This is a genomic window from Bartonella sp. AP331QHHD (assembly GCF_042195905.1).
In the GTDB taxonomy this organism is placed as follows: Bacteria; Pseudomonadota; Alphaproteobacteria; order Rhizobiales; family Rhizobiaceae; genus Bartonella.
This window is the reverse complement of sequence record NZ_JBHIPG010000034.1, coordinates 57,672-143,818: the sequence shown is the minus strand read 5'-3', so window position 1 is coordinate 143,818 and position 86,147 is coordinate 57,672. Positions and strand designations below refer to the sequence as shown.

Genomic DNA, 86,147 nt, shown 5'->3' with positions numbered 1-86,147 from the left:
GAGGTCTTCCCATGATCAACGTGACCAATCGTACCAATATTAACATGCGGTTTTGTTCGTTCAAACTTGCTCTTCGCCATTTGAGCTCTCCATTTTCCGTCCAAGCCAAGGACTAAGTTAAAAATTAATTACCAACCTGAAATTACGCGTATTTCTTTTGAATCTCCAAAGCAACAGCTGAAGGCACAGGCTCGTAATGATCAAACTGCATTGTATACTGCGCACGCCCCTGACTCATAGAGCGAAGAGTATTCACATAACCAAACATATTTGCCAAAGGAACCATTGCATTCACAACCGTTGCAATGCCGCGCGCTTCAGTTCCTGAAATCTGCCCCCGACGAGAATTGAGATCACCAATAACATCACCAACATAATCATCTGGAGTAACAACTTCCACCTTCATGATCGGTTCAAGAAGCTGTGCACCAGCCTTCTTTGCCCCATCACGAAAAGCCGCACGAGCAGCAATCTCAAAAGCCAAAACCGAAGAATCAACATCGTGATAGCCACCATCAATGAGAGTCGCTTTTACACCAAGCATAGGAAAGCCCGCAAGAGGACCTGACCCCATAACACTCTCAATCCCTTTTTGGACACCGGGAATATATTCTTTAGGAACAGCACCACCAACAATCTTTGACTCAAAAATAAAGTCATCACCATCATGAGGCTCAAAAACAATTTTCACACGAGCAAATTGACCTGCACCACCCGATTGTTTCTTATGCGTATAATCAATTTCCGCCATTTTAGTAATTGACTCACGATAAGCAACTTGAGGCTGCCCAACATTTGCTTCAACCTTAAACTCACGCCGCATACGATCAACAATAATATCAAGATGAAGCTCACCCATTCCAGCTATAATAGTCTGACCAGATTCCTCATCCGATTTAACACGAAATGAAGGATCTTCGGCTGCTAGACGGTTAAGAGCAATACCCATTTTTTCTTGATCTGCTTTTGTCTTCGGTTCAATTGCAATCTCAATAACAGGCTCTGGAAATTCCATCCTCTCCAAAATAACAGGCTTCAAGGGATCACAAAGAGTATCCCCTGTTGTCGTCTCCTTAAGTCCTGCAAGAGCAACAATATCACCAGCAAATGCTTCTTCAATATCCTCACGAGAATTTGAATGCATTTGAAGCATACGCCCCAAACGCTCTTTTTTCTTTTTCACAGTATTCTCAAGAGAAATACCTTTCTGAACTTTACCTGAGTAAATACGACAAAACGTCAATGAACCAACAAAAGGATCATTCATAATTTTAAAAGCAAGCATAGATAGCGGAGCATCATCAGAAGATTCGCGTGTCGTCTCAGCCTCAGTCTTTACATCAATACCCTTAATCGCCGGAATATCAACTGGAGAAGGAAGATAGGAAACAACAGCATCCAAAAGTGGCTGCACCCCCTTGTTTTTAAAAGCCGTACCACAAAGAACCGGATGAAACTGAACTTCTACTGTCCCCCTACGAATGAGAGAAACAAGCTGCTCGTTGGTTGGCATAACACCCTCCAAATAAGCCTCTGTCGCAGCTTCATCAACCTCCACAGCCATCTCAATCAATTTCTCGCGATATTCTTCAGCTTTTTCCTTTAAATCAGAGGGAATTTCACTTATTACCGCCGAGGCACCAATAGAACCATCCCACTTTAAAGCCTTCATTTCTACAAGATCAACAACACCTTCAAAGTCATTTTCAGCACCAATCGGCAACTGCAAAACAAGCGCTTTAGCACCTAACCGAGAACCAACCATCTCCACACTACGATAGAAGTCAGCTCCTATTTTGTCCATTTTATTAACAAAAACCATACGAGGCACGCGATACTTCTCAGCTTGCCGCCAAACAGTTTCCGTCTGAGGCTCCACACCAGCATTTGCATCCAACAAGGCTATTGCACCATCAAGAACACGCAAAGAGCGCTCAACTTCAATCGTAAAATCAACGTGCCCTGGCGTATCAATAATATTAAAGCGACGCTTCCGACCGTCCTGCCCTTCCCAAAACGTCGTTGTCGCAGCAGATGTAATCGTAATACCGCGCTCCTGCTCCTGCTCCATCCAATCCATTGTAGAAGCACCATCATGGGTCTCGCCAATTTTATGATTCTTACCGGTATAGAACAGAATACGTTCAGTCATCGTAGTCTTACCGGCATCAATATGCGCCATAATACCAAAATTACGATAATCTTCAATTTTATATTCGCGAGCCATTATATTTGCCTTAGTTTAAAACTTCTACCAGCGATAGTGAGAAAAAGCACGATTAGCTTCAGCCATACGATGAACATCTTCACGCTTTTTCACGGCAGAACCACGATTATTAGCCGCATCCATCAATTCACCAGATAAACGCTCAATCATCGTCGTTTCATTTCGACCACGTGCCGCCGCAATCAACCAACGAATAGCAAGAGCCTGACGACGATCAGGACGAACATCAATCGGAACTTGATAAGTAGCGCCACCAACACGGCGTGAACGAACCTCAATGTGAGGAGCAACATTCTCTAAAGCTCGATGAAATAGAGCCACAGGATCTGTTTTTACTCTTTTTTCTACAGAATCGAGCGCACCATAAACAATACGCTCTGCAACTGATTTTTTACCATCAAACATAATGGCATTCATAAATTTCATAATAACCAAATCACCAAATTTTGGATCTGGATTAATCTCACGCTTTTCTGCTCTATGACGACGGGACATTGGCTTTGTCTCTCAATATTATTTTGGACGCTTTGCGCCATACTTTGAACGACGCTGTTTACGATTCTTGACACCCTGCGTATCAAGCAAACCACGAATAATGTGATAACGAACTCCTGGCAAATCTTTCACACGACCACCACGAATCATTACAACAGAGTGCTCTTGAAGATTATGTCCCTCTCCAGGAATATAACCAATCACCTCAAATCCATTCGTCAAGCGAATTTTAGCAACTTTACGAAGAGCAGAATTAGGTTTCTTCGGTGTTGTTGTATAAACACGCGTACAAACACCACGCTTCTGCGGATTCGACTGCAGAGCAGGAACCTTATTACGTTTAACTGGCGCCACACGCGGCTTGCGAATCAACTGGTTTACGGTAGGCATGCAACCTTCCTCTTTTCGATCTACATTCGTCTCACCCAATCGGGCTTTTCTATTTTCATTTCTATCCACCCCAACAAAATCGGAGCAGATATCTAAGTCTACACACAAAATCGGGCACACCTGTACAAAACAGTTTACCCGACCACAAGCAGAGAAGGCAATAGCCTTTTGCACTAGCATTTGCTTTTAATCTTCTTAACACCTGTGAATAATTTTCCGGCTCATATCCAAAACACCTAATTACATCCACATCGGTTATTTTCATTTCTAATAGCGAGAACACGTACATTCGTCAAGAACTAAACAGCAGAAAGTTTTTAAAAATGAAAATAAATTAAATTTTAAAGCTTTAAATTTGCTTTTACCGCTACTCTTGATAAATTAATTTACCATAGTAATATCCCCTATAAACAAAAAAACAGCGAAGTGACTGTAGTAAAACATAGCAGTAAATTGAATTGCATATTTGATATCTAATGATGAGCACCATGAAAATAGCAACGTGGAATATTGCTGGAATAAAAGCGCGACATGAAACATTATGTCAATGGCTGCAGCAAAGCCAACCGGACATAGTCTGTTTACAGGAAATTAAAAGTATTGATGAAAATTTTCCACGCGATACAATTGAAAATTTAGGTTACCATATAGAAACACACGGACAAAAAAGTTTTAATGGCGTTGCGATTCTCTCTAAAAAAACACCAGATGAAGTGATCCGTCGATTACCAGGCAATGATAATGATAAACAAACACGTTACATTGAAGCTGTTTATTCAACAAACAAAGGTGTTGTTCGTGTTGCATCTCTCTATTTGCCAAATGGGAATCCTATTGAGAGTGAAAAATATTCCTATAAGATAGAATGGATGGAAAGATTATATACACATGCAAAATCATTGCTTGCGTATGAAGAACCTCTTATTCTAGCAGGTGATTATAATGTCATCCCCACTCCATTAGATGCAAAAAAACCTCAAGAATGGTATCAAGATGCCTTATTTCTTGGAGAAACAAGAAAAGCATTCCAACGTATTCTTCATTTAGGTTTTTATGATGCTATCCGGAATGTCACCGATACTCCCTCCTTCAGTTTTTGGGATTTTCAGGCAGGTGCTTGGCCTAAGAATAATGGGATTCGCATTGATCATTTATTATTATCACCAGAAGCTGTTGATCAATTAATTTGCGCTCATAGCCAAACAGAAGTAAGGGGATATCAAAAACCATCCGACCACGTTCCTGTTTGGATTCACCTTAATATCAATTAAGAAAGTAAAATCCTCATTTCATGAGACAACAAAAAAATTCCACTCAAAAATAATAACTATGCTACAGCATATAAACAGTATATCTTAAGCAAATAAAATAAAAATAAATGAATGGAGGACATAAATGAAGAAATCATTATTAATGCTTATTGCAGCAACGGCCATTGGATTCTCAAGTTTCGCGCATGCTGAACATGATACTCTTGAAAAAATAAAACGAACAGGGGAAATTACTTTAGGTGTCCGTGAATCATCTGGTTTAGCCTACGCCCTTGGTAATAATAAATATGTAGGTTTTCATACAGAAATGGCAGAACGGATCATTGATGATATCTCAAAAAAAATTGGTAAACCAATTAAAGTTCATTATCTTCCCATCACTTCTCAAAATAGAATTCCTCTCTTAAAAAATAAAACCTATGATTTTGAGTGCGGCTCAACAACACATGATATTGCCCGCAGTAAAGAAGCAGCATTTGCTTATACGACATACATTGAAGAGGTTCGGATTGCTGTAAAGAAAAACTCTAACATTAAATCTCTTGAGGATTTAAATGGAAAAACAGTTGCAACGACCACCGGTACAACATCTGTTCAACTTATTCGTAAAAATAAACGTGCAAAAAACATTCAGTTTAAAGTTTTAAAGGGGAAAGATCACGGAGATAGTTTTTTATTATTAGAATCTGGTAAGGCAGATGCTTTTGTCATGGACGCTTCAATTCTTGCTGGACATATTGCTAAATCAAAGAATCCATCTGATTATGTCATTCTTGATACTGTACTTTCAGTCGAACCTATTGCCTGTATGCTCAGATTAAATGACAAAAAATTTGAACAAACAATCAACGATAGTATCGTACGTCAGATTAAAGATGAATCACTGGAAAAGCTTTATAATAAGTGGTTTATGAAACCGATCCCACCTGCTAACACTGTTATGAACCTTCCCTTATCAAAACAAACAAGATATGCTTGGGATCACCCAAATAATAAGCCTCGAGAAAGCTACGCAGAAAAAGATTTATAGAGTTTAATAAAGAAGAACCACACTCTTTTGAAATTGAGTGTGGTTTATATTTTAATTCACTTTTTAATAAATCTGGACTATGTAGATGCGCGTGGTTTATTGTCCTATTTGTGAATGACTAATTTGAGGGAATATCAATTAATGGACTTTTCTTTCCTTTGTAGAGATGACCTTACTCAAACATTGGTAACAGGATGCTTGGGAACTCCCGGCGTAAGTCATACCTATTTAGATACACTTCTCGATGGCTTAAAAAATACAATTATATTGTCTATCACTTCACTTATATTAGCTGTATTGTGTGGTGTTATTATAGGAACAATGCGCACTTTACCCAAAACATCCATAATCAATTATATATTTCGCACTATCGGTACTATTTGGGTAGAGATTATGCGTAATATTCCCCTCCTTGTACAAGTGTTTTTGTGGTATTTTGTTGTTCCGAAGATTTATCCACCAGCGATGAAATTTTCCCCCATTCTCTTAATAACATGCGCATTGGGATTCTTTACATCTGCACGCATTGCTGAACAGGTTCGTTCAGGCATTGAAGCGATTCCTTCTGGACAACGCTATGCTGCTATGGCAATGGGATTTACAACTTATCAAAGTTATCGCTATATTATACTACCACGTGCTATACGTGCAATTATGCCACCTCTTACTTCAGAAGCAATGGGGATTGTGAAAAATTCATCTATAGCATTCGCCGTTTCAATAAATGAGCTCATGCAATTTCAATACCAAACAATTGAAGAAGTAAGCCATGTTTACGAAAATTATTTGCTTGTTACGATCCTTTATATTCTAATAGCCTTATTCGTATTCATTGTGATGACAGTCATTGAACAAATACTCAAAATTCCTAATTTTCAAACAAAGGGAAATTGAATATGGTGAATTTCATAAGCTCTCAGTTTGGACTTTATTTTCCTTTCAATTTTTCCGACTTTGATTTTTCCTTTTTTACCTTTGATGTATTTCGTTCTTACATTTTATCAGGTTTACTCTTTAGCGTTTTTCTAACTCTTTTTGCAACGGTATTGGGGTTTGTTTTCGGCACACTTTTAGCAATGATGCGCCTTTCTTCCATAAAACTTCTTTCTTGGTTTGCAATCAGTTACATAACAGCTATGCGTTCAATACCACTTGTGATGGTTATCTTATGGTTTTTCGTGCTTCTGCCTTTTTTAACTGGTATATCCATTGGTGCAAATAAATCAGCACTCATTACCTTTACCGCATTTGAAACGGCTTATTTTGCTGAGATTATGCGTGCTGGAATCAATTCAGTTCCGCAAGGACAAAAATATGCAGGACAAGCTCTTGGAATGACATATTGGCAAAGTATGTACATTGTCATTCTTCCTCAAGCCTTTAGAGATATGCTTCCAGTCTTTTTAACACAAGTTATTATCCTTTTTCAGGATACAACCCTTGTTTATGCCATCAGTGGTCATAGCCTTTTGAATGGTTTTGATATTGCTGCTAATAATTTTGGTGTAAAGCAAGAAGCTTATATCTTAGCAGCTATTTTCTATTTTGTTATCTGTTTTACACTGTCACAAATAGTTTTGTATTTACAAAAAAAAGTATCCATTATTCGCTAACAGGAAAAAAAATGTCTACTCATATGATCGAAATAAAAAATGTTTCTAATTGGTATGGCGAAATTAAAGTCCTTAAAAACTGTACAACCAACATTAATAAAGGAGAAGTCGTTGTCGTTTGTGGTCCATCAGGCTCAGGAAAGTCAACACTCATTAAAACTATTAACGCTCTCGTCCCTTTTCAAAAAGGTGAAATTTGGATTAATGGAATACCAGTTCATTCAAAAAAAACGAATCTGCCTAAATTGCGAAGTCAGGTAGGAATGGTGTTTCAACACTTCGAGCTTTTCCCCCATTTATCTGTCACAGAAAATTTGACAATTGCACAAATCAAAGTCCTAAAACGAAGCAAAAAAGAAGCACTTGAACGTGGATTGTTATATCTTGAACGCGTTGGACTCATTGAACACAAAGATAAATATCCTGGTCAACTTTCTGGAGGGCAACAACAACGTGTTGCTATTGCACGTGCCTTAACTATGGATCCACTTGTCATGCTTTTTGATGAACCAACATCTGCTCTAGATCCTGAAATGGTAGGTGAAGTACTCGATGTCATGATTAGCTTAGCAGAAGAAGGTATGACGATGATTTGTGTAACCCATGAAATGGGATTTGCACAAAAAGTATCGGAGCGTGTTATTTTCATAGATCAAGGAACAATTCTTGAAGACTGCTCATCTAAAGAGTTCTTTTCTGATCCGCAAGCAAGAAAACCGAGAACGCAAGAATTTTTGTCTAAAATCCTAAGTCATTAGCCGTTAGATTATCAAAAAAAGCTATCTTTACTATGAACTTGTATACAAGAAAACAGAGTTTAATATAAGATGAGAGAATGTAAAAATATTACAATCAGATGTTTAAAAACTGTTATTCTTTAAAATCTCAACAACCAGTGAAATTGCTGTACGTCTCTCAGATTCATTACAAAGAGCAAAAGCCTCTTCTTGCAAAGGGTGAATCCAATTTTCGTCTTTTACGTTAGCTTTTTATAGGCAGCAGTTAACATTGCTGCCCCACGGACAATTTTTCCTTCTTTAAGCAGTATATTTCCAAGCATTGCTTGGGCAGAAGGATTTTCTTTTTTTGCTGAAAGTTGAAACCATCGTGCTGCTTGTATAAGATTTTTCTCCCTTCCCTCTCCCTTTAAAAATATTTTTCCTAAATGATACTGAGCTTTAGGATTTCCATAGTTTACCGCAGCCTGCATATAAAGATGAGAAGCATAAGAAGGATCAGGTTTCACAGGTGATTGAGGAATACCTTTTTTTATATATCCGGCAAGTTTAATCAATGCATCAGAAACATAACTTTCATCCTCTGAACCAAGATCAGCACCTTTTTCAACAATATATGCAAAAAAATTATATGCCTTATAATCATTTTTAGGGACACCATCACCGTTTGCATAGATAGAGCCAAGTTTCCAATTCGCACCAATATAGCCTCTCTTAGCAGCACAACGTAATGCTGCAATAGCCTGAGTTATATGCCCATTTTTATAAACAGACATGCCACGTTTTAAAAAATAAAACGAACCATCATTCGCTTCTTGCAAGCTATTGACATCTATTACATAAACAGTCGAAAAGAATCCCTCTAAAATCACAACAATCGTGACTTTTTTCCATATCTGAAACCTATTAACCATTCCCCCTACCTCAATTTTAATGATTATATCTGTTACAAATTTCTTTGTAGATATTTAAACTCTTTTTCTTAGTAAGAAGCATACGCAATTTTAAAGTAAAAATTTTAAAAGAAAAAACAAATAGATAAAAACCATCCAATAGGATTTATCGATCTTAAAATTTTATACGTATGAGCAAAAATCGTTCAATAGAATAACGTGCATTAAACAGCAACTTGAGAACGAAGAGAATACATGATGAATGGTAAACGTTTGAGTATAAAAAACAATACGAAAGATGGATAAATATAATGATGATAGTTAACTTATAACTTCACGACTGCCTTACCACCTTAAAGATGAAGTTTTTTGCCTCCGTCAATCTATAAACAATACAGCTTTTTGTTTAACGGATTGCACCTAACATCATTTCACATGGGGTTACTTCATACTTTACACACAAGTTTTACCTCAGAATACTCACCACTACATACAAAAAATACCACATATGTAATTTTACATGCCTTATATTGCTACTCTAAATGATGATATTTTACAGAAATAAAACAAGATATTGATTTTAATGATACTTTACCATTTTGCATGTTGAATGAGGACCTCGAATATCGTAAGATTCTCTCATTCCAAACTTGTTCCATGTTAAATCAATCAAAACCATCCGCTTGCACATTACAAGTAGAGAGAGCTATGTGGATAAAAACTCTGTGTAAGAAAGAACTAAAAATGCCTCTTACGAACGGTTTGAGCTAAGGGTTGTCCGGATATTGGACAGAATGGTGCCCCCAGCGCTTGTTACTTCACAAGCATAAAGAAGGGAAGCTCAATAGATTTACCGTTATACCATTCATGATCTACGTCGTGGAATAGGCTTGGATGCCTTAAAAGATGTCTCTTTAATGATAAACATAAAACAATGGATTTCAGTAGAGATTTTATGATCGTTCATGAAAAACTAACAAAAGAAAAAGTTTCCTTTTAAAGAAGATCTATACTAGCCCTACTGGTATGCAATTATCTATCAAAAAAATAAAAAGTTGAAATCAATCTAACCGCTCTAAAGCAACAAATATTTTTTTCTGCGCTGCACGCAGTTCTACAACCCTGTTCCGCTCACGCTCAACAATTTCTGCTTTTGCATTTGCTATAAATTTGGGATTGTTTAACTTAAGCGATATTTTTTCAATATCTTGTTCAATTTTACTGACATCCTTCCTCAAACGAACACGTTCAGCCTCCAAATCAATCAACTGTCCTAATGGTAAACAAAAAACAGCCTCTCCCAAAATCATTTGTGCTGATATTTCCGGAACTTTATCAGAGAAATCAATAACTTCAATACGCGCTAATTTTTTAAGAAGTGCATCATAACGCTTCACACGCTCTCGCGTTACTTCCCCTCCTTCGACAACAACAAGAGGTGCTTGTGTCGCCACTGGAATATTCATTTCAAAACGTACAGACCGAATCCCTGTGACGACATCAATAAGCCAATTAATATCATCAGCAGCTTCTTCATCTATCAATGTTTCCTCTGGCCATTTTGTCAATGCGAGCATATCCTCACGCTTGATGGCTTGCGTTTCTGTAAGATACCACAACTCTTCCGTCATATAAGGCATAAAAGGATGAAGAAGTTTATAAACTTCATCTAAAACCCAAGCAGTACAAGCTTGAGCCTCATTTTTAGCATCTTCATTTTCCCCCTGAAAAATAGGTTTGAGAAGCTCCAAATACCAATCACATAATGTATTCCAAATGAAACGGTAAAGAGTGGCAGCTGACTCATTAAATTTATAGTGTTCAATACCAGTCGTAACTGCTGAAATTGTTTTAGATAACTCTGTTAAAATCCAACGATTAAGCGCCAGTTTTGCTTGTTCTGGTTTAAAAGCTGGATCATGCTTCACACCATTCATCTGTGCAAATCGGGTAGCATTCCACAATTTCGTAGCAAAATTACGATAACCAGCAATACGGGAAACATCAAGTTTTACATCACGACCTTGTGCTGCCATAATAGCTAAAGTAAATCGAAGTGCATCAGCACTATATTGATCAATAAGCTCTAAGGGATCAATAATATTTCCCTTTGATTTTGACATCTTTGCGCCCTTTTGATCCCGCACAAGAGCATGCACATAAACCGTTGGGAAAGGAACGTCACCTATAAAGTGAAGTCCCATCATCATCATACGAGCAACCCAGAAAAAAATAATATCAAATCCTGTCACAGATAAAGATGTTGGGTAAAAAGTAGATAATTCAGTCGTTTTATTTGGCCATCCTAATGTTGAAAAAGGCCAAAGAGCTGATGAAAACCACGTATCTAAAACATCCGGATCACGGATTAAGTCAACAACCTCACCATAATGAGCAAAAGCTGAATCTAAAGCCTCTTTTTCACTTTTTTCAACAAAAACCGTTCCATCAGGACCATACCAAGCAGGAATCTGATGTCCCCACCATAATTGGCGAGAAATGCACCAAGGTTGAATATTTTCCATCCAATTGAAGTACGTCTTTTTCCAGTTATCGGGAACGAACTGCGTTTTGCCTTGTTGAACAGCCTCTATCGCTGGCTTTGCTAATTCAGCAGCATGAACATACCATTGATCTGTCAAAAAAGGCTCAATAGGGACACCACTGCGATCTCCATGAGGAACCATATGGGTATGATCATCAACAGAAGCTAAATATCCCTGTTCTTCCATCAAAGAAACAATCTTCTGGCGAGCAACAAAACGATCAGATTTATCGAGATTTTCTACTAACATTTTTAATTCATCTGATAAAATCAAACCATCGAAAAATGCTTCATTTTCACGAAGAAAAATCTCGGCTTGCTGGGTAAAAATATTGATCAAGCGTAAATGATTACGCTGTCCTACTTCAAAGTCATTAAAGTCATGAGCCGGTGTGATTTTTACAGCACCACTTCCAGCCTCAGGATCAGCATGGCTATCACCAACAATTAATAACCTACGACCAACAAGCGGCAAAAGAGCATTTTTACCGATAAGATTTTTATAACGCTCATCTTCAGGATTAACAGCAATTCCTGTATCACCAAGCATTGTTTCTGGTCGTGTTGTCGCCACTGTTATATAAGTTGTCGCATCATTTGGATCAAAAATTTTACCTTCAAGTGGATATCTAAAGTGCCACAAATGTCCTTGAACTTCTTTTTGCTCAACTTCAAGATCTGAAATAGCTGTCAACAATTTAGGATCCCAATTGACGAGGCGCTTATCCCTATATATCAACCCTTGCTTATAAAGCGTGACAAAGACTTCACGAACCGCCTGCGACAACCCCTCATCCATTGTAAACCGCTCACGCGACCAATCACATGAAACCCCAAGGCGACGCAACTGGTTTGCAATAACGCCTCCAGTTTCATAACGCCATTCCCAAATACGCTCAATAAACTTTTCTCTCCCCATTTCTTGACGCGTTGGCTCTTGGCGTTCTGCAAGTTGACGCTCCACTACCATTTGCGTAGCAATTCCAGCATGATCCATACCAGGCTGCCACAACACATTTCTGCCACGCATCCGCTGAAATCTAACTATTATATCTTGAATTGTCGTATTGAGCGCATGCCCCATATGAAGTGAGCCTGTAACATTAGGAGGTGGAAGCATAACGCAAAAAGGTTCTGCATCGCTTTTAGAACCAGCTCCCGCTTTAAAAGCCCCACGAGTCTCCCATCTCTTTGCAACCCGTTGCTCTATAGAGGAAGCATCATAGTTTTTTTCTAACATTCTATCCATCCATAACGCCGCTGAAAAACACAATATATGATCAAAACCTGATCAGAATCTCGTGAATCTCAGCCATTCACTAGAGAGCTCGCAAAATCGCAAACAAAATCCCCATAAAATGAAAAACATAAAAATAATTAAGACGATTTTTTAATCGCCTTCACAATCTCTTCACGCAAAATATCTTCCAGCAAAATAGGCAATTTAGACTGTAACCATTCTGCTATAGCCGGACGCAACACATCCTTTGCAATCTTTTCTGCAGAAGAAATACAATATGCAGACAATTCCACATGACCATCCCTTCCTGCGTCTGACTGTGATTTCCTTATCTCATCTTCATATTCTTTTGCTTTATAAACAGAATTCCGTTCTTCAGAAGAAAGCTTCATCTTTTGCATATCCATACCAACTGTATTATTTTCTGCCTCTATATCCTCTTTTTCTTGCGTTATCTTCCCCCCTTGATTTTCAGAAGAAAGACCAATACGATCAGCTAAAGCTTTCATAGCATCATCAACCGATAAGGTTGTATCATAAATACCCTCGGATGCAACTTCTGAAGCATTCACTGCAACATCTTCATTTAAAAAGTGATCAGATTGAACCGCATTTTCTTCGATTATTTCACGAATAGATGTTAAAATTTCATCCATACTTGGCTCACGTAACACGCTTGAACTCTGTACCATACTTTACAACCTCTCAAAGACGCAACAACAAATAGAATCATATTTTCAGTGTATGCAAAAGAATTATAAGATCAACATGCCTCCTACGATATTTTCAAATATGCTTGTCATAAAGAGGGCGCTACACACAGTTTTCTACACTTAGTAAAAATAATATCTCGCCGCAATATCTTTCAACATATTCAACTGTTGATTTACTAATCTTTTAAAAACTAAAATAATTTAATAAGATTCAAAGAGATACTTTTATGTATTATCGGATATATTTAATTGTTTTTAAACCTAAATAACTTGCAGTCAATTTACCAATAGAAGATTGAACACTATAGCTCGCCACAACAGCATTACGCTCTGCCATTGCAAGCGCAATCTGAGCATTAATCAATAGAGTACGAGAATTTAAAACATCCAGCGTCGTTGCTTGCCCTACGCGATTTTCTTGAACACGACCTTTCAGAGCAATTTCAGCAGCACGAACACTTTCACGGTAAGCAACAACAGATGAGCGTGCGCCCTCCAACTGAAACCAAGCAGAAGTAAGTGCTTGTCGCGTATTACTATGCGCCAAATCGAGTTGAAGCTGCGCCTGTCCAAGCTGTTCCCTTGATTGGCGAATTTGCGCAGACGTACGCCCTCCTTCAAAGATTGGGACACTTACTGACAACCCTATCGATTTAGAAACGCCATCTTCTCCAACCCCGCTGTAGATTCGATTATAAGATGCTGTTGCAGAAAAATCAACTTTAGGGAGCAATGCCCCTTCTTTCGCCTTTACATTATAAACACTCGCATCAACTAAATATTTAGCATAAAGGATTGCTGGATGCATCACAACGCTCATTTGGTAAGCCATATCAAGGTTGACGGGAAAATCTTTGGCTACAGGTGGGCGTTTTAACTTTTCAGGATCAGAACCAATAACTTGTCGATACACTGCCTCTGCTGCTTTTACATCAGAACGAGCAAGACTCAGCTCTGAAACCGCCACGGAACGTGCAGCTTGAGCTTGAGCAAGATCAACATGCCCTCCTTCACCCACATCAAATTTTGCTTTATTTGAACGAACTTGTTCCTCAAGAGCTGCCAAATTTTCTCTCCGAAGATCGGCAACACGACGTGCGTGATAGACATTAGCATAAGCGGTCACCGCCTCCAGAAACGTATTTTGTTCAACATTACGAAGATATTCACGCTGGGCCTGCAACTTAACTTGAGCTGAAGAAAAGATATTTTGCGTGATAAAACCATCAAATAATCTTTGATTTAATCTCACTCCTATAGATCCAGAAGTGACATAAGGACCTGTAAAAGACTTATTGCGCCCATAGTTCCCAACCCCCTCAACCTGTGGCAATAGCCCCGATCGCGCAATGACAACATCATCACTGGATATACGCACAGCTGCACGTTCACTATTCAACTTAGCATTATATTTATAAGCCTTAGAAAAGGCATCCATCAATGTTTCAGCACAAACAGCCTCTGATAGAAAAACACTCAACACCAGCAATAAACACGCCTGAAACTTCTTGTTTACTCTAAACATAATACACACAATAACAAACCCCAAATAAATTACAAAATTATCTTTTATTCACAAAACAAACAAGCACTAAAACACAAAACCAGGTGTTTTGAAAAAACAAGGAAGAGGCTTTACAGCGAGGTTAAAAGCACGACGAGCCGAGATGATCCCATCTTCTTTTATATAGATTTGTGCAACAGCAGCATTTCCATGCCCTTCAACCACAACAAGACGTCCACAGTCTTTCATTTGATCAAAGATACCTTGAGGAATAAAATCAACAGATCCCTCAATGAAAATCACGTCATAAGGTCCCTCAACGGCATATCCTTTCTCTAATGGACCATGAACGACAACCACATTATCACATTGATTCCGTTCTAAAGCTTCAAGAGCACGTTCAAAGAGAGATTTATCACTTTCCAGCGCAATCACAGACCCTGCAAGTTTTGCAAGCAACGCTGCACAATAACCACTATTTGCACCAATATCTAAAACAACATCTGATGATTTTACAGCGGCAAGCTGTAGTAATTTCGCTAGAGACGCAGGTTTCATCAAATAGCGTGCAGGAACCCCATCTTGCTCTGGACATAGAACAATATCAGTATCAAGATAACTTAACACTTTCATATCTTCCGATACAAAATCTTCACGAGATACCGTTAAAAAGGCTTCAAGAATTGATAAATCCGTTACATCAACTGTACGAATTTGATTGTCAACCATTTTGCGACGAAGCTCAGCAAAATCTGCAACCATAACGAATATTTTCTCCTAACCTACAAAAAACAAACAAAACAGCGACAATAAGGGATAAAGATCTCTTAAACTATGGGCGTTACAAAAAAGGATACTACAGTCAACAATTAGATTTTAACTGTATAATCTCTCATACAAAAGTGTCTTCACAAGAATAGAGGGAAATAATCTATTTTCCTATACCTCATCTCCCTTAAAAGCCGTTTCGTTTAAAATCGGCTGGAGGCCTCGCCCGGAATCGAACCGGGATACAAGGATTTGCAGTCCTCTGCGTAACCATTCCGCCACGAGGCCTCGTCAACAAACATAAAGGTTTCAATAAGGGAAGGCAACGCATCCGTCAAGGTGTAGAAATCTTCTCTCGCCTTTTTTCCTCTTATTACACAATTTATCATATTTTTTTAAAAAAAGTAATTTTATCCTTTGCAAATCAGTATTGCTTTGCTATAGCCTTTTCAACGAGATGATTGGGCACCATTCCCCGGTAGCTCAGCGGTAGAGCAACCGGCTGTTAACCGGTTGGTCGCTGGTTCGAATCCGGCCCGGGGAGCCACTTTTCTTTTATTCCACGTAGTTTATTGTTTTTTCTAAAGTTTTTAGACATGAGGGATTCGTTAATAAAAGTAATGGAATAGGATTTTTGCAATAAAGTAGAAACGCAATATCCTACCGGATGTATTTTTGCAATGAACGCAAAAAGCAATTGATTCATTTTAAATACTTTTTTCAAACTACCGCGCCTTTATAAGAGGACACTGCAATTATTTGCACATTATAAATTACGATTTCTTTCATCAGAGATGAATTATTAAGCTCCATCAGCAATGAATCGGTCTCATATATTTTTTCCCAAAGAAAGAATGATTTGTACTCAATAAAGGAATTAAACTTAAAAACCTGCTCATGAAGCAATCATTTTGAAAAATGAAAGAAACAACAATCAAGGTCATATATTATCTCCATACACCCCACATAACCTCCTCCCCATCCTAAAAGCAAAAAAACATAAAACAAGTCTGTAAACACTCCGACGTCTTATCTAACAGGTTATTTCTCCTGCTAACCACTTCAACGCTTTACAAACAACCTTGCCTTGTTCACCACACTGTCATAAAACATTTAATACATAAAATCTTATAGGCTTTATATCCCCCAAATAATAGTTTTACAGTAAAAACCAAGATAACGAGCTAAATTGTTAAGAATCCTGGGAAAGCCTTCAGAAATCATGACATTCTCGCTATTGTATTATGCAGTCACATGCTTTTTTAAAGAGATATCTCTTAAATCCGCCAAGACTCTTTCACAATGACACCCGTAAATGGTATAAAATGAAATCGATTGATCAGCCCCATCTTTATTTATAATAAAAGCCATACCATCGTACTATTTTCCAACTCTCAATCTCAGCAATCCCCCATTGCCTTGGAAAGAGTTTATAAAAATTATTTTATTTATTTTTCAAATGATTATCTATATGACAACTTCACACATCACGTGCAAGCGAATACTTTTGATTGATCCGCATAAATAACTTCAAAATGAAAAAAATACGATATAATGAATTATTCAATATATAAAACAATGAGTTATTATTAGACATCAATTTTAAAATTAAAAGTTATCATTAAAGATAAAACACATCCTTTATAAAAATAGTTTTATATAAATAAAATCTACTTTTATTCCCATTTAAAAAAAATAGGAATAAAGCAAATAAATAATTGCCTCTACAATAAAGATTTTTAATAAATCCAAAAAGTTAGAAGTTTTCATTTCTAAAAAATGAAAACCTCTAAAGGATCTTCTTACTTTGACAAGAGTATTTTATAGCTCTTTTCAATTGAGAATAAATCAACAAAAGTAAAAAATCTCCAGTACATGATCTTTTTTCAAGACTTTATCTAAGCAGCCCTCTTAACTGATTTTCGAAAACGAAGAGGCTTTGCACGCTTTACTACTGCTTTTGCTTTTTTATGCCTCTCATTTTGAGGTGAAGAATTCTTTCGTTGCAACTGTGCAGCATCATCTTTTCGACTTACAAACTGTTTTTGACGTTTAGATTTTTTAAAACGGCGTTCCTTATCATTTGCTTTTTCTCTACTTTCTCGCACAATTGGCTTTTCTGGAAACGCTGCAAATTGTTCTGGAACAGACTCAGCCACCAATTTCATACGAATCAAGCGCTCTATAGCACGCAAGCGGGACCTTTCTGTCTTCTCATCAAAAAGCGTAAGTGCTTCACCTGATGCACCATTGCGTCCTGTACGACCAATACGATGCACATAACTTTCAGCTTCATCTGGTAAGTCGTAATTAATAACGTGGCTTATCCCTGGTATATCAATACCGCGTGCAGCAATATCTGTTGCCACTAGGATCTGCACAGATCTTTCACGAAAAGCTTTTAAAGCAGACTGGCGAGCACCTTGTGATTTATTTCCATGAATTGTTGCGACTAAATATCCTACCTTTTCTAAACTACGTGTGACAGCATCTGCCCCATGTTTAGTTCGAGTAAAAACAATAACCGAATCAAAAGCTGGATTTGTCAAAAGTTTACTTAAAACATTCTTTTTTTCATTCGTAGGAACACAATATAATTTTTGGCAAATCTCTACAGCCGTAGTACCTTGAGGAACAACTTCAATTTTAACCGGATCATTGAGCAAACATTTTGCAAGCACAGCAATTTCCCTCGGCATTGTTGCAGAAAAGAGTGCTGTCTGACGCTCTTGATGCAAAAGCTTTGCAATTTGCTTAACATCATGAATAAAACCCATATCCAACATACGATCTGCTTCATCCAAAATCAAAAAACGAGATTGGGAAAGATCAACACACTTTTCACGAACAAGATCTCTTAAACGCCCTGGAGTCGCTATCAAAACATCCACACCTGCTTCCATACGTTTAATTTGTTTTAAACGTGATACGCCCCCAAAAATAAGACATGTTGAAAGATGTGCTCCTTTCGCCGTAGTGCGAATCGTTTCATCAATCTGCACAGCAAGTTCACGCGTTGGAGCTAAAATCAAAGCGCGTGCAGTTTTAGGGCAGCGTTTATCACCTAAAGCCAAAATCTGACTTAAAATAGGCAAACTAAATGCCAAGGTTTTTCCAGAACCTGTCTGAGCAACACCTAAAATATCGTGTCCTTTCAACATCACTGGAATAGCTTGTTCTTGTATAGGTTTAGGTTTACTCATCCCAGCAATGAGTAAATTTTTAATCAAAAGAGTAGGCAAACCTAACTTTGTAAAAACATTTTCTTCTTTTATAGGCAAAATAAAATCTTTCCTTAGCTGAAGAACTCAAAAGAAGTAACCATCTGAACTCTCCACTCAAGAATCCGCGCAAGAGAAATCCCTGACATTTTAAATGAAGCAACGCCTAAAAAGCGGCTTGCGCAACTCATGAACACCTTGAAATCAAGATAAAGGCGTATAAACCTCACTTTACAAAAAGCCAACAAACCAGCCTAAATGCCTTCATCTCTATTATCTTTGGATTATGATAAAAAAGCAAGAACTTTACGAAATACATTTATCATGAATAAAAACAATATTTAGATCGTTTACTTTTTGATGATTGTGTCCATCGGTAAATGTACCTTGATAAAATCAGGATAAATCTCGAGAAAAACTGGATTTTGTAAAGTTTTTTGACCGCCATAAATTAAATACCATTGGTTTTTATCAAAAATCGCCAAAGTTTTATATTGAATGATGCGATCTTTCATCTCAAGAACTGTTGGAATTAAAGCATACAAAGTACCGTTATCAGTTTGTAAATACTCTATATTTTCTTTATCTAAACAATAAGCACCAGAAGGCAACCCCTCAAATTTCTTATGCAACTGTTGAAGAAAATCACTACGTAAAGCACTCTCTGTTGTATTCAATCGATGTGCCATCTCTTTATAAAGCCGCTCAGGCATATAACGAGAAATAGGCATAAAATCCCCATTTTTTATAGCATTATTGACATCAACAACGACTCTTGAAAGTTCATCTTTTTGTACTATTGTTGGCTGAGATGCTAAACTCTGTTGATTAACAATCAAAAAGAAAAATAGACTCAGCACCGAATAAAAAATAGGTTTCATCATTATACTTCTTGTTTTAGTAAAATTTCAGTTTCTCAAATAACAAAATCAAATAACGTTTGATCATCAGTAATATCACGATAACGCCAACCTAACGCTTGAAATTTTTCCTCTAAAAGACAAAAATTACCGTATTTTTTTGTTTCAATCGCAACCAATACAGAACCAAAGTTTCTCGCTGACTTTTTAAGATATTCAAAACGTACGATATCATCATCTGGTGATAATGTGGAAAGAAAATGACGCAATGCACCAGGATGTTGCGGAAAACTAAAAATAAAATATTTTCTCAACCCTTGGAAACGTAAAGAACGCTCTTTAATTTCTGGCAAACGCTCAAAATCAAAATTACCTCCTGAAATAACGAGAAGAATTTTTTTCCCCTTTAACTCTTGAGGAGGAATACTGTTAAGCGCATCAATCGATAAAGCACCAGCCGGTTCCAGAACCACACCTTCAACATTAAGCATTTCAACCATCGTAGAACAAACGCGGTTTTCAGGAACCGTAATGACAGAATCAGGGGGAAATTGCTTTAGAATTGTATAGTTTAGAGCACCAATTTCAGCCACAGCAGCACCATCTACAAAAGTGTCAATGCTTTCAAGCTTGACGCGTTTTCCACTCTCCAAACAAGCAAGCAAACTTGCAGCTCTTTGCGGCTCAACAAAACGAAGCTTTGTTTTCCAACCATATTCATGTAAAAACTTGCTCACTCCACTTGCCAAACCACCCCCCCCTACCGGCACAATCATCAAATCTGGCTCACTTTCTCCATTGAGTTTTTTCCATTGTAAAGCAGCTTCACAAAGCACTGTTGCCTGCCCTGTAATAATGCGAATATCATCGAAAGGTGGAGCCATTACACCACCGCTCTCTACGACAAAGGATTGCGCAGCTTCATAACATTGATCAAATGTTTCACCAACCAAACGAATATCAATGAATTCTTTACCAAAAATACGTGTTTTTTCAATTTTTTGTTGTGGCGTTGTCATAGGCATGAAAATCACGCCTTTACGTTTAAAATAACGACAAACAAAAGAAACCCCTTGCGCGTGATTCCCCGCTGAAGCACAAACAAATGCAGAATCTGGTGATATACAGCTAAGCATTTCTGAAACAAAATTGAAAGCACCACGAATCTTATAAGACCGCACCGGTGTTAAATCTTCACGCTTTAAATAAATTTCTGCATCATACTTTTGACTAAGAAAATCATTTCTTTGAAGTGGTGTTTCAGCAAACACGTGATGCAATCCCACCATAGCTTTTGTGACGTCTTGAATAAATTGACTCATAACACTAATCATTTCATACTTTATTTACATTATAAAAGCTTTTTCTATCGATAAAGGAAACTATTGTCAGTCAAAATTTCACTAAAAAATGAAAAATGTTTCTTTTGTCATTAATTCTTGATTCAATAAAAGATATAGCTTATGAGAGAACTCACATCGCGGACGTGATGAAAACGGTAAACATAGCAGACTTAAAATCTGCCGGTCGAAGACCTTGCGGGTTCAAGTCCCGCCGTCCGCACCAGATTATCTTAATCTCTCTTATTTTCCAATGATTTATTAAAAATCAAAAAAAATTAAAGCACCTTCTAAACCACCTTTCGTAACTTTATTATAACGCTATAAGACGGCACCGCGGTGGTACTAAAATACGAATCATTGCTGCTTTTTGAGGTACCTTTTTAGCACTTTGACCTCCTCCTCGTCTTTATAGGATGGAGAGGCAATCAATATTGCTAATTTGGGATTGGCTTATACTCTTCATGACTCTTGTAAAACGACGCAAAAGCTCAGAAAAGAGATAGATGCAAAAGACAAAATAATAGATAAAGAAGCTGAAATAATACGTGCACAAAAAGATGTGATTCAAAAACAAGAAGAGTTAATTCGAAAATCAACTGCTTCTAAGATTATTTTTCCTCGAATGGCAGTAAAAAATTGGCCCAAAAGTAGTTTCAAGTACTTTCTCACGACCATTTTTTCAAAACAGGCAATCACAACACGCTCTGTCATAGCGCACATATAAATACGCAACAGCCTTCATGGGGGAAGATGATCATCAATACACAAACCGTTCTCTGCCTTGATCTAGATCTAAGACAGGCTGGGCGATTTCTCGTGTAGACAGCAGTATAACAAGTGGCACTTGTCAATTTTGAATTTTTTCGTTTTCAAGGCGATAGTAGGCGCTATTTGCGTTTTCAGCAATGGCTTACAAAAATGAAGATCACAACAGATAAAGTCAATGCCTCACAAGAAAAGATGATTAAGACGGTGTGTGCAAAAGAATACAATCCAAAAGATGACAACGAAGCAAATGCTTTAGCAATTTTATATTTAGTTAAAGAAGGGAATGCGCATGTCTAATGCAATGCCATGGATAAGATTCCTTTTGAATGACTGGAACAGTGAGATAGATGGAATGACATGAGAACAAAGGGGCATTTATATAACGCTTTTCATTCGCATATATGACAAAAAAGCACCAATTAAAACAGATTTTGAAATGCTTGCCCGCGCTTGCAATTGCTCGCAAAAAAGTTTGCAACTATTGTCGAATATCTCATGAAGAATGGTAAATTTCTTGAGAAAGATAATGGTTTGTCGAATACGCGCATTGAAGAAGAGCTAAAAGATTTTACTGATAAAAAAGCGCCCATATCGCAAATTCATAGTGAGGCTGGAAAAAAGGTGTACAATAAAAAACGCTATAAAAAACATTTTAATGATTTTGCTGAAGCAAACGCTAAGCAAAATCAAGCTATAAAGAACCAGAATAAGAATATATATAAACTAAAACTATCATTTTAGCAAAAAAAACTGCTTCTGAAAATTTAGAAACAAACGAACAGGTTGACGAACTAACATAGGTTGCTGCTGTTGAGACCACATCAGAGCAAATCGAAATGGGTGTAGAAAACCAACCTTCCATTCACGAGCAAGAGAACATTACGAAAAAAGCTAAACGGGTTAGAAATGACAGTGGCTGTCGTACCCCTGATGATTTCGAACCTGTTTATGATTTCGCAATCGAAGAGGGATTGCCTCCAGAGCGTATCAAAGCCGAAATGGCAAAATTTCGAGATTTTTGGAAAGCTAGAACAGGCAAAGATGCACGCAAAACGGATTGGAAAGCAATGTGGCGCAACTGGGTGCAAAAAGCTATCGAGGATTTAGAGAACGGAAAAAACTATGGAAATCACTCTCAAAGGCAAAAAAGTGTAGATGAACGCATCTCAGACAGTATCCTTGATATCGGGCCTCGAGGTCACTTTGAAACACATTCACGAGATGATAACTCTGGAGTTTCCTTTAGTTTTGAAAAGTGGCAAGCATTGACACAACAGCAGGAAGCGATTGCCTTAGAAGCGTGTGATCAACTTCACGAATTGTTTTCAATAAAAGTGAGTAAAGAGGACATAACCAAGGCAATTCGGATGCTTTCGGTGTGGTTTAAAAATTTCGCAACAGACAGATCATGAAGGTATGGCGCTTACCTATGGAATGGTTTTGGAAAGTGTTTCTGCGTGGTCACTCATAAAAACGGTTAAACGGATTTTATGCGATGAGTTAGAAGGTTTATCGGATACGTTTTTTCCAAGCACTCGTGAGTTAGTAAGATTATGTCGTGATTTGAAAAATAGTCTTTTGACGAAAGCCAATCTTGTACACTAGGCTGTTTTGAACACCCGTGAAAAAAGGCTGAAAGAAAAGGCAATGAGAGAGAATTCAAGACCACTCACGTTGGTTGAAAAGCAAGTGAAAAACACTGCAAATTAGCAAACTAATGAAAATTGCTGATCGTTTTGTGATTGGATGTGCATTTAAATCGACAAAATGGCACCGTACAGAGTGATTTAAAGATTTTATGATAAAAAACCTATCTTATAAAACGCTCTGTACGGTCAAATTTGAGGCAAATAGACAAATTTGTAAAATTAGGATTAAAGCATGTTCATTTTAAAACATCTATTCTTAAAAAACCGTAAACAACCCATGCGAAAGAGGTTTGTTGCAACGGCAGTGGGTATGTCCCATGGGGGATGGGACAGAGGAGTATTTTTACAACCTCTACAAATACGAAGACGGTACAAAAGAGTGTAAAAAGTTTGATGGTGATCAGTATTACAAAACACCTAAAAATGCGGATTTTAGTACCAAAGCGCAAGTAAAAGCATGGGTTTACGGTGGTGATATTCCGAAAAGCATTCTCAATTACGAACCTCTTATAGACGAAGATCAACAGAGAGATCAAAAAATTATCGAAAACCGCAAGAAATAAATATGTTTACAGATAAGCAGCTAAGAGCCTTGTTTGGTATTATAACTTTTATATTTTTATGTTTTTCAGAAATTAAAAAAATATTGACTTTATTCAGAGTATATTGCGTATTGCTCTAAATGCGCTTCTTAAACATTTGCACAAAAGCATTAAAAGCTATTGAATCATGGACTTTATGTTATATTTTTATATAATATTAGAGAGGGCGTTTTATGCACAACAAAATTACGTAAAGTTGGAGGATCCGTTATGCTCTCTATACCGCCTGCATTGTTTGATGTTCTTCATCTTACTGAAAATATGCAAGTGGGTTTGGCTATTGATAATGGACAATTGGTTGTAAAACCACAAATATCGCAAAATTACACTCTTGAAGAATTGTTAGCCGAATGTAATCCTTCGGACGATTTTGCGGATAAAGATGTAGAGTGGTTTGATGCTAAGCTTATTGGCAGAGAGCTCTTGTAATGAAGCGAGGTAAAATTTGGTTTGTATCGCTTGACCCAACCTCTGTCTATGAGAAAAAGGAACGCGTCCTGTACTGATTGTGTCACCGGAGGCGTTTAATCGTTTAACAAAAACACCCATTGTTTTGCCCATTACGAGTGGAGGAAATTTTGCTAGAATAGCAGGCTTTGCTGTTTCATTGGTGGGAACAGGGCTGCATACAACAGGTGTGATACGCTGTGACCAACCGCGTGCTTTAGATATAGTAGCGCGTAATGGAAAAAGAATGGAAACTATTCCATATATAATTATGGATGAAGTCTTAGCAAGGTTATCAACATTTCTTACTTGAATTTTTTCTACACTTTTAAATGTTTAAAAACACCAACTTTAGGTAAAAAGTAAAAAAGCATAAGATCATGATTTTTTTCTGCTGACAATCAGCTAATCAATTTTTCACAGAATAAAAATCAATATTTGACTAATGATGTCATTAATTATGACTCAAAAGGAGCCATAATGAAAGCTGTCATCACTACGTCAATGTGTGTTGTTGGAGACAATAAAAGCGCTGTTCGCTTTGAACCATTACCCCCAATAATCCATTTGTTGAAGTTTCTAATCAGGTCTACGCACGTCTCAAGCGCGCCAATGCTGCAAAACCTTTTGTTGACGTCAAAACAACAGCAAAACCTGAAAAGACAGTTGAACAAATTAAGCAAATAGAACAAGAAGCCACACAAACATCAACTGAATCAGCAGCCGAAGAAATTCCACCCGAAAAACCAAAAGCTTCTAAAGTTTCCAAGTCATTAACACCTACCCCCAAAAAGGCTTAGACGTTGAAGTTAATCATCCACCAAAAATGGTATCTTCAACAGGTGAAGGATACCTTCACCAGTCTTCAAGCACCACACCTTAATTGGGCTTTGCGTAATGCTCTAAACACCGCAGCAAAACAGTCGAACGCTTTACTGAAAAGCAAATTGCCGATGTTACATCTGCCCAATCAAAGCATGTTAAGCAAGGTATTTATATTAAAGAAAAGGCGACAGCAAGGTTTCTTGAGACAGATATCATTGGTTCTGGAACACCGATACTTCTTAAATTTTTTAAAGCAAAAGAACAAAACGCGGCGTGACTTACACAACTGTTTGGAAAAAAACAAATCTTGCCCATGTTTTTATCAAGGATGGGAGTTTTCCAAAGCGTGTTGATTTAAAAAAGATGAAGGGTAATGTTTTTCAAAGAGCGGATGGAGATCAATTCCCCATTGCAAAACAAGAGGAACCCTCAATTGCTAGGGTGATGTCAAAGCCAGAGATTACAAGTGCTATTGCACAATATGCCAATGAAAGATTAACCAAAAATATACAGAGACAACTTTCTCGTCAAGAATACGCTGCTAATAAGAAAGGCTAGATCATGTTCTCAAGCTTTATCTATATCTTACATATCCTTATGAGTTTATGCATTACACACTTTGATTGCAATTTTAAAAACAGATTATCACTTATGCTTTGTTTTTCCATAAAAAAGTCAATAAAATCAATATAAAAGGTACTTCCCAGCGGGTTGGCTTCGTTGCGGAACAGGCTAGTGCGAACTATCGCTAGCGACAGAATTTTCAATTTGACTGTACATTGTACACTTAACTCATTGATAGATAACAATTTCAATATGTACACTGTACAGTATGTGAAACGTTTTCTTAGCAAAAAGTAATTTTTGTTGCTGAACAATTCTATAGTAATAGGTATTTTCGAATCAGGTGCCTCAAAACAACTAGCGGATTAGTTGCCGAAATAACTAATCTTCCGCAATTTAAAAGCTTTAACTCATTGTATGCTACATGCATATAATAGCTTTGTCAGGTGTGGCTATACTATATAACACCCTTCGGGGAAAGGCGTAACGACGGACTAGATGCCGTTTTTCTTAGTGCCCAGCACTCTTTTAGAGTGTCATTAAGGAACGTCTAATCGATAGGAGTTCATTATGAACATTCTTAAAAATATCAGAACAAGTCATTGATCCGAAAACCGTTCAAACTGTTAATGCGCGTGAATTGCATACGTTTTTGGAAGTTAAATCGGAATTTAGAAATTGGATAAAAAATCGCATTGAGGAGTACAGCTTCCTAGAAAATAAGGCCTTTATAAGTTTCGCTAAAATTTTAGCGAAACCTAAAGGTGGTCGTCCAAGTACAGAATATCACATCATATTAGACATGGCGAAAGAGCTCTCAATGGTTGAACGCAATGAGAAAGGACGCCAAGCACGCCATTATTTTATTGAATGTGAAAAGAAACTAAAAAGCCAATCTACTAATTATGATAGTGATAAACGCTTTGATGATTTTACTATCTTCGCCAACATGTTTTGACAAATTATTCTAAAATCATAGGTATCATCTTTGGTCGTCTTTTAAAAATAGATGAAATCAAAAAAGAGCTTGATCATTACAAATAAGTTACAAAAGAAGCTAAGCGCGTTTTAGCAAGATCTGTCGTGAAACTGCTTAGATTTAAAGGAATATGACATACCTCCCCGTTCTCAAAAATGGGGAGGTGGTTTAAAGATCAAGTTTTGAATGGGAGCCCAAACGCATTAAAATCAATCGATCTTGACCAATCAAGCGATAAATCAACACTAAGTCAGGTCGAATATGGTAATCTCGATAATTGCTCCAATTCCCAGTCAATGCATGGTCATGATATCGAGGTTCTAAAGGCGGGTCATTTGCTAATGCTGCAATGATTTGGCGCAAATCAGTATCTAAAAGATGCCGATACCGTCCTTTCATTTCACGATTGAAATCACGTTTGAAGATGGTGGTACGTTCAATCGTCCGCATAGAGATCATCAAATAATTCATCTACAGAATGAAACTTTTTTAAGTTGCCCTCATCCAATTCAGCAAAAGCCGCTATGGTTTCCGCATTGGGTTGAAACAAAAAGGATGGAATAGCTTTATCTTGCGCAATGCGTGTCATCAATACTCTCACGACATCACTTACTGATAAACCAGAGGCTTGAATAACTTGACTAGCAACATTTTGAATTTCTTCTGGTACACGCGCTTGAACCATACGACTGGCAGCCATGATGACTTCTCCTTTCTCAATTGTATTTCAATGTAATACAATTGAAGTATAATTTCAACTGTAAAGCATCATTTTTTAAAGCGGAGAGGTGGTTGATTTAGCAACCGCTTGCTTTTTTAGACTTTCACCCACGTTTACGGCGTTCTTTTGTTACATATTTAAAGAAAGAGGGTGGTAAAACATCTTTAGCTGGCTTTAGACGTGCACGTTCTTCATCTGTCAATGATGGAGAATCCACAGCTTCCAAATCTTCTTTTGTATAGCCACATCTTATTTTAAAGTTTTTTTTGAAAACCAATAATTCTCGTGTGACTTGAAGCGTTTCCGTTTGCATACCGGAATATACACCCGATTATACCGGATCGTCAATTATCTGTTATGCCGTCAAACCTCAAGAGTGGAAAGATCATTAAACCCTACATTCAAATTTATTGATTTTGGCAAATTCGTCTGCTTTTTCAGTTTGTAATATACTAACGTCATAAGCAGCTTGCATGTTAAGCCAAAATTCAGCAGTAGTATCAAAAAAATAGGCTAATCTTAATGCTGTATCTGGAGTCACTGGACTATTTTCCGCAATAATACGTTCTATCCTCGTGCGTGGAACATTTAATGCTTTTGCAAGGGCATAAGCAGAGAGAGCATATTCTTTTAAATATTCCTCCCGTAAAATTTCTCCGGGATGTATAGCAATATAATTTTTCATCTCGACCTCCTACAGATCAATGATAATCTACGATTTCAACTTCATAGGCGCCATTAGAACGCCATTCAAAACAAATACGAAACTGGTCATTAATACGAATAGAATATTGACCTTTACGCTCTTCTTTCAATGCTTCTAAACGATTTCCTGGAGGACTGCGCAAATCTTTGAGGTCAACTGCTTTATCGAGCATAAACAATTTTCTTTGGGCTATACGTACTAGAGTTGTTGGAAAACCTTTAAGCGGATTACCTTCTAAAAGATCTTTACAACGCTTATCCGCAAAAGATTCAATCACCAAATCACCTTCATTCGCTCTTTCTATATATCATAGCATGATACTAATCTAAAAAAAGAATGAATGTTGAAAAATATTTAGCAATAGGTGCAAAATGACCAAGAAGCATCGTGAGGGTCTATCGGTTCGTGCGTTTGCGAAGAAGATGGGTGTTTCACATAATGCGGTGGTTTCTCGGATAAAGACAGGTAAATTTGATGCGGCTCTTTTTGAAGATGGTTCTGTCAATGAAGCCCTTGCAACAGCTATCTGGAATGAGAATCCAACAAAGTGCCCTGCTCCATTTTTAGCGCCTGATGGTCAACCGCGGACAAAGATCAAACAAGCCTCTACAGATGGAGCCAATGAATACAAGATAAAACTGGAGCGAATGCAAGTTGCCCTTGAAAGCGAAAAGATTGCACTTGAACGATTGCGCGAAACCACTGTTGATCGAGAAGAAATGAAAAAGGCAGCTCGTGAGTTTGGAAGAGCGCACCGTGATGCTATGTTGAATTTTCCTCATCGTTTTGGTGCAAGCATTGCTGCACAAGTTGGATGTGATGCGGCCAGCCTTATTGGTGCTATTGATTACACTATGAGAACCGCTTTGCTTGAGGCGGTTAATATTCCAGTGCCTTTTCATGATCCTCATTCTCCAGAGTTAGAGAACTTGCAAGAAACGAATAATGGATGACAATGCAGTCGAAGAATTTTTCGCCCATGCCAATAATGCAAGACAACCGGACCCACCGTATACGGTTTCGCAATGGGCGGATAAGAATAGATACCTTAGCACCGTAGCAAGTGCTGAACCTGGATTGTGGAGAACAAAGCGGACCCCCTATTTGCGCGAAATCATGGATAACCTTTCCTCTCACAAACCGATTGAAACAACTATTGTCATGAAAGGGGCGCAAGTTGGCATGTCAGAGGCAGGATTAAATTTCTGCGGTTATGCTATTCATTATAGTCCAGGACCTGCCCTTTATGTGATGCCAACGGTTGAGACAGCCAAAAAGCTTTCAAAGACGCGGCTTGATCCTATGATTATGGCAAGTGCAGTTTTAAGTGAACGCATAGCCCCAGCACGAGCACGTGACAGCGGGAATACCATGTTTTCGAAAGAGTTTGATGGTGGGGCATTGATGCTTACAGGAGCAAACAGTGCAGCTGGTTTGCGTTCCATGCCTATTCGTTATCTGATTTTAGATGAGGTGGATGCCTATCCTCTCAGTTTTCTTTGAAAGCGATTTTTTGCCTATAGAAATGTCGTTAAAATGTGGCTTTTTGCTTTTCACTTTCAAGTCCCCCGCTGGGCGCGAGCACCCTCGCATTAGTATTCCGAGAGCCTGAAAGTACTGAGTTCGAGTCAGATTTTTTGCTTTTAGTGCTCACCGCACCTAGACATAGAAAAATATCCCATAATTCCGAGACACCCACAGAGTGGGCTCATTTATGATCGAACTTTAGGGCTTTCAACCCCTACTGATCGCTGCGTAGACGAGCAAAATCACTCTTTAAGTAATAAAGTAATTTCAGGAAATTGGCAATCAAAATTAAAATAATCTCAAAGACTATAAGATTGGGCACTCTTCAAAAGAGGATAATGCGAAGAACTGTCATCATGGTTAGTCATCAACCCACATAATGCTTCTTTTTCAGAAACCGCACAACGCGATATAAGAAAAAATGTTGTTTGCAAAGTTCTCTCTTGCCTATACAAAGAGAAAATGAAAAATTTGGAGGGCGCCCTATGATAAATGACATCTACTGTGTTGGATACAATTATGTTGAACATGTTCATGAACTAGGTAATGTTGTTGAAGATGAACCTGTTATCTTTAGCAAGCCAAAAAGTTCACTCGTTTTAGGCAATGAAATTTATCTCCCTAATTTTTCCAAAGAAATACATTTTGAAACTGAAATTGTGCTCAAAATCTCAAAGGACGCTTTCATGATCATGGAGGCAGAAGCAGAAGAATGCTATGATGCCGTAGCAATAGGTCTTGATCTCACAGCGCGGGATTTGCAAACAAAACTGAAAGAAAAAAAGCTTCCTTGGCTTTTATCGAAAGGATTTAAAGGCGCTGCATACGTCTCTGACTTCATAAACAAGGAAAAAATAAACAACCCAATAACCTTTGCAATGAAGTTGAATGGCGAAACAAGACAAGTTGGCAATACGAAAAATATGATCTTTAACTTTGAGAAGATAATCTCATTTTTAAGTCACTACATTCAGCTAAGACGTGGTGATCTCATATACACAGGCACTCCACAGGGTGTAGGAAAACTTTCTCAGTTTGACAGAATAGAATTGTATCTCGAAAATCAATTAATTTCAGAGCTAAAAGTAAAATGAATCATCAAATACTGACCTTTTTCATTGTTTCATTTTTTTTAGTCATCTCACCGGAGCCGAATATGGCCCTTATCATCGATAATGCAACGAGATTGGGAAGAAAGAACGCATTTGTAAACGTTTTAGGATTGTGTACAGCAACATATGTGCATGGGGCATTTTCCACACCTAGGTGTATCAGCGCTCATTCTCAACAACAAAACGCTGTTTTTTTTAGTAAAACTCATGGGTGGCAGCTATTTATTATACATGGGCTTTAAATCAATTAAATCTGGAATACACAGCTTAAATTCAAAAGAAAGAAGTTCAACGAATGAAAAGCATGCTACGAGTGAAACAAAGCTTTTAACCAGCTATATGGACGGTTTTTTGACACAAATACTAAACCCCAAAGTATCTATATTTTACATAGCAGCTTTTCCAAAATTCTTAGCTTCTGGAGGTAGCATTAAAAAAGGTTTTGAACTTGTCACAATACATTCTTTCAACATCTTTGCATGGTTTACTTTAATGACCATTTTTATATCATTTGCCAGTACCGCCTTAAAAAAGCAGCGGGTAAAAGGCTCGATTAACATTGCGACAGGAACAGTTTTATCTTTGATAACAAATTGTAAAGTTAATAGAGCAATCTTTTCCTGATTCTGTCTCTCACTATGAATAGCTCAATCTCTAACAGAGCTTATACAATCCCCAGTTCTTTTTTTCTTCATATAACTGAATTACGTTGCATTTCTTTATCATACTCTCAAGGACGTTTGTGTAAACAATGTGAGTTTCTCGCAATATTTTATAAAATGTTACCAATATCTAAACAAAATCCTTATTCATCACTTTAAAAAAATAAGCTATGATATTCCTCTTTTCGTTTATGAAACAAAAGTAACTTTTTGATTTATGATAGCACCATACAAACAAAAAAATGATTTAAAAATCATTTTAATTTTCCATTAAAAATTGTTTCTTAAACTAAGATGAGAACTCTCGAGTGCTATTTGAGCAAAAAGTAAACTCTCACCATTATGAATAATAATAAATAATGCACTGATTACAAATAATAAGTTTCAAAAAATTATAAAAACTCCTGACAACTTTCTGAAATAATTTTAAAAGCCCCACGTCTTTTAATGAACAATTAATTTGTTATTCATAACAATAAAAAGCTCCCCATTCAAATATCTGTTACGTTATTTAAGAGGAAAACATTCTCTTTTTTCAAAACCATATTCCTAAAACATATTCTTTTCTTTATCCACACAAAATCATAAAAAACGTTTTTTTCCTTTACACCTCATTTATATCATGCTTCGATACAAAATAATGCTTTTTTAGTGTAATTTAATCTCAAAATAATTAAAGGGAACCCCCAAAAAATGAGCTACAAACAAAATTTAAAAGATAATTCTCAGAATAAGTTACAGCGTGGACTACACAACCGACATGTACAACTTATAGCCATTGGTGGTGCTATTGGAACAGGTCTCTTCATGGGGGCAGGAAAAACAATTAGTGTAGCAGGTCCTTCCATCATACTCGTTTATGCTATTATCGGTTTTGCTCTATACTTTGTCATGCGTGCTATGGGAGAATTGTTGCTTTCTAATTCACAATACCGATCTCTTATTGATTTTTCAACCGATATGCTAGGACCGGGAATCGCTTTCTTTGTTGGCTGGAGCTATTGGTTGAGCTGGGTTGTAACTGGAGCTGCTGACATTATTGCCATCATCACTTATATGAACTTTTGGTGGCCAACACTCAATCCATGGTTTACCGTTTTTACCTGCATTAGTGTCTTTTTAATCTTTAACCTCTTTGCCGTGAAACTATTCGGTGAACTTGAATTCTGGTTTGGTCTTATCAAAGTCGTCGCAATTTTAGCATTAATTGTTGTGGGATTTTATATGATCGTTACGGGCTTTACCTCTCCCAATGGTACGGTTGCTTCTCTCAATCACGTATGGAACGATGGCAATATCTTTCCGCGAGGAATGACAGGTTTTTTTGCTGGATTTCAAATTGCCATTTTTTCTTTTGTTGGTATAGAAATTGCTGGAACAACCGCTGCTGAAGTAAAAGAACCTAAAAAAGTTCTCCCCAAAGCAATTAATGCAATACCGATCCGTATTGTACTCTTTTACATTTTTTCTCTCGCTGTAATTATGTCTGTCACACCTTGGGATCAAATTGTTCCAGATAAAAGCCCCTTTGTCTCGATGTTTTGGCTTGCAGGCATTCCGATAGCTGCCGGCTTGGTAAACTTTGTCGTTATTACCTCAGCTGCCTCTTCAGCAAATAGTGGTATTTTTTCTACCAGCCGTATGATATATGGACTTGCAACACAAAAAGGTGCCCCTCCAATTTTAGGTAAACTTTCCAGATACCATGTTCCAGCCAATGCTCTATTCTTTTCCTGTTTATGTATTTTAATAGGGTATACAATTGCCTCACTCTCTCCAAGCCTCATAAGTGCTTTTACAATTGTGACAAGCATTTCAGCTATTGCATTTTTATTCGTATGGTCTGTAATTTTGATTAGCTATATTGTGTATCGTCGCAATCGCCCTCATCTACACGCTGAATCCATTTATAAAATGCCAGGAGGTGTTATCATGTGTGGGATAATTTTAGTTTTCTTTGTTTTCATGCTCTATTTGTTGACATTAGAAGCTGATACTCTACTAGCCTTAAAATATAGTATATTCTGGTTTGTTTTCTTAGGTATAATGTATTTTATGTTTGTAAAGAAAAAAATAACTCAAGGTAACAAATAAAGTCTATACATAAAAACATCTCAAAAAAGGGTAATTTTAGTTACCCTTTTTCTACTTAACCTCCTCTCCAAACATCAAAAAACGACGATTCCTACCGGCACCGGTTTGTAAACAATCCGGCTTATTAAGGGGGAATGCTGCTGATCATTTATATGGTTCACCTACATAAGGCTCTATGGGCTAGCCCTGCCCTGAACACTCACCACCCATTCTAAAAATACTTAATGCGTAAAATGTTATATGCTTTATATCACTACTCTACACAACAGTATTTTACTGCACAATAGGATAAGAAACGAGCTATTCTGTAAAAAATTCTCTATAAACTTCACTGACATTGTTTACTAATAAAACATGAGATTTATCTAAAACTTTCCCCCCCAAAAAATTTATATTCAATTTTTTATCAAAATTAAAAATATAGCTCTAAACAGAATATATCTTAATAGCTATCTGCAATAAAAAAAGATTCTATGAAAATATTTTTCTATTTGTAATAAATTTTAAATATTAATACTTAAGTGTAAATTTTAAATATATTTTTTAATGTTTTAAATAATAGTTTAACCATTTAAACTTATTTTATTTATATACAAAGTTTTATATTTAATAAATTTACAATTTTATTTATATTTTTATATAGATAACAATATCTATAAATAAATAATTTTAAATATAAAGATATTTATATAAAAATTACTATAAACAAATATACATAAATATAAATTATTATTTATATACATATAATAATAATATATAATATAAATTATATTATATATTATATATATTACTTATGTATAAAACATAAAAAATCAAAAAAATATAATACAATTTATCTTTTTTTTCTTATATATAAAATAATTATTCCATTAATTAATAATGTTTTTGCTTTATTCACATATAGTCATAGAAAAAAATTCCTTTACTCCTTAACCATAGCGTGTTCCGATAGAAGGAATTACCTTTTTTAGGGTAATTTTTATTTAAAAATAACTAAGGAGAACTCCCCAAAAATGAACAAACAAAATTTAGAAAAAAAACCTAAGAAGAAATTGCAACGTGGACTACATAACCGACACATACAACTTATAGCCCTTGGTGGAGCGATTGGAACAGGTCTCTTCATGGGATCAGGAAAAACAATCAGTGTAGCAGGCCCCTCAATTCTACTCGTTTATGCAATTATTGGTTGTGCTCTATACTTTGTCATGCGTGCTATGGGAGAGTTATTGCTTTCTAATACACAATACCGATCTTTTATTGACTTCTCAACCGATCTTCTAGGGCCATGTGCCGGATTCTTTATCGGCTGGACATATTGGTTGTGTTGGATTGTCACTGGAACTGCTGAAATTATTGCTATTGTCACTTATACACATTTTTGGTGGCCTGAACTCAATCCGTGGATTCCTGTTATAATTGGTCTTATGTCCTTTTTAATTCTTAACCTCGTCGCCGTAAAACTATTTGGCGAACTTGAGTTTTGGTTTGGTTTTATCAAAATCGTAGCAATTCTAGTCCTAATCGTTGTAGGATTTTATATGATCTTTACCGGTTTTGTCTCTCCAAACGGTACAGTTGCTTCTCTTAGCCATATATGGAACGGTGGGAATATTTTTCCGCGAGGAATTACAGGCTTTTTTGCTGGATTTCAAATTGTTATTTTTGCTTTTGTTGGCATTGAACTCGCTGGAACAGCTGCTGCTGAAGTAAAAGAGCCTCAAAAAGCTTTACCACAGGCTGTTAATTCAATACCAATCCGCATTGTATTCTTTTATATATTCTCTCTTCTTGTGATTATGTCTGTGACGCCGTGGGATCAAATCAGTCCAGAAAAAAGCCCATTTGTAACAATGTATGCACTTATTGGTATCCCAACTGCTGCAGGTTTGATGAACTTTGTTGTCCTCACAGCTGCCGCATCTTCAGCAAATAGTGGAATTTTTTCTACCAGCCGTATGATATATGGGCTAGCAACACAAAAAGGTGCTCCTAAATTTTTAGGAAAACTTTCTCGTAACCACGTTCCAGCCAACGCATTATTCTTTTCATGTATATGCATCTTATTTGGTTATGCCGTTGTATCGTTATCTCAAACACTCATAGCTGCTTTTACAATTGTTACGACAATTGCCGCAACTTTGTTTATATTTGTATGGTCTATCATTTTGATCAGCTATATCGTCTATCGCCGCAATCGTCCTCTCCAGCATACTGTCTCTCCTTATAAAATGCCAGGAGGTGTTGTTATGTGTTGGGCGCTTCTTGTTTTCTTTGCATTCATTATCTATTTATTGTCATTAGAAGCTGACACTGCCATAGCTTTAAAATACACTCCAGCGTGGTTCATATTTTTAGGAATTGTATACTTTCTTTTTGGGAAAAAGAATTATGCAAAAAATTAAAAAATAAAGCTTATGTTTCAAAAACATATAAAAAAGGGTAACTAAAGTTACCCTTTTTTGATATTTATCTATAAAATTATAAAAGCTATTGACAAAATATCTCTGAAGAAGCTTCAATTACGCTCTTTATCAACCAAAGCATTCGATTTTATCCAAGGCATCATAGAACGAAGTTTTTTACCAACTTCTTCAATAGGATGATTATCATTTAAACGCCGCATACTTTTAAAATGAGCAGCACCAGCTTTATATTCTTGAATCCAATTCGATGTAAATTTACCCGTTTGAATATCTTTCAATATACGTTTCATTTCTGCTCTGGTTTCATCCGTAATCACACGTGGACCAGACATATATTCACCCCATTCAGCTGTATTAGAAATCGAATAATTCATATTTGCAATGCCCCCTTCATACATGAGATCAACAATCAGTTTAACCTCATGTAAACACTCAAAATAAGCCATTTCTGGTGCATAACCTGCTTGTGTTAATGTTTCATAACCAGCTCGAATCAATTCAACAAGACCTCCACAGAGAACCGCTTGTTCACCAAAAAGATCAGTTTCGCACTCTTCTTTAAAAGTTGTTTCAATCACCCCAGCACGTCCACCACCAAGACCACATGCATAAGATAATGCTAAATTATGAGCATGCCCTGAAGCATCTTGCGCCACCGCTATTAAGCAAGGAACACCACAACCCCGTTGGTATTCATGACGAACTGTATGCCCTGGACCTTTAGGAGCAATCATCACAATATCAACGTTTTTTTTAGGTTCAATCAAGCCAAAATGAATGCTCAAACCATGCGCAAAAGCAATCGCTGCCCCATCGTGTAAATGATCATGAATATGTTCCTTATAAATATCAGCTTGCAATTCATCTGGTGTTGCCATCATGATGAGATCTGCCCATTTTGCTGCTTCAGCAACACTCACCACTTCAAAACCATCAGCCATGGCTTTTTTTACTGTTTCCGACCCTGAACGCAAAGCTATTTGCACATTTTTAACACCAGAATCTTTCAAGTTTAAAGCGTGCGCACGCCCTTGAGAACCATAACCAACAATGGCTACTTTTTTCCCTTTAATGAGATTAACATCCGCATCACGATCATAATAAACACGCATAAAAAATTCCTTCTTTCTCTATTTAAACTGGATTTCAGATTACTTTTATTCAATAAGAAACATTATCTACAGTGCATCACACACTTATAAAGACAAAAAACACCGCTTATAAGAACACAGCAATTGAATAATTTTAAAGTTTACATATTGCATAGAAAAAACTGTAGTCCCCAAACATTCCTAAAACATATACGGATCCCCAAATAAACTTCAACTGCTATTCTACAAAAACAATAATTACACAAAATAAGATTTCTAAAGAAAATTTAGCTAATATTCTACTCTTTTATCGTGCAACAAAACGCTATATTCTAAAAATTAAGATACAACACACAATTTTTAACATGAACCAAATCAATACGGATAGCAAGAAAAATTACAAAATAACAAGTATTGTTTTAATACAACCTTCAAAAGCATATACAACAATATCTTTAGAATAATAGAGAGGATGTTTTTACTTTTTACGTTCTTTTAATACCCACGCCTCTCACACGAAGAAGCCCCCATACGGCTATTATGTTATCCATTTATGGCGCCTTATAAAAAAATTTTAATATGCTCAAGCCCTTTTCAAAAATTCCCTATAATAGTGTAAGATTTATTGCACATCACTCTCTTTACTTCATAAAGCTACAAGTCGATATCATCATTCTATTTAACAGCTCCTATTGCATTAAGCTTATTCATAAGGAGATTTTACGTTATACTATTTACAGATAACCCAAAAATGAGCTCCAATATCAAGAAAATTTGTGTATTAATCCATTAAAATCCTACGCACTCCTTTATAAGGGAAATACTTTCAAAACCCTACTTCTTCTCCATTCAAAGAAATTATAATAAGAAGATTTTAAAACTTCCTCATAATGGATAGTACAAATAAAAAACATCGCATGCACTCAAAAACAAAAGATAGAAAGCAACCAATAAATAGAGGAACAATAGAATATTTATAATGCACGATAATAGTGCTATTTATCTCAAACATATATAAAATTGTTTTTTAAGATAAATTGGCAAACCTCTATAAAAATTTCTTTTCCAATTTTTATAGAGAGAAAAAGATTACGATAATAACCGGATAAAACGCTGAACAGTCTCATGTATTCCATACTCTAATGCATCAGCAATGAGCCCATGGCCAATAGAAACTTCATCAAGCCAAGGAATATTTTTGACAAGAGCAGGAAGATTCATAAGTGTCAGATCATGCCCTGCGTTTATACCTAACTGCAATTCTTTTGCTCTTCTTGCTGCTAAAACAAGTTTATTGAGCTCTTGATCTTGTTTTGTTTTATCCTGAAATGCACCACCGTAAGGTCCCGTGTAAAATTCCACACGATCAGCGCCCATTGCTTTAGCAATATCAAGACCATCGACAGTAGGATTAGCAAAAAGGGATACACGAATCTTTCTGTTTTTTAAATTCTGAATAATAGGTGCTAAAAATTCTGCATCATGAGCAAAATTCCAACCATGATCAGACGTTGACTGATCTGGATCATCAGGAACAAGGGTAATCTGATCCGCATAGTTTTTAGCGATATCCAAAAATTGATCACTGGGATAACCTTCAATATTAAACTCAGCAGTAGGAAAAGTGTTCTTTATTAAACAGTATATATCTGGTAAATCCGCAAAACGAATATGCCTTTCATCAGGGCGCGGATGAACCGTCAAACCTGCTGCTCCAGCAGCAAGCGCTATATGCCCAATATTCGTTATACTTGGCCACGGAAGATTACGTCGATTACGCAAAACAGCAACAGCATTAAGATTAACCGAAAGTTTTACCGCCATGCCCATTTCCATTTTTTTATAGTGTGTAACAAGATAGAAAAAAGGCATTTTCCATCTGAAACTTAGATGATATACACATCTTTTTTCTATCGAACAATCGTTAAACGTTCTGCTGCGCGGGTAATTCCCGTATAAAGCCAGCGCGCATACATATCACGAAATGCAAAACTTTCATCAAACAAAACGACATTATTCCATTGAGAACCTTGCGCCTTATGAACCGTTAATGCATACCCATAATCAAAATCATCATATCGCTTTTTTAATTGCCATGAAATTTCTTGATCAGGGTTTTCAAACGCTGCTTTTAAAAGTTTAATCTTTGCTACCCCACGCTCACTTTCTTCTGGTTTCACAAGAAGATTAATACTTGGTTTAACGGTCTCCTTCTGTGAAGTCATCACCTTCCATAAAGAGCCATTCAACAAACCTTTAATCGGATCATTTCGCAAACACACCAGCTTATCTCCCGCTTGTGGATAATCTGCTGTAAATCCCTTTAACACACGCAAACGCTGATTATAAAGGTGGCGTGTACGATTAACCCCTACCAAGACCTGATCAGCATCCAAAACCAATTGTTGATTGACCTCTTTACGTGTCACAACGCGCGCTTCTCCATAGTCACCATAAGCAATATCGCGTCCTTCACGTACATCCATAGCAAGACGTATAATCGGATTATCTCGCGCTTGCCGATGAATTTCTGAAAGAAGAAAATCTGGTTCTCCATTAGAAAAAAAGCCTCCACCTGATATAGGAGGCAATTGACCTGGATCACCAAGAACAAGAATTGGCGTTCGAAAACTCATTAAATCACGGGCCAATTTTTCATCTACCATCGAGCACTCATCAACAATAATGAGTTTAGCTTGTGCAGCAGCACTTCTTCGATTTAACATAAATGTTGGAGCAATAGACTTTTTTCCTGTTATTTCATCGGAAACTTCCTCTTCTCCACGCGGACAATAAATCAGCGAATGAATCGTACAAGCATTGCTTGCACCTTTAGAACGCAAAACCTGCGCCGCCTTCCCTGTAAAAGCAGCAAATTGAACAGAACCATCAACTGTCTCTGCAAAATAGCGTGCAAGCGTCGTCTTACCCGTCCCCGCATAGCCAAAAAGGCGAAAAAGAGGAAAACGCCCTTCCTTCAACCACGCGGCAACAGCCTTCAATGCATTATCCTGTTCCGGCGAAAACTGCATAGCTTACCAACATAAGATTTGCATAAAAAGAGCAGTATTTTGAAAAAAACCGACTATCAAGAAAAACCTTTTTATTAAGAATTGCTGACACACGCCCATCTAACAACTTTCGTAGCACAATTATCAATTATTTACCCATTGTTTTTTCAAGATATTGTAAACAATCTAAATTTTATCTATACATCGATCTTCTTGGTAACACCTTATGCGTATCAAATAAAATATCATTTTTTACAACAGTAACACCAACAATGGAAGATGCATATCTTAAATTTAAAATAACACCTATATACGCTTTTTCTAACCAAAATTTAGAATGAGAAAAAGAGCATTGCAATTGCAAAACCCTCACTAGAAAAAATGTCCTTAACAGGATAAAAATAATGTAATTTTTGAACGCTATTTTACACAATCAATCAGCTTTCTTGCACATAAAATAAAGTACATCCACTATTACGAAATAATAATTAAATATATCAAAAACCTTTTAGCAGAAATAAAAATAGCTCTCAACAAAACGACTTAATCCTATGATGATACACCTATAAAGTTCCTATCTCCCTCTCATCATGATTTTAATAAATTTACTCTTCATGCTACAAATAAGTGATATCTCAACGAATAAAGAGAGACATCACACTTATATGAAGCACGCTTTATCTCGCACAAATATGTAGCTTTTTCTGTTTCAACAATAAAATATGGTTCGTAAGTATGGCCTTCTTGGTAGTCTATTATAGAAAACTGGGACATGGCTTCAGTCCAGCGTAGCGCTTCAGGTTCATCCTCTAGAATATGAGAAAAGCGCAATTCTCCATCTATTGAGTTAAACTTTTTCTTTTTGTCGCAATGTTTTAAAGTTTATAAAAACTAACTGATTAATGCTATTCTTATTGCTAGAAATAACAATAAATCAAGGGGTATAATTTGTTAATAGGCTTGGTGTTATGTCAAAATATCAGCGATGAGATTGCTTTTTGGTTGTTTTAGAAATGAAATAATGAGCTCAAATATTGATGAATGAAACGAAAGGTTTAAATTGAAAATATTAATTCCAGATGACTATCAAAAAGCCACCCTAACATTACAGTCTATTACAAAATTAATGAAATCGCATGAAGTGCTGGTTATAAATAATTTAGCTAAAGAATGTGATTTAGAAGATAAGCTCAAAGAGATAGATATTCTTATCTTAATCAGAGAGCGGACTATAGTTGATAGAAATCTTCTCCTGAAACTGCCAAATTTAAAATTAATCTGCCAAACAGGCCCTATAGGTTCACATATTGATATAGAAGCTTGTAGAGACTTAGGAATTGAAATATTAGACGGTGGTGGAGATCCAACTTCTGCTGCTGAATTTGCGTGGCTCTTAATTATGTCTGCGCGTAGAAAACTCTGTAAATCTGTATCTGATATGAAAAAAGGACGATGGCAAACAACATTTGGCAACCAAATGAAAGGGGCTACTCTTGGAATATTCGGGTTTGGCCGTATTGGTAAAATGGTTGCTCAATATGCTCAAGCTTTTGGCATGTCCATTTTGGTTTATGGGAGCGAGCGTTCAACGCAAGAAGCAAAAAATTTAGGTTATCATTTTACGCATTCAAAAGATGAATTTTTTACACGTCCTGACGTTATATCCGTCCATTTACGTTTAAGCGATAAAACCAGAGAAATCATAAAATTAGATGATCTATTGAGCATGAAACCTCATGCTATTTTTGTCAACACAGCGCGTTCAGCTTTGGTTGAAAAAGGGGCGATAGAAAAAATACTAAGTTTGGAAAATTCAATTTACTTTGCACTGGATGTTTATGACAGCGAGCCAGTATATGAGAGCAAATTATTGCAATCAGATAGAGTTCTTTGCACGCCACATCTGGGCTATGTGACTGAAGAAAGCTTTGAGAATTATATTGAAAAAGCTTGCCAAAATATAGCATCTTTTATGAAGAGCGCTTAATGCCGGCTGAGCCAATGTTTGTAAAATTTATCTTATATCGCTAGCGTATCAAATTTGCACGACACATAATAGCTTATTTCCTTAAATTAAGCATATTCCTTAGTTTTCATATTAATACCAATAGTATGGACAGATTTTTATGTAATCAGCATAAAATACACAATTTATTATTGCAATCATTAAAAAAGGCTACCTCATTGGAATACACTTTAATTGGAGGGGGCTGAGTGAGCAATCATAATTTTATAGAAAAAATTATTATAGATGGATTGTATTGCTTGTTGCCACTATCGCTCAAGCATCAGCTTGCTTCTTTGTTCAAGGGATTGGTCCTTTAGCTAAATTTTTTAAGAAAGATTTCTCGCTTAGTAACTCTCAGATAGGTTTGCTGTCTTCAGCAGCGCAGTTCCTACCTATTATTGGCTTACTTGTAGCTGACGAATTACTAGACAAGTTTAACGAGTGCTATATTGTTGGAGTTGGCGCGGTCGGCGTTTCTGTCGTTCTTTTGTTGGGAGCAATCGCAGATAACTATATTTCCCTTTTGGTTTGTTTGCTAATTATAGGGGAATTTTATAGTTCTGCTCAACCCGGTGGCGCTAAATCTGTTTCTTCATGGTTTCCACAATCGCAGCGCGGATTTGCAATGGGAATAAGGCAGGCGGGGTTAACATTAGGTTGTGGGGGCATTAGCTGGAATAGTTCTTCCTGCTAGTGTGCTTGTCTATGGCATACAAGGTGCGTTTTGGTCGGTGCCATAGTTTCTTTTTTAGGGGGATGTATATTTATTATTTTTTATCACTCACCAGCAAAAGTTATCGCTATCGTTCCAAAAAGCAAGGCAAGAATTTCGTTCTATGCAAATGTAAGATCTCGTCTTGCAATGTTGGCTGCGCCTCATATGAAGAATATTATTTTTCCAAGCGTTTCACTTGTGATCGTTCAATATGTTTTAACCATTTTTATAACGATCTATTTTTATAGAATCTATCACCTGTCTTTAGATAAAAGTACTTATTTATTTTTTGTTTCACAGGCTTCTGGTGCCTTAGGAAGAATTATTTTAGCAGCGTAGCGTGATCATTGTAGAAAAGGACGGTTTTTTCCTGTCTTGTTTTGTATGATTGCAGTCGTTTTTGGATTTTTAATATTAATTTTGGGCATGAGTGGATCCATAATTTATTTAACTATTTTATCTGCTTGGTTAGTTTTTGGAGGAATGGAATGGTATGGCCCTTGGGTTGCTTATATTGTAGACTCTTAAGCCGAAAGAAAGCGTTGTGTTTTCTCTGGGTTTAGCAATATCTGTAAATCAAATCGCAATTATTACTACTCCACCATTATTTGGATTAATCCAAGATTTTACAGACACTTATTTACTAACATGGCTGATTTTAATTATTGTTTTTTCACTTTTTTAATAAAAAAGTAGGGAAATATAATTGGGGGAAATTATAATGATAAATGGAAAATACTTTTTAGTTGAGCAATGTCGAAAGAGACAAACTTTGAGAGGCTTTAGACCATGTTATTTATGATCCATACGGTGGTATTGAATATTCGGTTGAGTTAAAAAAATAGCATTTTCGCTGCTACCACATAGAATATTGACAATTCTTATGAACCAAAAGGTGTCTATTACCCCTAGACCATATTTAATCTTTGAAAACCTTCCTGTTGATAGACAAATTAATATGTCACCTAATCCTTACAATTTAGATGCGTCTTGTAAAAGTGGCTATATTAGCGAAAATTTAATTATGATGTTTTCTTTATTGATCGGAGAGCCTTATTCAATTAAGTTTGAAGGCGAACATATAGTAAATAACCTAGTTCTTTTAGAGGATAATAAAAAAGATTATACAGGATTAGGATCTGAAGTTGAGTTAGATTTTCATATGAAAATGCTGCACTAAAATTTATAACGGATTTAAATTTATCTCCTAAAGGGGATACTTTTATCTGGTGTTCGCAATGGTGTTGATGGTCCGTTAACGATGATGCACGTCTAGCTTTAAAACTTTTAAGTGAGGAGGATTTGAGGAGCTTCAGGGATAATTTATATATAATTAATGTTCCCTATAGATGGAGAAAAAATGGGGTAACTTCTACAAGTAAAGTGCCCCTCGTTCAAGGGGACGGTGAATTCCCAGATATCAGCGCTGTTTTTTATCCAGGCATGTTAGAGCCACAGTCAAAAAAAGCCAAGGAAGCTTTAGATCATTTTTATGAAGCTATTAAGGCTATATCTTTTGGAATTGATGTACAACCAGGAAGATTATTATACATTGATAATAGAATGGCCCTACACTCTAGAGATAAATTTTTTGGATCATTTGATAGTTATGAAAATCCAATGCGATGGATTCAAAGAGTGTTTGTGTCTGCAGATTTATGGAATCATAGATATATAGAACAAATAAAAGAAAGAATATTTAATTTTCAATGTTAATATCCTGATAATGATATGATGTTGAGTATTATTCTGGTTTATATATTGACGATACATCTCATATGTATAGGTTTCTCCCGCATAATCATACCTGATTATAAGCTATGGTGACCTATTGGTTTTCTATGGCTGCATTTGATTTTTGTTATTTTTTCCCTTCCTTTCAAACCGCTAGGGGGATTTTCCTATCAAGCCCCTGAAAGAGCTATTTGGAGTAATTTCATAATGCAAAACCAAAACATAGTAACAAACTTTTCTATTGTTTTCATAGGCATAATGGCTTGCATGGTTGCACCCTTCAAGCAGTGTGGCTTTTTTTCTTGCACGATGAAATCATTCATATATGAGACAACATAATTAATTTATAACAGATAATTCAATGTATTATCTAAAAAATGCAACGAAATAGCTATTAATGTGAACATATGAATTAAAAAAACAAACATCGCGTACAAATAAATTCAAACATAATTGTGCACACGACTTATAACATTTTTTAGATGAACAAATAATAATACACCCCATGTCTTTAAACAAAGAATGAAAATCATAAAATGAGCTCTAAGGATAATAGAAACTCTCCACAAAGAAGAGACAGAGATGAAGACTCCAAAGACTTCATCATCACCATCCTTCACCATTTTGTTAACATATTCATTTTATACAAGAATCTTTCCCTCGGAAGAAATAGCATTTGCAATAGCTTCTTCGCTTGCCTCATCGGGTAATAACATCTCATTATGAGCACATCCCGATGGGATCATAGGAAAACAGTTTTCTAAATGATAAACACGACAATCAAAAAGAACAGGCTTATCACAGTCAATCATCTGCTGAATTTTATCATCAAGTTCATCGGGTTTTGAACAATGAATTCCCACGGCTCCATAAGCTTGTGCCAATTTCACAAAGTCAGGCATAGATTCCGTATAAGAATGAGAAAGACGATTACCATGCAGCAATTGCTGCCACTGGCGGACCATTCCCATATACTGATTATTTAAAATGAAAATTTTCACCGGTGTGTCATGCTGAATAGCTGTTGCAAGCTCTTGAATATTCATCTGAATGGAGGCATCACCAGAAATACACACAACAAGCGCATCAGGATGCGCTATTTGAACACCTATAGCAGCAGGTAAACCATACCCCATCGTTCCAAGACCACCAGAAGTCATCCAATGTTTTGGTTCATCAAAATGATAATACTGCGCTGCCCACATCTGATGCTGCCCGACATCCGTTGTAATATAAGCATTCGCATCTTTGGTAAAAGCATACAGCCGTTCAAGAGCATATTGCGGCATAATGACATCTTTTTTCTCCGCATATGCTAATGAATTACGAGCCTTCCAACGGTTAATTTGCGTCCACCACGCCTCACGGACTTCACTGTTAAACGCTGGTTGCTGTATCTTTAAGAGTTGCGTCATATCTCCTAAAACACAAGCCACATCACCAATAATTGGAACTTCTGCTTTTACAATTTTATTGATAGAAGAAGGGTCAATATCAATATGAATAATACGCGCATGAGGTGCAAATGCATCAAGGCGCCCGGTGATACGATCATCAAATCGTGCTCCAACAGCTAACATGACATCACAATCATGCATGGCCATATTAGCCTCATAGGTTCCATGCATTCCAAGCATTCCAAGCCAATTTTTACCGGAAGCAGGATAAGCACCAAGTCCCATTAATGTTGAAGTAATCGGAAAATCCCCCAATTGAACCAAATTACGTAAAAGCTGTATAGCTTTCATCCCCGATGAAATAACACCACCACCAGAATAAATAATAGGGCGTTTTGCCTCAACTAAAAGAGAAACGGCAGATTCAATAGCCTTAGTATTCCCTTTCAACGATGGAAAAGAATGTAAAGACTCCTGAACTTGAGGTGCTCTATAAAATCCTGAAGCAAATTGAACATCCTTAGGAATATCAATCAAAACCGGCCCAGGACGACCTGATTGAGCAAGAAAAAAAGCTTCATGAATAATAGCCGCAAGATCATTGACATTTTTAACCAGCCAATTACGCTTCGTACAAGGCTTTGTAATTCCAACTGTATCAGCCTCTTGAAAAGCATTTGTTCCAATCACCGTTGTTGACACCTGCCCAGAAAAACAAATAAGAGGTATCGAATCCATAAGAGCATCTTGCAAAGGTGTAACAGCATTCGTTGCCCCTGGACCAGAAGTTACAAGCATAACCCCTACCTTCCCTGTGCTGCGTGCATAGCCTTCAGCTGCATGCCCTGCGGCTTGTTCATGGCGCACCAAAATATGCTGGAGTGTATCTTGGTGATAAAGAACATCAAAAATAGGCAAAACAGCCCCACCAGGATAACCAAAAATATGTTCAACGCCTTGATCTATAAGAGCTTGAACCACTATTTCAGCGCCCGACATTATTTTTCCATCTGCACTCTCTTGCTTTCTTGGATCATTTCTCATTTTTCCCACTCACCTACTTTATAGGACAATAAAAAAGCCCCTAACGGAGCCCATAAAAAAAGCCCCCAAAGGAGCCCATTACACAACACATACTGTATGATTACCCCCATTATTCCAACGTATAAAATATATAAAAAATTCCTTGTAGAGAGATTTCTAATTCCATTGATACCATTCGTCAATAAAAAATTATATTTTCTAAAAAATTTCTTTTTCACGAATTATCTTTTATCTTTCGATAAGTTTCTTTGCAAAGCTCTAACTCTTTTATCAAAAAGTAAGCATCCATTCTTCATCAAATTGATTACGAAACCATGTCATTTGTCTTTTTGCATATCTCCTCGTTTGTATTTTCACCGCTTCAAGAGCACTCTCAAAGCTTCTATATCCATCCAAATAAGCCATAAACTCAGGTATACCAATAGCCTTCATTGCTGGTAATGAAGGGGAAAGTTTAAGTTTTTTCATAGCCACCACTTCTTCTAAAGCTCCTCTTTCAATCATAGAATCCAAGCGTTTATGAATACGTTCATAAAGCAGAGGACGTGGTGGCATGAGAAGAATTTTTTCGGTCAAATTTGGCGCAATGAGAGGTGTTGTTTTTTGTTTCTGCCACCAACTGAGCGACTTACCGGTTGCATCATAAACTTCCAAAGCACGTACAATACGCTGTCTATCGTGCGAAGAAATTTTTTCAGCAACAACAGCATCAATCTGCAACAACTGGCGATAAAGACTTTCAGGTCCCTCTTTATCAAGCAGCAAACGCCACTTCTGCCGCACAACATCTGGAACATGAGGGACTTCCGAAATCCCCTCTAAAAGAGCACGAAAATAAAGTCCTGTTCCACCAACAAAAATAACTGATCTTAAAGAAAAAGTAGCCAATAGCTTCTCGACATCACACAACCATTGCCCTACTGAATAGTTCAAAGTAGGACTCACATGACCATAAAGATAATGGGGAACAATCGCGGTGTCAGCCTCCCTCGGCCGTGCCGTTAAAATATTTAAAACATCATAAACCTGCATTGAATCAGTATTAATAATGAGAGCATTTTTTTCTTGAGCCATTTGCAAGGCAAGTTCTGACTTCCCACTTGCCGTTGGCCCTGCTATTAATGTAACTGTTCTCTGTGTCATGAATAGCAATTTCTCCCAATCAATAACTTATTGCAACATGCAGACACCCCCAAAGCCTTCCTGTATTTTCTCTCCATTATCATAGAGTAAATACTTCAAACAAAAATACGAACACAAATTCCCCTTAAGACAAAGCCCCTTATGAAACTTATAAAAAAGAAAAAATGGACTTAATAACAACACCAAAGGAATTTCCAAGCATTTTTTGCTATCATAATTCAATAACAAACCACAGCTATAATAATTCTGTCCGTTAAGGCCATTAAAAATATACTCTTTGTCATCATTTATGAAAATAATACTAAGTTTAATCTATACAATCAAATAGCTTTATTTTTTCCTATAAAAATAGCATGCTACGCCGGTTTATAATAAGAGCCTCATAAAGTATCATATCAATACCATTTACTTGCGCATCACAAGCAGAGATAAAAATGGACTTAAGAAAGGTGTACCAATATCTCTTATGCAGCATTTCAAAGTCTAGGCTGTTACAATATTGAGAACTGAAAAATACTATGATGACACCAATTTATACTTTGATATTCAGCATAAAGATATAATAATTTCCAATGGATTTTATATTGCACACCCCATACTCTCTATCGTGAAATGAGCTTGAGAAATATTGGACATCACATGGCTGACTTGCAAAATATCCCACACACTAAGGCTGATAAAAAACAAAAAATAATTTTTTAAGGATCAATCCATTAGGAGCGTTACGAACCGTAACTCTCCATCTGGACGCGCTACAATAAATAGAGCATTTTTGCGTCCAGCTTCACGTAATTTATGAATACGTTTTTTAGCCTCATCAATTGTTGTGATAGAACTCTGATTGATATCAACAATCACTTCACCAACGCGAATACGCTTTTTATCCGCGGCACTATTTTGTGCAACAGATGTCACCACTAGTCCTCGAAGTTTATCTGAAATTGAATAACGATGACGCAAATCCTCTGTCAGTTCAGATAACGTCATTCCCATAAATTGCATTGTCACGTTTTTCGACAGATCTTGATTTTTTTTATCATCAACTTCTTCTGTATCTTCATTTGGATCTGTTTCAATCAAACGTCCAAGCTTAACTTTTACTGTTGCTTCTTGCCCATTGCGTAAAATAGTAACGTCCACCACTTTTCCTTCTGAACTTTCTGCAACTAAACGCGGCAAATCACGTGCATGCTTAATTTTGGAATTACCAAAGGAAAGAATAACATCTCCAGTTTGTAACTGGCTATTATCTACATTATTTTCTTCCGTCTGTTCTATTTTACCAGCCACCAATGCTCCCACAGCATTGTCCAATTTTAAACTTTTTGCAATATCCTCTGTTACCGGCTGAATACGAATAGCCAACCAACCACGCCTTATTTCTCCAAAATCACGCAATTGATTAATAACAGAAAGAGCCATATCCGATGGAATAGCAAATCCAATACCGATAGATCCTCCCGAAGGTGAAACAATTGCTGTATTAATGCCAATGACTTCACCATTTCTATCAAATAACGGCCCACCAGAATTTCCCCGATTAATTGCTGCATCTGTTTGAATAAAATTATCATAGGGACCAGCATTAAGATCACGGTTACGTGCAGAAATAATACCAACCGTCACACTTCCACCAAAACCATAAGGATTACCAATAGCCATAACCCAGTCACCAATACGTGCTTTTTCTGAGTCACCAAAACGCACAGCTTTTAATTTTTTACTTCCTGCATCGACTTGAAGCAACGCCAAATCAGTTTTGCTATCCTTTCCAAGAAGCTTTGCCTTTAGTTTTGTCCCATCCGTAAAATTAACTTCAATATCATCAGCATCTACAATAACATGATAATTTGTAACAATAATCCCTTTTTGCGCATCAATCACAAAACCAGACCCTAAAGAACGCACCTTTTGAAATTGACTATCTTTTTGACCATCCTTGGGTGTAAAAAAATCACTGAAATATTCCTCCAGCAATGAATCTTTTGGGATAACGGGTACCGAGGTGTTTGCATCCTGTTCTGTTCCTTCAACAGTCTGCGCCGTGGAAATATTCACAACTGTTTCCAAAAGCTCAGAAGCTAAATCAGGAATAGAAAGCAATGCCTTGCTTGTCTCGGCTCCCCAAGACAAACTCACTGATCCTGATAGAAACAAAGTCACACAAAAAACAACTCTTGTGATAAAAAACTTTAAAAACGTATTTTTACTCACGATACTTCTATCCATGACATGCCTTTAATCAAAGATGCAAAGAGCCCCACTAAATTTATCTACGTAAAACCAGCACGGCTCGATACTCTCTACCACTTTTACCATAAAAGAAAATGGTCACAGATCATTCTTTTCATGCAAAATCTCGTATCTGCAATCCATTATTTTATCTATTCTCTCCCGATTTTGGATCAGTTTTACTGAGGCCAGTATTCATTGTCGGTAAGAATGCTTTATTTGCCTGCGGCGGATTACGAAAATAGAAAAAGAAATCCTCATTTGGAGAAATCACCATCGGTGTTTTCTCTAAATTCTTGTATTGTTCCATCGCCAACCAAAAATCGTAAAAAGACGGATTAGCCTCCCTCGCATTCAATAGAAGACGAATACTTTCAGCTTGACCTTCACCACGGGTAATTTCAGCATCACGCTTTGCAGCTGCTACAATTTCTTCATATTCACGATTAGCTTCTGCCACAATACGATCTCGCTCCTGCTGACCACGAGCCCGGATATTTTCCGCAGCAGCTTCACGTTCAGCTGCCATTTGCCGATAGACATCTTCTGAAACAGCATCAGTCAAATCGGTTTTACGAATACGCACATCAACAATGGTAATACCCAACGAGCCTGCATCTACAGAAAATTGCTTCTGTACTTCAGCCATCATCGCGCCTCGTTCATCCGATAAGGCTGCTTTAAATTCTCGCTTACCATAAACAGCACGCAAAGCGTCAATAAACCGTGGTGCAAGGTTTTCACGTGCCGCAATTTGTGGACGCCCAGAAGCAATGCGCTGTAAAAACAACTTAGGATCTGTAATACGGTAAATAAAGAACGCATCCACCTCATAATACGCACCACCACGAACCTGTACAGATTGTGTAGGAACATCGTAACGCAATAACCGATTATCAACAATGATCATCTTATCGATAAAGGGCGCCTTGAAATAGATTCCAGGATTAGATTCTACCTGAACAATTTGTCCAAAACGCTTAATTGCTACTTGTTGACGAGGATAGACGATAAATACGGACATCCACAAAATCATCAAAACAAACACTATAGCACTAAAAACAAACAAAAAGCGAGATTGCTGCATAATTAATCTCCTCCAGAAATACGAGAATCTAAGAGTAACGCAGGACGCGCTGCTGTTGCCTTTACTTTTTCCGATGACTTGCTACGCAACAATTCATTCAAAGGTAAATAAGGCACCGCTGGAGAATTTGCCTGATCAAGAACCAGCTTATTTGGTGAAGAAAGAATCCGCCCCATCGTCTCCATATAGAGACGGTAGCGAGCAGCTTCTGGTGAAATCGCAGCCTCTCGAGCTATCGCCTGAAAACGTTCAGCACGCCCTGTTGCCTCTTCAACCATTTGTGCCTTTTCACCTTTTGCGATTTCCCGTGTGCGTGAAGCTTCACCATTTGCTAAACCAATTTTCGTAAAACGCACACGATTCCCCTCTTCAATCATTCTTCCACGTTCCTGCTCCGCCTGCTGAACAGAATTAAACGCAGCAGCAACCTTTGTCGGAGGAGCAGCTTCACTGATAGAAACACGGCTTATTTCGACACCAAGTTGATATTTATCCACAGTCAACTGGATAATCTTTCTAACGTCATTAGCAACTTCTTCTTTCTTGTCACGTAAAACATCATCAACCGGCCGCGAACCAATGACCTCACGCATTGCACTCTCAGCAACTTGGCGGACAGTTCCCTCTTGATCATTCACATTGAATAAAAACTGACTAGGGTATGAAATCCGATAATAAACGGAAAAATTAACATTAACGATATTTTGATCACTCGAAAGCATTAAACCATCACTTTGTTGCGCCTGACCGGGCTTCCCACCAATCGCGATTGTTTTTTCCGTTAAAGGTACTTTCATATAGGTCTCAATTGGCCAAAAATGAAAATGCAACCCATCACCAATAATGCCTTCTTTAGGGATGCCAAAGCGCAACTCTACCGCTTGTTCATTTTGCTGAACAATATAAATTGACTGGTATAGCCAAAAAAACACAACAAGCAGAAGTAATAAAACAGAAAAACTGCTTCTCCCGAATTGTTTAAACTGATCCTGCCCTTTGCGCAAAATTTCATTAAGATTAGGACCATTTTCGCCACCATTACCGCCACCAGAACCAAAGAGATTCTTAGCTGGTGTTTTTTTGTCACCACTGTTTTTATCGCCACTCCACGGGCCACCACCATTTTGATTTGTCCAGGGCATTATCACCTCTTTAACTGATTACCACTACTCGAACACCAACCATTTGCTTGATCTTATAGGGTGTCTCTTACCTCATTACAATACAACTGATAAACCCTTCCACTTCATATTACAAAAAATTATTTCCGCTCATAAACAACAAAACGTGTCGGATGACTATCTTTATCCCCTTTTGGAATATCTTGTGTTTGCACAATAGTCCACTTTTCTTTATCAAAAACAGGAAAAAAACTATCACCTTCTATAGAAGCTAAAACTTCTGTAAGGAATATTTTATCAGCCATATGCAACCCTTGTTGAAAAATTTCACCCCCACCAATAATAAAAATTTCCTCTACATCATTTTGAGAAGCAACATTTGTTGCAAGAGAACAAGCTTGCGATAAAGAGTGAGCAACATCAGCCCCTTCAGCACAAAAGGTACAATCACGCGTAATAACGATATTTGTACGCCTTGGTAAAGGTCTCCCAATAGAATCCCAAGTTTTTCGCCCCATAACAATGGGCTTACCCAATGTCAAAGCTTTAAAGCGTTGCAAATCCGTTGATAAATGCCACGGCATTGCACCTTCACGACCGATAACACCATTTTCTGCAACAGCAGCAATTAAACAAATGGAAATCGTCATATTGCTACCGGCGCTTTAATATGGGGTTGTGCTTCATAATTAAGCAACTCAAAATCCTCAAATTGAAAAGAAAAAAGATCTGTTACCGCTGGATTTATGCGCATACATGGCAAAGCATTTGGTCTACGAGACAATTGATATTTTGCCTGTTCAAAATGATTAGAATAAAGATGAGCATCTCCCAGAGTATGAATAAAATCGCCTACTTTAAGACCGCTTACTTGCGCAATCATCATCGTTAGCAATGCGTAGGATGCAATATTGAATGGAACACCTAAGAAAATATCCGCCGAACGCTGATAAAGTTGACAAGATAATTTCCCCTCCGCAATGTAAAATTGAAAAAGACAATGACACGGAGGCAACGCCATTTCCTCTATTAATGCAGGATTCCAAGCTGATACAATCAAGCGACGAGAATCTGGCGTTTCCTTAATCATCGTTAAAAGATTGTTAATTTGATCAATATGGCGTCCATCAGGAGCAGGCCAAGAACGCCACTGATAACCATAAACAGGACCAAGATTTCCCTTTTCATCAGCCCACTCGTCCCAAATTGACACACCATGCTCTTTCAACCAAGCGATATTTGTATCGCCTTTAAGAAACCACAAAAGTTCATAAATAATTGAACGTAAGTGTAGTTTCTTTGTTGTCAACAACGGAAATCCTGCTTGTAAATCAAAGCGCATCTGATACCCAAAGATAGATCGCGTTCCAACACCCGTTCGATCTGTCCGATCAATACCCTGATTTAAAACATGAGATAAAAGAGCAAGATATGATTTCATGAGGGTATTATGTCCGATTCTTCTTATTATAGAAAATAAAAACTGTAAAATCCGTACAAACATAATTCAAATCTTTTTCCAAAAACATCTTACACAAGAAATTATCATGATCTGACTAAATTTTTGATGCAAAAGATAAAATACTATAGACAGCTTCTAAAAAAATGACATAAATGAACAAAGATGGATGAACATCAAATAAAGGGATCGACTATGGAAAAACAAGAAGCTTTAAAACCACATGATACAAGAAAACGTATCTGGGCTATCGTGTCCAGTGCATCAGGTAATCTAGTAGAATGGTATGACTTTTATGTTTATTCCTTTACATCTATTTATTTTGCATCACAATTCTTTCCCTCAGATGGCAATGACGTTACGCAACTTTTAAAAGCGGCGGGTGTTTTTGCTATTGGTTTTCTTATGCGCCCAATCGGCGGATGGCTTTTTGGCTTCATTGCCGATCGTTACGGACGCAAACGCTCAATGCTTATCTCTGTTTTTATGATGTGTGGTGGTTCGTTCTTAATCGCCCTACTTCCTACCTATGAAACCATTGGAATGGCAGCAGGAATTCTTTTACTTTTACTCAGAATGCTTCAGGGGCTTTCTGTCGGTGGTGAATATGGTACAACAGCAACTTATATGAGCGAAATCGCCCTCAAAAATCGCCGCGGATTTTTTAGCTCTTTCCAATATACCACACTGATTGGAGGTCAACTTCTAGCCAGTCTCGTTATATTCATTTTAGCGCTTTATCTCACCGAAGATCAGCTAAAAGCGTGGGGCTGGCGTATTCCATTTGCCATTGGTGGATGCGGCGCAATTGTTGCGATTTATCTACGCCGCACACTCCATGAGACAACGACCAAAGAAAGTCGTTCTAGTGCACAAGCTGGTAGTATTAGGGGACTTCTGAGCAACCACCGAAAAGCTTTCTTTCTGGTTATTGGCTTTACAGCTGGAGGATCGCTCACATTCTACACCTATACGACTTACATGCAGAAATATCTGATCACAACCACTGGCTTTGATAAACATACAGCCACAACAATCATGACAGCTGCACTCTTTGTTTTCATGTTACTCCAACCCCTCTTTGGTGCTCTTGCAGATAAAATTGGAACAAGAACTTCACTCCTTATTTGGAGTGTCTTATCTATTATCTTTACCATTCCTGGACTTAATATGATTGGTAGTACTGATAGTACATGGATTGCTTTATCAGTCATTACTGGAATGCTCTGCATTATGAGCTTTTATACATCTATCTCTGGCATTGTAAAATCAGAAATGTTTCCTGCTTCAGTACGAGCAATAGGAGTTGGGCTCTCTTATGCTATTGCCAACGCACTGTTTGGCGGTTCTGCTGAATATGTCGCACTTGGATTAAAAGATCTTGGATATGAATCTGTCTTCTATTTTTATATAACCGGCATGATGATTATTGCATTCATTGCTGTTCTCTTAATGCCAGATGCTCGCAAAAAAGGGTATTTACAAGGAGACGATATTCATTAACCTTTAATGTTAACAAACAAGGATTTTAACAAAAAAGCCCAGAGTACTGGGCTTTTCTTTATATTCTTTCCGATAGAAGTTTAAAGCTCACAATTTTTTATCCCTTCAAACACTCTAAAGAAGCAATGTTCCCTCCTGCACACGCCGCTTATAAAAATAAATGGCTTCATATTATTATGTAATAAATACTTCTTTAGCTGAATTTAATTCACTGAAGATAAAAAACGTTTGATTTATTTTAATATTCCCATGCCCACTCAAAATCGAAGAAAAGTGATTATCTTTCAAGATAATTTTATCAATAATAAAGATTACACTCATGATTTTGTTTAATACGTTCTTAATAGTACCCCCTCATGCAAAACAAATCCTTTCATGAAAAATAGAAAATACCATTATATTATGAATTCGCACACTTTTTTGAGAAACATTTCTCAATGCACCCAACTCCATTTCACAACGGCACCCGTGAATGACATAACGTAAAAGCCCCGTAAAGTATAAACATGGGCATCACTCTCTTTACACTTAATAAAAGTGCAAGCCGCTATCATTATACTATTGAGGAACTCTTAATATTGTACTCCCCCTTAACACTTAAGATCATTCCTAAAAATTATTTTAACTGATACACCAACCTCGCATGAAATAGTCAATAACATCATTTTACGAAACAACATCAAGCATATAAACTAAAGAGTATCATATCTTCATAAACACTCTGCATATGCAAATAATTCACAATCAAACAAAAAATAATATTTCCTTAAGGATAGTAAAAAGCGTATGATTTACGCAATGTAACAACACCATGAGCCCAAAACACCACTGATAGCTCTAGAAAAAATCTTTATGTTTCCCTAAAAAATTATCATGATACAATGGCGTTTTTATAATGCACATCGTAAATAGCTTTAAAAAGAAGAAAAGTTATAAATCTAAAAGGGGAATACTTCATGAATAATCAAACAACTTTAGATCCACATGATACAAGGAAACGTATTTTTGCTATCATATCCAGCGCATCAGGAAATCTGGTAGAATGGTACGACTTTTATGCTTACTCCTTTGCATCGGTTTATTTTGCATCACAATTTTTTCCTGAAGATGAAGATATTGTTACACAACTGTTAAAAACGGCAGGAATCTTTTTTATTGGCTTTCTTATGCGTCCAATTGGAGCATGGCTCTTTGGATACATTGCGGATCGTTATGGACGTAAACGCTCAATGCTTATTTCTGTTTTTATGATGTGTGGTGGCTCTTTTCTCATTGCCATACTTCCCACTTATAAAACCTTGGGAATAACAGCAGCATTTCTTCTCCTTTTAGTCCGTATGTTTCAAGGACTTTCCGTTGGCGGTGAATATGGTACAGCAGCAACTTATATGAGCGAAGTTGCGCCCAAAAATCGTCGTGGTCTCTTTGCTTCTTTTCAATATGCAACAACGATCTCAGGTCAACTTCTCGCAAGTTTTATAATATTTATTTTAGCCATTTACCTTAACGAGGATCAGTTAAAAGCATGGGGATGGCGTATTCCCTTTGTCATTGGTGGCTTTGGAGCAATCGTTGCAATTTATCTGCGTAGTTTGCTTCATGAAACAACAACCCACAAAAGCCGCTCTGAACAACACGCTGGTAGTCTTCGAGAACTTTTTCGCAATCATAAAAAAGCTTTCTTTTTGGTTGTTGGCTTTACAGCTGGTGGATCTCTCACATTTTATACATACACCACTTATATGCAAAAATATCTGATCACAACCACGGGCTTTGATAAACAAACCGCAACAACGATAATGACTGCCGCCCTCTTTGTTTTTGTGCTACTCCAACCCCTTTTTGGTTCCCTAGCCGATAAAATTGGAGCAAGAGCTTCACTCATTAGTTGGGGGGCATTATCCATTATCTGCACCATTCCTGTACTTAAAATGATCGGTAATGCCCATAATCCATGGACAGCACTCTTAATCATTATTGGAATACTCTGTGTTATGAGTTTTTATACGTCCATTGCTGGTATCATAAAAGCAGAATTGTTCCCTGCTTCAATCCGAGCAATTGGTGTTGGATTTGCTTTTGCCATTGGCAACGCACTCTTTGGCGGTTCTGCTGAATATGTAGCGCTTGGATTAAAAAATATGGGATACGAATCTGTTTTCTTTTTTTACATCGTTGGTATGATGGTCATTGCACTCATCTCTATTCTTCTTATGCCCGATATAGATAAAGGAGGATATCTCGATAAAGACGATAAACTTCATTAAACTTATTTTCTGGATAAAAAAAGCCCAAGAAATTGGGCTTTTTTTGATCTCCTCTCCACCCTAGTAAAGAACGAAAAGCCCGCCCCGCATTCATCTTACAAACAACTCAGTTTCTTTTAAATTGTCTATAGTTACTGCCCTCTTTATGTAATTTACTTGATAAGATTCTATGGGCAGCCCTACCCTAAATATTTATCACGATATCTAAAAAACACCTCATACGGAAAACCTTATCTGAGACTTACCTCACCCTCCTAAATGATGATGTGTTATGATACAATAAGATAATTAAGGACACAAAATCCCCTTTTACATTAACTTAAGCTTTATGAAATGTCTTCAGTTTTTGGGCTTTCTGCTCATAAAGACCATCTCTTCTATAATCTTCCGGTATGATGCCAATATTGCATTCTTCTCATCAAGTTTAAAGGTATCTTGATCTACTTTTCAATGTTCTCTCCCTTTAAATGCAATGTGATAACTTTTTATTCTACAACACAAGTAAAAATCTTAAAACGAATGACAACATAACTCTAATAAATCATCTTAAAGAGTTTCCCTAAGAAATTGTTATAATACCATTGAATTTTTCTGGAAATCATAAACAATTATGTTTAGAAAATATGAACTATAAATCCAAAAGGGGAACAATTCATGAAAAATGAAACAACTTCAGCATCACAGGATGCAAGAAAACGTGTTTTTGCTATTATAGCAAGCGCATCAGGAAATCTCGTAGAATGGTATGATTTTTACGTGTACTCATTTGCATCAATTTATTTTGCATCACAATTCTTTCCCTCCGATGGTGATACGATTACGCCACTGTTAAAAACCGCAGGTGTGTTTTTTATTGGCTTTCTTATGCGCCCTATTGGAGCTTGGTTTTTAGGGTTTGTCGCCGATCGTTATGGACGTAAACGCTCGATGCTTATATCCATTTTCATGATGTGTGGTGGCTCTTTTTTCATCGCCATACTTCCCACCTATGAAACCTTAGGAGTAACATCAGCAATCCTTTTACTTTTAGCTCGGATGATGCAAGGACTTTCAGCAGGTGGTGAATATGGTACAGCAGCCACTTATATGAGCGAAGTTGCCCTCAAAAAACATCGTGGGCTTTTTGCTTCTTTCCAATCAGCCACCCTTATTACAGGTCAACTTCTTGCCAGCTTCATTATATTTATTCTAGCATCTTATCTCTCTGAAGATCAGTTAAAAGCATGGGGATGGCGCATTCCTTTTGTGATTGGTGGTTTCGGGGCAGTGATTGCGATTTATCTGCGTCGTTCTCTCCACGAAACAACCACGAAAGAAAGCCGCTCTCACAAACACTCTGGCAGTCTTAAGGAACTTCTCACCAAGCATACAAAAGCCGTTGTCGTAATTGCATGCTTTGCATCAGGAGGATCACTCACATTTTACACCTTTACGACTTATATGCAAAAATATCTGATCACAACCACCGGCTTTGATAAACATACCGCAACAACGATTATGACAGCTGTACTATTTATTTTCATCCTATTCCAACCCATAGCTGGTATCATAGCCGATAAAATTGGAACAAAAACTTTACTTATCATTTGGAGTATACTCTCTGTCATCTTTACATTTCCTGGACTCTGGATAATCGGTAATACGCATAGTATATGGGTTGCCTTTTCCGTCATTATTGGCTTGCTCTTCATTATGAGCATGTATACATCCATCTCTGGTGTCGTCAAATCAGCAATGTTTCCCTCTTCAATACGCGCATTAGGCGTTAGCATCTCTCATGCCATTGGCAACGCCTTATTTGGTGGTTCTGCTGAATACGTTGCGCTTGGATTAAAAAAGTACGGTCATGAATCACTCTTTTATTTTTATATAACCGTCGTGATGATCATGGCATTCATTGCTCTTCTCTTTGTCCCGAGTATGCGTAAAGGAGGCTACCTCCAAGAGGATGAAAAACATTAACCCTTTTTATCAACGAAAAAGCCCAAGAAATTGGGCTTTTTTTATCATTATCACAAATTTAATATTGTTTAAATTTTATGAAGTGCATTAAGTTGCTTAGCAACTAGATAATAAAAAGTCAGTCGACTTTTTCTACGCTCTCCAGACATCATCTCAGCCACTTTTGAAACAGCCGTTTTAGCACTCTTCTCATCAGCTTCTAAAACATCTTGAACCCATTTTTCAACACGTTCTAACTCTTTTGGATCCGATGTAGCAACAAGCGCTGCATCCTGCTTTTTCATCACCAAAGCTAAACGATGGCTAAGTCGTTCTACTGCTGCTTCATCGGGATTTGAATCATATAGTTTAATATCTGCTAAATTATTTGTCATTTTGCATCATCTCCTCTCCAAAAATGAGCGGTCTATACTTTATAGCCGCCTCATATAGCTCCATAAATAATTAGAGGATTAAAAATATTAACAACCCCCCCTTTTCCTAAGACTGTTCTTCATCTATATTTAGAGGGCTGGTTTACCAGCTATGGTAATAAATGGACGGTGAAATAAACCTATTGGACCCGGGGGCGGTACCCGGCGCCTCCACCAAAATATAAAAAATCAAAATTATATTTTGGTGGGGGCGAAATAGGATCGACAAGGGTGTAAAGATCGCTCTTTTACTCGGCATTGTACCACCGTTATCGGGCTAAATGAGTAGTTGCAAATGACAACTATGCGGAAGCACGTCTCGCCGCTTAAGGTGGTGTGAATGTTTCAATTTGAGCCTTAAACCGTCGCAGGTTTAAGCGGGGTTCGGAGGCACCTGGCAACAGAAGCCTTCACTTTTTTAAATGTTGTTGATTGATCTTTCAGACATTATCAGACATTATTTACCATAGAGTTTCGTATTTATTCGATTTATTGAGGTGCATCGTAGAAAAAATCTGCTAATTTAAAATATATTCTATCACACAATATCAATACGCCCCATTCTGCTACGTGAAATAAAAGGAATAAACTTCGATGGTTAAAGATCAAATCCGTTACGATATTCTCGTTCAGGATGCGCTTCGTGGAGTTATCCGTAAAGTTTTATCGGAAGTTGCCAAAGCAGGTCTTCCGGGAAATCATCATTTTTTTATAACTTTTTTGACAAATGCCCCAGGCGTTAAAATTTCTCCTCGGCTAAAAAATCGCTATCCCGAGCAAATGACAATCGTCTTACAGCATCAATTTAGAGATCTCAGTGTTTCAGAAACAGCTTTCGAAGTAACTCTCTCTTTCAGGGAAATAACCGAAAAGCTCATGATTCCTTTTACTTCCATTCAGGTCTTTTACGATCCTGTAGCAGCATTTGAAGCAGCATTTGATCTGCCCTCAAATCTGACCTCTGGAGAAAGTGAAAATTCAGAAAATACCTCAACTACGCCCATTACCTTATCAAACAAACAAAAAAAAGAAAATACGCTTACAAAAGAACAAAATCTCAGTACAAATAAAGAACCTTCAAATAACGATGCAAAACAAAGTCAAAGTGCTGATGTTGTCTCTTTAGATTCCTTTCGGAAAAAATAATTTTTCTCATGACTGAATTGATTAATCTTCGCCAATTTCGAAAACAAAAAAAACGTACAGAAAAATCTCTTTGTGCTGAGCAAAATCGTTATCGTTTTGGACGAACAAAAACTGAAAAAAATTTTGAGCAGCAAAAATCTTTAAAAATGCAAAAATTTCTTGATCAAAATCGTTTGCGAAACGACGAATAAAGGTGGAAAAATGCACGAAAATAATTCTATCGATTGGTCAAAAGTCATTCCACGAAAGATATCTGTTCGCGTTGATGGACACGCAACAAGCGTCTCTTTAGAACCACCATTTTTAGATATTCTAAAAGATATAGCCCGCAAAAAAGGACAATCTTTAGCCTTTATTATTACCGATATTGATAGCAAAAGACCACAACAAGTAAATCTTTCGGCTTCGTTACGCGTTTATGCCCTTCAAAGCGTTCTCACCCAACGCCTTTAATGTTTGTGCTTATTTTTTACGTTCTCTTTCTGTCTGTTCAACTGAAACTGTTGTGACTTTTTAAGAGAAGTTTTTTTAATCTAGAACTTCAATAAAAAAAAGACTACAAAAGAGAGATAATGAGTAATTTTTCTGATCATACCATACCTTTCTTTGAAGAAGATTCCCCTCCAGACCATGATAAGAAGAGCTCTGGTTTTTTCTCCCATACTCTAAAAGAACAAAAATCATATAACACAGACTATTTAGAACAACTCAATCCAGAACAGCAACAAGCTGTTATGAATACTGAGGGACCTCTTTTAGTTCTTGCAGGTGCTGGTACAGGAAAAACGCGCGTTTTAACAACCCGTATTTCTCACATTTTACGCTCTGGACTTGCTTCTCCTCAGCAAATACTTGCTGTCACTTTCACCAACAAAGCAGCACGTGAAATGAAAATACGTATTGGTGAACTTATTGGAGAAGTTGTTGAAGGTATGCCTTGGCTTGGAACCTTTCATTCCACTGGAGCTAAAATTTTACGCCGTCACGCAGAGCTTGTTGATTTAAAAAGAAACTTTACAATTCTTGATAGCGATGATGTTCTTCGACTTTTAAAACAACTTATTCAAGCTGAAGGATTAGACGATAAGCGTTGGCCCGCACGAAACCTTGCCATGATGATTGATTCTTGGAAAAATCAAGGACTTTCACCAAAACATATCTCAAAAAGTGATGCTCATTCCTTTGGTAACGGCATGGGACGTGAACTTTATCACAGTTATCAAAATCGATTAAAAGATCTTAATGCTTGTGATTTTGGTGACCTTCTACTTCATTCTATCTCTATCTTCCAACATAATCCAGATATTCTTCGCGAATATCATTCTCAATTTCGTTATATTCTTGTCGATGAATATCAGGATACAAATACAGCACAATATCTTTGGCTTCGGCTTTTGGCCCAACATCCTCAAGGTCAACATGTTAATCTTTGTTGTGTTGGCGATGATGATCAATCCATTTATGGATGGCGTGGTGCAAAAGTCGAAAACATATTACGTTTTGAAAAAGATTTTCCTTCTGCTAAAATTATTCGTCTAGAACGCAATTATCGCTCAACATCTCATATTCTTAAAACCGCCTCCCATCTCATTGCTCATAATGAAGAAAGACTGGGAAAAGTCCTTTTTTCTGCTCAAATAAAGAGTGAGGAAGAAAAGGTAAAAATTCATTCAGCATGGGATTCGGCAGAAGAAGCACGAGCAATCGGAGAAGAAATCGAACGCGCACAACAAACCGGTCATGCATTAAATCATATGGCTATATTGGTACGCGCATCATTTCAAATGCGTGAATTTGAAGATCGCTTTGTAACACTTGGCCTTAATTATCGCGTCATTGGTGGTCCTCGTTTTTATGAGCGAATGGAAATACGTGATGCCATGGCTTATTTACGCGTTGTTGTCCAACCTACTGATGATTTAGCTTTTGAGCGTGTTATTAATACACCCAAACGCGGCATAGGAGATGCAACCCTGCGCATTCTTTATGAGAGTGCACGTGCACGTGCTGTTCCTCTCTTTTCTGCTGCCGCAGACATCATTGAAACAGATGAATTAAAGCCTAAGGCACGCAGTGCGTTACGAAGCCTCATTGAAAACTTCCGCCGCTGGCAAAATATGCTTCAAGACACTCCTCATAGAGAACTTGCCGAGATCGTCCTTGATGATTCTGGTTATACAACCATGTGGTTAGAAGATCGCTCACCAGAGGCTCCTACAAGACTAGAAAATCTTAAAGAAATGATTCGTTCCATGGAACAATTTGAAAATCTTCAAAGTTTTTTGGAACATGTTGCACTCGTTATGGAAACGGAAAATAATGAAAATATGGATGCAGTCAACATCATGACACTTCATTCAGCCAAAGGACTTGAATTTGAAACAGTTTTTCTTCCAGGTTGGGAAGAAGGACTCTTTCCCCACCAGCGCTCATTAGATGAAGGTGGACGTTCAGGATTAGAAGAAGAACGGCGTCTTGCTTACGTAGGTCTAACAAGAGCAAAAAAACATTTGCATATATGGTTTGTATCGAATCGAAGAATTCATGGACTTTGGCAACCTGCTCTTCCCTCCCGTTTTCTAGATGAATTACCAGCAGAACATATAGAAGTTGTAGAAATGGAAACATCCTATGGTGGTTATGGAAAATCTTCCTTTCAATATCACGATTCTTTTTATAATGACTATGCAACACCAAGACAAAAGCGTGCACAAAAAAACAAGAATATTGAAGGAAAAATTATCACGCAATCAATCTCTCATACACCATCAGATTTTTCTGTCAATGATCGGATTTTTCACATAAAATTTGGTTATGGTTATATTATAGCAATAGACGATCATAAATTGACAATAATGTTCGAAAAAGCCGGAGAAAAGCGTGTACTAGATAATTTTGTAAACAAAGCTTAATTACAAGCAAACCATGATCCGTTTTTCCAAGAGATCATTTTGTTTTATTCTGACTATCATTTCCATTTGCGAACAAAGGCTTCAATGGGCAAATTTTGCATATCAGGCAATGCGTCGTGAATTTTATTAAGTGGCCAATCCCACCAAGCCATATCTAAAAGGCATTCTATCACATGATTGGGAAAACGCATCCGCAATCGCTTAGCAGGCACCCCAACGACAATCGTATAAGGCATAACATCTTTCGTTATAACAGCGTTCGCGCCAATGATAGCGCCATGACCAATTGTCACCCCAGGCATAATAACCGCACCATGTCCAATCCACACATCATGCCCAATAATAACACGTTTTGCACAACGCCTTTCACGAAAACCACTATCTAATGCCATATAACGAAAATATTCGTTTGGACGATAGGTTATTTTATGCGTTGAAACGCGCTCCATAGGATGCTCCAACGCATTCATCCGTACATGAGATGCAATAGAACAAAAACGCCCAATATCGCTATAAATAGCCTCACTATTACGCTCTAAATAAGAAAAATCTCCAACGGTTACATCCCGTAAAATCACCCGCTCATTAATTTCCACATAGCGCCCTAATTTACAACCATGCAGCCGCGCTGTCGTATGGATACGAGGTTCACTTTCATGAAATCGAAGATCTTTCTCAATATTCATACATCTTTCACCAATGTTTTATCAATAGATATGGAAAGACATACCAATCAAGCCAATAAAATCAACCATGAAACAAACATTGCAAAACAAACCTGCCGATGTTACAATTTCTCGATCTATCTAAGAGAGTCAAACTATGAAAAATGTAATACGCATCTTGGGGCTGACAATCATATTTCTTGCAGGTGTTTTTATTTATGATACGCTGACAAATAAGCCTTTAGGTGATAACTTTACGCTCACTGATTCTAATGGAAAAAATATTACTGAGGCTGATGTTCGAAGCAAGCCTTCAATAATTTTTTTCGGCTTCACTATGTGTCCTGAAAGCTGCCCTACCACACTGATGAATCTTGATCGATGGCTTACAGCCCTTGGGCCTGAAGCTGATAAATTAGGTATATGGTTTGTGACTGTTGATCCTGAACGTGACACACCAAAAGTACTCCATGATTATCTCAGTAATTTTAACAATAAAATTGTTGGCATTAGTGGAGATCCTGATAAAGTTCATAAAATGGTCAATTCTTTCAACATCGTTGCTGAAAAAGTCCCTGAAACAGATGGAAACTATACATATAACCATACAGCAGCAATTTTTTTACTCAAAAAAGGTGGAAAATTAGCTGGCGTTATTCGTTATGACACGAAAGAAAGCGATAGCGAATTAAAAGATGAAATCGCCATTGAACGGTTAAAAAAACTCATCTTAAACTAAAAAAAAGCCGATCAAAAGAAAGAACAGCATGTCGCAACAAATTCGCCTCTATTATACTGCTTCTAAAAATGAAGCAGAACGGTTCTATACCCTTATAGAAACAGCCTTTGACGAAGAAGGTTATCCTCTTGCTCTTACAGAGATAGATGAACAAAATGCTGTATATGAGCTTTCTCTATATGTCGATCAAGACAATCAAGAGAACGCATTAAAACATTTTGCAAGCGTTCTCTCTATAGATTTTGATAAAATTAATATGGAAGTTTTACCCAACATTGATTGGGTACAAAAAAGCCTAGAAGGACTAAAACCTGTGCAAGCCGGTCCTTTTTTCCTTCATGGAAGTCACAACCGAAACGCCATTCCAGCAAATGTTCTCCCTATTGAAATTGAAGCTAATCAAGCTTTTGGCACCGGACATCATGGAACAACAGCCGGTTGTTTAGAAATGATTGCCAAAGTCATGAAACACGAAAATCCCCAAAATGCCCTTGATCTTGGTACTGGGAGCGGTGTACTAGCCATTGGCATAGCAATGCTCAAACCAATTACTGTGCTTGCATCCGATATTGACCCAATTGCTATTCAAGTTGCACAACACAATATCGAATTCAATGGTGTCAATGAATATGTTACAGCTATTACAGCAACAGGTTTTGCCCATGATGCAATTGCATCACGAGCTCCTTTTGATCTCATTGTTGCCAATATCCTTGCTAATCCGCTTATTGAACTTGTGCAAGAAGTGGTAACGGCACTTCAAAAAGGGGGATCACTTATACTCTCTGGAATTCTTGAAGAACAACATGCCCATGTTTTGGAGACTTATATAAAACAAGGACTGAAGCATATCGAAACATACCACCGGCAAGGATGGGTTACGATACACCTGAAATAAAATAAAAGAAAAGGACGTCGTTATGTATCAATCTTTTGAGGCGACAACAAATCCTGCTTATGCAGCAGAACGCATTTCTTGCCTTCGTAAAGAACTTGATCGCCTTGGACTCGATGGTTTTCTTGTTCCGCGGTGCGATGAACACCAAGGAGAGTATGTCCCTCCTCATGCTCAACGCCTTAGCTGGTTAACCGGCTTTACTGGATCAGCTGGGATTGCACTGATTTTAAAAAACAAAGCCATCATATTTACAGACGGGCGATATAAGCTCCAAGTTCGCCAACAAACTGATCCTGATATTTTTGATTATGAAGATCTCATAACTTGCCCTCCTTCACAATGGCTTGAAAAAAATGGTCAAAAACTTTCTATTGGCTTTGATCCATGGCTCCACACGATTGCTGCCACCGATGCATTGAGAAACGCATTAGAAATGAAAGCAGGTGGAAAACTTGTAGAAGTTCAACATAATCCCATTGATCTGCTCTGGCATAATCAACCAAAATTACCACAATCTGCCTTATCAATTCACCCTCTCAAATATGCTGGGTGCGATACAGATGAAAAACTCGCTTTGATTTACAAAGATATACAGCAAACTCATGCAAATGCTTTTATTTTTACAGACCCCTCTTCCATTGCATGGACATTCAATATACGGGGCAATGATGTTTCCAACACGCCTTTTTCCCTTTGTTTTGCTCTCATTCCACTTAACAAAACACCAGCTTTATTCATTGACAGCAAAAAACTTGGTGTAGAACAGAAACAATATCTAGAACGTTATGCAAAATTATATGAACCAGAACAGCTTATTCCCAAGATCAAAGAGTATGTTCAAAAAGGGACAGTGTTTGCCTTAGATCCACAGCTAACATGCGAAAAATTACGAACTGTTATTGAAGAAAAAAATAGCTTTTTTATCACACTTACCGATCCTGCTGCTCTACCACGTGCCATTAAAAATGACACAGAACTCAATGGCGCACGCAAAGCGCATCTACGCGATGGTGTTGCCCTAACCCGTTTTTTTTCTTGGTTAGATAAACAAATACCAGGGTCAATAAGTGAAATTTCTGCTGCTCAAAAATTAGAAGAATTTCGCATAAATACAGCAAAAGAAATGGGAGAAAAACTTGAAGATCTTTCTTTTGATACAATCTCCGCAACAGGAGAAAATGGTGCCATTATTCATTATCGTGTAACAACGCAAACAAATAAACAACTCAAAGCCGGTGAACTTTACCTCGTTGATTCAGGTGGACAATATCGTGATGGCACGACTGATGTCACACGTACAGTAGCAATTGGGAATATTGGAGAAGAAGAAAAACGCTGTTTCACTCTTGTTCTCAAGGGCATGATTACTCTTTCAACTGCTTGCTTTCCCAAAAGAACCCGTGGACAAGACCTTGATGCTCTTGCACGCATTGCATTGTGGAAAGCTGGTTTTGATTATGCCCATGGCACCGGTCATGGTGTTGGATCTTATCTTTCTGTCCATGAAGGACCGCAAAATATTTCTCGTAAAGGGTGCCAAGAACTCATCTCCGGTATGATTCTTTCAAACGAGCCAGGTTATTACCGCGAAGGCGCTTTTGGTATCCGTCTTGAAAATTTGATGATTGTGAAGCCAGCACAAAAAATTGATGGTGGAGATATAGAAATGCTCTCGTTCGAAACACTTACACATTGCCCCATTGATCGACGGTTAATCCTTCCAGAGCTTTTGACACAAGAAGAACGACAATGGCTCAATGATTACCATGCGCGCGTTTATCAGATGAATGCACCTTACTTAAATGAAGAAGATAAAAAATGGGCAAAAGAAGCAACAATGCCCCTTTAAATGAAGCAACCTATAACTTTTACCCTTTCTACAAAACACTACACCCTTCTCTTTTAAAGAGAGAAGTGCGAATTTACCATCAGCAAACACAAAAAATATTTCTACAAGATACTTCAAGTTTTTTGCTGGTACGGTAAACGCTAACCTCGGTGAAGCAAGATGAGATACACCTATACGCGGTAATACTTATCTTGGCGATCTCCATCTAGACACTCTCATATCCCTAGTTTCTTTATATGGAAACTTTCGTTATATTTTGTAACCCTCCGCATCGTATTTCTAAAACACCTATTATAACCAGCTTATTACGCTGTTTGGATTCAAAAATTCTGCATATTTATTCGAATAAATTTTACCTTTTTGTTTGCTTCACAATGATAATTTATATTATTTTAATTCTTGAATCATTTACAATAGCTGTAATTCATTATAATACATATTGCTACAATGAAATAGAATCTGCCATGAAATAAAATTAAGTATTTAGAATTAAAAGAAGGAGCATGATGATAACATCAGCGTTAAGATTTTTTATTTATTTGCATAGTTAACAATACAATATTATTTTCTAGACTATTACTTACTGTTGAAAAAACGTTATCCACAATATAGATAGTTTCCAACTGCACAGTATAAAAACAACATATATGGAGGCATGTGTTTTTACCTGAATGTGTTATTCAGCTAAAAATTAACGACAATAACAGAGGATATAAAAACTAGATAACACAAAAACAGTCACGTAAATAAAGAAGATTCAAACTCTCTACAGAGTTTTACAAATGCTCTGAAAAATACACAATAAAACGTGTGTCTTATAGCTTGTTAGTTAACAAAATCTTAAGCACAGATCTTAGTAATCTATATCCTTTCCTTATCCAGTATTTTAGAAATAAAGTGACTATCTTAATGCGTATAATTTTATTTTATTCCGTAATATTATTATTTGGATACTATATTGGGCCTTCTGTATTGAAGGAAATTACTAAATTTAAGCGAGTTCCTATTGCTTTATTTTCTGAAAATCAAGTCATTACTCAAAATCAGTACGATAAATTATACGAAGAGTACGTAAAGACACAATATCCTGATAATATATACGAAGAGCGCCTAGAAATTGCAAAAAAATATCTGGATAATAAGAGTTATGGTGTATATCATGTTCTAAGCCCTGGGATGATAGTACTAATTCCTGAAAATATAAATCTTATCCATGCGAAAGTTGTTTGGTGTGCATGCCTTGTGGACTTATTACAGGGAGAGTACAATAAAAAATTTCCAGCATTATCCCTACCTACCTACATACATAAGCTACATTCTCAATATAATTGGAAAGAAAACGATTTCATTTGGGCAAAAAATTTAGTCATGAACTCGACAGATCCAATGTTTAGATACGCACGAATGGTATTTAATTCTGAAATATTCTCAATCCAAATACTAGCTCTAATAAACGAAATTTCCTATGCTGAGAAATTTGAGAGAGATGAAGGAAGTCAGGAAAAAAATTATGCTGCTAGACGCATTAGCGAATATCCGAAATTTTGTAATGAAATTGGACAAGTGTACCATCTAATAATGCCTGATAAGTATAGGTACCAGTAATCTTTTATAAATTCAACATAATAAACAACTCGCATTTATATCCCTTATTCATTTATAGCGGAATGTTTTATTATATTTTGTAATCTTCCGCGTTACATTTCTATTACGTCATTATAATCGGTTTATTACGGCATTTTGGATTAAACTCTACATATTTGTTCAAAAATTTTACCTTTCTTCACAGTAATAATTTATATCTTTTACTAATAATAACCTTGCATATTCTTCATCATAATAGTTTAAGTTTAATATTTAAGCTCAGCGTTAATCATTTTTAATAACTTAATAAATATCAAAATATATTGGCATTCTATGTTTACAAAAAATAGCCCCTTTATCTCCTTTTTGATTCCAGCTCCCCCAAATGTAAGAGAGATAACCACACAAACAGCATACGCATCTTCTAGAAAACATCCTCTAAACATTATGTTTCTCAATCAGCTGTAGCCAAGCCTCTTCATCGATAACCTCAACACCTAATTCTTCAGCTTTAGCCAATTTGGAGCCCGCTCCAGGTCCTGCAACAAGAAGATCTGTTTTTTTAGAAAGTGAACCAGATGTTTTAGCCCCTAATCGCTCTGCCAATGCTTTTGCTTCATCGCGTGACATATGCGCCAAAGTTCCTGTAAAAACAATGATCTTCTCCGCTATTGGTGAAGAATCTGCTATGATAGGCTCCTCATCAAGAGGAGTTACTTCTTCAAGCAAAACAGATAAAATCTCACGGTTATGCGCTTCTCTATAAAAATCAACAATTGCGCCCCCTACCTGTGGTCCAATTCCTTCAATATTGGTAAGTTCCATCCAAGCCTCATTTCCTTCTTCATTTTCCTTATCACATGGCATAAATGCTTCCATAGCCGCAGTTTCAAAAGCTGTATAATTTTTATAAGCACGTGCAAGGCGGCGTGCATTCACTTCGCCAACATGACGAATCCCCAATGCAAACAAAAAACGGCTCAAAGGAATTTCTCGGCGCGCATTAATAGCATCATACAGTTTCCGAACTGAAACAATACCAAAACCTTCCATATTTTCCAAACGTATCAAAGACTTTTCTTGGCGCCGTTGTAAAGTAAAAATATCGGCTGGTGTATGAATACAAAGCGCCTCATCTTGAGCATAGAAAAAAAACTCTACCTGTTTTTTACCCAAGCCTTCAATATCAAAAGCATTGCGTGAAACAAAATGACGAATACGTTCAATTGCTTGTGCAGGACAAATAAGCCCCCCTGTACAGCGACGCACGGCTTCTCCCACTTCACGAACAGCATGACTCCCACAAGCTGGACACAAATGAGGAAAAATAAAAACAGCAGCATCTTTCGGGCGTTTTTCAATGATAACATCAATAACTTGAGGGATCACATCACCAGCACGTTGTACAATCACGCTATCACCTACACGGATATCACGTCCTTCACGAATGGGCTCTCCTTTATGACCAATTCCCTTAATATAATCCTCATTATGCAAACTAGCATTGGTCACCACCACTCCACCAACAGTAATAGGCGTAAGACGTGCAACAGGTGTCAAAGCTCCCGTGCGACCAACTTGAATGTCAATATCTTCCAAAAGCGCTATCGCTTTTTCTGCTGGAAATTTATGGGCGATAGCCCAACGCGGCGAACGAGAAACAAACCCCAAGCGCTTTTGGAGCATCAAATCATTAACCTTATAAACAATACCATCAATATCATAGCTTAAAGAATGACGGCATTCTTCGATATCGTGATAATAGCAAATAATATCTTCTACTGTCTTAAAAACTTTTGTTAATGGATTGATAACAAAGCCATACTCTTTTAGCTTTTTCATCATCTCCATTTGACTTTCTGCCAATATTTCACTCACCTCACCACAAGCATAAGCAAAAAATTGAAGTTTTCTGCTAGCAGTTATCCGTGAATCAAGCTGACGGAGAGAACCAGCCGCCGCATTTCGAGGATTGGCAAAGGTTAACTTGCCCTTCTCTTGTTGGCTGATATTTAGTGCTTGGAAATCTTCCCGCCCCATATAAACTTCACCACGCACCTCAATGATATCAGGAAAATCACCTTGCAAAACTTGTGGAATATCAGCAATTGTTCGGGCATTTGCCGTCACATTTTCACCGACAGTTCCATCCCCACGCGTTGCCGCACGCACAAGCTGCCCCTTTTCGTAGCGCAAAGACAAAGATAAACCATCAATTTTTGGCTCCGCTGTTATTTCCAACACTTGTGTTTCTGGAAGCCGTAAAAAACGACGAATACGCTCAACAAATTCAGTAACATCTTCAGAGCTAAACGCATTATCAAGTGAAAGCATAGGCTGTGCATGAACAGATTTTTCAAATTTTTCAGAAATTGGTGCTCCAATTTTATGTGAAGGAGAATCAATACGTATAAGCTCTGGAAAAAGAGCTTCAATTTCTGCATTACGACGACGTAAAGCATCATATTCTGCATCAGAAATTTCAGGCTGATCATCACGATTATAAAGCACATCATGACGTGCAATCTCTTTTGCCAACCACTCTAATTCACGTTCTGCTTCAACAGCTGTGAGATTTTTATATGCATCTTTGTTCATAAAATCTATTCCAAATTACAAGCGCTGCCACAAGGGCCTCCCACGCCTCCTCATCAAGTGAATCTCAATAAATATAAGCTTTCTAGTATTTTTATCGCTGACTAATTACCTTTATGCGAGAAGCTTTTGAGCCGCTGCACGCGCTTCTTCAGTAATCTGTTCTCCAGCCAACATACGGGCAATTTCTTCTGCACGCTCATGTTCTTTCATTTTATGAATCGCAGTAACAAAGCGTCCTTTATCATGACTCTCAATTTTTGAAATAAGAAAATGACCATGCGCTTTCGATGCAACCTGTGGAGCATGCGTAATAGCGAAAACTTGGACATGTTCTGATAAGCGTTGCAACCGTTGCCCAATAGCCGCTGCAACAGCCCCCCCAACGCCTGTATCAATTTCATCAAAAATCAGCGTCGGTGCTGATCCTCGATCAGATAAAACAACTTTTAATGCCAGCAAAAAACGGGATAATTCACCGCCAGAAGCCACACTAAGCATCGGCCCAGCACGTGTTCCAGGATTTGTCCGCACCCAATATTCAATACGATCACATCCCTCTGCACTCCGCTTTTCCATATCACTTTGCATTTCAACAATAAATTCAGCCCTCTCTAACTTCAATGCCGGCAACTCAGCCATAACACTTTCAGATAAATGCTTTGCTGTCTCCCGACGCTTTATTGTTAAGGCTTGCGCCAATGTATCATAATTTTTCTTTGCCTGCTCTGCCTCATCTTCAAAACGTGTCAATATGGTCTGAGCCTCTTCAAAGTCAGCCAGTTCAGCATCCATTTTATCGCGTAACTGAACCAATTCATCCGCAGAAACTTGATATTTACGAGCAAAACCCCGAAGAGCAAAAAGACGTTCTTCTATCCGTTCCAATTCATCAGGTTCAAAGTCCAATGCTCGTATTGCCACCTCAATACCTTCTTGTGCTGTTGCAAGTGCATGCAATGCCTCATCAATAGATTTCACCACTGGTGCAATAAGTTCTTGCGCCTCAGGAATTTTCCGCTCCAAACGCCTCACCAAATTGGAAAGCACTGGGATTGGTGATTTTTGACCCGTTAAAAGATCATCCGCTTCTTTTATATCCGTTGCTATTTTTTCTAATTTAAGCATATCTGCACGGCGAAGAGAAAGAGCATCTTCTTCACCAACTTGAAAATCAAGCTTTTCAAGCTCTTCTACACACGCACGAAGATAATCAACCTCACGTACAGCGCTCTCTACTTTAAGACGCTGCTGTTGCAAACGCTCCTCACATTCACGCCATGTATGATAACACTGGCGTAAATTTTCCACTTCATTCTCAAGTCCACCAAAGGCATCTAATAATTGGCGATGTGTAGCAACATCAACCAGTGCACGATCATCATGTTGTCCATGGATTTCAACCAGCAAACGGCCAACACTTCGCATCAATGCAACACTAGACACCTGATCATTGATAAAGACACGGCTACGTCCATCACTTGATTGTACCCGCCGTAAAATAATATCACCCTCGTCATCAAGACCATTCTCACGAATAAGTTGACGTGCAGGATGTGAAACAGACACATCAAAAACAGCCGTAACCTGCCCGCGGTCAGCACCATGACGCACAAGCGAAGCATCACCCCGCCCCCCTAAAGCAAGTGATAAAGCATCAAGGAGAATAGACTTCCCCGCACCCGTTTCTCCAGTTAAAACCGTCAACCCCGCTGTAAAATGAATATCGAGCGTTTCGATCAAAACAATATTATGAATCGAAAGCTGTACCAACATAGAGAATCAACGTACCCTCTTCTTGTCACCACCTAAAGCATTTGAGATCCAAGAAGATTTATGCTCATGTGGTGATATTTTATTCTTCTGCAAGAGATTATAAGAAAATTTATACCACTCACTTTTGGGATAATTACGTCCTAAAATAGCTGCTGCTGTTTGCGCTTCCGCCGTTAAGCCAAGAGCTAAATTAACTTCCGTTAAGCGGAAAAGTGCTTCTTCAATTTGATTTGTATCGGAATACTCTTCAACCACGGTACGAAACCGTCTACTTGCCGCAAGGTAGCGCCGCCCCTCTTCATAATAACGGCCGATCTGCATTTCTTTACCAGCCAGCTGTTCGCGCCCAAAACGGATTTTATCCTTAGCATCCTTGACATATTCAGAATTTGGATAGCGCTCTATAAGAAGCTGCATAGCAGCAATAGCGCGTTTCGTATCACGTTGATCACGCGTAACATCGGGAATCCGACGGAAAGAAGAAAGACCAATAATATAGTACGCATAAGCCGAGTCAGTTGACCCTGGATAAAGCGTAATATAGCGTTGAGCCATACTAATTGAATCATCATACTTTCCGAGTCGATAATTAGTAAAAGCACCCATGACCAAAGATTTACGCCCCCAGTCTGTATAAGCGTACTGTTTTTCAATCTTCAAAAACTTCTTCGATGCATCCCCAAGCCGCCCACTTTCAAGGCTAGCAAGCGCCTGATTATAGAGAACATCTGGTGGCTCTATTTTCAAAACATAAGCAGATGGATCAAGGGTATTTTTCTCTTTAAAGAGACATCCCGCTAACATACAGGTGCTTCCTAAAAGTACCACCCCCAATATCTTGCGTACAATGTTAGATTTTCTATATGTCATATTTCCAATGCACACATGAGATTTTTTCATAGTTTTTCCGGCCTCCAGAGAATATCACCTTGTAGCAAAAACAATTTATCAAAGGTTTTATACCATATCACTTTAAAATCCACATAACCAATTTAACAGTTTAGGTCAATCATCCCCTTAAAAATCAAATAAACGATAAAAAAATCTTGCCAATTTTTTTACTTTTTCTCTAAAAAGGTTTTTTCATAATATGATTCGTCTGCCAAAACAGCCTTCACCAATTGCGCATTAATTCTATGCCCACTACAATAAGAACGAAATAATCCAATAAAAGGTGCCCCAAGCAAAGCAGTATCACCAATCGCATCAAGCATCTTGTGCCGAACACATTCATTCTCCCAATAAGGACCATCGGGATTTAAAATTTTATCATTAAGGTCGATAACAAGAGAATTTTCCAAAGAAGCGCCTCTCGCCTTTCCAGAAAGCCTTAATTCTTCCACGTCTTTGATAAAACCAAAAGTGCGCGCACGTGACAAATCATCCCTAAACCCTCGTGTGGTAAGATCAAAACTGAAATGTTGCTTACCAATAGCAGAAGAAGGAAAAGAGATCGTTATATCAAAACGACGTCCATCGAATGGCAAAAGCTCTGCAACACCATGAGCTCCTTCAACCCGCACCGGCTTTTTTATAATGAAATAAGAACGCAACGCATTTTGCTGTACAATACCAACATCTTCAAAAGCTTGGCAATATAGCCACGCTGAACCATCCAAAATAGGAATCTCATTATGTGACACTTCAATAACAAGATTATCCAAATTATAAGCAGCAATTGCCGCCATCAAATGTTCAATTGTTTCAACCCTTACATCTCCATCTCCAAGTACTGTTGATAATTCAGTTTTTCCTGTTTGCGATGCATGGGCTTGAAATATTTTCTCTGTTCCGTCTAATCCACAACGCTTAAAAACAATACCACACCCAACATCCGCTGGACAAACCTTTACCACTGACAAACAGCCACTATGAACGCCAATCCCCTTAAATGTTACTGCTTTTTTAAGAGTAGACTGATATTTTGGTACTAAATTCATCATATCATTTTATTAAATTGCTTGTACATCTTTTAACAAAATTTATAAAACTATAAAAAATATTCATAGTAAATAATAAAAAAAAACCGCTTATTGTAAGCGGTCTTTTTAAAACAAAGTATTTTATCCCAAAAACAGTAATATATTTTACTGTATAATTTTTGACTGAGCATTAAAGAAATAATAAAATTTCTTACTTTACCTCATTTTTCATCAATTAATTTGCCTGACGACGTAAAAATGCTGGTATTTCCAACTGATCTTCTTCACTTATAAAAGTACGCTGATCTTGTGGTACCTGAGGATGCAGCTCACCAGAACGACGTGGAACATAAACAGAAGCATCTTGAGAAAGCGCCTGAGAGTTTTTATTGTAAACATGAGAATCTTTCTGCTGAGACGATCTAACAGCAGGCTCCAGCCTCGCTTCTGGCTCAGCTTCTTCACGATGTGTCAAGCTCTGTTTCAAACGCTGCCAAAGATTACGAGGACCCTGATCCGTCACAAATGTTCTTTGGCTTTGTCCATGAGCAACAGGAGGAAAATCCTTTAACTCAGGCATACGCATTGGAGCGCGCGCTTGCATTTGTTGCATTTGTTTTGGTTGCACTGGCTTTTCTTTTTGCTTCACAAGCCCTGTCATCTCATCAAGAACATGCGCTGTTGCCTCCATACTCACAGGAGCCGTCATCGCCTGTTGAGAACCACGGCTTACTTGCATACGAGGCACATTTGATCTCTGTTCCTGAACAGCATTTGAACCATACGCAACAGCATTCGTGGCACTTCGTGTCGTCATTGCTTCTGCAGGTTGTGCAAAAATTTGACTTTTGGGACGGAACTGTTCTCCGGTTGATTTACCCTTCTCTATTTCAAGTGATTCGATCACTTCTACCATTGACTCAGAACGCAGAGGCGATGATTGAACATGAAAAGAACTATGTGACGTTCCAGGATCGCTCTTGCGTATTGAAGAAGCAGGCCTTTGAATCTGAGGATGAGAGGACTGAACCACATCACTAACTTCACGATCAATACCGGTGGCAACCACAGAAACACGAATAACACCTTCCAATGACTCATCATCAATAGCGCCAAAGATCACATTCGCATCAGCATCTACTTCTTCACGAATACGATTAGCAGCTTCATCAACCTCAAAGAGAGTCATATCACGACCACCCGTAATAGAAATCAATAAACCACGCGCCCCACGCATAGAGGTATCATCCAACAATGGATTTGCAATAGCAGCTTCAGCCGCAGCCAAAGCACGCCCATCACCAGATGCCTCACCCGTTCCCATCATGGCTCGACCCATTTCGTGCATAACAGAACGAACATCAGCAAAATCAAGGTTAATCAAACCCTCTTTAATCATCAAATCCGTAATGGAAGCAACACCAGAATAAAGCACTTGGTCAGCCATAGCAAAAGCATCAGCAAACGTTGTCTTATCATTTGCAATACGGAAAAGATTTTGATTGGGAATAACAATCAATGTATCGACAGACTTTTGTAATTCTTCAATACCAGCCTCTGCCGTTTTCATACGACGTGCGCCTTCAAACTGAAACGGCTTTGTCACAACACCAACAGTCAAAATACCTTTTTCACGCGCTGCGCGAGCAACAACGGGAGCAGCCCCTGTTCCAGTTCCTCCCCCCATACCAGCAGTAATGAAAACCATATGAGAGTCTGCAAGATGATCAATAATTTCATCAATACATTCCTCCGCCGCCGCTTGTCCAACTTCAGGCAAAGCCCCAGCACCCAAACCTTCTGTCACAGCTGCCCCAAGTTGGATAACACGTTCAGCCTTTGACATAGCCAAAGCCTGTGCATCCGTATTTGCAACAACAAAGTCAACTCCCTGAAGACCAGCATTTATCATATTATTCACGGCATTCCCGCCACCACCTCCAACACCAAAAACGGTAATGCGTGGCTTCAATTCCGCGATATCTGGCCGATGCAGATTAATCGTCATTTTCTTTTCCTTCTCATAAGACACCGCAAGCCAAAGCGATGAAATTTATCCAACTAGACTTAACTAAAAACTCTCACGCAACCACTGACCAACACGCTGAAAATATCCACGCGTGCCCATCGATAAATGATTTCCTGCCGCCTGCATTGTTTTTTCTTCAAAACCCACCAATTGCGGATAAATTAACAACCCAACAGCAGATGTAAACGCCGCCCCTTTTGCAAGAGAAGGAAGCCTCGAAATACCTAAAGGCCGCCCGATACGAACATTTCTTCCTAATATAGTACGTGCCATTTCTGGCAATCCTGTTAACTGGCTTGCTCCCCCAGTCAAAATAACACGTTTACCAATGATGTGACCAAAACCAGAACGATTTAAACAATCACGGACCATTTCTAAAATTTCTTCAACACGCGCACGAATGATACGCCCAAGAACCGCGCGAGGATATTGAGTTTCACGCTGTTCACTCCCAATTTCTGCTACATTAATCATTTGCCGCTCATCAGCACTTGTTAAAAGTGCTGAACCATAAACAACTTTTAAACGTTCCGCCTCTGTTAAAGACATAGAAAATCCGCGCGCAACATCAAGAGTGACATGATGCCCCCCAACAGCAAGAGCATCTGCATGAATAAATTTCCCCTCAAAAAACACTGAAAATGTTGTTGTTCCACCACCAAAATCAATACATGCAGCCCCTAAACGCGCCTCATCATTCATCAAGACAGCAAGACCACTTGCAAAGGGAGTAGCAACCATTGCTTCAACACTCAAATGTGCACGATTAATACAAGTTTCCAAATTACGCAAAGAGGCTGTTTCTGCTGTTACCACATGCACGTCGACACCAAATGTTTCCCCTGCCATGCCAATAGGATCAAAAATTCCTTTATCTCCATCCAATACATAAGAAACTGGAACTGAGTGCATAACATGACGTTCAGCATCAAAGGCTTTACGCGAAACATCTGAAAAGGCCATACGCATATCACGCTTGGTGACTTCACGACCATTCAAATGAACCTTTCCATTAATCAAAGCACTTTGTAATCGACTTGAGGAAAAATTCACAATCACTGAATCCACCACCAAACCCGCCATTTTTTCTGCCGCATCAACAGCCAATCTTATTGATTGTTCTGCTGCAAACATATCCATAACAACACCGGATTTAATACCACGTGAACGCTGCACTCCAAAGCCTAGAATTTCCGTAGAATGTGTACGACCATGTAAATAGTGTGCATGCTTCAAAGGACGCAAACAAGCAATAAGACAAACAATCTTACTTGAACCGACATCAAGTACCGTTAAAAAACGTGTTTTACGCCCCTTCAAATGATGTGATCTGAGTAGCATCATAGGCTTCCTGCCTTTCGCGCTTTTAAAATACGTTCTTCTTCTGCTACAGTAGTATGATAACGCTCCAACGTTTCATCTGATAAAGAAACAGTAATTCGATCAGCAAGACGTAAATCAACACTGAGAATATCGCGAGATAAAAGATCTTGCATTGTACCGGACGAAAAAAGAGAAGAAAGCCTTTCAAGAGCACCATTTTCAGGCAACATAACGCGCATTCCATTATTCAAAACAAGATCCCAACGTCGATCACCTACCCGCACAAAAGCACGAATACGATCATATACTTCCGGATAGACTGACAGCGCTTGAATAAACACTTTAGCAGCATTTTGTGCACCCTGCCCAACCACAAGAGGTAAATCCCGAACAATTTCTCCTTTAAAAGGCACAATGACACGACCTGTATTATCAACAATATCCATTATGCCATCATGTTGCCAAATGGCATAGGGTTCACGCTCCACGATGGAAATGCGCATTCTATTGGGATAAATTTTCTGAACATTAGCCGATTGCACCCAAGCCTGTTTTTCCAACAGAGAACGCGCTCTTTCAACATCAAAAGTGAATATAGAAGGCGCAACATCAAGTTTTAAAATTTTAAAAATATCCTGCTTTGCCAAGCGCTTATTACCGCTTATATCGACATGAGTGACCACAAAACTACTATCCAATATGATCGTATTTACGATCACAGCCATCTGACCACTTGATGAAAGTCCATAAAAAGCCGTAACAAAGAAAAACCACACAACAGCAAAAGAGCCAAAATGGCGTGGAATATGAATATTGACAAAAACAAACTCAAACATAAACCGAAGAAAACGACGATAAAGACGTGGCAAAGCCGGCACTGAAAGCACCTCCATCGGAACATTTGTTTTATTAACATTCAACGCATACATGATGCGTCCTCCACCATCCATTGAACAATATCGCCGTAAGTACGGCCGCTCGCTTTTGCAATATCAGGAAGAAGAGACGTCGAGGTCATACCTGGTTGCGTATTAATTTCAAGCCAAACCAATTCTCCCGTTTTTTCATCAAAACGAAAATCAGAACGGCTAACACCTCGACACCCTATCGCCTGATGGGCTGCTAAAGACATTCTTTGCACACTTTGGTAAATATTTAGTGAAAGTTGTGCAGGACAAATATGAAGAGAACCACCCGTTTTATATTTTGAGTCATAATCGTAGAATGGAAAGTGTTTATCGGGAAGAATTTCACACACATCCAGCACTTCGTTCCCCAAAACAGCACAAGTCAATTCACGACCAGGAATATATTTTTCAATCATCACCTCATCGGCATACCCCCACTCAGCTCCCCCAATATTATGCGGCGGTGCAGCTTCATTTCCTTGAACAATGACAACACCAAAACTTGATCCTTCACACACAGGTTTAATTACATAAGGAGGCTCCATGGGATGCGTTCGGCCCAAAGCAAAGCGGCTCATGATACGAGAAGGAGCAACACAAACCCCAACATTTGCAACGATAATTTTTGCACGTCCCTTATCCATTGCCAAAGCAGATGCCATCACGCCAGAATGAGTATAAGGAATTTTTAAATATTCAAGAATCCCCTGAATCCGGCCATCTTCACCAAATGGACCATGCAATGCATTGAAGGCAATATCGGGCTGCAACTGTTCAAGAACAGAAGCAATATGAGCATCAACATCCACGCGGCTCACGCGATACCCCTGCACCTCTAAAACATCAGCACACGCCGCCCCTGAAGATAAACTTATAGACCGTTCAGAAGAAAAACCTCCCATTAACACAGCTATATGTTTATCTTTCATAATAAATCACCCTCTTTCGCATACTATATGTAGTCTATATAGAATACATCAGCACTACATACAGGAAAAACAAAGTTTATCCTTGCGAATCAATAACCTAGCATTTTGCATAATGAATCAGACTCAAAAGCCTGATGCAAGAGATTCTTTGTTAATTTATTGATTCTTAATAGAAATTTTTTATTATCTCTTTGAAATGACTCAATTTTTTATTTTCACTTTTTAGTGAACAATAAATCAATGAAATGGATCAAAAGGAGAAACACTTCGACCACGCTCAAATTGACCAATACGCTCTATTTCCCATTGTAAAAGGTGGGCTGAATTTGCAAAAACACGCGCACGCACTGTTTCTCCCAATGCTTCAAGATCATATCCTGTTGCTTGCCCTGTATTAATCATAAAATTACAGTGCATTTCACTCATTTGAGCGCCACCAATCTGTAAACCACGACACCCTGCTTCATCAATCACGCGCCACGCGGATGTATTCTCAGGGTTTTTGAAAGTTGACCCCCCTGTTTTTTCGCGAATAGGTTGCACTGTTTCTCTGTGGAGGGCAACTTCATCCATAGCAGCACGAATATCATCTTTATTGCCGAGTCTTCCTTCTAATAAAGCAGCCGTAAAAATAAAATCTTTAGGAATATCACAATAGCGATAGGAATAATGCATATCTTTCACACTCAAGATATGACGTTGCCCTTTACGATCCAGCGCATAGACCTCAACAACACGCGCTGCGGTTTCAACACCATTCGCACCCGCATTCATTTTGAGAGCTCCTCCAAGACCTCCAGGAATACCATGATAAAAATGAAAACCTGCAATCTCAGCTTCTAAAGCGGCAGCAGCTAAATGTTTATCCGCCGTACCAGCACCAACTAAAAAGCCTTTTGGAGAAACTTGCTTCACTTGCCCAAATTTTTTTGGCGAAAGACGAATCACAACACCAGGAACCCCCCCATCACGCACCAGAAGATTAGAACCAATACCGACAATTGTTACAGGAACAAATTCAGGCAAATTTTGAAGAAAGAGAGCCAAATCTTCTTCATCGACAGGCTGATAAAAAAGCTCTGCCAACCCGCCCGTGCGAAACCACGTTACCTTACGCATCTCAACATTAGGTGTAAGCTTTCCTCTCACGCCACCTAACAGTGGTTGCAATTGCGCCAATAGCGCCTCACCATCAATGTGCTGAAAATTTATCATGACCATCCAATACCGCTAACTGATGAGGCAAAGCACAAGCCCATTGTGTGATATTGCCAGCACCAAGAAAAACAACATAATCCTCTGCCTGAGCAAATTTTGAGACAAGAGACACAACATCTTCCAAACCATGTATCAAGCGCACATCACGATGACCCGCCATTTTAATATGCTCTACCAATTCTTGAGAACCAAATCCTACAATAGGCTCTTCACCAGCCGCATAAACGGGCGTAATCAACACTGTATCTGCATCATTAAAACAAGCAGCAAAATCATCAAATAAGTGATACAAACGCGAATACCGATGGGGTTGTGCAATCGCAATAACACGCCCTTTTGCACTCTCACGTGCAGCACGCAAAACAGCCTTTATTTCAACAGGATGATGTCCATAATCATCAAATATTTCAATGCCACGCCAACTTCCTGTTCGCGTAAAACGCCGTTTTACTCCGCCAAATTCTGCTAAGCCCCTTTTTATAGCTTCATTTGAAATGCCAAGTTCATGCGCAATAGCAATCGCCGCCGTTGCATTGGCAACATTATGCTGCCCTGCCATGGGCAAAAGCAAATTTTTCAACTCAATCTTTCTTCCTGTTTTGCGTGAGCGAACAAGAACATCAAAATGCGTTTTTTGACCATCCATCGAAAGATTAAGAAAACGAACATCCGCTTGTGGATTTGCACCATAAGTGATCACCCAACGATCATCAATACGGCCCGCCAATGACTGAACCTCTGGATGATCAAGACACAAAACAGCAAAACCATAAAAAGGAACATTTTCTACGAATTGCCGAAAAGCCTCACGCACAGCATCAAAACTTCCATAATGATCCAAATGCTCAGCGTCAATATTAGTAATAACAGCAATATCAGCAGGCAGCTTTAAAAATGTACCATCACTTTCATCAGCTTCAACAATCATCCAATCGCCATCTCCTGTACGAGAATTCGTACCATAAGCATTAATAATACCGCCATTAATCACCACTGGATCAAAATGACCAGCATCAAGAAGGGCTGCGACCATTGATGTGGTTGTTGTTTTACCATGTGTACCACCCACTGCAATTGCACGCCGAAACCGCATCAGCTCCGCCAGCATTTCTGCACGTCTGACAAGCGGCAAATGTCTTTCCTTTGCAGCAATATACTCAGGATTTGTTTTTTTAACGGCAGTAGAAAAAACAACAACCTCTGCATTCCCTAAGTTTTCAGCACAATGACCTATATGAACGTTAATTCCTTTTTTCCGCAAACGTTCAACATTTGCACTTTCAACTTGATCTGACCCTTGAACTTTATAGCCAAGATTATAAAAAACCTCCGCAATTCCACTCATACCGATCCCCCCGATTCCGATAAAATGGATAACGCCTATATCAAGTGGCATTTTCATTAAAAAGCTCCTCTTTTATATCTGACAACAATCGCCCTGCAATTAAGGACTCAGCCATATCAGCAAGACGACGTGTTGCATGAGGTTGTCCAACTTTTTTTGCAGCAAGCGCTTGTTTTTCCAATAAATGGGGCGCACAACAAGCGTGCATTAAAAGAGAAGAAAGCTTTTGTGCATTTAAATCTTTTTCTGATATAATTTGCGCTCCCCCCACACGAGCAAGCAAAGCTGCATTGGCAGCCTGATCATGATCTAAAGCATGGGGATAGGGAACAAGCAGAGCAGGTCTACCAATCACCGCTATCTCACAAACGGACGAAGCCCCAGCGCGCGACAAAATAAAATGAGCATGTGCCATACGTTCAGCCATATCATCAAAGAAAGGAGCAACTTCTGCTTGTACCCCCATATCACGATAGATTTTGATCAACCTTCCTGCTTCACCGCGGACTTGCTGTACAATTCGTAAACGTTTACGGTTCTTATCATCAAATAAAGCAATAGCTTCTGGAACAATATGTGAAAAAGCAGAAGCCCCTTGACTACCTCCAAAAATCAAAAAATTAAATGGCTTTTCTCCCTCTGAAGAATGATAAGGAATTTTGGCCGCCTTCAACACAGCCTCACGGACAGGATTCCCCGTCAAAAGTATTTTATGAGCATAAGCGCCATTTGGTGACAACAAACCACCAGCGATTGCACGCACAAAAATTGCCAACATCCGATTGGCACGCCCCATAACAGCATTTTGTTCATGAATAAATGTCACACGCCTCGTTAAAGCCGCAATAAAAAGAGGAGGAAAGCTCGGATACCCCCCAAATCCTCCAACAAGAACAGGACGTAATTTATAAAACAACGCCAACGATTGCCCCATACCCCTTAGCAAAGACCAAAACGTCTTTATCAGAGCAAAAGGATGGCGTCGTGTAAATGTTGCCGATGAAACGATATGAATATGCCCTTCATCAAAACACCGAACAAAAGGGCGTGCTCTTTCATCTGTTATTAAATGAACATCATATCCACGCTGCCTTAATTCAACAGAAAGGGCTTCAGCAGGAAAAAGATGTCCACCTGTACCACCAGCCACCAAAATAATAACTTTTTTATCATTCATAAGGGGTATCCAAGACAGAAGAGGAAGAAAAAGCTGAAAGGCGCGCTTCTGGCCAACGACGTGTTAAACTAAGCAAAATGCCCATTGAAAACGCAATCGCCACCATCGAAGAACCACCATAAGAAATAAAAGGCAATGTCATACCTTTTGGAGGAATTAAGTGAAGATTAACGGCCATATTAATAGCTGATTGAAAGCCAATCATCATTGCTATGCCAGTAATACCAAGACGTATAAAGGAATCACGTGTATTCATGGCTATATACAATGAACGCATAACGATAAAGCCAAACAGCATCATAATTAATAAACAAAGAATAATACCATATTCTTCAGCAGCAACGGAAAATACAAAATCTGTATGGCTATCAGGAATGATACGTTTTACTGTGCCCTCCCCAGGACCTTGCCCAAACCAACCACCATTCAAAATAGCCTCACGTCCCACATCCACTTGAAAAGTATCTCCTTCACCTGTCAAAAAACCATTAATCCGCTCGCGCACATGATGCAGAAAAAAATAAGCTAAAATAATTCCTACAACGCCTAAAATGAGAAAGAGAAAAATAATAGTAAGAGGGACACCAGCAATAAAAAACAGCCCCCCCCATGTTGCACTTATTAAAACTGTTTGTCCAATATCAGGCTGCAAAACCAGAAGCACACAACAAATGGCATAAAGTAGAATCGCTAACGTATAACCCAGAATGCCCCTCTTGCGTATCTGTTCCGAAAAAAGCCAAGCGGACATAACCACAAAAGCTGGCTTCATAAACTCTGAAGCCTGTACAGAAAAACCAAATAGTAGAATCCACCTCCGTGCTCCCTTTAATTCTGGACCCCAAAATAAGGTTGCAACCATAAGAGCAAGCGTTACAATGAGCAAAAGAGCACATAAACGACGAATATTAGAAAGCGAAAAAAAGGAAATGGTAACCATCGTAAAAAATGCTGAAATGCTAAAAATGATATGCCACCGAACAAAATAAAAACTATCAGCAATTCCGATTTTT

The 86,147-nt window shown here is 37.9% G+C and carries 70 protein-coding genes, 3 tRNA genes, 1 other RNA gene and 8 pseudogenes (1 of these 82 only partly in view); 40 read left to right on the top strand and 42 right to left on the bottom strand.

Features of this window, described 5'->3' with window-relative positions; all coding sequences use genetic code 11:
* From ACFIMS_RS04910 to rpsL, 4 genes and pseudogenes are all read right to left on the bottom strand, one after another.
* A pseudogene (locus ACFIMS_RS04910) lies at window positions 1-80 on the bottom strand (elongation factor Tu); the annotation flags it as partial.
* A 62-nt stretch (window positions 81-142) separates the two neighbouring features.
* Complete coding sequence (gene fusA, locus ACFIMS_RS04905) at window positions 143-2,227, bottom strand: elongation factor G (RefSeq protein WP_273791453.1); 2,085 nt, start codon at window positions 2,225-2,227, stop codon at window positions 143-145.
* Between the two features lie 24 nt (window positions 2,228-2,251).
* Complete coding sequence (gene rpsG / locus ACFIMS_RS04900; RefSeq protein ID WP_015856589.1) at window positions 2,252-2,722, bottom strand: 30S ribosomal protein S7; 471 nt, start codon at window positions 2,720-2,722, stop codon at window positions 2,252-2,254.
* An 18-nt stretch (window positions 2,723-2,740) separates the two neighbouring features.
* Window positions 2,741-3,112 (bottom strand): 30S ribosomal protein S12, encoded by a 372-nt coding sequence (rpsL, locus tag ACFIMS_RS04895; RefSeq protein WP_005773262.1) that lies wholly within the window; start codon window positions 3,110-3,112, stop codon window positions 2,741-2,743.
* 488 nt (window positions 3,113-3,600) lie between these two features.
* On the opposite strand from rpsL, the gene xth reads away from it, so the two are divergent.
* From xth to ACFIMS_RS04870, 5 genes are all read left to right on the top strand, one after another.
* Complete coding sequence (xth, locus tag ACFIMS_RS04890) at window positions 3,601-4,383, top strand: exodeoxyribonuclease III (RefSeq protein WP_375668574.1); 783 nt, start codon at window positions 3,601-3,603, stop codon at window positions 4,381-4,383.
* 124 nt (window positions 4,384-4,507) lie between these two features.
* On the top strand, window positions 4,508-5,413 hold the full coding sequence (locus tag ACFIMS_RS04885; RefSeq protein ID WP_375612441.1) for a transporter substrate-binding domain-containing protein: 906 nt from the start codon (window positions 4,508-4,510) through the stop codon (window positions 5,411-5,413).
* A gap of 141 nt (window positions 5,414-5,554) precedes the next feature.
* Window positions 5,555-6,307 carry an amino acid ABC transporter permease gene (locus ACFIMS_RS04880; protein ID WP_375612442.1) on the top strand — a complete coding sequence of 251 codons (753 nt, stop codon included), beginning with the start codon at window positions 5,555-5,557 and terminating at the stop codon, window positions 6,305-6,307.
* A 2-nt stretch (window positions 6,308-6,309) separates the two neighbouring features.
* Complete coding sequence (locus tag ACFIMS_RS04875) at window positions 6,310-7,026, top strand: amino acid ABC transporter permease (protein ID WP_375612443.1); 717 nt, start codon at window positions 6,310-6,312, stop codon at window positions 7,024-7,026.
* Between the two features lie 11 nt (window positions 7,027-7,037).
* Window positions 7,038-7,784: an amino acid ABC transporter ATP-binding protein gene (locus ACFIMS_RS04870; RefSeq protein WP_273791447.1), complete on the top strand. Its 747-nt coding sequence runs from the start codon at window positions 7,038-7,040 to the stop codon at window positions 7,782-7,784.
* Between the two features lie 102 nt (window positions 7,785-7,886).
* Here ACFIMS_RS04870 and ACFIMS_RS04865 read toward each other — a convergent pair.
* From ACFIMS_RS04865 to ACFIMS_RS04840, 6 genes and pseudogenes are all read right to left on the bottom strand, one after another.
* Window positions 7,887-8,677 (bottom strand): annotated as a pseudogene (locus ACFIMS_RS04865) (tetratricopeptide repeat protein).
* A 1,040-nt stretch (window positions 8,678-9,717) separates the two neighbouring features.
* Window positions 9,718-12,441, bottom strand: coding sequence for a valine--tRNA ligase (locus tag ACFIMS_RS04860; RefSeq protein ID WP_375696428.1), 2,724 nt, complete (start codon window positions 12,439-12,441; stop codon window positions 9,718-9,720).
* 137 nt (window positions 12,442-12,578) lie between these two features.
* Window positions 12,579-13,133 carry a DUF2497 domain-containing protein gene (locus ACFIMS_RS04855; protein ID WP_375612445.1) on the bottom strand — a complete coding sequence of 185 codons (555 nt, stop codon included), beginning with the start codon at window positions 13,131-13,133 and terminating at the stop codon, window positions 12,579-12,581.
* A gap of 253 nt (window positions 13,134-13,386) precedes the next feature.
* Window positions 13,387-14,679 (bottom strand): TolC family outer membrane protein, encoded by a 1,293-nt coding sequence (locus ACFIMS_RS04850; RefSeq protein ID WP_375613721.1) that lies wholly within the window; start codon window positions 14,677-14,679, stop codon window positions 13,387-13,389.
* Between the two features lie 66 nt (window positions 14,680-14,745).
* Complete coding sequence (locus ACFIMS_RS04845) at window positions 14,746-15,420, bottom strand: protein-L-isoaspartate O-methyltransferase (protein ID WP_375696427.1); 675 nt, start codon at window positions 15,418-15,420, stop codon at window positions 14,746-14,748.
* A gap of 220 nt (window positions 15,421-15,640) precedes the next feature.
* A tRNA-Cys gene (locus ACFIMS_RS04840) sits at window positions 15,641-15,714 on the bottom strand.
* Between the two features lie 184 nt (window positions 15,715-15,898).
* On the opposite strand from ACFIMS_RS04840, the gene ACFIMS_RS04835 reads away from it, so the two are divergent.
* Window positions 15,899-15,973: transfer RNA gene (locus ACFIMS_RS04835), tRNA-Asn, on the top strand.
* A gap of 1,351 nt (window positions 15,974-17,324) precedes the next feature.
* On the opposite strand, the gene ACFIMS_RS04830 is transcribed toward ACFIMS_RS04835, so the two are convergent.
* The 3 genes from ACFIMS_RS04830 to ilvA all read right to left on the bottom strand — a co-directional run bounded on the left by ACFIMS_RS04830 (window position 17,325) and on the right by ilvA (window position 20,841).
* A complete protein-coding gene (locus ACFIMS_RS04830) occupies window positions 17,325-18,707 on the bottom strand; it encodes a DEAD/DEAH box helicase (RefSeq protein WP_375681316.1) in 1,383 nt (460 codons plus the stop codon).
* A gap of 290 nt (window positions 18,708-18,997) precedes the next feature.
* Window positions 18,998-19,528, bottom strand: a complete 531-nt coding sequence (locus ACFIMS_RS04825) for a hypothetical protein (protein ID WP_375632657.1) — start codon at window positions 19,526-19,528, stop codon at window positions 18,998-19,000.
* Window positions 19,529-19,563: 35 nt separating this feature from the next.
* Window positions 19,564-20,841 (bottom strand): threonine ammonia-lyase IlvA, encoded by a 1,278-nt coding sequence (gene ilvA, locus ACFIMS_RS04820; protein ID WP_375612449.1) that lies wholly within the window; start codon window positions 20,839-20,841, stop codon window positions 19,564-19,566.
* A gap of 146 nt (window positions 20,842-20,987) precedes the next feature.
* Here ilvA and ACFIMS_RS04815 point away from each other — a divergent pair.
* From ACFIMS_RS04815 to ACFIMS_RS04765, 11 genes and pseudogenes are all read left to right on the top strand, one after another.
* Window positions 20,988-21,073: transfer RNA gene (locus tag ACFIMS_RS04815), tRNA-Leu, on the top strand.
* Window positions 21,074-21,687: 614 nt separating this feature from the next.
* Complete coding sequence (locus ACFIMS_RS04810; protein ID WP_375613726.1) at window positions 21,688-21,915, top strand: hypothetical protein; 228 nt, start codon at window positions 21,688-21,690, stop codon at window positions 21,913-21,915.
* 198 nt (window positions 21,916-22,113) lie between these two features.
* On the top strand, window positions 22,114-22,359 hold the full coding sequence (locus tag ACFIMS_RS04805) for a hypothetical protein (RefSeq protein ID WP_375613727.1): 246 nt from the start codon (window positions 22,114-22,116) through the stop codon (window positions 22,357-22,359).
* 95 nt (window positions 22,360-22,454) lie between these two features.
* Window positions 22,455-23,030 (top strand): hypothetical protein, encoded by a 576-nt coding sequence (locus ACFIMS_RS04800; protein WP_375638318.1) that lies wholly within the window; start codon window positions 22,455-22,457, stop codon window positions 23,028-23,030.
* 4 nt (window positions 23,031-23,034) lie between these two features.
* Entirely contained in the window at window positions 23,035-23,223 is a 189-nt protein-coding gene (locus ACFIMS_RS04795) for a hypothetical protein (RefSeq protein ID WP_375613729.1), read from the top strand.
* A gap of 276 nt (window positions 23,224-23,499) precedes the next feature.
* Window positions 23,500-23,846: pseudogene (locus ACFIMS_RS04790) on the top strand (hypothetical protein).
* A gap of 233 nt (window positions 23,847-24,079) precedes the next feature.
* Window positions 24,080-24,298, top strand: coding sequence for an antitoxin (locus ACFIMS_RS04785; RefSeq protein WP_375613730.1), 219 nt, complete (start codon window positions 24,080-24,082; stop codon window positions 24,296-24,298).
* Window positions 24,298-24,629 (top strand): annotated as a pseudogene (locus ACFIMS_RS04780) (type II toxin-antitoxin system PemK/MazF family toxin). The gene ACFIMS_RS04785 and the pseudogene ACFIMS_RS04780 overlap by 1 nt, the downstream one beginning before the upstream one ends.
* Before the next feature lie 167 nt (window positions 24,630-24,796).
* Window positions 24,797-25,116: pseudogene (locus tag ACFIMS_RS04775) on the top strand (hypothetical protein).
* A 42-nt stretch (window positions 25,117-25,158) separates the two neighbouring features.
* Window positions 25,159-25,699: pseudogene (locus ACFIMS_RS04770) on the top strand (hypothetical protein).
* A 592-nt stretch (window positions 25,700-26,291) separates the two neighbouring features.
* Window positions 26,292-26,749 (top strand): annotated as a pseudogene (locus ACFIMS_RS04765) (antA/AntB antirepressor family protein).
* Between the two features lie 103 nt (window positions 26,750-26,852).
* Here ACFIMS_RS04765 and ACFIMS_RS04760 read toward each other — a convergent pair.
* The 5 genes from ACFIMS_RS04760 to ACFIMS_RS04740 form a co-directional block, all read right to left on the bottom strand.
* Complete coding sequence (locus ACFIMS_RS04760) at window positions 26,853-27,134, bottom strand: type II toxin-antitoxin system YafQ family toxin (RefSeq protein ID WP_375628908.1); 282 nt, start codon at window positions 27,132-27,134, stop codon at window positions 26,853-26,855.
* Window positions 27,121-27,384, bottom strand: coding sequence for a type II toxin-antitoxin system RelB/DinJ family antitoxin (locus tag ACFIMS_RS04755; protein ID WP_375628888.1), 264 nt, complete (start codon window positions 27,382-27,384; stop codon window positions 27,121-27,123). The genes ACFIMS_RS04760 and ACFIMS_RS04755 overlap by 14 nt, the downstream gene beginning before the upstream one ends.
* A 124-nt stretch (window positions 27,385-27,508) precedes the next feature.
* Complete coding sequence (locus ACFIMS_RS04750) at window positions 27,509-27,718, bottom strand: hypothetical protein (RefSeq protein WP_375681315.1); 210 nt, start codon at window positions 27,716-27,718, stop codon at window positions 27,509-27,511.
* Window positions 27,719-27,793: 75 nt separating this feature from the next.
* Complete coding sequence (locus ACFIMS_RS04745) at window positions 27,794-28,090, bottom strand: HigA family addiction module antitoxin (protein ID WP_375628884.1); 297 nt, start codon at window positions 28,088-28,090, stop codon at window positions 27,794-27,796.
* A gap of 16 nt (window positions 28,091-28,106) precedes the next feature.
* A complete protein-coding gene (locus ACFIMS_RS04740; protein ID WP_375681923.1) occupies window positions 28,107-28,388 on the bottom strand; it encodes a type II toxin-antitoxin system RelE/ParE family toxin in 282 nt (93 codons plus the stop codon).
* Between the two features lie 94 nt (window positions 28,389-28,482).
* On the opposite strand from ACFIMS_RS04740, the gene ACFIMS_RS04735 reads away from it, so the two are divergent.
* The 6 genes and pseudogenes from ACFIMS_RS04735 (at window position 28,483) to ACFIMS_RS04710 (ending at window position 35,911) form a co-directional block, all read left to right on the top strand.
* A complete protein-coding gene (locus ACFIMS_RS04735; RefSeq protein ID WP_375681924.1) occupies window positions 28,483-29,064 on the top strand; it encodes a hypothetical protein in 582 nt (193 codons plus the stop codon).
* A pseudogene (locus ACFIMS_RS04730) lies at window positions 29,057-29,605 on the top strand (phage terminase large subunit family protein); the annotation flags it as partial. The gene ACFIMS_RS04735 and the pseudogene ACFIMS_RS04730, both read left to right, overlap by 8 nt.
* Window positions 29,606-30,123: 518 nt before the next feature.
* Complete coding sequence (locus ACFIMS_RS04725) at window positions 30,124-30,732, top strand: fumarylacetoacetate hydrolase family protein (protein WP_375681925.1); 609 nt, start codon at window positions 30,124-30,126, stop codon at window positions 30,730-30,732.
* Window positions 30,733-30,882: 150 nt separating this feature from the next.
* Window positions 30,883-31,374: a LysE family translocator gene (locus tag ACFIMS_RS04720; RefSeq protein WP_375681926.1), complete on the top strand. Its 492-nt coding sequence runs from the start codon at window positions 30,883-30,885 to the stop codon at window positions 31,372-31,374.
* A gap of 731 nt (window positions 31,375-32,105) precedes the next feature.
* Entirely contained in the window at window positions 32,106-33,506 is a 1,401-nt protein-coding gene (locus ACFIMS_RS04715) for an amino acid permease (protein WP_375613396.1), read from the top strand.
* Window positions 33,507-34,519: 1,013 nt separating this feature from the next.
* Window positions 34,520-35,911: an amino acid permease gene (locus tag ACFIMS_RS04710; protein ID WP_375612029.1), complete on the top strand. Its 1,392-nt coding sequence runs from the start codon at window positions 34,520-34,522 to the stop codon at window positions 35,909-35,911.
* A gap of 113 nt (window positions 35,912-36,024) precedes the next feature.
* Here the strand turns inward: ACFIMS_RS04710 and ilvC are convergent, their stop codons facing one another.
* The 3 genes from ilvC to ACFIMS_RS04695 all read right to left on the bottom strand — a co-directional run bounded on the left by ilvC (window position 36,025) and on the right by ACFIMS_RS04695 (window position 40,055).
* Window positions 36,025-37,044 (bottom strand): ketol-acid reductoisomerase, encoded by a 1,020-nt coding sequence (gene ilvC / locus ACFIMS_RS04705; protein WP_375675592.1) that lies wholly within the window; start codon window positions 37,042-37,044, stop codon window positions 36,025-36,027.
* 1,068 nt (window positions 37,045-38,112) lie between these two features.
* Window positions 38,113-38,847: a pyridoxine 5'-phosphate synthase gene (locus ACFIMS_RS04700; protein WP_375613393.1), complete on the bottom strand. Its 735-nt coding sequence runs from the start codon at window positions 38,845-38,847 to the stop codon at window positions 38,113-38,115.
* 86 nt (window positions 38,848-38,933) lie between these two features.
* The gene (locus ACFIMS_RS04695; protein ID WP_375613392.1) at window positions 38,934-40,055 is read right to left on the bottom strand and encodes an ATP-dependent RecD-like DNA helicase; all 1,122 of its coding nucleotides are present in this window, start codon (window positions 40,053-40,055) and stop codon (window positions 38,934-38,936) included.
* A gap of 1,039 nt (window positions 40,056-41,094) precedes the next feature.
* Between ACFIMS_RS04695 and ACFIMS_RS04690 the strand changes: the two genes are divergently transcribed.
* From ACFIMS_RS04690 to ACFIMS_RS04670, 5 genes are all read left to right on the top strand, one after another.
* Entirely contained in the window at window positions 41,095-42,021 is a 927-nt protein-coding gene (locus ACFIMS_RS04690) for a D-2-hydroxyacid dehydrogenase family protein (protein ID WP_375696426.1), read from the top strand.
* Between the two features lie 274 nt (window positions 42,022-42,295).
* The gene (locus tag ACFIMS_RS04685; protein ID WP_375696425.1) at window positions 42,296-42,736 is read left to right on the top strand and encodes an MFS transporter; all 441 of its coding nucleotides are present in this window, start codon (window positions 42,296-42,298) and stop codon (window positions 42,734-42,736) included.
* A 30-nt stretch (window positions 42,737-42,766) separates the two neighbouring features.
* Window positions 42,767-43,096, top strand: coding sequence for a hypothetical protein (locus ACFIMS_RS04680; protein ID WP_375613389.1), 330 nt, complete (start codon window positions 42,767-42,769; stop codon window positions 43,094-43,096).
* A 544-nt stretch (window positions 43,097-43,640) separates the two neighbouring features.
* Window positions 43,641-43,937 (top strand): hypothetical protein, encoded by a 297-nt coding sequence (locus ACFIMS_RS04675; RefSeq protein ID WP_375638324.1) that lies wholly within the window; start codon window positions 43,641-43,643, stop codon window positions 43,935-43,937.
* A 122-nt stretch (window positions 43,938-44,059) separates the two neighbouring features.
* Window positions 44,060-44,473, top strand: a complete 414-nt coding sequence (locus ACFIMS_RS04670; protein ID WP_375628865.1) for a TauD/TfdA family dioxygenase — start codon at window positions 44,060-44,062, stop codon at window positions 44,471-44,473.
* Window positions 44,474-45,132: 659 nt separating this feature from the next.
* On the opposite strand, the gene ACFIMS_RS04665 is transcribed toward ACFIMS_RS04670, so the two are convergent.
* From ACFIMS_RS04665 to ACFIMS_RS04635, 7 genes are all read right to left on the bottom strand, one after another.
* A complete protein-coding gene (locus ACFIMS_RS04665) occupies window positions 45,133-46,932 on the bottom strand; it encodes an acetolactate synthase 3 large subunit (protein WP_375613385.1) in 1,800 nt (599 codons plus the stop codon).
* Window positions 46,933-47,202: 270 nt separating this feature from the next.
* Window positions 47,203-48,075: a tRNA (adenosine(37)-N6)-dimethylallyltransferase MiaA gene (gene miaA / locus ACFIMS_RS04660; RefSeq protein ID WP_375613384.1), complete on the bottom strand. Its 873-nt coding sequence runs from the start codon at window positions 48,073-48,075 to the stop codon at window positions 47,203-47,205.
* Window positions 48,076-48,780: 705 nt separating this feature from the next.
* Window positions 48,781-50,304 (bottom strand): Do family serine endopeptidase, encoded by a 1,524-nt coding sequence (locus tag ACFIMS_RS04655; RefSeq protein WP_375638325.1) that lies wholly within the window; start codon window positions 50,302-50,304, stop codon window positions 48,781-48,783.
* Window positions 50,305-50,455: 151 nt separating this feature from the next.
* On the bottom strand, window positions 50,456-51,394 hold the full coding sequence (gene hflC, locus ACFIMS_RS04650; RefSeq protein ID WP_375606990.1) for a protease modulator HflC: 939 nt from the start codon (window positions 51,392-51,394) through the stop codon (window positions 50,456-50,458).
* A 2-nt stretch (window positions 51,395-51,396) separates the two neighbouring features.
* Window positions 51,397-52,536: an FtsH protease activity modulator HflK gene (gene hflK, locus ACFIMS_RS04645; RefSeq protein WP_375696424.1), complete on the bottom strand. Its 1,140-nt coding sequence runs from the start codon at window positions 52,534-52,536 to the stop codon at window positions 51,397-51,399.
* A 119-nt stretch (window positions 52,537-52,655) separates the two neighbouring features.
* Window positions 52,656-53,165, bottom strand: coding sequence for a dihydrofolate reductase (locus ACFIMS_RS04640; RefSeq protein WP_375696423.1), 510 nt, complete (start codon window positions 53,163-53,165; stop codon window positions 52,656-52,658).
* A complete protein-coding gene (locus ACFIMS_RS04635) occupies window positions 53,162-53,956 on the bottom strand; it encodes a thymidylate synthase (protein ID WP_375612017.1) in 795 nt (264 codons plus the stop codon). Before ACFIMS_RS04635 ends, ACFIMS_RS04640 begins: the two co-directional genes overlap by 4 nt.
* Window positions 53,957-54,169: 213 nt before the next feature.
* Between ACFIMS_RS04635 and ACFIMS_RS04630 the strand changes: the two genes are divergently transcribed.
* The 3 genes from ACFIMS_RS04630 (at window position 54,170) to ACFIMS_RS04620 (ending at window position 59,706) form a co-directional block, all read left to right on the top strand.
* Entirely contained in the window at window positions 54,170-55,477 is a 1,308-nt protein-coding gene (locus ACFIMS_RS04630; protein ID WP_375612016.1) for an MFS family transporter, read from the top strand.
* Between the two features lie 956 nt (window positions 55,478-56,433).
* Window positions 56,434-57,744: an MFS family transporter gene (locus ACFIMS_RS04625; protein WP_375613380.1), complete on the top strand. Its 1,311-nt coding sequence runs from the start codon at window positions 56,434-56,436 to the stop codon at window positions 57,742-57,744.
* 654 nt (window positions 57,745-58,398) lie between these two features.
* Window positions 58,399-59,706, top strand: coding sequence for an MFS transporter (locus tag ACFIMS_RS04620; RefSeq protein WP_375612014.1), 1,308 nt, complete (start codon window positions 58,399-58,401; stop codon window positions 59,704-59,706).
* A gap of 68 nt (window positions 59,707-59,774) precedes the next feature.
* On the opposite strand, the gene ACFIMS_RS04615 is transcribed toward ACFIMS_RS04620, so the two are convergent.
* Window positions 59,775-60,080 carry a DUF2853 family protein gene (locus ACFIMS_RS04615; RefSeq protein WP_375668344.1) on the bottom strand — a complete coding sequence of 102 codons (306 nt, stop codon included), beginning with the start codon at window positions 60,078-60,080 and terminating at the stop codon, window positions 59,775-59,777.
* A gap of 97 nt (window positions 60,081-60,177) precedes the next feature.
* Between ACFIMS_RS04615 and ssrA the strand changes: the two genes are divergently transcribed.
* The 5 genes from ssrA to ACFIMS_RS04590 all read left to right on the top strand — a co-directional run bounded on the left by ssrA (window position 60,178) and on the right by ACFIMS_RS04590 (window position 64,177).
* Window positions 60,178-60,534, top strand: a transfer-messenger RNA (tmRNA) gene (gene ssrA / locus ACFIMS_RS04610).
* Between the two features lie 179 nt (window positions 60,535-60,713).
* Window positions 60,714-61,265 (top strand): SspB family protein, encoded by a 552-nt coding sequence (locus tag ACFIMS_RS04605; RefSeq protein WP_375696422.1) that lies wholly within the window; start codon window positions 60,714-60,716, stop codon window positions 61,263-61,265.
* Between the two features lie 8 nt (window positions 61,266-61,273).
* Window positions 61,274-61,456, top strand: a complete 183-nt coding sequence (locus tag ACFIMS_RS04600; RefSeq protein WP_375612011.1) for a DUF4169 family protein — start codon at window positions 61,274-61,276, stop codon at window positions 61,454-61,456.
* A gap of 10 nt (window positions 61,457-61,466) precedes the next feature.
* Entirely contained in the window at window positions 61,467-61,718 is a 252-nt protein-coding gene (locus ACFIMS_RS04595) for a ribbon-helix-helix domain-containing protein (protein WP_273788067.1), read from the top strand.
* Window positions 61,719-61,837: 119 nt separating this feature from the next.
* Window positions 61,838-64,177 carry an ATP-dependent helicase gene (locus tag ACFIMS_RS04590; protein WP_375696421.1) on the top strand — a complete coding sequence of 780 codons (2,340 nt, stop codon included), beginning with the start codon at window positions 61,838-61,840 and terminating at the stop codon, window positions 64,175-64,177.
* Between the two features lie 56 nt (window positions 64,178-64,233).
* On the opposite strand, the gene ACFIMS_RS04585 is transcribed toward ACFIMS_RS04590, so the two are convergent.
* The gene (locus tag ACFIMS_RS04585) at window positions 64,234-64,863 is read right to left on the bottom strand and encodes a DapH/DapD/GlmU-related protein (RefSeq protein ID WP_375668342.1); all 630 of its coding nucleotides are present in this window, start codon (window positions 64,861-64,863) and stop codon (window positions 64,234-64,236) included.
* Window positions 64,864-64,999: 136 nt separating this feature from the next.
* On the opposite strand from ACFIMS_RS04585, the gene ACFIMS_RS04580 reads away from it, so the two are divergent.
* The 4 genes from ACFIMS_RS04580 (at window position 65,000) to ACFIMS_RS04565 (ending at window position 69,933) form a co-directional block, all read left to right on the top strand.
* Window positions 65,000-65,581: an SCO family protein gene (locus tag ACFIMS_RS04580; protein ID WP_375628847.1), complete on the top strand. Its 582-nt coding sequence runs from the start codon at window positions 65,000-65,002 to the stop codon at window positions 65,579-65,581.
* Window positions 65,582-65,609: 28 nt separating this feature from the next.
* Complete coding sequence (locus ACFIMS_RS04575; protein WP_375668341.1) at window positions 65,610-66,479, top strand: 50S ribosomal protein L11 methyltransferase; 870 nt, start codon at window positions 65,610-65,612, stop codon at window positions 66,477-66,479.
* Window positions 66,480-66,501: 22 nt separating this feature from the next.
* Window positions 66,502-68,328 (top strand): aminopeptidase P family protein, encoded by a 1,827-nt coding sequence (locus ACFIMS_RS04570; protein ID WP_375696420.1) that lies wholly within the window; start codon window positions 66,502-66,504, stop codon window positions 68,326-68,328.
* A gap of 972 nt (window positions 68,329-69,300) precedes the next feature.
* The gene (locus ACFIMS_RS04565) at window positions 69,301-69,933 is read left to right on the top strand and encodes a hypothetical protein (protein WP_375696419.1); all 633 of its coding nucleotides are present in this window, start codon (window positions 69,301-69,303) and stop codon (window positions 69,931-69,933) included.
* Window positions 69,934-70,350: 417 nt separating this feature from the next.
* On the opposite strand, the gene ligA is transcribed toward ACFIMS_RS04565, so the two are convergent.
* The 12 genes from ligA to ACFIMS_RS04505 form a co-directional block, all read right to left on the bottom strand.
* Window positions 70,351-72,510 carry an NAD-dependent DNA ligase LigA gene (ligA, locus tag ACFIMS_RS04560; RefSeq protein WP_375638330.1) on the bottom strand — a complete coding sequence of 720 codons (2,160 nt, stop codon included), beginning with the start codon at window positions 72,508-72,510 and terminating at the stop codon, window positions 70,351-70,353.
* A gap of 111 nt (window positions 72,511-72,621) precedes the next feature.
* Window positions 72,622-74,283, bottom strand: coding sequence for a DNA repair protein RecN (gene recN / locus ACFIMS_RS04555; RefSeq protein ID WP_375613375.1), 1,662 nt, complete (start codon window positions 74,281-74,283; stop codon window positions 72,622-72,624).
* A gap of 6 nt (window positions 74,284-74,289) precedes the next feature.
* Window positions 74,290-75,183, bottom strand: coding sequence for an outer membrane protein assembly factor BamD (locus tag ACFIMS_RS04550; RefSeq protein ID WP_375675619.1), 894 nt, complete (start codon window positions 75,181-75,183; stop codon window positions 74,290-74,292).
* Window positions 75,184-75,341: 158 nt separating this feature from the next.
* A complete protein-coding gene (gene lpxC, locus ACFIMS_RS04545) occupies window positions 75,342-76,226 on the bottom strand; it encodes a UDP-3-O-acyl-N-acetylglucosamine deacetylase (RefSeq protein ID WP_375696418.1) in 885 nt (294 codons plus the stop codon).
* A gap of 214 nt (window positions 76,227-76,440) precedes the next feature.
* A complete protein-coding gene (gene ftsZ, locus ACFIMS_RS04540; protein WP_375612001.1) occupies window positions 76,441-78,213 on the bottom strand; it encodes a cell division protein FtsZ in 1,773 nt (590 codons plus the stop codon).
* Window positions 78,214-78,276: 63 nt separating this feature from the next.
* Window positions 78,277-79,578 (bottom strand): cell division protein FtsA, encoded by a 1,302-nt coding sequence (gene ftsA, locus ACFIMS_RS04535; protein WP_375613372.1) that lies wholly within the window; start codon window positions 79,576-79,578, stop codon window positions 78,277-78,279.
* Entirely contained in the window at window positions 79,575-80,486 is a 912-nt protein-coding gene (locus tag ACFIMS_RS04530; RefSeq protein WP_375618227.1) for a cell division protein FtsQ/DivIB, read from the bottom strand. Before ACFIMS_RS04530 ends, ftsA begins: the two co-directional genes overlap by 4 nt.
* On the bottom strand, window positions 80,474-81,394 hold the full coding sequence (locus ACFIMS_RS04525) for a D-alanine--D-alanine ligase (RefSeq protein WP_375611998.1): 921 nt from the start codon (window positions 81,392-81,394) through the stop codon (window positions 80,474-80,476). Before ACFIMS_RS04525 ends, ACFIMS_RS04530 begins: the two co-directional genes overlap by 13 nt.
* Window positions 81,395-81,631: 237 nt before the next feature.
* Window positions 81,632-82,609 carry a UDP-N-acetylmuramate dehydrogenase gene (murB, locus tag ACFIMS_RS04520; protein WP_375681312.1) on the bottom strand — a complete coding sequence of 326 codons (978 nt, stop codon included), beginning with the start codon at window positions 82,607-82,609 and terminating at the stop codon, window positions 81,632-81,634.
* On the bottom strand, window positions 82,587-84,014 hold the full coding sequence (murC, locus tag ACFIMS_RS04515) for a UDP-N-acetylmuramate--L-alanine ligase (RefSeq protein WP_375632331.1): 1,428 nt from the start codon (window positions 84,012-84,014) through the stop codon (window positions 82,587-82,589). Before murC ends, murB begins: the two co-directional genes overlap by 23 nt.
* Window positions 83,998-85,134, bottom strand: a complete 1,137-nt coding sequence (gene murG, locus ACFIMS_RS04510) for an undecaprenyldiphospho-muramoylpentapeptide beta-N-acetylglucosaminyltransferase (protein WP_375681311.1) — start codon at window positions 85,132-85,134, stop codon at window positions 83,998-84,000. The genes murC and murG overlap by 17 nt, the downstream gene beginning before the upstream one ends.
* Window positions 85,127-86,147: the 3' portion of an FtsW/RodA/SpoVE family cell cycle protein gene (locus tag ACFIMS_RS04505; RefSeq protein ID WP_375621370.1), read on the bottom strand. Its footprint extends 134 nt past the window's final position; 1,021 of the gene's 1,155 nt are visible here — the last part of the coding sequence; its start codon lies beyond the right edge, outside the window; the stop codon is at window positions 85,127-85,129. The genes murG and ACFIMS_RS04505 overlap by 8 nt, the downstream gene beginning before the upstream one ends.

What these genes read in the sequence shown, in the direction of transcription:
- fusA (WP_273791453.1), bottom strand. Translation starts at nt 2,227, where the DNA reads ATGGCTCGCGAATATAAAATTGAAGATTATCGTAATTTTGGTATTATG.
- rpsG (WP_015856589.1), bottom strand. Translation starts at nt 2,722, where the DNA reads ATGTCCCGTCGTCATAGAGCAGAAAAGCGTGAGATTAATCCAGATCCA.
- rpsL (WP_005773262.1), bottom strand. Translation starts at nt 3,112, where the DNA reads ATGCCTACCGTAAACCAGTTGATTCGCAAGCCGCGTGTGGCGCCAGTT.
- xth (WP_375668574.1), top strand. Translation starts at nt 3,601, where the DNA reads ATGAAAATAGCAACGTGGAATATTGCTGGAATAAAAGCGCGACATGAA.
- ACFIMS_RS04885 (WP_375612441.1), top strand. Translation starts at nt 4,508, where the DNA reads ATGAAGAAATCATTATTAATGCTTATTGCAGCAACGGCCATTGGATTC.
- ACFIMS_RS04880 (WP_375612442.1), top strand. Translation starts at nt 5,555, where the DNA reads ATGGACTTTTCTTTCCTTTGTAGAGATGACCTTACTCAAACATTGGTA.
- ACFIMS_RS04875 (WP_375612443.1), top strand. Translation starts at nt 6,310, where the DNA reads ATGGTGAATTTCATAAGCTCTCAGTTTGGACTTTATTTTCCTTTCAAT.
- ACFIMS_RS04870 (WP_273791447.1), top strand. Translation starts at nt 7,038, where the DNA reads ATGTCTACTCATATGATCGAAATAAAAAATGTTTCTAATTGGTATGGC.
- ACFIMS_RS04860 (WP_375696428.1), bottom strand. Translation starts at nt 12,441, where the DNA reads ATGTTAGAAAAAAACTATGATGCTTCCTCTATAGAGCAACGGGTTGCA.
- ACFIMS_RS04855 (WP_375612445.1), bottom strand. Translation starts at nt 13,133, where the DNA reads ATGGTACAGAGTTCAAGCGTGTTACGTGAGCCAAGTATGGATGAAATT.
- ACFIMS_RS04850 (WP_375613721.1), bottom strand. Translation starts at nt 14,679, where the DNA reads ATGTTTAGAGTAAACAAGAAGTTTCAGGCGTGTTTATTGCTGGTGTTG.
- ACFIMS_RS04845 (WP_375696427.1), bottom strand. Translation starts at nt 15,420, where the DNA reads ATGGTTGCAGATTTTGCTGAGCTTCGTCGCAAAATGGTTGACAATCAA.
- ACFIMS_RS04825 (WP_375632657.1), bottom strand. Translation starts at nt 19,528, where the DNA reads ATGAAACCTATTTTTTATTCGGTGCTGAGTCTATTTTTCTTTTTGATT.
- ilvA (WP_375612449.1), bottom strand. Translation starts at nt 20,841, where the DNA reads ATGATTAGTGTTATGAGTCAATTTATTCAAGACGTCACAAAAGCTATG.
- ACFIMS_RS04805 (WP_375613727.1), top strand. Translation starts at nt 22,114, where the DNA reads ATGAAGAATGGTAAATTTCTTGAGAAAGATAATGGTTTGTCGAATACG.
- ACFIMS_RS04800 (WP_375638318.1), top strand. Translation starts at nt 22,455, where the DNA reads ATGGGTGTAGAAAACCAACCTTCCATTCACGAGCAAGAGAACATTACG.
- ACFIMS_RS04795 (WP_375613729.1), top strand. Translation starts at nt 23,035, where the DNA reads ATGGCGCTTACCTATGGAATGGTTTTGGAAAGTGTTTCTGCGTGGTCA.
- ACFIMS_RS04785 (WP_375613730.1), top strand. Translation starts at nt 24,080, where the DNA reads ATGCTCTCTATACCGCCTGCATTGTTTGATGTTCTTCATCTTACTGAA.
- ACFIMS_RS04760 (WP_375628908.1), bottom strand. Translation starts at nt 27,134, where the DNA reads ATGCGGACGATTGAACGTACCACCATCTTCAAACGTGATTTCAATCGT.
- ACFIMS_RS04755 (WP_375628888.1), bottom strand. Translation starts at nt 27,384, where the DNA reads ATGGCTGCCAGTCGTATGGTTCAAGCGCGTGTACCAGAAGAAATTCAA.
- ACFIMS_RS04750 (WP_375681315.1), bottom strand. Translation starts at nt 27,718, where the DNA reads ATGCAAACGGAAACGCTTCAAGTCACACGAGAATTATTGGTTTTCAAA.
- ACFIMS_RS04745 (WP_375628884.1), bottom strand. Translation starts at nt 28,090, where the DNA reads ATGAAAAATTATATTGCTATACATCCCGGAGAAATTTTACGGGAGGAA.
- ACFIMS_RS04735 (WP_375681924.1), top strand. Translation starts at nt 28,483, where the DNA reads ATGACCAAGAAGCATCGTGAGGGTCTATCGGTTCGTGCGTTTGCGAAG.
- ACFIMS_RS04725 (WP_375681925.1), top strand. Translation starts at nt 30,124, where the DNA reads ATGATAAATGACATCTACTGTGTTGGATACAATTATGTTGAACATGTT.
- ACFIMS_RS04720 (WP_375681926.1), top strand. Translation starts at nt 30,883, where the DNA reads ATGGGGCATTTTCCACACCTAGGTGTATCAGCGCTCATTCTCAACAAC.
- ACFIMS_RS04715 (WP_375613396.1), top strand. Translation starts at nt 32,106, where the DNA reads ATGAGCTACAAACAAAATTTAAAAGATAATTCTCAGAATAAGTTACAG.
- ACFIMS_RS04710 (WP_375612029.1), top strand. Translation starts at nt 34,520, where the DNA reads ATGAACAAACAAAATTTAGAAAAAAAACCTAAGAAGAAATTGCAACGT.
- ilvC (WP_375675592.1), bottom strand. Translation starts at nt 37,044, where the DNA reads ATGCGTGTTTATTATGATCGTGATGCGGATGTTAATCTCATTAAAGGG.
- ACFIMS_RS04700 (WP_375613393.1), bottom strand. Translation starts at nt 38,847, where the DNA reads ATGGCGGTAAAACTTTCGGTTAATCTTAATGCTGTTGCTGTTTTGCGT.
- ACFIMS_RS04695 (WP_375613392.1), bottom strand. Translation starts at nt 40,055, where the DNA reads ATGCAGTTTTCGCCGGAACAGGATAATGCATTGAAGGCTGTTGCCGCG.
- ACFIMS_RS04675 (WP_375638324.1), top strand. Translation starts at nt 43,641, where the DNA reads ATGAACCAAAAGGTGTCTATTACCCCTAGACCATATTTAATCTTTGAA.
- ACFIMS_RS04665 (WP_375613385.1), bottom strand. Translation starts at nt 46,932, where the DNA reads ATGAGAAATGATCCAAGAAAGCAAGAGAGTGCAGATGGAAAAATAATG.
- miaA (WP_375613384.1), bottom strand. Translation starts at nt 48,075, where the DNA reads ATGACACAGAGAACAGTTACATTAATAGCAGGGCCAACGGCAAGTGGG.
- ACFIMS_RS04655 (WP_375638325.1), bottom strand. Translation starts at nt 50,304, where the DNA reads ATGGATAGAAGTATCGTGAGTAAAAATACGTTTTTAAAGTTTTTTATC.
- hflC (WP_375606990.1), bottom strand. Translation starts at nt 51,394, where the DNA reads ATGCAGCAATCTCGCTTTTTGTTTGTTTTTAGTGCTATAGTGTTTGTT.
- hflK (WP_375696424.1), bottom strand. Translation starts at nt 52,536, where the DNA reads ATGCCCTGGACAAATCAAAATGGTGGTGGCCCGTGGAGTGGCGATAAA.
- ACFIMS_RS04640 (WP_375696423.1), bottom strand. Translation starts at nt 53,165, where the DNA reads ATGACGATTTCCATTTGTTTAATTGCTGCTGTTGCAGAAAATGGTGTT.
- ACFIMS_RS04635 (WP_375612017.1), bottom strand. Translation starts at nt 53,956, where the DNA reads ATGAAATCATATCTTGCTCTTTTATCTCATGTTTTAAATCAGGGTATT.
- ACFIMS_RS04630 (WP_375612016.1), top strand. Translation starts at nt 54,170, where the DNA reads ATGGAAAAACAAGAAGCTTTAAAACCACATGATACAAGAAAACGTATC.
- ACFIMS_RS04625 (WP_375613380.1), top strand. Translation starts at nt 56,434, where the DNA reads ATGAATAATCAAACAACTTTAGATCCACATGATACAAGGAAACGTATT.
- ACFIMS_RS04620 (WP_375612014.1), top strand. Translation starts at nt 58,399, where the DNA reads ATGAAAAATGAAACAACTTCAGCATCACAGGATGCAAGAAAACGTGTT.
- ACFIMS_RS04615 (WP_375668344.1), bottom strand. Translation starts at nt 60,080, where the DNA reads ATGACAAATAATTTAGCAGATATTAAACTATATGATTCAAATCCCGAT.
- ACFIMS_RS04605 (WP_375696422.1), top strand. Translation starts at nt 60,714, where the DNA reads ATGGTTAAAGATCAAATCCGTTACGATATTCTCGTTCAGGATGCGCTT.
- ACFIMS_RS04600 (WP_375612011.1), top strand. Translation starts at nt 61,274, where the DNA reads ATGACTGAATTGATTAATCTTCGCCAATTTCGAAAACAAAAAAAACGT.
- ACFIMS_RS04595 (WP_273788067.1), top strand. Translation starts at nt 61,467, where the DNA reads ATGCACGAAAATAATTCTATCGATTGGTCAAAAGTCATTCCACGAAAG.
- ACFIMS_RS04590 (WP_375696421.1), top strand. Translation starts at nt 61,838, where the DNA reads ATGAGTAATTTTTCTGATCATACCATACCTTTCTTTGAAGAAGATTCC.
- ACFIMS_RS04585 (WP_375668342.1), bottom strand. Translation starts at nt 64,863, where the DNA reads ATGAATATTGAGAAAGATCTTCGATTTCATGAAAGTGAACCTCGTATC.
- ACFIMS_RS04580 (WP_375628847.1), top strand. Translation starts at nt 65,000, where the DNA reads ATGAAAAATGTAATACGCATCTTGGGGCTGACAATCATATTTCTTGCA.
- ACFIMS_RS04575 (WP_375668341.1), top strand. Translation starts at nt 65,610, where the DNA reads ATGTCGCAACAAATTCGCCTCTATTATACTGCTTCTAAAAATGAAGCA.
- ACFIMS_RS04570 (WP_375696420.1), top strand. Translation starts at nt 66,502, where the DNA reads ATGTATCAATCTTTTGAGGCGACAACAAATCCTGCTTATGCAGCAGAA.
- ligA (WP_375638330.1), bottom strand. Translation starts at nt 72,510, where the DNA reads ATGAACAAAGATGCATATAAAAATCTCACAGCTGTTGAAGCAGAACGT.
- recN (WP_375613375.1), bottom strand. Translation starts at nt 74,283, where the DNA reads ATGTTGGTACAGCTTTCGATTCATAATATTGTTTTGATCGAAACGCTC.
- ACFIMS_RS04550 (WP_375675619.1), bottom strand. Translation starts at nt 75,183, where the DNA reads ATGAAAAAATCTCATGTGTGCATTGGAAATATGACATATAGAAAATCT.
- lpxC (WP_375696418.1), bottom strand. Translation starts at nt 76,226, where the DNA reads ATGATGAATTTAGTACCAAAATATCAGTCTACTCTTAAAAAAGCAGTA.
- ftsZ (WP_375612001.1), bottom strand. Translation starts at nt 78,213, where the DNA reads ATGACGATTAATCTGCATCGGCCAGATATCGCGGAATTGAAGCCACGC.
- ftsA (WP_375613372.1), bottom strand. Translation starts at nt 79,578, where the DNA reads ATGATGCTACTCAGATCACATCATTTGAAGGGGCGTAAAACACGTTTT.
- ACFIMS_RS04530 (WP_375618227.1), bottom strand. Translation starts at nt 80,486, where the DNA reads ATGTATGCGTTGAATGTTAATAAAACAAATGTTCCGATGGAGGTGCTT.
- ACFIMS_RS04525 (WP_375611998.1), bottom strand. Translation starts at nt 81,394, where the DNA reads ATGAAAGATAAACATATAGCTGTGTTAATGGGAGGTTTTTCTTCTGAA.
- murB (WP_375681312.1), bottom strand. Translation starts at nt 82,609, where the DNA reads ATGATAAATTTTCAGCACATTGATGGTGAGGCGCTATTGGCGCAATTG.
- murC (WP_375632331.1), bottom strand. Translation starts at nt 84,014, where the DNA reads ATGAAAATGCCACTTGATATAGGCGTTATCCATTTTATCGGAATCGGG.
- murG (WP_375681311.1), bottom strand. Translation starts at nt 85,134, where the DNA reads ATGAATGATAAAAAAGTTATTATTTTGGTGGCTGGTGGTACAGGTGGA.